This window comes from Streptomyces sp. bgisy027, assembly GCF_057710365.1.
In genome coordinates this window covers 57,672-150,642 of the sequence record NZ_JBYIVZ010000023.1, presented here as the reverse complement: position 1 = coordinate 150,642, position 92,971 = coordinate 57,672, and the positions used below count along the sequence as shown (strand labels likewise).

The 92,971-nt window shown below is 72.4% G+C and carries 79 protein-coding genes and 3 pseudogenes; 25 read left to right on the top strand and 57 right to left on the bottom strand.

The window, feature by feature from the left end; all coding sequences use genetic code 11:
- Window positions 1-98: 98 nt before the first annotated feature.
- Window positions 99-1,478 (top strand): nucleobase:cation symporter-2 family protein, encoded by a 1,380-nt coding sequence (locus AC3ETA_RS24235; protein ID WP_432195001.1) that lies wholly within the window; start codon window positions 99-101, stop codon window positions 1,476-1,478.
- Here AC3ETA_RS24235 and AC3ETA_RS24230 read toward each other — a convergent pair.
- Entirely contained in the window at window positions 1,398-1,751 is a 354-nt protein-coding gene (locus AC3ETA_RS24230) for an ArsR/SmtB family transcription factor (RefSeq protein WP_432195000.1), read from the bottom strand. The two genes, AC3ETA_RS24235 and AC3ETA_RS24230, sit on opposite strands and share 81 nt — an antisense overlap.
- Before the next feature lie 150 nt (window positions 1,752-1,901).
- Here AC3ETA_RS24230 and AC3ETA_RS24225 point away from each other — a divergent pair, with 150 nt between their 5' ends.
- The gene (locus AC3ETA_RS24225) at window positions 1,902-2,981 is read left to right on the top strand and encodes an NADH:flavin oxidoreductase/NADH oxidase (RefSeq protein WP_432194999.1); all 1,080 of its coding nucleotides are present in this window, start codon (window positions 1,902-1,904) and stop codon (window positions 2,979-2,981) included.
- 72 nt (window positions 2,982-3,053) lie between these two features.
- Here the strand turns inward: AC3ETA_RS24225 and AC3ETA_RS24220 are convergent, their stop codons facing one another.
- Window positions 3,054-4,367 (bottom strand): extracellular catalytic domain type 1 short-chain-length polyhydroxyalkanoate depolymerase, encoded by a 1,314-nt coding sequence (locus AC3ETA_RS24220; protein WP_432194998.1) that lies wholly within the window; start codon window positions 4,365-4,367, stop codon window positions 3,054-3,056.
- Window positions 4,368-4,782: 415 nt separating this feature from the next.
- On the opposite strand from AC3ETA_RS24220, the gene AC3ETA_RS24215 reads away from it, so the two are divergent.
- A complete protein-coding gene (locus AC3ETA_RS24215; protein WP_432194997.1) occupies window positions 4,783-5,565 on the top strand; it encodes a pectate lyase in 783 nt (260 codons plus the stop codon).
- A gap of 139 nt (window positions 5,566-5,704) precedes the next feature.
- On the opposite strand, the gene AC3ETA_RS24210 is transcribed toward AC3ETA_RS24215, so the two are convergent.
- Window positions 5,705-6,460, bottom strand: a complete 756-nt coding sequence (locus AC3ETA_RS24210; protein WP_432194996.1) for a PaaX family transcriptional regulator C-terminal domain-containing protein — start codon at window positions 6,458-6,460, stop codon at window positions 5,705-5,707.
- Between the two features lie 75 nt (window positions 6,461-6,535).
- Here AC3ETA_RS24210 and AC3ETA_RS24205 point away from each other — a divergent pair, with 75 nt between their 5' ends.
- Window positions 6,536-8,209 (top strand): acyl-CoA dehydrogenase family protein, encoded by a 1,674-nt coding sequence (locus AC3ETA_RS24205; RefSeq protein ID WP_432194995.1) that lies wholly within the window; start codon window positions 6,536-6,538, stop codon window positions 8,207-8,209.
- Between the two features lie 46 nt (window positions 8,210-8,255).
- Here AC3ETA_RS24205 and AC3ETA_RS24200 read toward each other — a convergent pair whose 3' ends face one another.
- Window positions 8,256-8,843 (bottom strand): Rv1733c family protein, encoded by a 588-nt coding sequence (locus AC3ETA_RS24200; protein ID WP_432194994.1) that lies wholly within the window; start codon window positions 8,841-8,843, stop codon window positions 8,256-8,258.
- A gap of 274 nt (window positions 8,844-9,117) precedes the next feature.
- Here AC3ETA_RS24200 and AC3ETA_RS24195 point away from each other — a divergent pair, with 274 nt between their 5' ends.
- From AC3ETA_RS24195 to AC3ETA_RS24180, 4 genes are all read left to right on the top strand, one after another.
- Complete coding sequence (locus AC3ETA_RS24195) at window positions 9,118-10,203, top strand: WD40/YVTN/BNR-like repeat-containing protein (RefSeq protein ID WP_432194993.1); 1,086 nt, start codon at window positions 9,118-9,120, stop codon at window positions 10,201-10,203.
- 73 nt (window positions 10,204-10,276) lie between these two features.
- Entirely contained in the window at window positions 10,277-10,954 is a 678-nt protein-coding gene (locus tag AC3ETA_RS24190) for a uracil-DNA glycosylase (protein WP_432194992.1), read from the top strand.
- Window positions 10,951-11,928, top strand: coding sequence for an N-acetylglucosamine kinase (locus AC3ETA_RS24185; RefSeq protein ID WP_432194991.1), 978 nt, complete (start codon window positions 10,951-10,953; stop codon window positions 11,926-11,928). The genes AC3ETA_RS24190 and AC3ETA_RS24185 overlap by 4 nt, the downstream gene beginning before the upstream one ends.
- Window positions 11,929-12,048: 120 nt before the next feature.
- The gene (locus AC3ETA_RS24180) at window positions 12,049-12,972 is read left to right on the top strand and encodes a sirohydrochlorin chelatase (RefSeq protein WP_432194990.1); all 924 of its coding nucleotides are present in this window, start codon (window positions 12,049-12,051) and stop codon (window positions 12,970-12,972) included.
- Between the two features lie 68 nt (window positions 12,973-13,040).
- On the opposite strand, the gene AC3ETA_RS24175 is transcribed toward AC3ETA_RS24180, so the two are convergent.
- Both AC3ETA_RS24175 and AC3ETA_RS24170 read right to left on the bottom strand, forming a co-directional pair.
- Window positions 13,041-14,096, bottom strand: a complete 1,056-nt coding sequence (locus tag AC3ETA_RS24175) for a lactonase family protein (protein ID WP_432194989.1) — start codon at window positions 14,094-14,096, stop codon at window positions 13,041-13,043.
- Window positions 14,097-14,288: 192 nt separating this feature from the next.
- Window positions 14,289-15,785, bottom strand: a complete 1,497-nt coding sequence (locus tag AC3ETA_RS24170; protein WP_432194988.1) for an FUSC family protein — start codon at window positions 15,783-15,785, stop codon at window positions 14,289-14,291.
- A gap of 196 nt (window positions 15,786-15,981) precedes the next feature.
- Between AC3ETA_RS24170 and AC3ETA_RS24165 the strand changes: the two genes are divergently transcribed.
- The 3 genes from AC3ETA_RS24165 to AC3ETA_RS24155 all read left to right on the top strand — a co-directional run bounded on the left by AC3ETA_RS24165 (window position 15,982) and on the right by AC3ETA_RS24155 (window position 20,129).
- Window positions 15,982-16,461, top strand: a complete 480-nt coding sequence (locus AC3ETA_RS24165; RefSeq protein WP_432194987.1) for an Lrp/AsnC family transcriptional regulator — start codon at window positions 15,982-15,984, stop codon at window positions 16,459-16,461.
- A 19-nt stretch (window positions 16,462-16,480) separates the two neighbouring features.
- The gene (locus tag AC3ETA_RS24160) at window positions 16,481-17,176 is read left to right on the top strand and encodes an HAD family hydrolase (protein ID WP_432194986.1); all 696 of its coding nucleotides are present in this window, start codon (window positions 16,481-16,483) and stop codon (window positions 17,174-17,176) included.
- A 130-nt stretch (window positions 17,177-17,306) separates the two neighbouring features.
- Complete coding sequence (locus AC3ETA_RS24155) at window positions 17,307-20,129, top strand: beta-L-arabinofuranosidase domain-containing protein (protein ID WP_432194985.1); 2,823 nt, start codon at window positions 17,307-17,309, stop codon at window positions 20,127-20,129.
- 19 nt (window positions 20,130-20,148) lie between these two features.
- On the opposite strand, the gene AC3ETA_RS24150 is transcribed toward AC3ETA_RS24155, so the two are convergent.
- Complete coding sequence (locus AC3ETA_RS24150; RefSeq protein ID WP_432194984.1) at window positions 20,149-20,949, bottom strand: LysR family substrate-binding domain-containing protein; 801 nt, start codon at window positions 20,947-20,949, stop codon at window positions 20,149-20,151.
- Window positions 20,950-21,020: 71 nt separating this feature from the next.
- On the opposite strand from AC3ETA_RS24150, the gene AC3ETA_RS24145 reads away from it, so the two are divergent.
- Window positions 21,021-21,413 carry a DUF5997 family protein gene (locus AC3ETA_RS24145; RefSeq protein WP_406258843.1) on the top strand — a complete coding sequence of 131 codons (393 nt, stop codon included), beginning with the start codon at window positions 21,021-21,023 and terminating at the stop codon, window positions 21,411-21,413.
- A 24-nt stretch (window positions 21,414-21,437) separates the two neighbouring features.
- On the opposite strand, the gene AC3ETA_RS24140 is transcribed toward AC3ETA_RS24145, so the two are convergent.
- Window positions 21,438-22,400 (bottom strand): Dyp-type peroxidase, encoded by a 963-nt coding sequence (locus AC3ETA_RS24140; RefSeq protein ID WP_432194983.1) that lies wholly within the window; start codon window positions 22,398-22,400, stop codon window positions 21,438-21,440.
- A 166-nt stretch (window positions 22,401-22,566) separates the two neighbouring features.
- On the opposite strand from AC3ETA_RS24140, the pseudogene AC3ETA_RS24135 reads away from it, so the two are divergent.
- Window positions 22,567-23,442: pseudogene (locus AC3ETA_RS24135) on the top strand (hypothetical protein); the annotation flags it as partial.
- Window positions 23,443-23,492: 50 nt separating this feature from the next.
- Here AC3ETA_RS24135 and paaE read toward each other — a convergent pair.
- The 25 genes from paaE to AC3ETA_RS24010 form a co-directional block, all read right to left on the bottom strand.
- Complete coding sequence (paaE, locus tag AC3ETA_RS24130) at window positions 23,493-24,608, bottom strand: 1,2-phenylacetyl-CoA epoxidase subunit PaaE (protein WP_432194982.1); 1,116 nt, start codon at window positions 24,606-24,608, stop codon at window positions 23,493-23,495.
- Window positions 24,609-25,118, bottom strand: coding sequence for a 1,2-phenylacetyl-CoA epoxidase subunit PaaD (paaD, locus tag AC3ETA_RS24125; protein ID WP_432194981.1), 510 nt, complete (start codon window positions 25,116-25,118; stop codon window positions 24,609-24,611).
- Window positions 25,112-25,939 (bottom strand): 1,2-phenylacetyl-CoA epoxidase subunit PaaC, encoded by an 828-nt coding sequence (gene paaC, locus AC3ETA_RS24120; RefSeq protein ID WP_432194980.1) that lies wholly within the window; start codon window positions 25,937-25,939, stop codon window positions 25,112-25,114. The genes paaD and paaC overlap by 7 nt, the downstream gene beginning before the upstream one ends.
- 10 nt (window positions 25,940-25,949) lie before the next feature.
- On the bottom strand, window positions 25,950-26,243 hold the full coding sequence (paaB, locus tag AC3ETA_RS24115; protein ID WP_030957096.1) for a 1,2-phenylacetyl-CoA epoxidase subunit PaaB: 294 nt from the start codon (window positions 26,241-26,243) through the stop codon (window positions 25,950-25,952).
- On the bottom strand, window positions 26,240-27,208 hold the full coding sequence (paaA, locus tag AC3ETA_RS24110) for a 1,2-phenylacetyl-CoA epoxidase subunit PaaA (RefSeq protein WP_432194979.1): 969 nt from the start codon (window positions 27,206-27,208) through the stop codon (window positions 26,240-26,242). The genes paaB and paaA overlap by 4 nt, the downstream gene beginning before the upstream one ends.
- 144 nt (window positions 27,209-27,352) lie before the next feature.
- A complete protein-coding gene (locus AC3ETA_RS24105; RefSeq protein ID WP_432194978.1) occupies window positions 27,353-28,240 on the bottom strand; it encodes a peptidoglycan-binding protein in 888 nt (295 codons plus the stop codon).
- Window positions 28,240-29,787, bottom strand: coding sequence for a DUF6519 domain-containing protein (locus tag AC3ETA_RS24100; RefSeq protein WP_432194977.1), 1,548 nt, complete (start codon window positions 29,785-29,787; stop codon window positions 28,240-28,242). Before AC3ETA_RS24100 ends, AC3ETA_RS24105 begins: the two co-directional genes overlap by 1 nt.
- 78 nt (window positions 29,788-29,865) lie before the next feature.
- Window positions 29,866-32,052 carry a hypothetical protein gene (locus tag AC3ETA_RS24095; RefSeq protein ID WP_432194976.1) on the bottom strand — a complete coding sequence of 729 codons (2,187 nt, stop codon included), beginning with the start codon at window positions 32,050-32,052 and terminating at the stop codon, window positions 29,866-29,868.
- The gene (locus tag AC3ETA_RS24090; RefSeq protein ID WP_432194975.1) at window positions 32,052-35,846 is read right to left on the bottom strand and encodes a putative baseplate assembly protein; all 3,795 of its coding nucleotides are present in this window, start codon (window positions 35,844-35,846) and stop codon (window positions 32,052-32,054) included. The genes AC3ETA_RS24095 and AC3ETA_RS24090 overlap by 1 nt, the downstream gene beginning before the upstream one ends.
- Window positions 35,843-38,962: a putative baseplate assembly protein gene (locus AC3ETA_RS24085; RefSeq protein ID WP_432194974.1), complete on the bottom strand. Its 3,120-nt coding sequence runs from the start codon at window positions 38,960-38,962 to the stop codon at window positions 35,843-35,845. Before AC3ETA_RS24085 ends, AC3ETA_RS24090 begins: the two co-directional genes overlap by 4 nt.
- On the bottom strand, window positions 38,959-39,351 hold the full coding sequence (locus AC3ETA_RS24080; RefSeq protein ID WP_432194973.1) for a GPW/gp25 family protein: 393 nt from the start codon (window positions 39,349-39,351) through the stop codon (window positions 38,959-38,961). The genes AC3ETA_RS24085 and AC3ETA_RS24080 overlap by 4 nt, the downstream gene beginning before the upstream one ends.
- Window positions 39,348-39,683: a hypothetical protein gene (locus AC3ETA_RS24075; protein WP_432194972.1), complete on the bottom strand. Its 336-nt coding sequence runs from the start codon at window positions 39,681-39,683 to the stop codon at window positions 39,348-39,350. Before AC3ETA_RS24075 ends, AC3ETA_RS24080 begins: the two co-directional genes overlap by 4 nt.
- A gap of 98 nt (window positions 39,684-39,781) precedes the next feature.
- A complete protein-coding gene (locus tag AC3ETA_RS24070) occupies window positions 39,782-40,318 on the bottom strand; it encodes a phage baseplate assembly protein V (RefSeq protein ID WP_432194971.1) in 537 nt (178 codons plus the stop codon).
- 38 nt (window positions 40,319-40,356) lie between these two features.
- Window positions 40,357-41,496 (bottom strand): hypothetical protein, encoded by a 1,140-nt coding sequence (locus tag AC3ETA_RS24065; protein ID WP_432194970.1) that lies wholly within the window; start codon window positions 41,494-41,496, stop codon window positions 40,357-40,359.
- The gene (locus AC3ETA_RS24060) at window positions 41,489-41,872 is read right to left on the bottom strand and encodes a LysM peptidoglycan-binding domain-containing protein (protein ID WP_432194969.1); all 384 of its coding nucleotides are present in this window, start codon (window positions 41,870-41,872) and stop codon (window positions 41,489-41,491) included. The genes AC3ETA_RS24065 and AC3ETA_RS24060 overlap by 8 nt, the downstream gene beginning before the upstream one ends.
- Window positions 41,873-41,882: 10 nt before the next feature.
- On the bottom strand, window positions 41,883-42,581 hold the full coding sequence (locus AC3ETA_RS24055; protein ID WP_432194968.1) for a hypothetical protein: 699 nt from the start codon (window positions 42,579-42,581) through the stop codon (window positions 41,883-41,885).
- On the bottom strand, window positions 42,578-43,201 hold the full coding sequence (locus AC3ETA_RS24050; protein WP_432194967.1) for a hypothetical protein: 624 nt from the start codon (window positions 43,199-43,201) through the stop codon (window positions 42,578-42,580). Before AC3ETA_RS24050 ends, AC3ETA_RS24055 begins: the two co-directional genes overlap by 4 nt.
- A gap of 76 nt (window positions 43,202-43,277) precedes the next feature.
- Complete coding sequence (locus AC3ETA_RS24045) at window positions 43,278-50,099, bottom strand: eCIS core domain-containing protein (protein WP_432194966.1); 6,822 nt, start codon at window positions 50,097-50,099, stop codon at window positions 43,278-43,280.
- On the bottom strand, window positions 50,096-50,392 hold the full coding sequence (locus AC3ETA_RS24040; RefSeq protein ID WP_432194965.1) for a hypothetical protein: 297 nt from the start codon (window positions 50,390-50,392) through the stop codon (window positions 50,096-50,098). The genes AC3ETA_RS24045 and AC3ETA_RS24040 overlap by 4 nt, the downstream gene beginning before the upstream one ends.
- Window positions 50,383-52,368, bottom strand: coding sequence for an ATP-binding protein (locus tag AC3ETA_RS24035; protein WP_432194964.1), 1,986 nt, complete (start codon window positions 52,366-52,368; stop codon window positions 50,383-50,385). Before AC3ETA_RS24035 ends, AC3ETA_RS24040 begins: the two co-directional genes overlap by 10 nt.
- A gap of 33 nt (window positions 52,369-52,401) precedes the next feature.
- Window positions 52,402-53,310 carry a Pvc16 family protein gene (locus tag AC3ETA_RS24030; RefSeq protein WP_432194963.1) on the bottom strand — a complete coding sequence of 303 codons (909 nt, stop codon included), beginning with the start codon at window positions 53,308-53,310 and terminating at the stop codon, window positions 52,402-52,404.
- 111 nt (window positions 53,311-53,421) lie between these two features.
- Window positions 53,422-54,165: a hypothetical protein gene (locus AC3ETA_RS24025; RefSeq protein ID WP_432194962.1), complete on the bottom strand. Its 744-nt coding sequence runs from the start codon at window positions 54,163-54,165 to the stop codon at window positions 53,422-53,424.
- Complete coding sequence (locus AC3ETA_RS24020) at window positions 54,158-54,886, bottom strand: T4 family baseplate hub assembly chaperone (RefSeq protein WP_432194961.1); 729 nt, start codon at window positions 54,884-54,886, stop codon at window positions 54,158-54,160. The genes AC3ETA_RS24025 and AC3ETA_RS24020 overlap by 8 nt, the downstream gene beginning before the upstream one ends.
- Before the next feature lie 28 nt (window positions 54,887-54,914).
- Entirely contained in the window at window positions 54,915-55,439 is a 525-nt protein-coding gene (locus tag AC3ETA_RS24015; RefSeq protein WP_004003113.1) for a phage tail protein, read from the bottom strand.
- 33 nt (window positions 55,440-55,472) lie between these two features.
- On the bottom strand, window positions 55,473-57,338 hold the full coding sequence (locus tag AC3ETA_RS24010) for a phage tail sheath subtilisin-like domain-containing protein (protein ID WP_432194960.1): 1,866 nt from the start codon (window positions 57,336-57,338) through the stop codon (window positions 55,473-55,475).
- A gap of 615 nt (window positions 57,339-57,953) precedes the next feature.
- On the opposite strand from AC3ETA_RS24010, the gene AC3ETA_RS24005 reads away from it, so the two are divergent.
- From AC3ETA_RS24005 to AC3ETA_RS23995, 3 genes are all read left to right on the top strand, one after another.
- Window positions 57,954-59,012 (top strand): NAD-dependent epimerase/dehydratase family protein, encoded by a 1,059-nt coding sequence (locus tag AC3ETA_RS24005; RefSeq protein WP_432194959.1) that lies wholly within the window; start codon window positions 57,954-57,956, stop codon window positions 59,010-59,012.
- 357 nt (window positions 59,013-59,369) lie between these two features.
- On the top strand, window positions 59,370-60,941 hold the full coding sequence (locus AC3ETA_RS24000; RefSeq protein WP_432194958.1) for a C40 family peptidase: 1,572 nt from the start codon (window positions 59,370-59,372) through the stop codon (window positions 60,939-60,941).
- Between the two features lie 290 nt (window positions 60,942-61,231).
- Complete coding sequence (locus AC3ETA_RS23995; RefSeq protein WP_432194957.1) at window positions 61,232-62,236, top strand: sugar ABC transporter substrate-binding protein; 1,005 nt, start codon at window positions 61,232-61,234, stop codon at window positions 62,234-62,236.
- Window positions 62,237-62,303: 67 nt separating this feature from the next.
- On the opposite strand, the gene AC3ETA_RS23990 is transcribed toward AC3ETA_RS23995, so the two are convergent.
- Window positions 62,304-63,308: a LacI family DNA-binding transcriptional regulator gene (locus tag AC3ETA_RS23990; RefSeq protein ID WP_432195004.1), complete on the bottom strand. Its 1,005-nt coding sequence runs from the start codon at window positions 63,306-63,308 to the stop codon at window positions 62,304-62,306.
- A gap of 207 nt (window positions 63,309-63,515) precedes the next feature.
- On the opposite strand from AC3ETA_RS23990, the gene AC3ETA_RS23985 reads away from it, so the two are divergent.
- The 4 genes and pseudogenes from AC3ETA_RS23985 to AC3ETA_RS23970 all read left to right on the top strand — a co-directional run bounded on the left by AC3ETA_RS23985 (window position 63,516) and on the right by AC3ETA_RS23970 (window position 66,673).
- Window positions 63,516-64,478, top strand: coding sequence for a TIM barrel protein (locus tag AC3ETA_RS23985; protein ID WP_432194956.1), 963 nt, complete (start codon window positions 63,516-63,518; stop codon window positions 64,476-64,478).
- An 8-nt stretch (window positions 64,479-64,486) separates the two neighbouring features.
- A pseudogene (locus AC3ETA_RS23980) lies at window positions 64,487-64,705 on the top strand (MFS transporter); the annotation flags it as partial.
- 85 nt (window positions 64,706-64,790) lie between these two features.
- Complete coding sequence (locus AC3ETA_RS23975; RefSeq protein ID WP_432194955.1) at window positions 64,791-65,807, top strand: Gfo/Idh/MocA family oxidoreductase; 1,017 nt, start codon at window positions 64,791-64,793, stop codon at window positions 65,805-65,807.
- Complete coding sequence (locus AC3ETA_RS23970) at window positions 65,804-66,673, top strand: sugar phosphate isomerase/epimerase family protein (protein ID WP_432194954.1); 870 nt, start codon at window positions 65,804-65,806, stop codon at window positions 66,671-66,673. Before AC3ETA_RS23975 ends, AC3ETA_RS23970 begins: the two co-directional genes overlap by 4 nt.
- Here the strand turns inward: AC3ETA_RS23970 and AC3ETA_RS23965 are convergent.
- The 18 genes and pseudogenes from AC3ETA_RS23965 to AC3ETA_RS23880 all read right to left on the bottom strand — a co-directional run bounded on the left by AC3ETA_RS23965 (window position 66,636) and on the right by AC3ETA_RS23880 (window position 85,051).
- Window positions 66,636-67,088 (bottom strand): hypothetical protein, encoded by a 453-nt coding sequence (locus tag AC3ETA_RS23965; protein WP_432194953.1) that lies wholly within the window; start codon window positions 67,086-67,088, stop codon window positions 66,636-66,638. The genes AC3ETA_RS23970 and AC3ETA_RS23965 overlap by 38 nt on opposite strands.
- Window positions 67,085-68,038, bottom strand: coding sequence for an MvdC/MvdD family ATP grasp protein (locus AC3ETA_RS23960; protein WP_432194952.1), 954 nt, complete (start codon window positions 68,036-68,038; stop codon window positions 67,085-67,087). Before AC3ETA_RS23960 ends, AC3ETA_RS23965 begins: the two co-directional genes overlap by 4 nt.
- Before the next feature lie 15 nt (window positions 68,039-68,053).
- On the bottom strand, window positions 68,054-68,245 hold the full coding sequence (gene tgmA, locus AC3ETA_RS23955) for a putative ATP-grasp-modified RiPP (RefSeq protein WP_107911840.1): 192 nt from the start codon (window positions 68,243-68,245) through the stop codon (window positions 68,054-68,056).
- Window positions 68,246-68,434: 189 nt separating this feature from the next.
- Window positions 68,435-69,913 carry an MFS transporter gene (locus tag AC3ETA_RS23950; RefSeq protein WP_432195003.1) on the bottom strand — a complete coding sequence of 493 codons (1,479 nt, stop codon included), beginning with the start codon at window positions 69,911-69,913 and terminating at the stop codon, window positions 68,435-68,437.
- 549 nt (window positions 69,914-70,462) lie between these two features.
- On the bottom strand, window positions 70,463-70,648 hold the full coding sequence (locus tag AC3ETA_RS23945) for a hypothetical protein (RefSeq protein ID WP_432194951.1): 186 nt from the start codon (window positions 70,646-70,648) through the stop codon (window positions 70,463-70,465).
- Window positions 70,645-71,577 carry an L-tyrosine/L-tryptophan isonitrile synthase family protein gene (locus AC3ETA_RS23940; RefSeq protein ID WP_432194950.1) on the bottom strand — a complete coding sequence of 311 codons (933 nt, stop codon included), beginning with the start codon at window positions 71,575-71,577 and terminating at the stop codon, window positions 70,645-70,647. The genes AC3ETA_RS23945 and AC3ETA_RS23940 overlap by 4 nt, the downstream gene beginning before the upstream one ends.
- Before the next feature lie 82 nt (window positions 71,578-71,659).
- Entirely contained in the window at window positions 71,660-72,904 is a 1,245-nt protein-coding gene (locus tag AC3ETA_RS23935) for a cytochrome P450 family protein (RefSeq protein ID WP_432194949.1), read from the bottom strand.
- A gap of 15 nt (window positions 72,905-72,919) precedes the next feature.
- Window positions 72,920-74,746, bottom strand: coding sequence for an asparagine synthase (glutamine-hydrolyzing) (gene asnB / locus AC3ETA_RS23930; RefSeq protein ID WP_432194948.1), 1,827 nt, complete (start codon window positions 74,744-74,746; stop codon window positions 72,920-72,922).
- A 13-nt stretch (window positions 74,747-74,759) separates the two neighbouring features.
- A complete protein-coding gene (locus tag AC3ETA_RS23925) occupies window positions 74,760-76,112 on the bottom strand; it encodes an MFS transporter (protein ID WP_432194947.1) in 1,353 nt (450 codons plus the stop codon).
- A 133-nt stretch (window positions 76,113-76,245) separates the two neighbouring features.
- Window positions 76,246-77,037: an ABC transporter ATP-binding protein gene (locus tag AC3ETA_RS23920; RefSeq protein ID WP_432194946.1), complete on the bottom strand. Its 792-nt coding sequence runs from the start codon at window positions 77,035-77,037 to the stop codon at window positions 76,246-76,248.
- A gap of 19 nt (window positions 77,038-77,056) precedes the next feature.
- Complete coding sequence (locus tag AC3ETA_RS23915; protein WP_432194945.1) at window positions 77,057-78,142, bottom strand: FecCD family ABC transporter permease; 1,086 nt, start codon at window positions 78,140-78,142, stop codon at window positions 77,057-77,059.
- 2 nt (window positions 78,143-78,144) lie between these two features.
- Entirely contained in the window at window positions 78,145-79,209 is a 1,065-nt protein-coding gene (locus AC3ETA_RS23910) for an ABC transporter substrate-binding protein (RefSeq protein WP_432194944.1), read from the bottom strand.
- 112 nt (window positions 79,210-79,321) lie between these two features.
- Window positions 79,322-79,993 carry a sigma-70 family RNA polymerase sigma factor gene (locus tag AC3ETA_RS23905; protein WP_432195002.1) on the bottom strand — a complete coding sequence of 224 codons (672 nt, stop codon included), beginning with the start codon at window positions 79,991-79,993 and terminating at the stop codon, window positions 79,322-79,324.
- Window positions 79,994-80,301: 308 nt separating this feature from the next.
- Window positions 80,302-81,000, bottom strand: a complete 699-nt coding sequence (locus AC3ETA_RS23900) for a hypothetical protein (RefSeq protein ID WP_432194943.1) — start codon at window positions 80,998-81,000, stop codon at window positions 80,302-80,304.
- Between the two features lie 157 nt (window positions 81,001-81,157).
- Window positions 81,158-81,700 (bottom strand): copper chaperone PCu(A)C, encoded by a 543-nt coding sequence (locus tag AC3ETA_RS23895; protein ID WP_432194942.1) that lies wholly within the window; start codon window positions 81,698-81,700, stop codon window positions 81,158-81,160.
- Window positions 81,697-84,058 (bottom strand): annotated as a pseudogene (locus AC3ETA_RS23890) (heavy metal translocating P-type ATPase). The gene AC3ETA_RS23895 and the pseudogene AC3ETA_RS23890 overlap by 4 nt, the downstream one beginning before the upstream one ends.
- Window positions 84,058-84,324 carry a hypothetical protein gene (locus AC3ETA_RS23885; protein WP_432194941.1) on the bottom strand — a complete coding sequence of 89 codons (267 nt, stop codon included), beginning with the start codon at window positions 84,322-84,324 and terminating at the stop codon, window positions 84,058-84,060. The pseudogene AC3ETA_RS23890 and the gene AC3ETA_RS23885 overlap by 1 nt, the downstream one beginning before the upstream one ends.
- A 112-nt stretch (window positions 84,325-84,436) precedes the next feature.
- Window positions 84,437-85,051 (bottom strand): DUF998 domain-containing protein, encoded by a 615-nt coding sequence (locus AC3ETA_RS23880; RefSeq protein WP_432194940.1) that lies wholly within the window; start codon window positions 85,049-85,051, stop codon window positions 84,437-84,439.
- A 256-nt stretch (window positions 85,052-85,307) separates the two neighbouring features.
- Here AC3ETA_RS23880 and AC3ETA_RS23875 point away from each other — a divergent pair, with 256 nt between their 5' ends.
- Window positions 85,308-85,778 carry a bifunctional DNA primase/polymerase gene (locus tag AC3ETA_RS23875; protein WP_432194939.1) on the top strand — a complete coding sequence of 157 codons (471 nt, stop codon included), beginning with the start codon at window positions 85,308-85,310 and terminating at the stop codon, window positions 85,776-85,778.
- Here AC3ETA_RS23875 and AC3ETA_RS23870 read toward each other — a convergent pair.
- Complete coding sequence (locus AC3ETA_RS23870; protein WP_432194938.1) at window positions 85,765-86,274, bottom strand: hypothetical protein; 510 nt, start codon at window positions 86,272-86,274, stop codon at window positions 85,765-85,767. The two genes, AC3ETA_RS23875 and AC3ETA_RS23870, sit on opposite strands and share 14 nt — an antisense overlap.
- A 140-nt stretch (window positions 86,275-86,414) precedes the next feature.
- On the opposite strand from AC3ETA_RS23870, the gene AC3ETA_RS23865 reads away from it, so the two are divergent.
- Window positions 86,415-86,570, top strand: a complete 156-nt coding sequence (locus AC3ETA_RS23865) for a hypothetical protein (RefSeq protein ID WP_432194937.1) — start codon at window positions 86,415-86,417, stop codon at window positions 86,568-86,570.
- Window positions 86,571-86,580: 10 nt separating this feature from the next.
- Here the strand turns inward: AC3ETA_RS23865 and AC3ETA_RS23860 are convergent, their stop codons facing one another.
- Window positions 86,581-87,759 carry a PP2C family protein-serine/threonine phosphatase gene (locus AC3ETA_RS23860; protein ID WP_432194936.1) on the bottom strand — a complete coding sequence of 393 codons (1,179 nt, stop codon included), beginning with the start codon at window positions 87,757-87,759 and terminating at the stop codon, window positions 86,581-86,583.
- A gap of 420 nt (window positions 87,760-88,179) precedes the next feature.
- Between AC3ETA_RS23860 and AC3ETA_RS23855 the strand changes: the two genes are divergently transcribed.
- The gene (locus tag AC3ETA_RS23855; RefSeq protein WP_432194935.1) at window positions 88,180-88,740 is read left to right on the top strand and encodes a hypothetical protein; all 561 of its coding nucleotides are present in this window, start codon (window positions 88,180-88,182) and stop codon (window positions 88,738-88,740) included.
- A 111-nt stretch (window positions 88,741-88,851) separates the two neighbouring features.
- Here the strand turns inward: AC3ETA_RS23855 and AC3ETA_RS23850 are convergent, their stop codons facing one another.
- The 3 genes from AC3ETA_RS23850 to AC3ETA_RS23840 all read right to left on the bottom strand — a co-directional run bounded on the left by AC3ETA_RS23850 (window position 88,852) and on the right by AC3ETA_RS23840 (window position 90,221).
- Window positions 88,852-89,331, bottom strand: coding sequence for a hypothetical protein (locus AC3ETA_RS23850; protein ID WP_432194934.1), 480 nt, complete (start codon window positions 89,329-89,331; stop codon window positions 88,852-88,854).
- 222 nt (window positions 89,332-89,553) lie between these two features.
- On the bottom strand, window positions 89,554-89,856 hold the full coding sequence (locus AC3ETA_RS23845; RefSeq protein WP_432194933.1) for a hypothetical protein: 303 nt from the start codon (window positions 89,854-89,856) through the stop codon (window positions 89,554-89,556).
- A 185-nt stretch (window positions 89,857-90,041) separates the two neighbouring features.
- Window positions 90,042-90,221: a hypothetical protein gene (locus AC3ETA_RS23840; RefSeq protein WP_432194932.1), complete on the bottom strand. Its 180-nt coding sequence runs from the start codon at window positions 90,219-90,221 to the stop codon at window positions 90,042-90,044.
- A gap of 182 nt (window positions 90,222-90,403) precedes the next feature.
- Here AC3ETA_RS23840 and AC3ETA_RS23835 point away from each other — a divergent pair, with 182 nt between their 5' ends.
- Both AC3ETA_RS23835 and AC3ETA_RS23830 read left to right on the top strand, forming a co-directional pair.
- Window positions 90,404-91,588 carry a YcaO-like family protein gene (locus AC3ETA_RS23835; protein WP_432194931.1) on the top strand — a complete coding sequence of 395 codons (1,185 nt, stop codon included), beginning with the start codon at window positions 90,404-90,406 and terminating at the stop codon, window positions 91,586-91,588.
- Window positions 91,585-92,937 (top strand): TfuA-like protein, encoded by a 1,353-nt coding sequence (locus AC3ETA_RS23830; protein ID WP_432194930.1) that lies wholly within the window; start codon window positions 91,585-91,587, stop codon window positions 92,935-92,937. Before AC3ETA_RS23835 ends, AC3ETA_RS23830 begins: the two co-directional genes overlap by 4 nt.
- Window positions 92,938-92,971 lie beyond the last annotated feature (34 nt).

Sequence of the window (92,971 nt, the reverse complement as noted above, 5' to 3'; positions counted from 1 at the left end):
GGCGCTCAGAAGCGGGCAACCACCCACGACCCGCACTGGGAACGAGAGAGCAACACCCTCGAAATCAACAAACTGTCAAAGGAGTCTACGGTCCGCGTATGACAACCGCACACCCCGTCGACGAGGTCCCACCCGCCCGGCAGCTCGCCGCCTTCGGCCTCCAGCACGTCCTCGCCATGTACGCCGGTGCCGTCGCCGTCCCCCTCATCGTCGGCGGCGCCATGAAACTGCCACCCGCCGACCTGGCGTATCTGATCACCGCCGACCTGCTGGTGTGCGGTATCGCGACCCTGATCCAGTGCATCGGCTTCTGGCGCTTCGGCGTACGGCTGCCCATCATGCAGGGCTGTACGTTCGCCGCCGTCTCCCCGATGGTGCTGATCGGCACCACGGGCGGCGGACTCCCGGCGATCTACGGCTCGGTGATCGTCGCGGGACTGGCGATCATGCTGCTGGCCCCGGTCTTCGGCAGGCTGCTGCGCTTCTTCCCGCCCCTGGTGACCGGCACGGTGATCCTGATCATCGGCCTCTCCCTGCTGCCGGTCGCCGGCAACTGGGCCGCGGGCGGCGCCGGTTCGGGGGACTTCGGGGAGCCGAAGAACCTCGCGCTGGCCGCCTTCGTGCTGGCCGTGGTGCTCGGCGTGCAGCGGTTCGCGCCGGTGTTCCTCAGCCGTATCGCCGTACTGGTCGGCATCGTGGTCGGACTCGCGGTGGCCGTTCCGTTCGGCTTCACCGACTTCGACGGTGTGGGCGAGGCCGACTGGCTCGGCATCAGCACGCCGTTCCACTTCGGGGCGCCCACCTTCGAGTTCTCGGCGATCGCGTCGATGCTGGTGGTGGCGCTGGTGACGATGACCGAGACGACCGGTGACCTGATCGCGGTCGGCGAGATGACCGAGCGCAAGGTGGAGCCGCGTTCCCTGGCGGACGGCCTGCGCGCCGACGGCCTGTCGACGGTGCTGGGCGGCGTCTTCAACACCTTCCCGTACACGGCGTACGCGCAGAACGTGGGTCTGGTCGGCATGACCCGGGTGCGCAGCCGCTGGGTGGTGGCGACCGCGGGCGGCATCCTGGTGCTGCTCGGCCTGCTGCCCAAGCTGGGCGCGGTGGTGGCGGCGATACCGGCGCCGGTGCTGGGCGGTGCGGGCCTGGTGATGTTCGGGACGGTCGCCGCGAGCGGGCTCAGGACCCTGGCCGGGGTCGACTTCAAGGGCAACGACAACCTGACGGTGGTGGCCGTCTCGGTGGCCGTGGGCATGCTGCCGGTCGGGGTGCCGGCGATCTACGAGAAGTTCCCCGACTGGTTCCAGACGGTGATGAACAGCGGCATCAGCGCGGGCTGCCTCACGGCGATCGTGCTGAACCTGCTCTTCAACCACCTGCCCGCGAGGGCCGGTTCAGGCGCCCCCGACGCGGGCGGCCTGCCGGGCGGCGGCGTCGAGAAGGGCGTCGAGCAGCCCCGGGAAGAGGCCGTCTAGGTCGCCCTTGCGCAGGCCGTTCATCTTGGCGGTGCCGCGGTAGATCTGCCGGATGACCCCGCTCTCGCGCAGCACCCGGAAGTGGTGCGTGGTGGTGGACTTGGTGACCGGCAGGTCGAAGTGCGAACAGGAGAGCTCGTCGCCGACGGCGGCGAGCTCTCGCACGATGTACAGCCGCAGCGGGTCGGACAGCGCGTGCAGCACGCCCTCGAGACGGATCTCCTCGCGCGCCGGGTGCGGGAGGTCTCGGCTGCTGACAGCTGGGCTGGTCACGGCGGCTCCACTTCGTCGGGTTCCCTCGGCCGGCCCGCCTTGCCGACGGGCCCTGCCATTGTACGAGACCTCTCGTAGTTTGACATCTGCCGTACTACGATGCCTATCGTACGAGCCGACGACTGGTCCCCGCGACGAATGGAGTCCGCCGTGAGCGCGCTCTTCGAGCCCTACGCCCTGCGTGAAGTGACGATCCCGAACCGGGTGTGGATGCCCCCGATGTGCCAGTACTCGGCCGCACCGGAGGGCCCCGACACGGGCGCCCCCGATGACTGGCACTTCGCGCACTATGCCGCCCGCGCGGCCGGCGGCACGGGGCTGATCGTCGTCGAGGCGACCGGCGTCAGCCCCGAGGGCCGGATCTCCCCGTGGGACCTGGGCATCTGGAACGACACCCAGGTCGAGGCGTTCCGCCGGATCACGCGCTTCCTGGTGTCGCAGGGCACCGTACCTGCGATCCAGCTGGCCCATGCCGGCCGCAAGGCCTCGACCGACCGGCCCTGGAAGGGCGGCGCGCCGGTCGGGCCGGACTCCTACGGCTGGCAGCCGGTGGCGCCGAGCGCGATCCCCTTCGCCGAGGGACACCCGGTGCCGACGGAGCTCACGGTCGACGGGATCCAGGAGGTCGTGGGCCGGTTCGCGGACGCCGCCCGCCGTGCCCTCGCCGCCGGGTTCGAGATCGCCGAGATCCACGGCGCCCACGGCTATCTGATCAACGAGTTCCTGTCCCCGCACTCCAACCACCGCACCGACGAGTACGGCGGCTCGTACGAGAACCGCACCCGCTTCGCCCTCCAGGTCGTGGACGCGGTGCGCGCGGTGTGGCCGCAGGACAAGCCGCTGTTCTTCCGTATCTCGGCGACCGACTGGCTGGAGAAGGACGGCTGGACCGCCGACGACACCGTCCGCTTCGCCGCGGACCTGAAGGCCCACGGCATCGACCTGCTGGACGTCTCGACCGGCGGCAACGCCTCCGGCGTCCACATCCCGGTCGGCCCGGGCTACCAGGTGCCGTTCGCGGCGCGCGTGAAGGCGGAGACCTCGCTGCCGGTCGCCGCCGTGGGCCTGATCACCGACGCCGAGCAGGCCGAGAAGATCGTCGCGAACGACGAGGCGGACGCCGTCCTCCTCGGCCGGGAACTGCTGCGCAACCCGTCGTGGGCCCGGCACGCGGCCCGGGAGCTGGGCGGGGACGTGCATGTGCCGGACCAGTACCACCGGTCCGTGTGATCGCCGTTCCGGCACCGAGGACGTCGACGTGGCCGGCGGGCTCGACCCTGGCCACGTCCGCGTTCCCACCGGTCAGCCCGCCGTACAGACCGTTCCGTCGAGGGTGAAGCCGCCCGGCGCCGCGCTGTTGCCGGTGTGGTGCGCCCGGTAGCCGATGCTGACGCTCGCGCCCGGCGCCAGAGCCGAGTTGTACGAGGCGTTCGTCGCCGTCACCGCGCCGGAGGACGGGGCGTACGTGGCTCCCCAGCCGTTGGTGATCGTCCGGCCGGTGGGCAGGGTGAAGCCGAGGCTCCAGCCGTTGACAGACGTGGAGCTCGTGTTGGTCAGGATCACGGAGGCGGTGAGGCCGGTGTTCCAGGTGTTGGTCGTGACGCCGACCTTGCAGGCGCCGGGCTGGGGCTGAGGGGTGGGGCCGCCGCCGTCGAGGCCGAAGAAGGTCAGGACTCGGGCGGCCATGCCGTGACCGTAGAGGTTGTGGCCGACGCCCTGGAGGCTGATCGCCTCGACGGGGGCTCGGTCACCGGTGCCGCCGTAGCGGGTGCGGGTCCAGCCCGGCCGGGGCGAGTCCGTGGCGGCCGGGGTCTGGCCGATGCCCTGGACGTTCGTCCACTGCTTGATCATCTCCCCGAAGTTGGGATGGCGCAGGACGTCGTCCTCGGTGCCGTGCCACAGCTGCATTCGGGGCCGGGGACCGGTGTAGCCGGGGTACGCGGCGCGGGCGGTGTCGCCCCACTGCCCTGCGGTGCGGGTGACCGTGCCCTGGGCGCACGCGCTGTTCCACTCGGAGCCGTCGGTGGTGGCGAAGCACCCGAAGGCAACGCCCGCGAAGGCGGCGCCGGCGGCGAACACGTCGGGGTAGTCGCCGAGCAGGACGTTGGTCATCATCGCGCCGGAGGAGATGCCGGTGACGAAGACGCGGCCGGTGTCGGCGTCGTAGGTGCGCGTGGCCCAGTCGACCATGGACCTGATGCCGACCGGGTCGCTGCCGCCGTCGCGCCTGAGCGCCTGCGGCGAGGAGACGTCGAAGCACTTGCTGCTGCGGGTGACGGACGGGTACAGCACGACGAAGCCGTACCGGTCGGCGAGCGTGGCGTACTCGGTGCCGTTGTACATGTCCGGGCCGGACCCGGTGCACCAGTGCACGGCCACCAGGACCGCGGGCTTCGCGGCCACGTTCTCCGGCACGTACACGTACATCCGCAGGTTGCTGGGGTTGGCGCCGAAGTCGGTGACCTCGGTGAGCGTGGCGGCCGGGACCGCGTCGGCCGCCTCGGTGCGGGCGCCCGCAGCGGGGGCGGCGACGAGCAGTGCCGCGAGCAGCGGCAGGAGGGCGGCGAGCAGTGCCAGGAACTGTCGTCTCACGGTCGTGCGGTGGGGGGTGGGCACGTCCTTGTGTCCCTTCTGATCGCGGCTCGTGGACGTCCTCTCACATGAAAAGCATGCGAGCCATCGGGCCGGCACGCGAGGGCATCGTGGCATGGCCACGCCCATCATGGAAGCGCTCCCACGACATCGGCGAGAGAGCCCTTACTCCCGCTCTCACCCGCCCCAGAAGTGGCTGAATTCCTCCGCGTAAAGCGTTGACCAGAAAGCGCTTACCCCATACGTTCCGTTCAGCAGTGTGACCGAGCCGCTCCACAAGACTCCAACATGGCCACTCCGCCCACACGCGATGTTCCATGTGCTGCACATGATTCATGTACATGATCGCGATGCCGCCCTGCGGCGGCACCGCACCGAAGAGCTCCGACCACCCCGAACCAAGCCCTGACCACCCCCCAATGGAAGAAGGCATCGGGACATGACCTCACCAGCACAGCCGCGCGCCCGGCGGCGCGCGCTGACCGGCGGCCTGGCCGCACTCGGCCTCTCGTCTGTCATGATCACGACACTCGGCGCGCCGCAGGCGAGCGCCGCGACCTGGCCGTCGGCCTCCGGCAGCCAGCCGGTGAGCGCGACCATCAAGGTGTCCGGCGTCCGGGACGGCGGCATGGTCCGCTACTACGGCAGCGGCGACCTGGCCGGCGACGGACAGGAGGAGGGCCAGGACCCGATCTTCGAGCTCGCGGCCGGCGCGACGCTGAAGAACGTCATCATCGGCGCGCCCGGCGCCGACGGCATCCACTGCGAGGGCAACTGCACCCTCCAGAACGTGTGGTGGGAGGACGTCGGCGAGGACGCCGCCACCTTCCGCGGCGGCTCGACCTACACCGTGACCGGCGGCGGCGCCAAGAAGGCCGCCGACAAGGTCTTCCAGCACAACGGGCCCGGCACCCTCAACATCTCCCACTTCGCGGTCAGCGAGTTCAAGACGCTGTACCGCTCGTGCGGCGACTGCTCCACGCAGTACACGCGCAAGGTCAACCTCAGCAACATCGAGGTGACCGGCACGGGGTCCACGGCCCGTCTGGTGGGCATCAACGTCAACCGCAACGACGTGGCGACACTGCGCGGCATCACGATCCTCAACGACTCCGGCCGCAAGGTCGTCCCGTGCCAGAAGTACAACAACAACACGGCGGTGGGCACGGGCCCCGACAGCACGAACTGCCTGTACTCCAGCTCGGACATCACCTACAGGTAGCCCCCGTTCGGAGGTAGTCCCCCACGGTGAAGGCGGCCGTCCGAAGTGCTCCCGCTCGGCGCTTCGGGCGGCCGCCGTGTGTCCTGGGACCGGCACGCGCGTGCGCCTCGGCCGGGCACGCGCGTGCCTCCCCGATCGGTCAGCGGCCCTCACGCGCGCGTACGTCCCGTGCCAGCTCCCGCCGGTAGTCGGCGTACGCGTCGCGCAGCCCCGCGCCGGGCCAGTCGGGCGGGAGGAACTCGGGGGGCAGTACCGGGTCGGCGAGCAGGTGCCGTACGACGGCCGCGAAGGCGGTGAAGCGGTCGGACGGCTGCCGCGCGCGGGCGACATGGGCGAGCAGGGCGTGCCCCGTGCCGGCCCAGGCGTCCAGCGGCCACAGGCTCGCGGCCAGTTCGTGCGGCGGGCGCTCCGGGCGGGCCGTGTAGTGCTGGGACACCTGGTCGAGGCCGGCCGGCAGGGTGCGGCGCAGGTTGGCCGGGCGCAGCCAGACGCCCTCGCGGAGTTCGGCGAGCCGCAGGCGGGTCAGCTCGGTGCGCAGTTCGGCGCGTTCGGCGGCGCCCCGTCCCGTGGCCGTGACCACGACCATCTCCCAGTCGCCGCCCCAGGGCCGGGTCCCGGGGTGGACGGCGTCGTCCTGGCGCCGCTGACGGTCCAGCAGCCGGTCGCTGAGCCCGTAGACCGTGTCCGTGCGCCGCAGGTCACCGGCGGCCGTCATCCGGCTGAGCGCCGCCCGCAGGGTCGACCCCGCGATCCCGAACGGCTCCACTCCGCTCACCAGGTCCTTCACCGGCAGCTGGGGCGGATGCAGGCCCAGCAGCAGGCTGAGGACGACCGAGCGGGCGGACAGAGGGCGCAGTTCCACCTCGCCGGCCTGCGGGGAGGCGTTGTTCGGCATGGCCAGGTACCTTACGTGCCGGCTCGGGGTATTACAGGATTGCTGCAACCGCAGCGACAGTGCAACACTGGCGGCATGGTCTCGATACTCGCGCAGGAGCAGTCCGGGCAGTACGCCACGCACGACGTCACCAACCAGCCCCCGCCCCTTGCGCCGTACGACGCGGCGCAGGACACGGCCCTGCTGGAAGGGCTGCACCGGGAGGGTGCCGGGTGGGCCGAGGAGGACATCCGGCGGCTCGGTGTGCGGGCCGGGAGCGCTCAGGCGCAGGAGTGGGGCGAGCAGGCCAACCGGCACGAGCCCGAGCTGCGGACGCACGACCGGTACGGGCATCGCGTCGACGAGGTCGAGTTCCATCCGAGCTGGCACCACCTGATGCGGGTCGCGGTCGGCGAGGGCCTCGCGGCGACGCCCTGGGCGGACGAGCGGCCGGGCGCGCATGTCGCCCGTACCGCCGGCGGAATGGTGTGGGGGCACACCGAGGCCGGGCACGGCTGTCCGACGTCGATGACGTACGCGGCGGTCCCCGTGCTGCGCCGGCAGCCCGAGCTCGCGAAGGTCTACGAACCGCTGCTGACCAGCCGGGAGTACGACCCGGGGCTGCGGGTGCCGACCGAGAAGCGGGGCCTGCTCGCGGGCATGGGGATGACCGAGAAACAGGGCGGCTCCGACGTCCGTACGAACACGACCACGGCGTGGCCGACCGCCGAGCCCGGCGTGTACACGCTGCGCGGCCACAAGTGGTTCACCTCGGCGCCCATGTGCGACGTCTTCCTGGTGCTGGCCCAGGCGCCCGGGGGTCTGTCCTGCTTCCTCGTGCCGCGTGTCCTGCCCGACGGCGGCCGCAACACGTTCCGCATCCAGCGACTGAAGGACAAGCTGGGCAACCGCTCCAACGCCTCCTCCGAGCCGGAGTTCGACGGCACCGTCGCGTGGCTGGTCGGGCCCGAGGGGCGGGGCGTGAAGACGATCATCGAGATGGTCAACTGCACCCGCCTGGACTGCGTGATGTCGTCGGCGACGCTGATGCGCAAGACGCTCGTCGAGGCCGGGCACCATGTCCGGCACCGCAGCGCGTTCGGTGCCCGGCTGGTGGACCAGCCCCTGATGCGCAACGTCCTGGCCGACCTGGCACTGGAGTCCGAGGCGGCCACCACGCTCACGCTACGGCTGGCCGGCGCTGCCGACCGGGTGGTACGCGGCGCCGACGCGGACGGGACCGAGACGGCGTTCCGCCGGATCGCGACGGCCGTCGGCAAGTACTGGGTCACCAAGCGGGGCCCGGCGTTCACCGCGGAGGCCCTGGAGTGCCTGGGCGGCAACGGCTACGTCGAGGACTCCGGCATGCCCCGCCACTACCGCGAGGCTCCGCTGCTGTCGATCTGGGAGGGCTCGGGGAACGTCAACGCCCTGGACGTCCTGCGGGCGTTGAGCCGGGAGGAGGGCACCGCCGACGCCCTCTTCGCCGAACTGACCTCGGCGCGCGGCGCGGACGCCCGGCTCGACGCGGCCGTCGTCCGGCTGAAGGACACGCTGGCCACCGGTTCGGAGGCGGGTGCCCGCCGTCTGGTCGAGCAGATGGCCCTGGCCCTCCAGGCGTCCCTGCTGGTCCGGCACGCGCCCGCCGCGGTCGCCGACGCGTTCTGCGCGACCCGGCTCGGCGGCGACTGGGGGCACGCGTTCGGGACGCTGCCCGACACGGCGGACGTGGACGGGATCCTGGAGCGGGCGTTGCCGACCCAGGAGTGACGTCCACGGACAGTTGCGGGCCCGGGTGCTGTCGTGGGCCCGGCCGTCACCCTCTGGTCCGCCCGCCCCACAACGGGCCGAACCGCGCCCACTCGTAGCCCCACTGGTCGATGCGCCGGCTCTCCAGACGGCTACGGAGGGCCCGGCCCGCGACGAAGGGGACGCACGCGGCGCAGACGCCCGCGATGCCGCCGACCAGGGTCGCCCGGGTGCGGGCCTCGGAGGGGGTGGCGGGTCTCGTCACCAGGCGGCCCTGGAGGTCGGTCCAGACAGTGACGGGTGTGCCGACGCCGCTGCCGGGCTGGACGCGGGCCTGCCCGGTGTGCGCGGAGCCGTCGCGCGCGCTCCAGCGGACCTTCGCCCACACCTGCTCGCTGCTGGAGGTGGCGCGGCGCGAGTCGGCCCGGCCCGGCGCCTGTTCGGTGAGCAGGGCCACCGCGGGCCGCCACTCGACGCGTTCCCTGGCCATGCCCTGTTCCACCGTGCGGGCCGTCGCGAGGCCCGCGAGCACTCCGGCGAGGACGGTGACGACCCAGGCGGCGAGCAGCACCCACGCCTCCACCGCGTCGGCCCGGCGCCTGAGCGGATTGCGCCGCCAACGCCACAGCCACACCTGCGGACCACGGAACGCCATCGAAGGCTTCCTCCTCATGAGCGCACGAACATGCCCTACCGACCTCCCTCCCATACGGGAGCCGGCGGGCGGATGCTCACGGCACCGACCCGACCCGACGGTGGCACGGGTCACGCGGCCCGGCCGGCGTCTTCGCGAAACACGCCCGCACAGTGCGGCCGGGAGCTATCATCGCCGCGCTGACCTGCGACGTCGCCGTTTCCAGAGGTGACTGTCAGTGCCTGGGTGCAGACTGGCCCGTGTCTGAGACAAAGGCGTCGCGGAGGTGATCGGCATGACCGAGGTATTGCTCGCCGTGGGGACACGCAAGGGCCTGTTCATCGGGCGCAGGCGAGGTGACACCTGGGAGTTCGACGAGAGTCCCTACTTCAACGCCCAGGCCGTGTACTCGGTCGCGATCGACACCCGCAGCGAGCGCCCGCGGCTGCTGGCCGGCGGCGACAGCGCCCACTGGGGCCCGTCCGTGTTCCACTCCGACGACCTCGGCCACACCTGGACCGAACCGGCCCGGCCGGCCGTGAAGTTCCCCAAGGACACCGACGCCTCCCTGGAGCGGGTGTGGCAGTTGCACCCCGCGGCCGCCGAGCCGGACGTGGTGTACGCGGGCACGGAACCGGCGGCGCTGTACCGCTCGGCTGACCGCGGCGAGACCTTCGAACTGGTCCGCCCCCTGTGGGAGCACCCGACCCGGTCGAAGTGGGTACCGGGCGGTGGCGGTGAAGGTCTGCACACCGTGATCACCGACCGGCGCGACCCGAAGGCCGTGACGGTCGCCGTCTCTACCGCCGGGGTGTTCAGGACCGCCGACGGCGGCGCGAGCTGGGCGCCGTCCAACTCCGGTGTCTCCGCGGTCTTCCTGCCGGATCCGAACCCGGAGTTCGGCCAGTGCGTGCACAAGATCGCGCAGGACTCGGCCGACGCGGACCGGCTGTATCTCCAGAACCACTGGGGCGTGTACCGCAGCGACGACGCGGGCGCGCACTGGACCGACATCGGCGAGGGCCTGCCGTCCACGTTCGGCTTCGCGGCGGCCGCGCACCCGCACCGCGGCGGGACGGCGTACGTCTTCCCGATCAACGCCGATGCCGACCGTGTCCCCGCCGACCGGCGCTGCCGCGTCTTCCGTACCGCGGACGCGGGCAAGAGCTGGGAGCCCCTGTCGGCGGGCCTGCCCCAGGAGGACCACTACGGCACGGTGCTGCGCGACGCGATGTGCACGGACGACGCGGACCCGGCGGGCGTCTACTTCGGCAACCGCAACGGCGAGGTGTTCGCCTCCGCCGACGACGGCGACAACTGGCGGCAGCTGGCCTCCCACCTGCCGGACGTGCTGTGCGTCAGGGCCGCGGTGATCGCATGAGCCGTGGCGGCTCACGGCCCGGCCTTGGCCACTGGTTGATCAACGCTGCCCTTGCGGCAGTAGGGTGACGCCCGTGGCACCACGACCCTTGCATGAAATCGTCGAAGCGGGCTGGGCGAAGGCTCTGGAACCCGTAGCCGAACGGATCGCCGCGATGGGCGACTTCCTGCGCGCGGAGATCGCCGCGGGACGCACCTATCTGCCGGCCGGACCGAACGTCCTGCGGGCCTTCCAGCAGCCCTTCGACGACGTACAGGTCCTGATCGTCGGACAGGACCCGTACCCCACCCCGGGACATGCCGTCGGGCTTTCCTTCTCGGTGGCCTCCGACGTACGTCCGCTGCCGGGCAGCCTCATCAACATCTACCGGGAGCTCAACACCGACCTGGGGCTGCCGCAGCCGTCCAACGGCGATCTGACGCCGTGGACCGAGCAGGGTGTGCTGCTGCTCAACAGGGCGCTCACCACGGCCCCGCGCAAACCGGCCGCCCATCGCGGCAAGGGCTGGGAGGAGGTCACCGAACAGGCCATACGCGCACTCGCCGCGCGCGGCAAGCCGCTGGTGTCCATCCTCTGGGGCCGCGACGCCCGTAACCTCCGCCCGCTGCTGGGCAGTCTGCCGTCGGTGGAGTCCGCCCACCCCTCCCCCATGTCGGCCGACCGCGGCTTCTTCGGCTCCCGTCCCTTCAGCCGCGCCAACGACCTCCTGGTCGGCCAGGGCGGCCGGCCCGTGGACTGGCGCCTGCCGTGACCGGCGGCGCCGGGTTCATCGCGGTCGACTCCGGCGGATCCGGCATGCGGGTCGTCGTCGGCGACGTCGCCCGTGGGGTGCTGGCCCGGCGCGAGTCGCGCGAGCCCGTGCGCACCGGCGAACGGGGCATCGACGCCGGGCACTTCTTGGCGCAGCTCGTACCCATGGTGCGGGCGGCGGTGGCCGAGTCGGGCGTCGCGGCGCCGGGCGCGATCTCCGTGGGGGCCGCCGGGCTCGCCAGCCTGGGTGACGGACTGCGTGCCGAGCTGCCGGGCGCGCTGGAGCGCGAGTTCGGCATCAGGCGGGTCGCCCTGGTCGCCGATGCCGTCACCGCGTACGTGGGTGCGCTCGGGGCCCGGCCGGGTGCGGTCGTGGCCGCGGGCACGGGACTCATCGCGATCGGCACCGATCTGAAGCGCTGGCGCCGGGCGGACGGCTGGGGCCATCTGCTCGGAGACTGCGGCGGCGGTGCCTGGATCGGACGGGCCGGTCTCGAGGCGGCGATGCGCGCGCACGACGGACGGTCCGACGGATCGCCGGCCCTGCTCGCCCGCGCGGAAAAAATGTTCGGTCCGGCGCGGGGGTTGCCCGGCAAGCTCTATCCTCGCCCGGACCGCCCGGCCGTCCTCGCCTCCTTCGCTCCCGAAGTGGCCGGCTGCGCCGACGCCGACCCGGTCGCCGCGGGCATCCTGCGGGCCGCCGCACAACACATGGCCGACTCCGCGGCCGCGGTCTGCCCCACCTCCGGGGATCCCCAAGTCACCGTCACCGGCGGCCTGTTGAACATGGGCGCCCCTCTTGTCGCGCCCCTGGAGGAGGAGTTGTCGAAGCGGCTGCCGCAGGCACGGCGGGTGCCGGCCGACGGGGACCCGCTGCGGGGATCGGTACGCATCGCAACCGACCTGGCGACTGGTCGGCTCGCTCTGCCCAGTGACGAGGCGATGCTCTGCGTGGTGACCGAAAAAGGGGACTGATCCCGCTACGCCGCCCACTTCCACCCCGCAGGTAACTCAATCAGACAAAAGCGGACGGATACCGCTCACCTGCACCCTCCCCGAACAGGGGAGCCCAAGAAGCCAGTAACATGCGTCGCCATGAGCTCCCCCACTGGGCCCGCGTCCGGCCTGCCAGTACGAATGCCGCGACCTCGTCAGCCCGGGCGGCACCGCCGACCCGAGCCGTTGGCGGCTCCCGAGGGCGCGCCCTCGCTTGTTCTCGCGGTGCCGGGCACGCCTAGCGCCGCCACCCGCGGCCTCGCCGAGGAGGTCGTGAGCATCGCCCGCTCCGAGCTCCCCGGTCTCGACGCCCGCATCGGGTACGTCGACGGTGATGACGCGGAGTTCCCCACGCTCCAGTCGGTGCTGGTGCACGCCGCCGAGGAGCGCACCGCCCGCTATGAGCAGGCGCTCGCCGCAGGCGTGGAGGCCAAGGAGCCCGAGGGCCCCGTCGCCGTCGTCGTGCCGCTGCTCGCCGGCCCGGACAGCGCGCTGCTGCGCGTCATCCGCCAGGCCGTGATGGACAGCCGTGTCGCGGCCGATCTGACCGATGTGCTCGGCCCGCACCCGCTGCTCGCCGAGGCGCTGCACGTGCGCCTGTCGGAGGCCGGGCTGGCCCGCGCCGACCGCGCCCGCCTGTTCACCGTGGCCACGGCCGCGGACGGCATCATCCTGGCGTCCGTAGGCGGCGAGGAAGCCGTGCAGGCGGCCGGGATCACCGGCATGCTGCTCGCCGCGCGCCTGGCCGTGCCCGTGATGGCGGCGGCCCTGGACCAGGAGGGCTCGATCACGGCCGTCGCCGAGCAGTTGCGGTCCTCGGGCTCGCAGCAGCTGGCGCTTGCGCCGTACCTGATAGGGCCGGAGATCGACCCGAGCCTGGTCGCGGAGGCCGCGCAGGAGGCGGGCTGCTCCGCCGCCGAGTCGCTCGGCGCGTACCCGGCGATCGGCAAGCTCGCCCTGTCGATGTACACGACGGCGCTGGGTATCGCCCCGCCGCAGCCGCAGGGCACGTCGGTGCGCTGACGCGCACGTCACAGCCGTAACGCCGAAGGGTCCGCCCCGCACCGGGGACGGGCCCTTCGGCGTTGCGGTCACACGGTGGGGTCGGGGCCCGGTCCGAGGACCACGCAGGATGCCGCGGGCACCTCGATCGAGCCCTCGTGGCGCGGGAGTCCCCGGTCGGGGTCCAGGACGAACCAGGACACGTCGCCGGAGCGCTCGTTCGCGACGTACAGGAACCCGTCGGCCTCGGTCAGCGCGCGCGGCCAGTGCCCGGCGCAGGGCACCGTGCCGACGAGCCGCAGGTCCTCGTCCTCGACGGCGAACGTGGACAGCACGTCCTCGCCGCGGGTGGCGGTCCACACGAAGCGTCCGTCGGGCGAGGCGACGATCCCGGACGGGTAGGCGTCGCCGGCCGGGGCGCCCGGCAGCACCGGCGTCTCGGTGAGCGGCTTCAGGGTGCCGTCGTCGGCGTCCCAGTGGCAGACGGTGACGGTCGGGGTGAGTTCGTTGACGACGTACGCGTACCGGCCGTGCGGGTGGAAGGCCAGGTGGCGCGGGCCGGAGCCGGGGCGCAGGGCGATCTCCCGGTGCACTTCGAGCGTGCCCCCAGTCAGGGTGCACACCCGCACCGAGTCGGTGCCGAGGTCGACGCTGACGGCCCAGCGGCCGCTCGGGTCGGGCTGCACCTGGTGGGCGTGCGGTCCCTGCTGGCGCGGCGTGTGGGGGCCGGAGCCGGTGTGCCGCAGCACGGTGGGCGGGGTGTCCGCGAGGGTGCCGTCGGAGCGGACGGGCACGGCGGAGACGCTTCCGGAGCCGTAGTTGGCGGTCAGGACGTGACCGTCGAAGAGGCTGAGGTGCGTGGGGCCGCTGCCGCCCACCGGGGCCGGCGCGCCGAGGAGCTCGGGCTTGGCACCGGTCACGCGGTACGCGACCACCGTGCCCTCGGCCGTCTCGCTGGCCGCGTAGAGCGTGTCGCCGGCGGGCGACAGGGCCAGGTAAGCGGGATCGGGCACGTCACGCACCCCGCTCCGGACGGTCAGCGCGCCGTTGTCCCCGGCCACGGACGCCGTGGTGATGCCGTGCCCTCCGGCTGCCGTGAACGACCCGATATAGGCCCGTCTCCCCCGCCTGCCGACGTCTGCCACCACTGTCCCCTTCCGGTCGGGTGCCGTCCGGCCCGACGGTAGCAGCGGATCACCATCGGTCTAGACCAAGCTCGCCTGATCGCCGAAGAGTTCACGTCACGGGGCGGCAGCGCCCCGTAGGGGCGCGGGGCACTGCGCGACCAGCCACGACACGCCCGCAGACGCACGCGCACCCCCGCACCCCCGCACCCGCTAAACCCGCGGAGCGACCAGCGGAGATCCCGACGGCGCCCGCAGCGGCTGGGCGAGTTCCGTCAGGGCTCGTTCCAGGCCGTGCAGATGGGCCAGCGCGGGGTCGGCCGCGCTCGGCCCGTCCGCGGGGGCGGCGATGTCCGAGCCGCCGGTCAGAGCCTCGACCGCCGCCTCGACCCGCCAGCACGCGGCGGCCAGCCGGGCGTCGTGCGAGGCCACGGGGTCGGCTGCGACGGCGGCCAGGCCGCGGACCTCCCGGGCGCAGTCGTCGAGCAGGGCCAGCACCCGCCGGGCGCGCCGCTTGCGGGCCGGCATCGGGTTCAGCGGGTGCACGAGCGGGGCGAGGGAGAGCCGTACGCGGCCGAGGAGCTGTTCCAGTTCGGCGACCCGGGACGCCGGGTCGGCGCTCTCCTCACCGGCCAGGCGCGCCGCGGCCTCGGCGGTGGCCGCGCGGACACAGCGCAGGGCGCGCTGCACCCAGGCGTCGGTGATGGCGTGCGTGGTGACGGGCAGCACGAACAGCACGGCCAATACGGCACCGATCGCGCCGACGCCGGTCTCGGCGAGCCGCAGCGCCAGCAGGCCGGGCTCCAGGACGCCGAGGAGGCCGTAGAGGAGCCCGGCGAGCAGGGTGACGCTGAGCATCATCCAGGTGTAGGAGACGGCGGCCGTGTAGAAGATGCCGAAGACGCACACGGCGAGGAGCGCGGCCGTGGGGACCGGCGCCCCGTGCAGCGGGACGGCGACGAGCAGGCCGAGGCCGATGCCGATCACCGTGCCGAGGACCCGGCGGAAGCCGCGGACCAGGGTCTCGCCGCGCGAGGTGGTGTTGACGAAGATCCACCAGGTGGCGCCGACCGCCCAGTACCAGCGCTGCCCGGACACCAGCTGCCCCACGACCAGGGCGAAGCCCGCGCCCGCGGTGGCCTGGACCGCCTGGCGCGTGGTCACGCGGGCCAGTCCGCCGCCGCCCGGCGGTGCGGGTACGGAGGCCGGGGGCGTACGGCGCTCGTAGCACCACAGCCCGAACCGCACCGCGGCCGCGGTGAGCAGGGACAGCAGGACGGCGGCGTAGAGCTCCGGCAGCTGCCTGGGGGTGGCGTGCAGGAACTGCGCAACGAAGAAGGTCATGAACGCGAACACGCCGAGGCTGTGTCCGCGCGGCCCCCAGCGGCGGGCGTAGACGCCGGCGCCGACGACGGCCAGGAAGGTGAGGTCGCGGGCGACGGGGTGGTCGTGCAGCTCGGCCGCCGCCGCGAGGACGGGCAGGCCGACGAGCGGCAGCAACGCGGTGGTCACCGCCTGCCCGCGGACCGTGGCGTCGGTGACGGTGAACAGGGCGAGGAGCGCGGCGAGGCCGCCGGTGACGGCGCCGACCAGGGAATGTCCGGCCAGTTGGCAGACGACGACCGCGAGCCCGATGCCGAGGACGGCCCGCACGGCGAAGCGCAGCCGCGCACGCCCCGGGTCCGGCGCCACGAACACCCTCTTCAGCACTGAATACCGCCCCTTCGCACCTGCATGAAAAAGGCGCCGCGGGGATCCGCAGCGCCATCGACCGGTCCATTGCAGCATCCATGGGGAGACTGGCTCAAGTGACGTCCCCTAGGCTGTGCCATTGGTACAGCAATTCCGGTCCCGGCACGTCCATCAGCGAGCCAACGGACCACATGCCCGGGAAGGGCCGGACATCATGACCGTGGACGAGCTCGACACTCGCATCCTGCGGCTGCTGCTGGAGCAGCCGCGCACCAGCGTGCGGGAGTACGCCCGTATCCTCGGCATCGCCCGGGGCACGCTCCAGGCCCGGCTGGACCGGCTGGAGCGGGACGGTGTGATCACCGGCACGGGGCCGACACTGTCGCCCGCCGCGCTCGGCCATCCGGTGCTGGCGTTCGTGCACATCGAGGTCACTCAGGGCCATCTCGACGACGTCGGCGACGCGCTCGCCGCCGTGCCGGAGATCGTCGAGGCGTTCTCCATCACAGGCGGCGGGGATCTGCTGACCCGGGTGGTGGCCCGCGACAACGCCCACCTGGAGGACGTGATCCAGAAGCTGATCAGCCTGCCGGGCGTGGTCCGCACCCGTTCCGAGGTGGCCCTGCGCGAGCGCGTCACCCAGCGGCTGCTGCCGCTGGTGGAGTCGATCGGACGGACGGCGGCGCGGAGATGACCTTTGACATCCTGGGCCCATGAGCGGACTCAGCGACGTGTCGGTCATCTTCGATCTCGACGGAACCCTCGTGGACAGCGAGCCCAACTACTTCGAGGCGGGCCGCCAGGTCCTGGCCGAGCACGGGGTGCCCGACTTCACGTGGGCCGACCACGAGCGCTACGTCGGCATCAGCACTCTGGAGACGGTCACGCTCTGGAAGCGGGAGTACGGTCTGCGCGCCTGCGTCGAAGAACTCCTCGCCGCGAAGAACCGCCGCTATCTGGAGCTCGCGCGCACCGCCACGCGCGCGTACCCGGAGATGCGCAAGTTCGTGGAGCTGCTCGCGGCCGAAGGGGTCCCGATGGCCGTGGCCTCCGGTTCGTCGTTCGAGGCCATCACGGCGATCCTGGCCGGCACGGGCCTGGACGCCCAGCTGCGCACGGTCGTCTCGGCCGACGAAGTCGCCCACGGCAAGCCGGCCCCCGACGTCTTCCTGGAGGCTGCCGCCCGGCTGGGTGCCGCCCCCGCCGACTGCGTGGTCGTGGAGGACGCGGCCCCCGGCGCCACCGCGGCGCACGCGGCCGGCATGCGGTGCATCGCGATCCCGTACGTGGCAGCCCAGGCGAACGCGCCGGAGTTCGTGACGGCCGGGCTGCTGGTACGCGGCGGACAGACGCAGTTCACGGCACGGGCGGCGTACGACTGGCTCGCGCGGCCGACCGCTTCCGGCTGACGCCCGCCCCTCAAGCCGCCCATCACGTCAGCACCGTTGACGCCTCCTCACCCCACGCATAGCGTCTGGTCGACAATTCGCACACTGTTCGAGATCACGAACAGGACGATCCCTGTGTGGAGGAGCACCCATGGCACCGCCCCTCTCCAGAAGATTCCTTCTGCGGGCCGCCGCGCTCACCGCGGCGGCCCCCGCGATCAGTCACACGGCAACCGGCCGGGCAGCGGCCGCCGTCCAGGAGGCGCAGGCCGTGACCGCCGTTCCGACCGCCTGGTCCGTGCAGCCGTTCGCCCTGGACGACGTGGCCCTGCGGCCCGGACTCTTCGCCGACAAGCGGCAGTTGATGCTCGATCATGCCCGGGGCTACGACGTGAACCGGCTGCTCCAGGTGTTCCGTGCCAACGCCGGGCTCGCCACGGGCGGCGCCGTCGCGCCCGGCGGCTGGGAGGGGCTGGACGGTGAGGCCAACGGCAATCTGCGCGGGCACTACACAGGGCACTTCCTGACCATGCTGGCGCAGGCCTGCGCCGGTACCGGTGAGCAGGTGTTCACCGACCGGATCGGCACCGTGATCGGGGCGCTGACCGAGGTACGGGCCGCGCTGCGCGGGGACCCGGCCGTGCTGAGCGTCGCCGGCAGGTTCGGTACGGCCGTCGAGCACGTCCGCGGCTCCTACCGGTACGTCGATCTCCCCGCCGCCGTCCTCGGGGGCGCCCCGGCGATCACCCTGTCCGCCTGGGTGAAGCCCACGCACGACGCGAACTGGGCGCGCGTCTTCGACTTCGGCGACGACGACACCCGGTACATGTACCTGGCCGCCCGCAACGCGAACGGTGTGCCGCGCTTCGCCGTCACCACCGGCGGGCCCGGCGGCGAGCAGGGCCTCGACGGCACCGCCACGCTGCCGCTCGGCCAGTGGACCCACCTCGCGGTCACCATCGGCGGCGGTACCGGGACGCTGTACGTCAACGGCTCGGCCGTCGCCCGGAACACGGCGATGGCCCTCACCCCGGCCGCGCTCGGCACCCTCGCCAACAACTGGCTCGGCCGCTCCAACTTCGCCGCCGACCCCGTCTTCGCGGGCGCCTACGGCGAGTTCAACGTCTGGTCGCGCACCCTGAGCGCCGCCGAGATCACCGAGTTGCAGGGCGCACGGGCGGCCGACGTGTCCGCCGGGCGCGGTGACCTGGCGTCGTACGCCTTCGACGAGACCTCGGGCGGGACGTTCGCCGACGCCTCCGGACACGACCTGGCCGCCACCCTGCGCCGGACCTGGGGCGGGCCCAGCCACCCCGGGTTCCTCGCTGCGTATCCGGAGACGCAGTTCATCGACCTGGAGTCGAGGACCACCAGCGACTACACCAAGGTGTGGGCGCCGTACTACACCGCGCACAAGATCCTCCGGGGTGTGCTGGACGCCTACCTCGCCACCGAGGACGCACGGGCCCTCGACCTCGCGTCCGGCATGTGCGACTGGATGTACTCGCGCCTGTCCGAGCTGCCCGAGGCCACGCTCCAGCGCATGTGGGGGCTGTTCTCCAGCGGTGAGTTCGGCGGGATCGTGGAGGCCGTCTGCGATCTGCACTCGATCACCGGGAAGGCCGAACACCTCGCGCTGGCCCGGCTGTTCGACCTCGACCGGCTCATCGACAGCTGCGCCGCGAACACCGACATCCTCGACGGGCTGCACGCCAACCAGCACATACCGATCTTCACCGGTTGCCTGCGGCTGTACGACGCGACGGGCGAGGCCCGCTATCTCGACGCCGCCCGCAACTTCTGGGGCATGGTCGTGCCGCACCGCATGTACGGCATCGGCGGCACCAGCACCGCGGAGTTCTGGAGGGCACGCGGCGCGATCGCGGGCACGATCGGCGAGACCACCGCCGAGACGTGCTGCGCGTACAACATGCTGAAGCTGAGCCGGACCCTGTTCTTCCACGAGCAACGGCCGCAGTACATGGACTACTACGAGCGGGCGCTCTACAACCAGGTCCTCGGCTCCAAGCAGGACAAGGCGGACGCCGAGAAGCCGCTCGTCACGTACTTCATCGGGCTCACGCCGGGCCATGTGCGCGACTACACGCCCAAGCAGGGCACGACCTGCTGCGAGGGCACGGGCATGGAGAGCGCCACCAAGTACCAGGACTCGGTGTACTTCAGGGCCGCCGACGGCAGTGCCCTGTACGTCAATCTGTACAGCCCGTCCCGACTCACCTGGGCCGAAAAGGGTGTGACGGTCACTCAGGCGACGTCCTTCCCCCGGGAACAGGGCACCACGCTCACCTTCGGCGGCGGCAGCGCGGCCTTCGCCCTGCGGCTGCGGGTGCCGTCGTGGGCGACCGCCGGGTTCCGGGTGACGGTCAACGGCAGTGCGGTGAGCGGCACTCCGGTGCCGGGGAGCTACTTCACGGTGTCCCGGACCTGGCGCGGCGGCGACACGGTGAAGATCTCCATGCCGTTCCGCCTTCGCGTGGAGACGGCGCTCGACGACCGGTCCCTGCAAACCCTCTTCCACGGCCCGATCAACCTCGTCGGTCGCAGCTCCGCCACGAGCCACCTCCGGTTGGGCCTCTACCGCAACGCCGGTCTCTCCGGCGATCTGCTGCCCTCGCTGACCCCGGTCCCCGGCAAACCGCTCCACTTCGCCCTCGGCGGCACCGAGTTCGCCCCGTTCTTCGAGGGCACGGAGGACCCCACCCACGCCTACTTCCGGCGCTCCGAACCACGAGTGGTCCTCGGCAACTCCGACTCCGGCGTCACCAACCCCGCAAAGCCCGACGGCACCACCCTCCTGGACGAGATCTGGGCCGGGGCTCCGTTCACGAGCAAGGGCGCGCTGGTCTCACAGGTGCGGTCCACGGTGACCGCCTGGGTGAGCGCGGGCCTGCTCGGCCAGGCCGACGGGCAGACGGTCGTCCGTACGGCCCAGCAGGCCACGTACGCCCCCTGAGCCCGCGCCGTGAGCCCCGCTACGACCTGCGGCGGGGCTTGCCGCGGCCGGTGCTCTTGGTTCCCTTGGCACCCTTGCCGCCGCCGGGACCGCCGCGGCGACCGGTGCCGGACTGCCGGCGTGCACCGCCGGTGCTGTCCGGGCGTTTGCGCTTCGGCTGCTCCGGGGCGGGCGTGCTCTGGGACGTCGTACGGCCCCGGGTGCTGTTGACCGTGCGGCCGCGGACGACTCCGATGAAGTCCTCGACCAGGTCGGTGGTCGCCTCCTCCGGCCAGGACAGGGCGACGCTCGACCGGGGGGCGTCGGCCAGCGTCCGGTAGGTGAGGTCCTTGCGGTGGTGGAGGCGGGCCAGCGACTGGGGCACGACGAGCAGGCCGACGTTCGCCGCGACCAGCTCGACGGCGTCCGCGGTGGTCGCGGGCCGCTCGAAGGCGGGCTCCCCGGGTGGCCGCTCCCAGTCCAGGACGTCGTCGAGGGGGTGGAGGACGACCTCGTCGGCCAGATCCTCGGTGGTGACCTCCTCGACCGCCGCGATCACGTGGTCCTTGGGGACGACGACGACCGTGGTCTCGGTGTAGAGGGGGATCGCGCTGAAGAACGTACGGTCCACCGGAAGCCGTACGAAACCGGCGTCGGCCCCGCCCTGCCGGAGCAGGTCGGACGCCTCGGCGGCGGTCACCGCACGGAGGCCGAGGGGTACGTCGGGGAAGCGCTCCTGCCAGACCCGCACCCACTTCGCGGGGGTCACTCCCGGGACGTACGCGAGCCGGAACGACGGTGCTGCCTGCGGGGTGGGCGGTGGTGCTTCCGAGCCTGTCACCTGGCCAGGTTACCGGGCGTGGTCGACGGGCGTGGTCGGCGGGCGTTCACGTACTCGATACCCTTGGGACCATGACGTCGCACCAAAGCACCCAGACCATGAAGCCCGCGACCGCGGCGAAGAAGCTGGGTGTGTACCTCGAAGCCACCCCCGCCGAGTTCCGGGAGGGGGTCGTCACGCGCGCGGAGCTGAACGCGCTCCAGGCCGACCCTCCGCAGTGGCTGCTCGACCTGCGACGCGACGGCCCGCACCCCCGCCCGGTGGTCGCGGCGAAGCTCGGCGTCTCCATCGCGGGCCTGGCCCGCGGCGGCGTCACCGAGCCTCTGACCACCGAGCAGATCGAGGCGCTCAAGCAGGAGCAGCCCGAGTGGCTGGCCAAGGAGCGCGCCACCCAGGCCGAGGTCCGCAAGGAGACGGCCCGGATCAAGAAGCGGAACGCCGAGCGCGAGGCGCAGCAGCCCTGATCCCGGCCGGGCCGTCCCGGCGGGTCAGCGTGTGTCGGTCTCTTCCGGGACCGCCTCCAGGAAGGTGGCCGACGGGCAGAAGAACAGGGTCCCGGTGACGGCCCGCGAGTAGTCGAGGATCGGGTCCGGGCCCGATTCCGGGCCGCCCACGAACATGGCGCGGAGCATGGTCTCCGGGATGTCGGGGGTCCGGGCGTAGGCGATGAAGTACGTGCCGAACTCGCCGTGGCCGGGCCTGCCGAACGGCATGGCGCCCCGCAGTATCTCCAGCTCCTCCCCGTCCGGACCGGTGACCGTGTTCACGTCGATGTGGGAGCCGGGCACGTCGAGCTCGATGTTGGTCAGCTTGGAGCGGCCGATCACCTTCTCCTGGGCCTCCACGGCGAGGGCCTCCCAGGCGTCGACGTCGTGCACGTACTTCTGCACGATCGCGTAGCTGCCGCCGAGGAAGGCGGGGTCCTCGTCACCCACGATCGCCGCCTCGGCCGCCGCCGGGCCGACCGGGTTCTCGGTGCCGTCCACGAAGCCGAGGAGGTTGCGGGAGTCGAAGTAGGCGAAGGCCAGGACCTCGTCCTGGACGGCGACCGCGCCGCGCAGCCGCTTCATGATCTCCGCAGACAGGGCGAAGCACAGGTCCGTGCGGGCGGCGCGGATGTGGAAGAGCAGGTCGCCCGGGGTGGCCACGGCCCGGTGCCGGGGGCCGTCCAACTCCTCGAAGGGGTGCAGCCGCCGGGGACGCGGGCCCTCGAAGAGCCGGTCCCAGGCCGAGGATCCGACGCCGGCCACGCAGCACAGCCCTCCGTCCGGGCTGGGGAAGCCGACGGCTCGGACCAGCCCCGCTAGCCCGGCCAGCAGATCGCGTACCGCGCTCTCGCCCCCGGGTTCGATCGTGACCACCAGGAACACCGCGACGGGTGCCGGCTGGCTGAGCACCGGCTGCGGCAGCGCACCGGCCGACCGTATGGACGACGGCTTGGATGACGGCATGGTTCCCCTCTCACCCTCGTTCCCCGCCACCTAACGATGCCCGGCCGGACCGGGAACGATACCCGGCGAATTCGCGCACTTCTGGCGCGGGTGCGAGGCGGGATCGACCGGTTCGGGCGCAAAAACCCGCATGCGAACGCTCGTGCGGGTCTGGGATCATCCCGGCATGGTCCACCGCCTCGAACCCCTGGTCGTCCGGCACACCCGTCGCCTCCCCTGCCCGACCGGCCCCGCCGGTGAAGGCGCCGTCGCGGCGCGGCAGTTCGACGCCGCGCTGATGTCCGTGGGCTTCAAACTCTCGGCGGAGCTGCTGGAGCGACTGTCGGGGCTCGGCGAGGGCGCGGTGGTCGACACCGCCGTGCGGACGCTGGGCACCGTGCGCGAGATGGTCGGCGACCATGTGGCGCACAACGTCTACTTCGTCGACTTCCCGGCCAACGTGCCGGACACGTACGACTTCTGGATGCGCTGCATCGTCGAGGCGCTCGCCGACGACGAGGCGCGAGAAGGTGTCCTGGAGCAGCTGAGCGAGGGTGTCGTCGACCTGCTGACCCTGCCGTCGTACGGCCGCTACCAGCATGGTTACGCCGAGATGCTCGGCCGTCACGACGAGCTGATCGCGGCGGCCGGCGACCGGATGACGGTCCTGCACCTCGGCGGTGACCCGGACGAGGAAGTCAGCGCCCTGTACCTGGCGCTGGCGGGCAGCAGCACGCCGCTGGGCGAGGAGGCGCTGCGTGACCTCGACGTGCTGGCCCGGGCGTGCGTGGACGGGCCGCAGCCCGAGTCGATTCCGGTGCGGGAGAACCGTGCCGTCCTCAACCGGGCCCGGCTGCGGGCCGGTTCGCAGCCGCTGCTGGACACGGTCACCGATGTGCTGCGGCTGGCCTGCGCGTTGTCGGACGGCGATGTGACCCTGGTCGGGCCGACCCGGTTCCGCGGGCTGTCCCGGCCGCTGCGCCGCGCCCTGCTGGCGGGCCTGGACTCGGCGGTCGCGGCCTCGCCCGCCAAGCTCGCGGACGTCCGCGTGCATCGCGAGGCCTCTTGCAATAGTCCTTTCGCTTTCCTCGCCACTCCGCTCTTCCCGACCGCTCAGCTGTCGTAGTCGACCGTCAGCGTCTCGGACGCCGGGTACGACTGACAGGTCAGCACATAGCCCGCGTCGACCTCGGCCGGCTCCAGCGCGAAGTTGCGCCGCATGTCGGCCTTTCCGTCGGTGACCAGGGCCCGGCAGGTGCCGCAGACGCCGCCCTTGCAGGCGAACGGCAGGTCCGGGCGGGTGCGCTGGGCTCCGTCGAGGATGCTGCGCTCCCTCGGCAGGGCCGCGGTCGTGGAGCGGCCGTCGAGGGTGATGGTGACCTGACTGACCGGCCCCTGCGGCCCTGCCTCCTCGTGGTGCACCTCCCGCACCGGCTCGTCGTCGGCGAAGAACAGCTCCTGGTGCACCTGCTCGCCCGGCACCCCGAGGTCGGCCAGCACGCTCTGCGCGTCGCGGACCATGCCGTGCGGGCCGCACAGCCACCAGTGGTCGGCGGTCGTCACGTCGACCAGCGCGTCGACGAGGGTCGCGAGCCGCTCGGCGTCGATCCGGCCGGAGAGCACCTCGGCCTCGCGGGGCTCACGGGAGAGCACGTGAGCGAGCTGGAACCGGGTCGGGTGCAGGTCCTTCAGGTCGGCGAGCTCGTCGGCGAACATCACGGTGTCGCTGCGGCGGTTGCCGTAGAACAGGGTGACCGTCGAGCGGGAGTCGGCGGCCAGCACGGACTCGGCGATCGACATCATGGGCGTGATGCCGGAGCCCGCGGCGATCAGCACGTGGTGGCCGGGGGTGCTCAGGTCGGGGGTGAAGGCGCCGGTCGGCGCCATGACCTCGACGGTGTCGCCGGGGCGTACGTCCTCGACCAGCCAGGACGAGAACAGCCCGCCCGGCACGACCCGTACGCCGATGCGCGGACTCGAACCCACCGGCGAGCAGATCGAGTACGACCGCCGTTCGTCGCGCCCGTCGATCTCACGCCGCAGCGTCAGCGACTGGCCCGGCTCGAAGGCGAACTCCTCGGCCAGTTCCGCCGGGATGTCGAAGCCGACGGCCACCGCGTCCGCGCACAGGGGCTGGACCGCGGCCACGCGCAGCCGGTGGAAGGCCGGACGGCGGCGGATGCGCGGGCGCGGACCGGCGGCCGTCCGTGCTTCGGTGACGCCTTCCATTCAGATCTCCTTGACGTACTCGAACGGCTCGCGGCAGGCCCGGCAGCGCCACAGCGCCTTGCAGGAGGTGGCCGCGAAGCGGGAGGTCTCCTCGGTGTCCCCCGAGCCACAGCGCGGGCAGGTCACCGCGTGCCGGGTGGGGGACAGCACGAGTGCGACGGGGCCGCCGCGCGGGGCGGGTCCGGGCGGGGCGATGCCGTGCTCGGTGAGCTTGCGGCGGCCGGCCGGGGTGATCCAGTCGCTGGTCCACGGCGGGTCGAGGACCGTGCGGATCTCCACGCGCGGGTACCCCGCGTCCCGCAGCCGCGCCGCGACGTCCGCGCGCATCTCGGCCATGGCCGGGCAGCCGGAGTAGGTCGGGGTGAGGCTCGCGACCACCGTGCCGTCCTCGGTCAGCGCCACGTCCCGCAGGACGCCCAGGTCGGCCAGGGTGAGCATGGGCAGCTCGGGGTCCGGCACGGTCGCGGCGATGTGCCGGGCGCGGCGGGCGTCGAGCAGGGTGGTCACCATGTCGCCTCCGGGTGGGCGCGGGCGACGCCCTGCAACTCGGCGAGCAGCGGGGCGAGATGCTCGGTGTGCTCGCCGTCGCGGCCGGATCCGGGCAGTGGACGGTACACCGGCATGGGCAGTCCGGCCGCCGTGGTGACCTGGCGGATGTCCGCGACCACCTCCTCGCGCACGTCGTACGCCGTGAACAGCTCGCCGATGTAGGGGGCGACCTGCTCCTGGGCCCGGCGCATCCGGCGGTGGGACTCCTCCGTGCCGTCGCCGAGGCGTACGGCCCACTCGGCGGCGTACTGCCGGTGGTAGGCGAGTTCCTTGACGCCCTTCGCGGCGATGGCCGCGAGCACGGGGTCCGGGTGGGAGGCCAGCCGTTCGAAGTGGGCGAGGCGCCAGCTGGAGAGCACCAGCAGCCGCACGATCGAGAACGCGAAGTCGCCGCAGGGCAGTTCGGCCAGGCGTACGTTGCGGAAGTCGGCGGCGTCGCGGAAGTAGGCGTAGGCGTCCTCGTCGCGGCCGGTGCCGTCGGCCTGGCCGGCGCGGGAGTAGAGCAGGCGGGCCTGGCCGAGCAGGTCGAGGCCGATGTTGGCGAGCGCTACCTCCTCCTCCAGCTCGGGGGCGCGGGTGACCCACTCGGCGAGGCGCTGGGCCGAGACCAGCGCGTCGTCGGCCAGCGCGACGCAGACGGCGGCCAGTTCCCCGGCGTCGATGCCCTCGGGGACGGTGGTGTCCACGCCGTGCAGCGGGTCCTCGAAGCCGGTGCCGTAGGCCCAGCGGGTGTCGTCCTCGTGTCCCTCGGCGAGGGTCATGTAGACGTGGTCGTCACTCATGCCCTCTCCTTCAGATGTGCGGGACGTCGTCGGGGATGTCGTAGAAGGTCGGGTGGCGGTAGACCTTGTCGGCGCTGGGCGCGAAGAAGGGGTCCTTCTCGTCGCGTGTGGAGGCGGCGATGTGCTCGGAGCGCACGACCCAGATGCTGACGCCCTCGTTGCGCCGTGTGTACAGGTCACGGGCGTGGGTGAGCGCCATGCGGTCGTCGGCGGCGTGCAGCGAGCCCACGTGGACGTGGTTCAGCCCGCGCTTGCCCCGTACGAACACCTCGTACAGCGGCCAGTCCTTCTTGTCGGCGCTCATGCCGCCGCTCCCTTCTCCACACGCTTGGCGGCGTGGGCGGTCGCCGCCTCCCGCACCCAGGCGCCCTCTTCATGGGCGCTCCTGCGCCGCTGCATCCGCTGGGCGTTGCACGGTCCGTCGCCCTTGATGACCCGCATCAGCTCCGACCAGTCGGGGGTGCCGAAGTCGTGGTGGCCGCGCTCGGCGTTCCAGCGCAGCTCCGCATCGGGCAGGGTGACGCCGAGCTTCTCGGCCTGCGGGACGGTCATGTCGACGAAGCGCTGACGCAGCTCGTCGTTGCTGTGCCGTTTGATCTTCCAGGCCATGGACTGCGCCGAGTTGGGCGAGGCGTCGTCGGGCGGGCCGAACATCATCAGCGACGGCCACCACCAGCGGTCCACTGCGTCCTGGACCATCTCGCGCTGGCCCTCGGTGCCGCGCATCATCGTCATCAGCAGCTCGTAGCCCTGGCGCTGGTGGAAGGACTCCTCCTTGCAGATCCGCACCATCGCGCGTGCGTACGGCCCGTAGGAGCTGCGGCACAGCGGCACCTGGTTGCAGATCGCGGCGCCGTCCACGAACCAGCCGATCACGCCGACGTCGGCGAAGCTCATGGTCGGGTAGTTGAAGATCGACGAGTACTTCTGGCGGCCCTCGATCAGCCGGTCGGTCAGGTCGGCGCGGTCGGCGCCCAGGGTCTCCGCCGCCGAGTACAGGTACAGCCCGTGTCCGGCCTCGTCCTGGACCTTGGCGAACAGGATGGCCTTGCGGCGCAGCGACGGGGCGCGGGTGATCCACTCGCCCTCGGGCTGCATGCCGATGATCTCCGAGTGGGCGTGCTGCGCGATCTGCCGGATCAGCGTCTTTCGGTAACCGTCGGGCATCCAGTCCCGCGGCTCGATCCGCTGGTCACGCGAGATCGTCGCGTCGAAGTGCTCCTGGAGCGGCTCTTCGGCAGGCGCCTCGGCGGAGTGTGAAGTCGTCATCGATTCCCGCTTCCCAACCGACCATTCGTTCGGTACCCAGTGTGACGTGTTTGCGCCAGGGGAGCAAGACCCTTCGAGCGCGCGAAAACGGCCCAGGACACCCCCGCGGGGTACCTGGACCGTTTCGGCGCAGGCTCTCGACCGTCACACGTTGGGCACCTTCAGCCGGTCCCAGCTGGTCTTGCCGGGGATGCCGTCCGCGTCCTTGCCCTTGAAGCCGAGCTTGTGCTGCCAGGCGGCGTAGGAGCGGCGGTCGGCCTCGGTCCACTCGGGGCCCGGGCCCTCCTCGTAGCGGCCGCAGCCCTCGGCGACCAGGCGGCGGCCCATCGCGGTGATGATCGGGGACTTCCGCCCGATGTGGAAGAAGCCGCTGCCCGGGAAGGGCTCCAGCTCGGGCTTGGGAGCCGGCTTCGGGTCCGGCCGGGGCGCTCCCCCTCCCCCGCCCTTGAGGCGCTGCGCGATCCGCTTGCGCATGCCGTCCATGGTGAAGCCGCGCGGGTCCTGCTTGCCGGGCTGCCACTCCTTGTGCCCGATCACCGAGCGCTCGCTCCAGCCGTGGTGCCGGCAGATCGCTGCGGAGACCTTCTCGATGGCCTCCTTCTGCACCTCGGGCCAGGGGTCCTTGCCGTCGCCGAGGTTGACGCACTCGAAGCCGTAGAAGCGGGCGTTGCCGTCGGTGTCGGCCTCGTTGTCGTGCGGCAGCCTGGACTCGTTGATCACGGCGCGCAGGACGTCGCTGTCGCCGAGGCCGGCGTGGTTGGCGCGGCCGTTGCCGACGAGGTGGATGTGGCCCTGTTTGTCGATGACGCCGTGGCACAGCGGGCCGGGCAGGCCGGAGTAGCCGTTGTAGCAGATGCTCACCGAGTTCTCGGTGCCCTTGGTGACGGTGTGGTGGATCATCACGCCGTTCACCGGGCCCCAGGGACCCTTGCTGTTGCGGTTGTGGGTGCGCCAGCTGCGGACCTCGTGGACCGTGAGGCCCTCCTTGCGCAGGATCTCCACCAGCTTGGACGCGCTCAGGGGCTTGGCCATCACTCGTCTCCTTCCGCCGCGGCCTCGGCATCCGCAGTCGTCTGCGACCTCCCGCCGGACGGGTCCTCCGCCAGTTGCTCCTCGCGGCGGGCCTGTTCCTCGGCCGCGAGCGTCGCCGCGTCCGCGGCCGGGATGCCGTCGGCCAGCGGATCGAAGGCGAGGCGCAGGTCCACGGTGCCGCCCTCGCCCTTGACCAGCGCGAGCGGCGCGAAGCCGCGCACGATGCCGGAGGGCGCCTGGAGCAGCGGACGCCGGGCGGTGTCCGCGGGCCACTCGACGCCGCCGGTGGCGGTGCGGGCGGGCACGATCCAGTGGTCGCCCGTGCGGTAGGCGGCGCCCTTGGCGAAGTACACCTCGACCCCGTCCTCCAGCGGCAGCCACTCCCCCTCCGTGACGGGGACGGCTCCGCTCTTCAGGGCGGTCGTACGGCCCTTCCGCCGCGGTCCCTCATGGTGGTCCCACCGGCGCAGGAACGGGTTGAGGTGCGGCAGCCGGCCGACGGACCGGGCGGGCTCGGCGCTGAGGCGGACGCGGCGGCCCGGCAGGTCCAGCTCCTCGACCCGCAGCAGGGGCAGGGGCTCGAGGCGGGAGGCGTAGGCGGTGTCGACGAGTTCGACGTGGTCGCCGACGTCCAGGTCCAGCTTGTCGTCGTGGCCGAGGGAGGCCAGCTGCACCCAGGTGCCGTCGAGTTCGTCGACGGGGAAGACCACCGAGCCGTTCTCGCGGGACCACTTGAAGGTGGCGTCCTTCGCCTCGCCACCCGCGTGCACCTCCACGCGGTACAGCTGGTTCTCCTGGCCGCGGTAGCGGGCGTCCGGCTTGACCAGGCAGGGGTCCTCGTCGGCGTGGTCGGGCCGCTCGCTGCGGGCGGCGAGGCGCGCGCTCGGCGCGGCCTGCTTCCGCGCCCACTGGTCGAAGGCGGCCCGCACCACCTCCTTGGACGGGTCCTCGTCCTCGATCCCCAGCGCCGCCAGCGACAGCGGCAGGACCTGCCAGACGACCTTCACGCGGGCCGCGGTGTCCGGCATCGCGGCGCCGAGGGCGACCTCGCGCAGGGCGGGGTCCTCGGCGGCGGAGACGGCACGCTCCCACACGCTCAGGTAGACGAGGAACGGCGTCTGCGCGGGCGAGGGCAGCCGGTCGCCGGGCTTCTCCGGGTCTCGGAAGCCGTCGGGCTGGTCCCAGTAGGTCCAGTACCCGGGCGGCGCCGCGGTCTCCTGCTCCTGAGCGTCCTCGTCCGGGACCGGCACGCCGGGCGCCGGGCGGGTCGCGTCGAGGAGGATGCCGTCGACGTAGTACCGGCCGCCATGGATGTGGAGCGTGTCGATGTCGTGCTTGCCGCCGACGTAGTCGATCTTGAAGCCGGTGGCGTCGCGGGGACCGCCGTGCCGGCCGATCAGGTCGGCGGCGAGGGTGCGGGCCCGGTGCAGCTGGATCGCGGTCTGCTCGTTGATGTCGGCGTCGAGCTGGACGCGGCCCTGCTGGGCGATGACCGCCGAGTACCGCCGCTGGGGGCGGAACGTGAGGCGGGAGAGGTCAGCGTGCATGAAGGGGGTCCCCCTGGTTCAGGAAGGTGCGGGTGGGGCTTGGGGCGGCGGCGCGCATGTCCTGGCTCATGTCCCGCCTCACGTCACGAAGAAGATCCCGGCGTCGGTGCCCGCCGGGGTGTACTCCGCGAGCCGCGCCCTGAGGCCGTCCTCGCGCTGCGGCCGGTACAGGTCGTGGAAGGCGCCCATCTCGGCGCCGTCGTCGGAGCCGCGCCGGATCTCCTCGGCACACCGGTCCGCGGGCAGCCCGTACCAGGGCGTGCCATAGCGTTCCGATGTGAACAACGGCCTTACCCGACCGGCCTGTTCGGACCCGGCGAGGTCCGGCCGGCAGCGGAACCGGCGCGGGGTGCGCGACCCCGGCGGCACGTAGGAGTACCGGATGCAGCCGATGCCGCGGCGGGCCACATGGAGGCGGCCGGTGAGGATCGAGTTCTCGGCGATCTCCACGGCGTGGGTGAAGATCTCGCCGATGACCGTGGTGCGGTGCAGGTGCAGCACCGCGTGGGCGTGGCGGCAGTCCGGCGCGGAGAGGGCCTCGCGGCCGGGGCCGGTGGCGTCGAGGACGCTGTCGCGCAGACGGATGTCGAGGGGATCCTCGCTCACCTCGTCGCCGATGACCTCGATGGTGCCGAGGATGCTGTGCTCGATCTGGAGGCACGCGGTGGTGCGCTCCAGGACGATGCTGGGCTCCTCCGGCGAGTGCGGGTCGCACTCGGGCTCCAGCGACCAGCCGGGCACGAGCGTGCAGTGCCGCACGACGACGGCGCCCATGGGTCCGGTGACGTTGATGCCGCGTCCGGCGACCAGCAGACCGTCGAGGACGACTCGGGGCCGCTCGTGCGGGGCGCAGTCCTCGGACACCGCGCGGATGTTGAGGGCGTCGGGCCGGTTGCTGTACCAGTCGAGCAGACGGATCACCGGCCGGGTGCCCTCGGCCGCGCGGACCTCCAGCCGGTCGCCGGGGTCGAGGTCGAAGTCCAGCTGCTCCTGGTAGGCGCCGCTGTGCGTGATCTCGATGATGCCGTCGGGGCCGGTCCGGTCGGCTCGCCGGTCGTGCTGCCAGGCCCGGTAGGCGTCCATGATCTGCCGGTGCGGCTGCCCGGGTCCGACGCGGTAGACCTCGGCCTCGGGGCGCGGCTCGCGGTCGGGGCGGTCGTACTCGCCGCCGCCCATGTCCGCGCCGAACGCGTGGTGGTAGTCCACCCACACGCCCTGCCGGGGCGCCGACCTCGATCCGAACGCGATCCGCCCGAGCTCCGGGTCGACGGCGACCTGCCCGCGCCTCGGCCGGTAACGCCAGTCGGACAGGTCCGCGACCACGATGTCGGAGGGCGGCACGGGCCGGTCCTCGCCGTCGCGCCGGATGACGAGGCTCTTGCCCGGGCCGTAGTAGTCCGTGAGCCGGTCGTGCAGTTGGCGGCGGGTGACGAACGCCGGGACGTTGTCGATGGTCGCGGTGTGCGTGGGCGCCGGCTCCGGGAACGGCTTGGTGACCAGCGGGGTGTCGTTGCCCAGGATCGAGAAGGTGTACAGGTTGCGGGCGCGGTCGATGCAGTACGCCGGGGACCGGGTGAGCGAGTGCGCCTTCAGCCGCCAGACGAACAGCGCCACGCCCGCCGGGGTCCAACCCCCCTGCCGATGAACGGAGTCGGCGCGGCGGACGTCGGCCGTGCGGGCCGAAGCGCCGAAGGGGCCGCCCGCCAGGTCGAGCGCAGAGTTGTCGCGCAGGTCGACGAGCCTGCCGCGGGTGCCCCGGTGGACGCCCGTGTCGCCGTGCAGCTTCACCGGCTGGGTGTGGGCGACCTGCCGGGACAGCTCGACGGCGCGGGCGGGCCAGCCGGTGACCTGGTCGGAGAGTTCCTCAAGGAGGTGGAGGGTGCCCTTGCGGCGGCGGTTTGCGACGGTGGCGGCCACGTCGGCGCGCGGGGCGACCGCCTCGGCGAGGGCGGCACGCCCACCCTCGTGCAGGCCGGCCGTCAGGACCCGCTCGTAGCCGGGCAGGGTGCGATAGCCGACCAGGTCACCGAGGTACGGCAGCACCCAGGGCGCGGCCGTCTCCACGAACAGGTCCTCGTAGCCCTGCTCGACGCCGTCACGGACCCGGTCCAGCTGCTCGGCGATCACCGCGAGCAGCGCGCGCAGGGGTTCGCCCTCCTCGGCGTCCCTCAGCAGGTGCCGGCGGGGCAGCAGCGCGGCGAGACCGTCGGGCTCCCTGGACGTGGCCGCCGGGGAAGCCGTCTCCAACTCGACGTCCGGGGACATCACTTGACCTCCGTCAGAATCAGGGTGTCCGCGGCCTTCGGCGACAGCATCGCGAGCTGGGCCGGGCGGATGCCGCGGAAGACGAACACCGAACGGCCCTTCGCCAGGCGCCGGGTGTCGGTGATGCCGGGGTTCAGGCGCAGGAGTTCGGCGAGCGGGACGCCGTACCCGGCACAGATCTCGGAGAGCGTCTCGCCGTTCTCGGCGCGGACCGTGTGGGTCCTCTCGTCGTACGTCGCCGGGTGCGCCGGGACCGATGCCCTGGGCGGGCCGGGATCGGTGAGGATCGCGGTCAGCTCCTCGGGCGTGGCGGACGCGGGGACGCCGGTGAGGACATCGACGTCAACGTGGTCGACGCCGGGCACGGAGTGGGCGGCGGCGAGGACGTCGGAGAGGCGGGCGGGCCTGCCCAGCTCCCGCCCCTCGTAGCCGAGTCGGGCGAGCAGCGCCCGCCGCAGCCGTGGCTCCACGGACTCCCACGCGTGATCGGGGGCGACCTTCACCTTGGCGGCGACGAGCAGCAGCACGAGCTCACGTACGTCCACCCGGACGGGGAGGTTCATGTCCCCGTACTCGGTCAGGGCACCACGCAACGCGCGCAGCGTGTCCGAGTCACCGTCGATCGGAACGTCGTCCGTGCCCGCCACCGTCACGTGCAGCACACGGCGCCGCCCGTCGAAGAGTTCGCGTGCGGCGGCCCGGCCGATGCCGGCGCGGGAGCGGGCGAAGTCCTCGTAGTCGGACTCGGAGACCAGCCGGTCCAGTGCGGAGACGGCGAGCGGGACCGTCCGGCGGGTCAGACCGGGGCCGTCGGCGTCCGCGCCGCCCTTCGCCGGGCGCGGGTTGGTCACCTGGCTGACCCCGAGCGGCCGGGTGAGGGGCTGGGTGACGCGGTCGGCGGAGACGTTGGCGGCCCTGCCCGTGCCGAAGCGGTAGCGGGCGCGGATGTTCTCGTGTCCGGAGGGCAGCCGGGCGCCGTTGATGCCGTCGCCGAAGGTCACCGTCGTACGGCCGTCGGCGGTGGAGCCGGTGATGTGGACCCTCTCGCCGGGGCCGCGTCCGGCGAGGCTGTCGACCTCGTGCCACCGGACGCCGTCGACCCGGATCTCCAGCACCGGTGTGGCGCCGAGGGGGTTGTCGTCGGCGAGCCAGGTCAGCGGGGACTGCCAGAGCGCGAACGTCTGGTTCACCCGGTCCGAGTCTCCGCTGCCGATGGCCTCCTCGCGGCTCTCGCCGTGGGTGGCCTCGACGACGTTGCCGAGGACCTTGACCGTCTCGCGCCGGTAGCGGTGGGCCAGGTCGGCGGTCAGGGTGAGGCGGGTGTGGACGTGGTCGCCGGGCAGGTGCGGGTCGACGGCCGGATCCGCGGCGGCGATGACGACGACCTCGGTGGCCCTCACGCCGGCCGTGCCCGGGATGTCGCTGCGCTCGCCGCTCACCATTAGCGTGCGGCCGGGCCGCAACCCGTCGTACAGCTCGGCGAGTTCGATCTCGCTTCCGTGCACGTCCTCGCCGAGCGGTTCGTCGGCGAGCCGCAGCGCTTCGCCGGCCGCGTGGACGGTGGTGTCGCGGATGTGCGAGAGCAGTACGTCGAACTCGTCCAGCCAGGGGTCGGCGAGGGTGAGTTCGGTGCCGCGCCCGGTGATGCCGTAGTTCGAGTACGCCGCCGTACGCGCCGAGACCACCTGGGTGGTGACGAACGCGAGCCCGGCGTCACCGGGGATACCGTCCTGGGCGCCCTTTGCGGGACGCTGGACGGCGACCCAGCTGCCGACCGTGATGCCGGTGTGGACCGTGTCCAGCTGGAGGATGCGGCGGTTGAGCGGCCCCGGCTTGCCGGCGATCACGATCTCGACGTTGGGCTCGGTCGCGCCGACCGTGTACTTGAGGCCGATCTCGTACTCGCCGTGCGTGATCTGCTCGTTCGCGCCCGGCCGCAGCGGGACCTGCACGGAGGTGCCGTTGTGGACGCCGACGTGGACCAGGCCCTCGTCGTCCGGCCGCGACACGAACAGCGTGCGCTCGGGCAGACCCGACTGGAAGCGCGCCGTGACGCCGGGGTCCTGGGAGTCGGTGGGGCGCCGGTTGAGCCAGTTCAGGTCGCGGTCCTGACCGGAGCGCACGGACAGCTCGACCCGGCCCGGGCCGAGCGGGAAGGTCAGCGGCCGGGCGACGGGCAGGTTCTCCGCACGCTGGTCGGAGCTGCTGCCCTCGACGTACTGGAACTCTGCACGGACCGGTGTCTTCCCCGACGTGTCGTACACGACGCGCATGCTCGCGAGGACGGCACCGGTGAGCGGCCAGTCGGCGGTACGGATGACCCGCCCGCGGTCGTCCTGGACCGGCTTGAGCGGGGCCGATGCACCGAAGGGAGCGGCGGTGACCCGCATGGCGAGCAGCTCACGCAGAAGCTGCGGGGTACCGGGGGCGGCGGCGGTGCGCCACGCCGGGTACAGGGTGCCGAGGGAGGGGTTGAGCGCCGAGAGCAGCCGCGCGGTGTCGGTACCGGGCCGCCGGGAACCGATGCCGCCGCGCGGGGCGGGGGCGGAGGCACGCAGGGCGGGAAGTACACCGCCCAGGGCTTCGAGAGCAGCGGTGCGCGCATCGCCGCTTTCTTCCGGGGGCGCGGGGAACTGCGCGACAAGCCCCCGCGGCGCCGCGGACGAATCACTCTGCGCCGGAGCCAACTCCCATGCCCGCTCGGCAAGTTCCGCGAGCACCGCCTCCAACTGCTCGAACCAAGCGGCAACGTCCTCGTACGGCTCGGCCAGCACCTGAGCCTCACCGAGACGCGCCACCGGCTCCGCGAGCCGCGCGGCCAGCCGCTCAGGACTCCTGATCCCGTCCAGATCCTCCCGAAGCGGCGCGAGAACCTGGTCCTCGAAGTCCTCGATCAGCCGGCTGACCGGCCGGGGGTTGGGCACCTCGGGCGTGGGCCGTTCATCACCCGGCTCGCCCGGTGCCACCGGCGCCGCCGTCCAGCGTCGTACCTCGTCGACGAGTTCCCTCAACGTCGGCGGCGCCGACTTCGGCAGGGAGATCGCCGTGATCTCGTCCTCCCGGTCCACCCGCGCCTTCGCGATCGGCAGCAACTTCCGTTCGCCGCCCGCCTGTTCGCCGAATACGAAGAGCAGCTGGTCGCCGGTCCGGAGGGAGTTGGCCGTGCCCTCGACGAAGAGCTCCGAGCGGCGCTCCAGGTCCGCGGGGGTGACGAGGGAGGGGCGCCGGCGGCGGACCTTGAGCTCGTTCCAGTTCCAGCGGGCCGTCAGGTCACGGCTGGTCTCGAAGGTCAACGACTGCTCGTCGGCCGAGGCCGGCACGCTGTGGCTGCGGGCCCCGCGCGGGACAAGCACCGCCGGCGCCTCGGCGCGCGGGTCGCGCTCCAGGGTGTACGCCAGGTGCGTGGCGGCGGCGACGCCGGGCCGCGGCCGGTGGCCGACGAGGCGGCCGAGCAGGACCAGGGAGCGGTGCTCGTCGGCCGTACGGATGTAGGCCTCGTCGGCGATCCGCTCGGAGTGGAAGGTGAGCAGGTCGCCCAGGACGGCGGTGGCGTCGAGCAGTCCGATCGCCGGGTCGTCCGGGGTGCGCACGGTGAGGCCCTGGAGGGCCGGGTACGCGGGTGAGGCGAGCCGGTCGAGCAGGGCCGCGCGGAAGGAGCCGTACTCACCGACGCGGTAGTCGAGCGCGGTGCGGCCGGGCGGGTTGTGCACGGGGGCCGGAGCGAGGCGCTCGTCGTGGCCGCCCCGGCAGGCGCCGCCGCAGCCGCAGTCGTCCGTGATCGGGACCTCGGTCATCGCGCACCTCCCAGGGATATCGCCAGCCGGCCGTTCTCCGGCCGGTCCGGGTCGTTGTCGCAGGTGGCGATCTCCAGCGGGCCGAGCCGCAGCACGCCGTCCTCCTTCTCTCCTCGGTCCGGTTCGAACAGCCGGCGCAGCCGGGTGACCTGGACGCTCTCCACGCCGGGCACGGCCGCGGCGGCGGCGACCAGACGGCTCAGCCGCACCGGCTCGCCGAAGGTCAGCGCGTCCGGGTGGAAGAAGCCGCGCACCCCGTTGCCGAGCACACCGCTGCCGAGTACGCGGTACAGCTCGGCCAGGATCTGCCCGTGCTGATGGCCCGGCTTGGCACAGACGGTGAGCGCGATGTCCAGCGGGACGAGTCGCGCGGCGCCGACGACGAGGTCGTGGCCGATGCGCCGGTACGGCTCAAGAGCCTGCTCGACCGACGCCAGCAGGCCGGCGGACGGGGTGCCGGTGCCCTGGGCGTCGACCGCGATGTGCGCCTCCTGGACGCTGCCGGTCCAGCGCAGTGCCGCCGCCGCGCGCCGGACGCCGGGCAGGGCGCCGGCGAGGGCCGCGTAGTCCTCCGCGGTGACCGCGCGCAGCCGGGTGCGGCGCAGGTCGAGCGGGGCCAACTGGCGTACCTGCTCGACGGGTTCGGGTTCGGTGCCGCCGACGGCGGGCAGCGGGTTGCGGACCACGGCGGCGGGCGGGGGCGCGCAGTCGGACTGGACGACGAGGTGGTTGATGGCCTCCGCGCCGACGTTGCCGGCGATGCCGCCGCCGAGGCGGTAGTGCGCGGCGAGGCGCGATCCCGGCGTCGGCCGGGCGCCGTGGCGCCCGTCGCCGAAGCGCAGGGCGAGCCGGCCGTCGTCCTCCGGTTCGCCGACGAAGTGCCTCTCACGCAGCCCGCTGTCGAGCAGGTCGCGGCGCGGTTCCCAGGTCTCCTCGTCGCCCGCGCGCAGGCGTACGGCGGGCAGGGCGCGCCGCGGGTCCTGGTCGAGCGCGGCGGTCGCGGAACCGCGCAGCACCGGCTCCTCGGGGTGCAGTCCGGCCGCGTAGGAGGGACCCCAGCTGTGGGCGATCTCCCAGGCGATGTGCCCGTCGAGGACGGTGCCGGCGCGGGCGCGGGCCGTGAGGACCTCGATGCGGCGCAGCTTGGCATCGAGCAACTGGTCGCTGCGGAAGAGCAGTTCGCGCAGGGCTCGGACGGGATGGCGGCGCAGCTCGATGCGCTCCAGGATCCGCAGTCCGTAGATCACCGTGAGCTCGGCGATCTCCTCGTCGGCGAGGCCGTCCCGGTCGCGGGCGCTGCGCCACAGCTCGACGAGCCGCTGCCGCACCCGCTCCGGGATCGCGCCGATCCGCGCGGCCTGTCCGGCGGCGACGGTGGCCGGCTCGGGGAACGGCACCGCCTGGGTGACGGGTGCCCGTCCGAGGACGGGGCGGAAGCGGGGCCGGATGCCCGGGTACACGGACTGGGCGAGCAGCGTGCGCAGGGCGGCGGCCTGGGCGTACGCCGTGCCGGGCACGACGCGTTCGTGGCGCTGGCCCGCGCGTTCCAGGCCGAGTCCGGCGCGGTTGGTGGCGGCCTCGCCGACGACCTCGAAGAGCTCGCGGACGTCGTCGGCCCTCAGCGCCTCGCCCGACTCCGCCCTGTCCGCGAGGGAGTCGATCAGCCGAGCCGGGGCGTTGCCCTCCTGCCGGTCGTGGCAGCCGAAGGCGGGCCCGTCGCAGGGGGCGACCTCGGCGGGGTCCTGCGGGACGGTGAACGTCTCGGGGAGCCCGTGGAGCGTACGGCCGTGGTCGACGAGGACGACGTTGCCGCGGGCGAGGGACACGTCCTCGACGGGCAGGCAGTCGCGGCCGCCGCGTGTGGTGAGGCGGAGCGGGAAGCGCAGGGCGTCCTCCGCGACCCAGGTGACCTCCAGGACCGGCTGGTCCTCGATACGGTCCACGGCCGGGGCGACGGAGGTGAGGCGGACGGCCTGCCGGTGGCTCGGGTCGGCGTCGCCCGGGGTGCCGGTGCGCGGCCCCTTGACCTCCTCCAGAACGAGCAGGTCGCCCGGCCGCAGGCCGAGCCGGCGCTCCCGGCAGGTCTCCTGGTCGACCCACTCGTCGCGCAGGGTGGCGGAGGTGGCGCCCTTGGGCAGGGTGCACACCTCGCCGCCCCACGTCCACAGCCGGATCGCGTTGTGCGCGACGCGCAGCTCCAGCGGGTCCTCGGTGACGACGGGTTCGAAGACCTCCACCGAGCCGCGCTCGTCGAGGTCGCCGAGGTCGGCCTCGTCGACGACCGTGCCCGGCTCGGGACGGTCGTGCGGGTCGAGGGTGCGCACGTCGACGGAGGCGAAGCGGAAGGTGCCCGGGGCGAGCGTGTGGTCGCCGGCGGTCTCGACTGCGACGTACGCGCGCGCCGTGCAGCCGTCGTGCATCGCGTAGTCGATGAGCCGCACGTGCCGCCGCACGGAGACGCGCCGCCGTGCGGTGTCGAGGTAGGCCTCGGTGGCGACCGCGTCCTGCTGGTAACTGATCTGGTCGCCGGTGTACGCGAGCAGTTCGACGAGGGTCACGCCCAGGTCGGCGGGGTTGCGCTCGACCCAGTCGGGCGTGGTCAGCGCGAGCCGGTCGAGGAGCAGCTTGCGGATGGTGTCGTAGTCGCGGGCGGTGTAGTCGATGACGGGCGCGGCCGGGAACTCCGGGGCGTCGTGCCCGTCCTCCTTGCAGTCGAAGGGAGTCGGGCAGTCGGGCCGGAAGGCGAAGGTCGCGCTGTGGTAGCGCTGGTCGAAGCCGCGGTAGGGCTGCGTCCCGGGCCGTCCGTACGGGTCGGTCTCGACGAGGGAGAGCCGGTAGCGGGAGGTGTCGCCGGTTCGGTCGAGGGTGACGTAGAGCCGGTCGTCGAGCTCGGGGTCCTCCTCGCGCTCCACGCCGACGTCCACGGCGGTGATGCCGGTGATGCGGCGGCCGCCGTCGATGCGGACGTTCTCGGGGCCGAGGCCGTGCGGGGCCTTCCCGAGGAAGCCGACGGTGAGCAGCAGCCCGTCGTCGGAGACCTCGACGGAGTCGACGCCGTTGAGCTGGGCGGCCCGGACCTTGGCCCGGCGGGAGGGGGTCGTGGTCGTCCCGGTCATGCCGCGGCCCTCCCTTCGAAGACGTCGTCGCGCCGGGCGCCGTCGGCGCGCACGACGTACGACAGGTACACACGGACGACGTTGTCCTCGCTGATCACGTCGAGGGCCTCCACGTCGATGAGGTCGCCGAGCCAGCGCTGGAGGGAGGCCTGCACGGAGAGTTCGAGGGTGCTGATGAGCTCCGGTCTCGTCGGCGCGAAGACCAGGTCGAGGAGCCCGCAGCCGAAGTCGGGCCGCATCACGCGCTCGCCGGGGCTGGTGAACAGCAGCTGTTCGATGAGGTCGTGGACGTGCTCGCCGCGGGTGGCGTGTGCGGTCCGGCCCCGGCGGTCGGCGCGGAACGGGAACGCGATGTCGCTGCGGGGGCGCCCGCTCGGGTGGCGGCTCATCGGACGGTGACCTTTCGCTGCGCGGCCTGGACGACGGGCGGGCCCTGCGGCACCAGGGCCGCGCTGAAGCACTGGGCCGCGGAGGTGTCGAGCAGCACGGGCCGGCCGTCGACGGTGACGCCGGTGCCGTCGGCGGTCCAGCGGGCCGTCACGCACGGTGCGGGCACGCCGTCGGCGGTGTGCGGGCAGCCGGTGACGACGTAGCTGTGGGCGGCGGTGGCGACGGCGGCGCCCGCGAGGCGTACGCCGCCGGATGTGGTGGTGGCGGGCGCGACACGGCCGCCGTGCGGACAGCCGATCACTGCGTCGGCGCCGAGCAGACTCCCGGACATGGTTCGTGGTCCCCCGTTCTCCTTCGTCGCTGTGGCCGCTGGCACGGCCGTCGTCGCTGCTGTGGCCGCTCGTGCGGCCGTCATCGCTCTCGTCGCTTTCATCGCTGGGAGAGCACGGTCAACTGGCCCTCGTTGATGGTCACTTCGTTGCCGCGGAGCAGGACCTCGGCGCCCGCGCCGGTCGAGATGACCACGGCCTCCTTGGTGATGCGGATGTATGCGCCGCCCTGGGCCTGGAGCAGGATCCCCTGCTCGGCGCCGGTGGTGTCGTTCAGGACGAGCTTGTGCGCCTGAGGTGTCTGCACGACGACGGGCTTGTCCGGCGAGTTGCCCTGGAGCTCCCGCCGCGCGTCGGGCGGCAGCTCCTCGGCCGCGCCGTACCAGCACCCCGTCCACACGGGGAAGCTCGGATCCCCCTGCTCGAACTCCACCCACACGCCGGCGCCCGGCGGCGGCACCACGAACTGCCCCGACTCCGGCCCGGTGAAGGGCAGGCAGGGCAGCGCCCAGGTGGACGGCTCGTTGCCGAGGACGTCCGGGACCTCGACGGTGATCCGGCCGATGCGCAGCGGGTCGTCGTTGCCGACGACCCGGCCGCGGAACTTGCCGAGGTAGCGATTGCTGGGTGCCGCCATGGTGGGGGTGCTCCTGGTCGGTGGTGTCTTACGGGTGGTTACGGCCGGACGTAGTCGCTGCGCGCTTCCAGGCCCTCCCTGGAGAGGGTGAAGTTCTGCTGGTACGAGCCCGGACGGAGGTTGTGCGTGACGGACTTGACGAAGTAGTCGCCGTCGTACGCCCGCCCCGAGCCGCGTACGCCGACGAGCCGGCGGGGCTGGAGGATGTGGCCGTGCCGGATGACGTCGAGCGAGCCGGAGCCGGAGACGACGTCGGCGGACACGGCGGCGCGGGCGAGGAGTTCGGCCTCGGCCTGCTCGCGCTGCTGCTTGGCGGTGCCGGAGAGTGTCCTGCGCTTGAGGGCCGGGGTGGGCCGCTTGCCGAGGGGCGGGCGCAGCGGGCTGATGGACGGCTGCGGGAGCAGGTCCGACTGCCGGGTCTCGGGGTTCTGCCAGCGGGCCTGCGGCTCCTCGCGTGCGGTGCCGTCGTAGGCGAACGTCAGCTGGTCCACGGTGGAGTTGGCGTCCATGTTGACGTTGAGGGCGTGCTGGCGGATGCCGAGGCGGACCTCGGGCCCCCAACGGGCGGATGACTGACCGGGGTTGGGGCCGGGTTCGAGGTAGAAGGTGTAGCCGTTCGCCCGCGCGAGCTCGGTGACGTACTGCAGGTCGGTGCCGGTCTGGTAGTGCACGCGGAGGTCCTGGTGCGGGGGTTGGGCGACCTTCTCGGTGTAGACGTCGGGCCGGATGCCGTAGTCGGAGTAGCGGCGCAGGATGGCGAGGACGCGCTCGGAGGGCGGCAGGTTCGGGTACCGCGCGGTGCGCTCCTCCAGGTCCATGAGGAGGGTGAGGTCCTCGCCGGTCACGGTGAGGGTGGAGTGGCCGGGCTGGTTGCTGGCGCCGACTTCGTGCCGTACGACGAGCCCGTCGAACAGCACCTCCGAGGTGCCCTTGACGGAGACGGTGACGACGAGCCGGGTCTTGGGATCGAAGAACCCCTCCGGGAGCAGCCGTCGGCTGATGATGCCGTTCTTGGTGAGGTCGAAGGCGAGCTGGAACCCGCTCCGCTCCCCGGCGGTGGCCGTGATCTGGGCGGACAGCAGGGCCTCGGTCACCTCGGCCGGGACGGGCCGGGCGAGCTTGGGCCCCATGAGGAGCGTGATGTGGACGGGGCCCTGCCCCACGGGCGTATCAAACACGCCGGTCTCCCCTGCCGCCCGGGAAACCGCCGGCGAGCGGGATGTCGATGACGCGGCCCGCCTCGTCGGTCAACTCTCCAGGATCGAGTACGGGGTTGGCGTCGGCGATCTGCCACCACTGGGAGGGGTCGCCGAAGTACCGCTGCGCGAGCAGGTCGGGGCGCTCGCCGGCGCCGACGGTGTGCGGCTGGGTGAGGTCGGGGTCCTCGGTCCGGTTCACCGGGGGCAGCAGGCGGCGCTTGGTGTACCGCACTTCGGTCCCGTCGGGCTGCCGGTGGATCCCGATCTCGGCGTCGTGGTAGCGGCTGGTGCGGGGATAGGGGTGGGCGCCCGGTATCGCGACCAGGGCGTTCTCGTAGGGCTCGATCTCGGCCATGGGTGTCTGCTCAGCCCCTTCCGAAGGCGACGTCGGTTCCGATGCCGGCGCCACCCGGCCCCAGGGAGCCGAGGCTGCCGCCGCGCGCCGCTGCGGCGAGCCGCTCCTTCTGGGCGAGGTGCGCCATGTACAGGTCCGCTCCGCGGTGGCCGGCCGGGAGATCGCTGACGGTGAGGATCTTCATGCCGATGCTGAGGGAGGCGCGGATGGGGTTGAGGTGCACGTCGAACGCCGACTCGTTGACGGACAACTCGGTGAGCCGCACGGGCATGACCCGCTTGCTCCCCCAGGTGAACAGCGTCAGCGGCATCTCGATCGGGCTGATCTCGATGGCCCCTTTCTGCGACAGCTTCATCGCTGCACGGAGCTGGGCGGTGGTCGGTTGCACCAGCATTTCGAGCGTGGCGAGTTGCGGGTGGATGCCGTCGGGCGCGGCGACCTCGAACTGATCGGTGGCGTCGATCTCGGCGGTGAACTTCCAGGTCTCCTGGGCGGGGCCCTTGAGACGGAGGGCCTCGTTGCGGTCCCCACTGCCGGTGCCACCGCCTCCCGCGTCGCCGCTGTCACCGGCGGACTGGGGGGCGACGCTGCGCTCCAGGGTGTCCGGGTTGAATTGCAGGACGATGATGCGCTGGGGGGTGCCGGTGTCGGGGTTGACGACGACTATTCCGGAGCGGATGGGTTTGGGGATGTCGGCGTAGCGGGTCACAAGCGCTCCAGGAGGCGGGCCTTCAGGTCCGTGTAGTCGTGGTCGGGGAAGACGCGGGGGAAGACGTCGAGCATTTCCTTCAGTCCGTCAACCAACGGGATGAAACCCATGCCGCAGTCCTCCGGCGCGCAGTAGAGGTACTGCCAGCCGATGACGCCTTTGGTGATCAGCAAAGTCTTCAGATAGCCCGGGTAGTCCAGGTCCATGCGCAGGGCGCCGTCACGCAGATCGTGGAACCAGATCTCCGGGTCGCTCGCACCTGGAGTGACTCGCAGGGCGGCCATACGGCCAGTGCCGGTGCGGGGAGTGTCGTCGAACACCCGCAACTCGCCGTAGAGTACACGCTCCTCGGCGTCGTCCCCTTCCCAGACGTCGTCCATGTGGTTCTGCGTCACGGCACTCAGCAGATGGGACAGCTGGAATTCGCCGACGATCTCCGAGTCCTCGTCCAGGGGACGCCAGGAAGCCGCGATCTCCTTGTGCCGGAAGTAGCACTCCCGAACCTTCTCACTCAAGGGAAGACCGTGCCGCTCGGCGAGCGAGGCGAACACCGGTGCGGGGTCCTGCATCAGCTTGGACAGCTTGCCGAACTCCGCCTTCGCCACGCGGAACTCGCTCACGCTCCTCAGCCCATCGAGCATATCCGCACAGCTGCGCTCATAAGGGAATGGGAATTCCTCATCCCGCTGCGTCATCCTAGAACTCCCAATTCCAGTTGATTTCTTGGTCCTTCTTGCGAAGGCTGGCGAGCAGGACATCCAGTCCGGTGAGCCGCAGGGTCGGATGGTTCCTCTTGTAGTTGTCCATGAGCACCTCGACGTCGCCCACGTCGGAGAGGCTCTCCTCGTCCTCGTGCAGCTCGTTACGAGCATCGACGAAGTGCCTGGCAAGCGCCTCGTACTTGTTGTCCAAGAGGCGCTTCTTGATGGCTGGGCGGCCTGCTCCATTGATGGACAGCTTGTTCATGTCGCCGGGATCAAGAGGAAGGGGTGAGCGTTCGAACTTGTCCTTCGGCGCTTCAATCCGATTCCAGTCCTTCTGCTCCTTCCCGGTCCCACCGATCTTCTCGTAGCCGCCGTACTCCGCGTAGATGTGACTCGCGATGTGAGGCGTTCCCTTGTGGAATTCAGCCCTGGTCCGGTACCAGATGATCGGTTCCGGGTCGGGGACGGCGTGATACGCGGGCCCCTCGAACTTGCGATAGAACTCCTTGTTCGCCTCACCGCGCGCCGGGACCAGGTTGTTGCCCTTCGCCTGTCCGCCCAGGCTTTCCGGCAGCAGGTGCATACGCACCCATGCGCCCTTCGCGCTCAGCCCACGGTCGGCGAGGTCCTCCCAGCCGGGAGGCTGCCCGTCCGCCGCCTTCCGGGCGTCTTGCCCTCCGCCGCCGAACAATGTCTTGGTCGGGTTGCCGATGTAGCCGGACATGTGCTCTTCGCTCCGGCGTGTGTCCTCGTCCCCCACCGGGGAGACGTCGGCGAAATCCTGGAGTTCATCGTCGGGGATGTCGAAGTAGATGCGGTTGCGCGCTTCGTCGGCGAACTTCATCATCGCCTTCTTGAGGTCTCGCTCCTTTTCCCGCTTCTCCTTCTTCCGCTTCTTCTCGTCCGTTTCCGTCAGGGGACGCGCCTGCTCCTTGAGGACCTCGGCGTACTTCAGGCGCGCCTTCTTGAGGAAGCCCTCCTGTTCCGACTTGTGCCGTTTGGCCTCAGGCCTGCCGAGGTCCCCCGCCCAACTATTCAGGAACGGCGGGATCTCGACCGGCGTGCTGTGGATGTACAGCGGCGCACGCGCACCGCGGCCGTGGAACATGAGCGTGTGCTGTTCGCCGTCGTCGGCGTCGGTGAACCGCACCTTCGGCATGGTGATGTCGGAGTTGTCGCGCTCCCGCGGCTCCTGCTTTTTCCTGTCCCGTCGACGCGAACGGTCGTCGCGCATCCGGTCTTTGCGCCTGCGCCACCGGTCCCGCAGTCGCCGCAGCCGGTCGTTCAGGCGGCTGCCGAGGCGGCGGCGGGCCTTGCCGTAGAGCTTGCGGGCGGCTCGACGTGCCCGGTTCGCGGCCGACTTGACGGTCTGGCGGGCACGGCGGATGCGGCGGGGCCGGCCGTCGGGGCGACGGTCGCCGTCGCGGCCCTTGTCCCGGTCACGGCCCCGGTCCTTGCCGTCGTCGCGACGGTGATCGTCCGTACGGCGGTCCTCGGGGTGCCTGTTCCTGGGGTCGCGATCCCGGTCACGGTTGCGGTCGTCCTTGCGCAGCGTGTCCCGGGCCGGGCCGCGGCGTGCCGGGCGCTCGTCGTCACGCGTCCTGCGTTCAGCGTCCCGCGCCCGTTTCCTGGCCGCATTCACCTCGCGGCCCTCCTCGCGACGCTCGTCGTCGTCGCGGCGCTTCTTCGGGCGGGTGGTCTGCGAGGGGCGCGGCTTCTTCTCCGGGGAGGAGCGCTTGCCGGGGCGGGGCTTGGACGGCGGGCGGGACATCTTGTCCGGCGACGGCTTGCGCGGGGCCGGGCGGTCGGAGGGCTTGTCCCTGTCCGTGTTCCCGGCCGTGTCCGTGTCCTTGTCCCGGGGGTCGTCCTCCTTCAGCTTCTCGTCCTTCTTCTTGTTCGGCGCGGACGGCTGCCCGGGCGCGTCCGGCTCCCCGGGTTTGTCCTTCTTCGTGCGGATCTTCTTCAGCAGGTCGCCGAGCCGGTCCGCGACCTTGCCCATGAAGCGGCCGACGCCCTCGATGAGGAAGGTGTAGACCAGCTCCAGCAGGGCCACGACACCCGCCCCCACGGCCTTGGCGAAGGGCAGGGCGCCGTTGCCGCTCTTGACCGACTTCAGGAAGTCCATGAAGAGCCCGAAGGCGGCCAGGATCTCGCTCAGCGCACCCCACGCGGTCTGCAGGGCGTCGATGATCGCCATGACCCAGCCGGCACCGGGGATGAGCTTGGCGACGACCTTCTCGACGACCAGGACGCCGATGATGACCGGGAGTTGGGGCACTGCCTCGTCCCAGGCCATCCGGGCCATCTGCTCGACCGTCACCCCACCGGAGATCAGCTCCTGGAAGTCCTCGACCGGGATGCCGATGATCTCCCGCACCTTCTGGTTGAACCATGCCCTGACCGCGGTCTTGACCTCGTTGAAGAGGTGTTCCCTGGCGCCCGTCTCGGCCGCCGCGCCCGCCTTGCTGATCCAGTCGCCGGGGTCGGAGACGATGTCGTTGAAGATGGCCGCCCATTCGCCGAGAGCCGCGACGGCGGCGGCGCCGAACTCCAGAGCGCCGACGGTGACGGACTCGGCGACGTCGACGGCCGCCAGCAGCCCGGTCTCCAGCATGTCCAGTCCGGCGAGCAGCGCCCCGCACAGTCCGTCCAGCAGCTTCCCGGCGACTTCCTTCAGGGCGTCGGCGAACTCGTTGACCTTCTGTACGGCCCAGTCCCGCGCACCGTCGATGGTCCGGCGCCATTTGTCGCGCATCGCCGGGTAGTCGGCGAGGAGTTCGTCTCCGAGGGCGATCAGGGCGTCGGCGAAGGTGTTGATCTGGTCGATGACCCAGTTGCGGGCGTCGTCGATGAGCTTGAAGACCTGCTGCTTGAACTTGTCGATGAGATCGGTGACGACCTGGCGGGCCTTTTCGAAGATGCCCTTGATGGCGTTCTTCAGCCCCTCGAAGAACGCCTTCAGCTTCTCGATGGCCTCTTCGAGCCAGTTGTCGGCGTCGTCCTTGCCCTCGTTCTGCTTCTTCTCCGCATCCTGCTCGGCGGTGGTCTGTTCCGTCTCTATCTTCTTGTTGTCGTCCTCGGTGCGCTTGTCGACGTCCTTCTCGGTGTCCTCGTCCTTCTTCTTGATGTCCTTGCGGACCTGGTCGTACTTCTTGCCCTTCTTGTCGTCGATCTCCGAGACCTTGTCGTCCTGCTCCTTGCGCCACTGATCACGGGAGTCGGAGATGTCGGTGCGGCCCTTGTCACGGGCGTCGGCCTGCTTCTTCCCGCTGGTGTCGACCTCGCGCTCGAGGTCCGCGTCGTACTGCTTGCGGTCATCCGTGGACTTCTTGTCCTTGGCCCGGCGCTCCTGGCCCATCTTCTGCCGGCCCTCGGAGAATCCGGCCTGGATCTGCGGGCCGCGGTCGTGTTCCGCGACGGCAGAGGCGGACTCGATGGGCACACCGCCCGACACCGAGCGCGGACCGCTCGCCTTCGCCCCCTTCTTCCCGCCGGACACCTTGCCGGTCAGGGTCTCCTTGGGGACGTCCGGGTAGATCTGGTCCTCGCCCATCGGCAGCCCGGCGTCCGTACGGCCGGCCTGGTGCAGCTCGGTCTTCCGCTCGTCGAGCTTCTGCCCCTGTTCGTCCGTGCGCTGAGGATCGGAGTCGTTCTCCAGCGGCAGTCGGGGGGCGTCGCCGACGCGGGCCTTCCTCAGCCCCTCGTCCTCGGTCGGGAGTCCGAGGATGGAGTCGATCAGATCGTCGAGCGGCAGGATCTCCTTGAGCAGCTTGCCGAACAGCTGGGCGCCGATGGTGAGGGCGATGTCCCACCAGCTCGGCTCCGGCACGTCGGCACCCGGCACCTCGCCTTCCGGCTTCTGCTCGCCGGCGATCTCGGGCGTCTTGCCCGGCGCGGCCTCGGTACGGGCGACCTTGGCGTTGGTGTACGTGCCGGGGGCCGCAGGGGTCGGGCCGCCGGGAACCGTGCGCGGCGAACCGGAGGGACGCTGCGTGGTCGGCGGCGCCTTGCGCAGGGCGGAGCGCTCCTTGTCGACGGAACGGCCGACGGCGGAGTCGACGCCCTTCAGGGTCTCCAGCGCCTGGTGCGGCTTGAGTGACCCGGCCGTGGCCAGGCCCGACTCGGGTGTGGCGTTGGAGACGTCCGGGGCCGGTGCCTCCTTCTTGTGCTGCGCGCCACCCGCGGGCGCGCTCTTCCCGCCGCCGCGCCCACCGGACCGTACAGGGGCGGGTGCGGAAGCCGTACGACCGCCGCCGCCGCCACCGCCGCTGCGGCGGGCGGTCTTCGCGGCCTGCCGTGCCGCCTGTCGTGTGGATCCCGCGGGGCGGGGGCGTGAGCCCGCCGAGCCTCCTGTGCCCCCGCCCGTTCCCGGTGCTTCGGTGGCCCTGGGGGCGTTGGTCCTGGCCTGCGGGCCGGCGGCCATGGGGGAAGGTCCGTTGCCCGGTGCCAGTTTCGGGGCGGCGACAGGTCCCGGGGTGGACACCTTCTCGGGTCCGCTCACGGGGCCCGGAGTGGTGGCGTTCCCGTTTCCTTCGGTCACGTCCTGATCGCCCGAGGAGGGCGTGGTCGGGGCGGGCTGCGTCCTGTCCGTGTTCTTCCCGTCCTGGCCGGCCGCGCTCCCGGCCCGGTCCTGCGCTCCCTGGTCCGGTTGTCGGTCCTGGTCCGTCCCGCCGTCTGCTGCGGTCCCGGTATCTCTACGGCCCTTGTCGCCCGCTTCTGCTCCGGTCCGGTCCGCCGACTCGCCGCGGCTCGCGCCGTCCGACGCGCCCTGGGCTGCCGAAGGGGTGCCCGCCGCCTGAGTACGAGCGTCCTCGTCCGCCTTGGCCAGCCGGTCGGGCCCGGCCGCCTCGCCAGGAGCGGGCGCGGCGTCCTGTCCGGTTCCGTCGGCCGCGCGGGCCTCCTCGTCGCGCCGCGCGGCCTCGGCGTCGTCCTGACGCTCCTCGGAGCGCTCCTTTGCCGAGTCCTTCCCCATGACGGACGCGGACGTCGCCGCGGCCCCCAGGGACGGACCGGCCCGGTCCGGCCCGTCGGAGTCCGCCGCGGAGTCCTGGTCCCCCGTCATGCCGTCCATGAGGTCCTGGACAGCCCGGTCCTCGGCTTCGTCCTCGTCGGTGCGCGCGGGGCTGTCGGGGGTGGTCGCGGGCTCTGCCGCCTCCGGAGTCTCGTCTCCGCCCGACGGCCCGTCGGAGAAGGTGAGTTCCGGTGCGCGTGGTGCCCCCCTCTTCCGCCGCTGGAACAGCCGTGGGTCGATCTGCGTGTCCTCGCCGGACGGCGCGGTGTCCGCGTCGGCTGCGCGCCTGTCGCTCGCCTCCTGGTCGGTGACCGGCTCGGTGTCCGGCTCGGCGTCGTCCGCGGTGGACTCCGCATCGAGTCCCAACGGCTCGTCGTCGCTGCTCTCTTCGTTCTCCGGATCGCCCACGGTGCGCGCCGCGCCGGTGTCGCCGCCGGTGCGCGGCCTCTCGCCCGGCTCCGCTCCACTGCGGTCCGGCGCGGCCGGGGCGGCGGACTGCCGCGGGGCGGCTCCGGCCTGCCGCGCCTCCTGCTCACCGGACTGCTTTTCCGGTTCCGCCGCGGCCTCGTCCCGCGCCCCGTCCGTCTCTTCTTGCGCCTGCTGATCGTCGCGTTGGTCCTGGTCCGTCTGCTGCTTCTGGTTGTCCGCCGTTGCCTTGCGTTCGTCCGCAGCGTCTTTCTGCGCGCCCCGGCCGGAGGCGTTTCGTTCTTCCTGCCGATCCTGGGACCGTGCCTGCTGCCGGCCGGCGGACTCCTGCCGGTCCCGGGCGGGGGCCTGCCCACCGGGCGGGTCGGCGTCCCGCTCTTGCCGATCCTTGTTGCCGGAGTCCTGCCGACCGGCGGGTTCGTCACCTTCCTGGTCCTGCCGGCCGTCCTGCCGGCTGTTCCCGTCCCGAGAGGCGTCCGCCCGCCTGTCGTCCTCCTGTCGGCCCTCGGCCGAGGCTCGCTCGCGCTCCTCCTGCGCCTCCTCCGCGGCACCGGGTACGGCGAGCGGGGCCCCGGCGGCGTCCGACGGCAGCGGACCGGCCTGCTCCGTCTCCTCCACGGCCTCGAGCAGTCGGTCGATCACCGGTGTGGGCAGCCGCAGTTCCAGCCGCTCGAACACAATGTCCTGCACCTGCGGGGCCATACGCGCCAGTTGGAGTCGCACGCGCCCCGACCGGTCCTCCGGGTCACCGCGCAGGGAGCGCAGGAGCGTGTTGGCGACCCGGTCGACGACGGTCGCCGGATCCAGCTGCTCCGTACGCCGCCGATCAGCATCGACCGTGGCGTACCGCAGCCACCCAGGCGTCCCCTGCCCCTGCTCGACATCGGCCGCCTGCTCGACGCCCCCGCCCCGCGGCCCCGCCACGACGGACTGGGCCGCAGCCTCCGCCTCCCTCTCGATCGCCTCCTGCGGCAGACTCACCGCCCCCAGCTCCCGCCCCGCACGCAGCGTGCCGAGGCCGTGCGGGTTCTGGACCGTGTGCAGGAGCTCGTGGGCGAGGAGACGCCGTCCCTCGTCCGTGCCCGGCTTGAAGGCGCCCTCCGCGAAGAAGACGTCCTGGCCCACGGCCACCGCGTCCGCGCCGAGCAGCTCGGTCAGCTGCCCCGCGTCGCGGCCCGTGTGCAGGCGGACCCGGCTCAGGTCGTGGCCGAGGCGTTCCTCCAAGTCGCGTCGTACGCCGGGGTCGAGCGGCTGCCCTGCGCCGCTGACGATGTCCTTCGGCTCCGGCGCGCGGGACTTGGCCGCACGCTCCTTGCGCTTGCGGCGGCGCTGTTCCGCGGACTGTTCGGCGTGGCCGTCCTGGGTCTGCGAGCTCATCGGGGCACCTCCCCGTGACCGCTGAGCCCTTCGTGCACCGCGCGGGCCAGTTCCTGGCCGAGGCTGCGGGCGGTCAGGCCGGCGGGCAGTGGTGGGAGGTCGGTCAGGGCGTCGACGGCGACGGCACCGTCCGAGGCGAGCGGGACGCCGTGGGTCCGGATCAGGCGCGTCAGCTCGTGTTCGAAGGCGTCCGTGACCCGTTCGGGGTCCACGCTGAAGCCGTTCAGGGCGAGTTCGCCGATCTCGACGCGGATCTCTCGCGGCTCGTCGCGCCGCGCCCCGTTCACACCCATCCCCGCACCTCCCCCGGGGTCAGCGAGCGCTCCAGCTTCTGGTACTCCGTGCGAGCCGCCGCCAGCATGTGGCGCATCTGGAGGCGGTCGCCCTCCTCGGCCGCCAGGAACGCCCCGGACAGCGCAATGTTGCGGATCGAGCCGCCCGCGACGGTGAGTTGGGCGAGCAGGTCCGCGTCGATGCCCTTGACGGGTGCCTGCGAGGGCAGGACCCGCCGCCATATCTCGGCGCGCTCGTGCTCGGCCGGGAAGGGAAAGTCGACGACGAAGCGGATGCGGCGCAGGAAGGCGGTGTCGAGTGCCTTCTTCATGTTGGTGGTGAGGATGGCCAGGCCCCGGTAGGCCTCCATCCGCATCAGCAGGTAGCTGACCTCCAGGTTGGCGTACCGGTCGTGGCTGTCCTTGACCTCGCTGCGCTTGCCGAACAGCGCGTCCGCCTCGTCGAACAGCAGCAGCGCGCCCCCGCGTTCAGCGGCGTCGAAGACCCGGCGCAGGTTCTTCTCCGTCTCGCCGATGTACTTGCTCACGACCTGCGAGAGATCGACGATGAAGAGGTCCAGGCCCAGTTCCTTCGCCATGACCTCCGCGGCCAGCGTCTTGCCGGTGCCGGAGCCGCCCGCGAAGAGGGCCGTGACGCCCAGGCCGCGGCGCAGGGTGCCGGCGAACCCCCATTCCTGGTGGACGGTGGCGCGCTGGCGCACATGGGCGACGATCTCCCGCAGGACGCCGGTCTGCCGGTCGTGCAGGACCAGGTCGCCCCAGGCCGCCTGCGGTTCGATACGGCGGCCCAGCTCGTCCATGCCGATCCTGGCCTCCTCCAGGCCCGCCCGCCAGGCGAGTTGGGCGGCGTCGAGGTCCTCGTGGGGCAGCCGGCGGCGTACGGTCGCGGCGGCGGACCGGATGACGTGCGGCGGCAGCTGGAACTGGGCCACCAGGGAGCGGAGTTCGACGTCGTCCAGGTCGGCGATCGGATGCATCGCCCGGCCCCACAGCTCCACCTGCTCCTCGTCGTCCAGGCGCGGTACCGCCACCCGGGCGCCGTGCGGGCGGTCCGAGCGCAGCGGGTCCTCGCTGGAGACGACGACCGGTACGGCCGCTCCGGCCAGGAACGCCTCCGTCGCCGCCCGCTGATCGCGGTCCAGATCGCCGACCTCGACCAGCAGCGCGGCGGGCAGCAGGATCGCCTCGCGCCGCCAGAGCCGGGCCAGCCGGTCGCGTTCGGCGGGGTCGGTGGGCATGTCCTCGGCGCCCATCGCGTACAGGCCGAGCCCGGAGCGGGCGGCCGCCGCGGCGGCGATGTCGGCACGGCTGCGCAGATCACCGCCGGTCACCTCGACGAGCAGCGGCGCGTCGGGGCTCGCCCCGGTCGTCCAGCCCTCGGCGACCCGGCTCGCGGCCAGGTCGTACGACGGCGGCAGTTGTTCCGGCACCGAGGTGCGGCGCAGGCGGCCGTGCAGCCGGGCGTCCAGGTAGGGCGAGCCCAGCAGGAAATGCAGGATCCGCTCGTCCAGGCGGAGGCGGGACGTCGTCAGCCGGGACTCGTCGTCCAGTTCCGCCATGCGCCAGCGCCGCAGCGGCGCGACCGGGGTGAGCGCGCTCCAGTGCGGGTCGGCGAGCGCGGCCAGGGCGAGCGAGAAGGTCGGATACGCCCGTTGCGGGTCGCCACAGGCTGCGGCGCAGCGGGCGGCGGTCGTCGGGTCCAGCTCGTCGGCGGCGGCGAGGAGGACCACGTCACGTTCGAAGGCGGTGAGCCCGAAGCACGTGACGAGGGCGTCGAGCGGGGCGGTGCCCGGTGCCGCCGGGGGCGCCGGGCTCGCGGTCGTCTCCGGGCCGGCCGTCTCGCCGGCGTCGGCGGCCCGGGCGTGGGCGTCGATGCGGGCGAGGACGCGCCGGATCTCCTCGATCAGTGTCGCACCCACGTCGTGGCCGCCCGTCGTACGCGAAGTGGCCGCCGTGCCCGGCTCGTTCGACCCCATGTCCTCACCTGCCCCCGTCGTTCCCATGCCGTGTCAGTTCTCGGTGCCTTCGGCCCCGCCGTCCGGCGCCGTGCCACCCGCCCTGCCCGATCTGCCGGTCCGGGTGGCGGCGGCCTTGCGAGCGCGTGCAGGGGTCTTGGCGGGTGCCTTCGCGGCCGCCTTGGCGGCGGTCCTGGCCGGTGCCGCCGTGGTCTTCGCGGGCGCCTTGGCCTTGGCGACGGCCTTGCCGGGTGCCTGCTTCTGTTCGGCGTCGGCCGCCTCGATCGCCGAGCCGTTCACCGACGTGTCGTCAGCGGCAGTCGGCTTTGCCCCCGGCGGAACCGGTGCCCCCGGCGCCCCGAACGGCAGCACCCGTACCTCCGGCCGCTCGACCGGCCTGGCCGGCACCGGCTGCTCGCGGCCGTCAATGAGGACCAGGGTGGCCTGGTAGACCACGGACAGCGCGTACGGCGTCTGGTGGAGCATCCCCCACAGCTTCGACGTCTCGTCGATGTCCATCGCCGTCGGCGCGAGGCGCACCCGCTGGGTCGTCTCCGCGAGGTCGCTGCCCATCAGGTGCGGGAGTTGACCGGTCTCCTCGATGACGTCCTTCGGCAGCACCGGGATCTCGTGCAGGGTCCGCACCACGGAGCCGATCAGCCGCTGGCCGACCAGGGTCGTCTCGTCGCCGTACGCGCTGATGACGTAGTGCAGGTCCAGCGCGGCGGCCGGCCGTTTCACCAGGGTGCCGTCGGACGCCCGGGTCGGCAGGTCGTTGTTGCGCATGGAGGTGTTGGGCGTGACCTGGTACAGGAAGACGTTGACGGTGGGGTGGTCCGGCGGTTCGGTCGGCGGCTTGTGCGGCTCCACCTTCACGGCCTCGTCGAACTCCGGGCCCACGTTGGACGCGAGCAGCAGGGCGAGGGCCTGGGTGACATGGGCGATGGCGAGTGCGTTGCTCATGGCGTCGGTTCCTCGGTTCCTCGGTCTGTCACGTCGTTCTGCCGACTGTGCCGCGTGTCTTCGGTCTCCCGGCCGTGCCGCTTCCTCTCGTCCTGTCGAAGCGGTCCCATGTCACTCCCGCCCTCGGGCCAGGTAGTCGGCGAGGCTCAGGGTCGCGCCCTGGCGCCCGGCCGACGGCGTCCGCTGCCGGGTGCCGCCGGACGGCGACGGTCCCGCCGTCACCTCCAGCCGCCCGATCTGCACCTGCACGACCTGCTCGGGCGCCCGCCCCGGGCGCCGGGCGGCGGCCTGCCGTACGGCGTCGCGTGCCGCCGCCGTGTCCGCGGCGCCGGGCCGCGGTGGGGTGGACACGGCGGCGGGGGAAGCGGCGTCCGTACCCGGGGGGATGGGTACGGCCGCCGCGCTCTGGGTGGAGCCCCGCTCCTGGCGGCCCCGGCCCGGCGCCCGCACGGCGTCCGGTGCCGGCCGGGGGCCGGGTGCGATCGGTGCGACCGGGCGCAGCAGCGGCGTGTCGGGCAGGGCCCGGGCGGCGGGCCGCGGTGCCGGGTCGGCGGGGGCGCGTTCGGTGGGTACGACCGTCCGCTCCCGTTCCGTGTGCGTCCGGGCCGCGGGCGGCGCCGGGCGCGGTGCGTCCCCCGGTCGTTCGGCCTCCGGTGCGGTGGCGGGCCACGGCAGGCCGGAGCCGTCGTCCGGTTCCGGGGCGGTGCTCCGTACCGCCTCGACCCGCTCGAACGGGCCGGGCAGCCGGGGGCGTACCCGCACCGCGTCCGGGCGCGGACCGGCGGCGGCGGGGGCGTGCCGGGCGATCAGCCGGTCGAGGAAGTCGGGCACCGGCGCCCCGTCGGCGTCAGACATCGGCACACAGCTCCAGGTAGTAGCGGCGCCGCAGCGGGCTGAGCGCCAGGATCTCCGGCTCGCTCCAGCCGTACGACGTGGCGAGCAGATGGACGTCGAGCAGCAGGTCCCGTGCCCAGGCGTCCAGTTCGGTCCACAGGTAGGAGGCGATGTCCAGTTCGGCCCGGGTCGCCGAGCCGCACTCGGGGCAGGCGATGTCGAGCGTCACGTCGGCCCCCGGGTCGGCGGCCTCGACGGCCTCGGCGATCCGGTGCTGCACCGGGGCGGGCAGCTCACCGGCGGCCACCGCCACCCCGTCGCGGGCCGCCGAGACGAGGCAGCGCGCGAGCAGGGCGGCACGTGGATCCGCCGAACGGGCCGCGGCCGTCAGGTCGGCGACCCCGGGCAGCCGGAACCGCACGTCCCAGCCGTCGTGTCCGACCCGCACGATCGAGTCGCCCGGCCCGCTCAGCGAGCGGGCGAACTCCCCGGCGTCCAGGTCGAACTCCATGTCCTCGCCGCACGCGACGCAGCCCAGCCGCACCTGCATCCGCTCCCCGAACAGGGCGCGGCGCAGCGCGAACAGGTCGGCCTCGCGCTCCCCCACCGGCAGCACCGGCAGGGTCGTCGTGTCGACGTCCGGGCGTGCCGTGCGGTGCAGCAGCAGGGCGCGCCCCGTCGGTGCCTCGGCGAGGCCCGCCTCCCAGGTGGCCAGCAGTTCGGCCGCCCCGGTGATCGCCATCTCGTCCCCCCCTCCAGCCACCCGTCTCTCAAGCGGGGTTGAGGAACGAAGGCTCCTCCGGCTCGGGCACCTCGTAGTCCCGCTCCCAGCCCTCGCACTCGAGCTTCAGCGACTGGATGGCCACCGCGTTGGCGTTGGCGTCCAGCTCGCCGAGGACCTGGTACTCGCTCGGCCAGGTCCGGTACAGCTTGTGCGAGACCGCGACCTGGCCGGCCTCGTTGAGGACCTGGATGACGATGTCCTTGCGGAAGTCCGCGAGGGACACCTCGGAGCCGAGGCCCGCGCCGACCTGCCAGACCTTGTTGGCCCAGCGGTCGAACTCGGGGTCGTGGGTGACACCGCGCTCCAGGGTGATGCCCTCGAACTCGGAGCGGCCCGGCGACTTGCGCGGGGACGACGGGTCGCCTCCGTGCCGGTGCTTGACGACTTCCGTGGTCCGCTTCAGCGGACTGATCTTGCTGATGCCGGCGACCGTGCGACCGTCCCACAGGACCAGGAACTTGAAGTTCTTGTAGGGGTCGAAGCGATGCGCGTTGACCGTGAACTCAGCCATCGGATTCCTTCAGTTCTCCACGATTCCCCGCGCCTAGAGCGCGAGCTGCCCGGACGTCTGCTGGATTTTGACGATCACGAACTCCGCCGGCCGGACCGGTGCGATGCCGACGAGGACGTTGACGATGCCGTTCTCGATGTCCTCGGCGGTCGTCGTGTCGCCGTCGCACTTGACGAAGTACGCCTCGCGCGGGGTGCCGCCCTTGAAGGCGCCCTGACGGAAGAGGGTGTGCAGGTAGGACGAGGCGGCGAGCCGGATCTGCTGCCACAGGTTCTCGTCGTTGGGCTCGAACACGACCCACTGCAGGCCGCGCTGGAGGCTCTCCTCGACGTGCAGCGCGAGCCGGCGCACCGGCACGTACTTCCACTCGCTGTCGAGCGCGTCGGAGCCCTCCAGCGTGCGCGCGCCCCAGACGACCGGGCCGGTGACCGGGAAGGTCCGCAGGCAGTTGACACCCAGCGGGTTGAGCAGGCCGCTCTCGCGGTCGGTCAGGCCGACGCTCAGCGAGTGCACGCCCGCGAGCCGCGCCTCGGTGCCGGCCGGGGCCTTCCACACGCCGCGCTCGGAGTCGGTCCGGGCGATGACGCCGGCCACCGCGCCGGACGGCGGGAAGGAGCGCAGCCGGCCCGTGAGCGGGTCGGTGAGCTGCAGGTGCGGGAAGTACAGGCCCGCGTGGTTGCCGCGCACGGCGTCGAAGGCGGCGAGCCCGGCACGTGCGGTGTCGACACTGACCCAGGTGCTGGGCGCGTCGACCAGCAGGAAGATGCGCCGCTCGGCGCACAGCCGCTGGGCGGCCGAGATGACGGTGAGGGCGTCCTCGGTCTTCTCGTACGCCGCGAGCTCGGGCAGCGCCAGCAGGTTGACGTCGGCGACGCCGCGCAACGCCTGGATGCCGGTCTTCTCGCCCTCGGAGCCGATGAGGTCGCGCGGGCCGGGTGCCGCGCCGTCCTCGCCGCCCTCCAGCGGGAAGACCGGCGGGTTGACCGAGGCCTCCAGGCCGAGGTCGTTGGCGCACTCGCCGAGGAAGCGGACGACGTCCTCGGGGTCGGTGGAGCCGGCGACGACCTGGATACGGCGGCCGAAGGCGATGACCTCGACCCCGGCGAAGGCGTGCTTGCCGGGCGCGTCGGGCAGGGCGCGCAGCTTGCGCTCGAGGAGCAGGGCCAACTCGGCCACGCTGCAAGGGGCTTCGCCGTCGCAGTCGGGGTCGTGGAGCGTGAACTCGCGCTCCACCTCGCCGATCTTGACCGTCAGGTCGACGGCCGGGTTCGGGAGCTCGTGGCCGAAGGGCTTGGAGACCGTGCCGGACGGGTCGGGGCGGCCCTCGCCGACGACCTCGACGCGGATCAGCTTGGAGCCCGCGTTGATCACGGTCTGCGCGTAGCGGCCGTTGGCACTGTCCATGGACAGGCCGGTGAAGCTCTCGCGGGCGTCGCCCTTGGCGTCGTAGACCCTCAGGTTGAAGGTTTCATCGGGGCACGGGGTGTCGTGGTCGACGGCGACGCGCAGGCCGTTGCCCCAGACACCGGGCTCCTTGGCGTGCACTTCGAGGGCCGGGCCCTCGCTGTGGCCCTCGGTGGACTTGAGGGTGACGCAGGCGGCCCTGCCGCTGCCCGCCTCGGCGACACGGACGATCACCGCCACGGTGCCGCCGTTGCCGAAGAACTGGTGGACCGCGTAGCCGACGGCGCTCCGTGCGCTCAGACCGCCGAATCGGCGCTCGAACTCCGTGAAGCTGGTGACGCGCACCGGCTCGTTGAGCGGACCGCGTCGGGTGTGGCCCACGAAGGCGGTCACGGACGTGGTCAGGGTCGAGATCGTACGGGTGCTGCTGGGAAGCTCTTCGACGTAGACGCCGGGATACGTGGGCCTTGCGGCGCTCACCGCGCTCATCGGCATTCCCCCTCCTTCTTATCCCTGTCTCGGGCACCGGGACGAAGGCACCAAGAGGTGGCAGAGGGAGTTGTGCCGGACGGGTGCGCGGCGGGCCCCCGCGGGTCGAAGGCGACGGCTGCGCACACCGCATCAGTTCCCCCGTCAGACCCCGGACTTGTCGGCCGTCCGGGCCAAGCAACGCGCTTGTGACTCCTGATGCTCAAGTGCTCAATCCACCTTGATGCGTGCGAAGTTGACGGAACAAGGCACCTTCCGGCCACCACAGGAGGGGGTTTGGTGAAGGCGCCCTCCCGGCATCCGCACACCATGCCTGCGCGCCCCGGCCAGGTGGTTCACAGATCCTGCACCGCGGGTCCCGTGACGGGACGCCGGCCGGGGTCCGGCGCACGTCGGAAAACCCTTGCCCGCGTCGTTCGACTGGTCGCACGTACGTGCGACCTCCCCGAGTCGTACACATCCCTCCTTGGCCGGTTCTCCGGGGGTGACGCGATCCCGCCCGTCAACCTCACCTCCGGGGACCGCCCCTTACGGCACCCACCCGGGTACGCACCGCGTCCGCCGCGCCGCCGGCGGGGCGCCATAAGGTGACCCCGACCGCTGGACGTGAGGGGTGAGGGCGTGGGCTCGGACGGTTCGGCAGCCGTGCTGGTGACCGGCGGCAGCGGGTTCGTCGGCAGTCACCTGGTGCATCGGCTCCTGCAACGCGGCCACCGGGTGCATGCCACCGTGCGCAGCACGCAGGCCACGGCCAAGGTGCGGCCGCTGCGGGACATGCAGGACGCCCATCCCGGCCGGCTGTCGCTGTTCGAGGCGGACCTGCTGACCGAGGGCGCCTTCGACGAGGCGATGACCGGCTGCCGGACGGTGTTCCATGTGGCGTCGCCGTTCCGCATGCCGGAGAAGATCAAGGACGGCCGCCGGGAGATGGTGGACCCGGCCCTGCTCGGTACCCGCAATGTGCTGGCGGCCGTCGAACGGACACCCACCGTCGAGCGCCTCGTGCTCACCTCCACCGTGGGCACGATCTTCGGTGACTACGCGGACGTCCTGAAGATGGACGAAGGGGTGCTCTCCGAGCGGTACTTCAACACCACGAGCACGGTGGAGAACAACCCGTACCACTACGCCAAGACGGTCGCGGAGCGCGCCGCCCGGGACGCGGAGGCAGCCCAGGGCCGCTGGCGCCTGGTGTCGGTCAACCCCGGCCTGATCCTGGGCCCTTCCCTCACCCCCGCCTCCGAGTCCGGCAGCCTGTTCCTGCTGCAGGAGCTGTTCAAGGGCTACTTCTTCTACGGCGCCCCGGACTTCAGCTTCACCACGGCGGACGTGCGCGATGTGGCCGACGCGCACATCGCGGCCGCCGAGAACCCGGACGCCGAAGGCCGTTACATCGTCGCCGCCGAGACCATGACGTCGTTCCACGAGATGTCCCGCATCCTGCGCACCCGCCACCCCCGCGACCTACGGCTGCCGCGCACCGCGCTCCCGCACTGGCCGGTACGGCTCCTCGGCCCGGCCTTCGGCCTGACACAGGACTACCTCCGCAAACACCTCGGCATCCGGTTCCGGGTGGACAACAGCCGCAGCGTGAACGAACTGGGCGTCACCTACCGCCCGATCGAGCAGACGGTGCTGGATCACTACGAAGCGTGGCGGCACCGACGCACCGCGAAGTGAACCGGGCCGCCGCTCCCTCATAAGCGTCGCAGGTCACAAATACGTATCGGACATTTAACGCCTCAACCTTCACGGGAGGCGCACAAGTTGGCTAGGTTACGGATCAGGCCGCACGACCACCTCCGGCGAACCCCGCCGGGACGCGCGGCCTCCGCCGAGTCCGGTGCGCTCAAAGAGGTTCACCGGAGCCGGGGACCCGACCGAACTTGGGGTGAATCGGCCGACTGCCCTTCGGGGCACAGGCCGTAGGGCACACCTTCCGGACCGACCGCCCGAACCCTCCCCCGGAGCCCGAACGGCCTGGGGGTACCCCCACCACTGACTCGGCAGGCGGAGTACGGAAGGAGTACGTCGCCCATGGCGCCGGAAGGCACCGCGCGGCCGGGGGCTCTCAGCCTGCCCGGCATGCGCAACTCCGCACTCGCGTCGGCGGCCCTCACCTCGGTGGCGCTGCTCGGCCAGACGGCGGGCGCCGCTCCCTCGTCCTCGGACGAGGCACCCAGCCGCGAGGAAGTCAGCCGACGGATCGCCGCCCTCTACGACCGGGCCGAGACCGACTCGGGGACCTTCAACGCCACCCGCGCCTCGTCGTCCGGACCGCGCAAGCGGAGCCCCGGGCCGGGGGACACCAGTACCCGGGCGAGCGAGGGAAGCCGCAGTGACCCCGCGCTCGACAACGTCAGCCGGCAGTGGTTCGACTCGGCGCGCGCAAAGCTCGGTCCGACCGTGCCGGCCGCGCTGCCGCGCGACCGGACGCCGGACCGTCCCGTCGAGCGCAGGCCCGCGCGGGCCGTGCAGGACCTTTCCCCGGCCCGTGAGTCGACGGGTCGCGCGCCGCTTGCGCTGCCGGCCGCGCCGGCGAAGGAGTTGACGTCCGCTCGCGGCACCGGGGCGGCTCCGTTCACCGAGCTCACCGCCGGTCCGGTCGCCGCTCTGCCGGCCGCCCCCGCTGCTCCGGCGGACCTCCAGGCCACCCAGGTCATGCCGTCCGTCCTCGCCCTGCCGGCGGGGACCGCCTCGGCCTCCGCAACCGTCCCGGCCACCGACACCGCGGCCGATCCGCAGACGCGGGACTCACTGCGGACGACCAAGGAGCAGAACCGGCGCAAGCTCGACCGGGCCCGCGAGCTGCTGTCCAGGTACGGCACGGGACGGAGCGCCGCCCCGGCGGCGATCGCAGCACTGCCGGCCTCCGGCGACTGGGCCACCGCTTCGGCCCCGACCCAGCCCTCGGCAGAGGACCAGTGGCAGGCCTTGCAAGCGCGGTCCGCCGCCGACCTCACCACCGTCCCGCCCGGCGCGGCGGCCCCGCCGACGACAGCACCCGCGGCACCCGCTACGGACCCGCTCACGACCACCGTCACGGACCCGTACCTCGGAACTCTCACCACGGCCGCACCCCCGGCCACCGTCACGGACCCGTACCTCGGCACCGTCACCACGGCCGCACCTCAGAGCACCGCCCCGGACACCATCACGGACCCCTACCTCGGCACCCTCACGGTCGCGCCACCGGCCGCTCCGGCGGACGTAACGGCGGCCGCCGCCACCGCCCTCACCTCGACGGCGTCACACGACACCCGCGCCGTCCGGGCCCTGGAGTTCGCCCGCGCCCAGCTGGGCAAGCCCTGCGTCTGGGGCACGACCGGCCCCGAGGCGTTCGACGGCCCCGGCCTCACCCAGGCCGCCTGGAAGGCCGCCGGCATCGCGCTCCCGCGCACGGCCCCGGACCAGGCGACAGCGGGGCAGGGTGTCGACCTCGGCCGTCTCGAACTCGGTGACCTGGTCCTCTTCCACGCCGCGCACGTCGGGATCTACTGCGGGAACGGCATGATGATCCATGCCCCCGGGCCCGGACTGCTCGTACGCGAGGAGTCGATCCACTACGCCGGCGAGGCCGCGATCCACAGCGCGATACGGCCCGCCTGAGCCGTAGGCCGCCCCGGCCACCGCACCGCGACCACCCCGTCTCGTCCGAGGCGGGGTGGTCGCGTGTCGCCCTCGGGATTCCCTGCGCCCGAGAGAGCTGACGCACCCTGCCACCTCGGCCTTGTCGATACGTCCTGACAAACCCATTGACATCACCTGCGGGTACCCGCATAGTTCCTGCCACTAGAGCGCGCTAGTGGAGCGCTCCAGTCCTTTACCGGCGGGCGGAACCCGTGACCCTCCCCCCACCTGAGAACCCGCCCCGATCAGCACAGCGAGGTGCATGGGACATGCGCAGACACCACCGAGCCGCCGGCCTGACGGCCGCCGCCCTGGCAGCCGCCCTGTTCGCCGCGGGATGCTCCAGCGGCTCCGGCGGAAAGGATTCCGAGGAGGGCTCCGGCGACACCGCGGCAGGCAAGGCCACCACGCCCCGGATGACCGTGGCCATGATCACTCACGCGGCGCCCGGTGACACCTTCTGGGACCTGATCCGCAAGGGCGCCGAGGCGGCCGCCGCCAAGGACAACGTCAAGCTCGTGTACTCCAGCGACCCGGCCGCCGGCAACCAGGCCAACCTGGTGCAGAACGCCATCGACCAGAAGGTCGACGGCATCGCCCTGACCGCGGCCAAGCCGAGCGCGATGAAGGCCGTGATCGCCAAGGCCACCGCGGCCGGCATCCCGGTCGTCGGCTTCAACGCCGGCCTGGACGACTGGAAGGAACTCGGCATGCTCGAGTACTTCGGCCAGGACGAGAACATCGCCGGCGCGGCCTTCGGGGAGCGGCTGGGCGAGACCGGCGCCGAACACGCACTGTGCGTCATCCAGGAGCAGGGCCATGTCGCCCTCGAGGCCCGCTGCGCCGGTCTGAAGAAGGGGTTCAAGGGCAGGACCGACAACCTCTACGTGAACGGCACCGACATGCCGTCCGTGAAGTCGACGATCACCGCCAAGCTCCAGCAGGACCCCTCCATCGACCAGGTGGTCACGCTGGGCGCGCCCTTCGCGCTGACGGCGGTGCAGTCGGTGTCCGACGCGGGCAGCGAGGCAAAGGTCGCCACCTTCGACCTCAACAAGGAACTGGTGACGGCCGTCCAGGACGGCAAGGTCGAGTTCGCCGTCGACCAGCAGCCCTATCTCCAGGGCTATCTGGCGGTCGACTCGCTGTGGCTGTACCGGACCAACGGCAACTTCAGCGGCGGCGGCAGCGCTCCGGTGCTGACCGGGCCCGCCTTCATCACCAAGGAGAACGTCGACGCGGTCGCCGAGTTCGCCGCGAAGGGCACGCGCTAGGCGTGTACCGGGACAGGCGGGGCCGGCCGTGACCGCGACGGGGCACGGCCGGCCCCGCCGCCGTTCGTCAGCGGGCCGGCTCCTGCGGGGCCGGCCCGCTCGTGCCGCGCACGACGAGCTTGGGGTCCAGCACGGCCTCCCGCGGCTTCAGTTCCGGGTCCTCAAGCCGCTCCACGGCGAAGCGCACGGCGTGTTCCGCCAGCAGGACCGCGTCCTGGCGAACGGTGGTCAGGCCGATCGGCATCAGGTGGGAGAGGTGGCTGTCGTCGTAGCCGACGACGGACATGTCACGCGGGACCTCTACGCCCGAACGCGTCAGGGACATCAACAGGCCCATCGCGCAACGGTCGTTGCCCGCGAGGACCGCGGTCGGCAGGGGCAGCCCGCGGTCGCGCTCCGCCAGCAGCGTGCGGCCCGCCTCGATGCCCGACTCCTCGGTATGGGTGCCGGGAATCACCCGCAGCTCGGCCTCCAGCCCGTGCCGGCGCATCGCGGCCCGGTAGGCGCGCCGCCGCTCGGCCGAGCCGGGGCCGCGCCCGCCGTCGATGTGCACGATCCGGCGGTGGCCCAGTTCCACGAGGTGGTCCATGGCCTGGCGCACGCCCTTGCCCTCGGCGCTGTGCACCAAGTCGACATGGGCGCCGGGCGCGCGACGGGCGACCGAGACGGTGGCGGCGCGGTGCCCGAGCTCGTCGAGGTAGCCCGGATCGGCGTCGGGGGCGAGCAGGATCAGGCCCTCGCAGCGGTGGCCGAGCAGGGCCTCGATCGCCTTGTCCTCGCCGCGGCCGGGGGTCGTCCCGGAGAGCAGCACGTCGTAGCCGAGCCGCTCGGCCTCCGGGTAGATGCCCGCGATGAGGTCCGTGTGGAAGGTCTGGTGGACGATGAACATCACGCCGAGCGTGCGGCTGCGGCCCCGGGCGAGCAGCCTGGCCGCGTTGTCCGGCCGGTAGCCGATCTCGTCGGCGACGCGCAGCACCCGCTCCCGGGTCTCGCTGCCGGCGCCGGGCAGGCCCCGGAAGACGATCGAGACGAGCGCCCGGGAGACACCGGCCTTCTGGGCGACGTCCGCCATCGTGGGCCGCTGACGGCCTGCCGCATCCACCTGTGAACCCACCCTTCGACGCCGTTCACCTTAGCCAGGTCCCGAAATCCGATGGCAACAAGCTATTGACATGACATTTGGACCAGGGTCATCGTACTCGGACTAGAGCGCGCTAGTAGAGCGCGACAGAAGATGCGTGGACACCACCCCTGACGTCCCCTCCCCGAAGGACCTGTCATGGCAACGGCGCCAACCTCGCCCCGCTCCACCGCGGGCAACCTGTGCCTGGGCTCGGCCCCCGACTCGTGGGGGGTGTGGTTCCCCGAGGACGACCAGCAGGTCCCGTACACACGCTTCCTCGACGAGCTCGCCGGGGCGGGGTACGAATGGCTGGAGCTCGGGCCGTACGGCTACCTCCCCACCGACCCCCGGCGGCTGCGGGAGGAGCTCGACGCTCGCGGCCTGAAGGTCGCCGGCGGCACCGCCTTCGGCGCGCTGCACCGCCCCGAGGCATGGGACGAGATGCTCGTCCACGTCTGCCGGGTCGCCGAGCTGACGGCCGCGGCGGGCGCCCATCACCTGGTCCTCATCCCGCCCATGTACCGGGACGAGAAGACCGGCGCGTTCACCGAGTCGCCGGTGCTGACCGCCGACCAGTGGGCCGGCTTCGGCAAGGCCGCCGACCGGCTCGGCAAGCTGCTCCTGGACGACTACGACGTACGGCTCGTCGTCCACCCGCACGCCGACAGCCACATCCAGACCCAGCCGGAGATCGAGCGGCTGCTCAACGAGTCGGACCCGCGCTGGACGAACCTCTGCCTGGACACCGGGCACGTCGCCTACGGCGGCGGCGACAACGTCGATCTGATCCGGCGCTTCGGTGAGCGCGTCGGGTACGTGCACATCAAGCAGATGGACCCGGACGTCCTCGCGCAGGTCGCGGCGCAGGACCTGTCGTTCGGCGAGGCCGTCAAGCGCGGAGTGTGCGTCTCGCCACCCGCGGGCGTGCCGAACCCCGCCGACGTCGTGACCGAACTGGCCCGTCTTGACGCCGAGTTGTTCGTGATCGTCGAGCAGGACCTGTACCCGTGCGCGCCCGAGGTGCCGCTGCCCATCGCCGTGGGTACGCGTGAGCACCTGGCGGGCTGCGGCCTGACCGGGACCCGGCGCCCCGCCCTGAAGACACCCGGCCACCGGTGAGGCGTCCCATGGATCTCAGGGACGCCGCGATCGAGACCCCCTCCGCCGTCACACAGGACGCCCCGCCCGCGGTCTCCCGCCGGCTGCCGCTCATCACCGTCATCGCCGCCTTCGGCGGACTGCTCTTCGGCTACGACACCGGCGTCATCAACGGCGCCCTGCCGTACATGACGGAACCCGTGAAGCTCTGCGTCCCCGAGACGAAGGGCCGCTCGCTCGAATCCCTCGAAGCCGAACTCCGGGCGCGCTTCTCCTGAACACCCCCGTCCCCGGGTCCGTCGCGGCCGGGGACCGCAGAAAGGACCACAACCCATGACTGTGCGAGTAGGCGTCATCGGCGCCGGCTGGATCGGCAAGGAGCACATCCGGCGCCTCACCGACACCGTCACCGGCGCCCGCGTCACCGCGGTCACCGACATCGACGCCGCCCGTGCCGAGGAGGCCGCCGCCGAGACCGGCGCCCGGGCGCTGCCCGACGGTGCGGCCGTGGCCGCGGCGGAGGACGTCGACGCCGTACTGGTGACGTCCTGGGGTCCGACCCACGCCGAGCACGTGCTGAACGCCGTCGCCGCCGGGAAGCCGGTGTTCTGCGAGAAGCCGCTCGCGACCACCGCCGAGGACTGTCTGCGGATCGTCGAGGCCGAGACCGCGCACGGCCGGCGCCTGGTGCAGGTCGGCTTCATGCGCCGCTACGACGCCGGGTACCGGCAGATGAAGCAGGTCATCGACGCCGGCCGGATCGGCGAGCCGCTGATCGTGCACTGCGCGCACCGCAACCCGACCGTGCCGGAGTCGTACACCTCCGAGATGGCGGCCCTCGACACGGCCGTGCACGAGGTGGACGTGCTGCGCTGGCTGCTGGACGACGAGATCGTCTCCACGCAGGTCATCACCCCGCGCTCCACGAGCAAGCGGTTCGCGCACCTCAAGGACCCGCAGATCATGCTGTTCGAGACCGCCAAGGGCGTCCGCATCGACCTGGAGGTCTTCGTCAACTGCCGGTACGGCTACGACATCCAGTGCGAGGCCGTCGGTGAGGAGGGCCTCGTCCGGCTGCCCGATCCGGCCGCCGTAGGGGTGCGCACCGCCGCCCGGCACAGCACCGAGGTGCTCACCGACTGGGTGGGCCGCTTCCGGGACGCCTTCGACACCGAGTTCCGCGAGTGGATCGCGTCCGTCGCGGCCGGCGACGAGCCCGCCGGGCCCTCCGCCTGGGACGGCTACGCCGCGACCGTCATCACCGCCGCGACCGTCGAGGCGCTTCGGTCGGGCCGCGTCGTCGCCACCGGCCTCAAGCCCCGTCCCGCCTTCTACGGAGGTGCCGCGTGAAGATCGCCCTCGACCCGTACATGTTCCGTGCGCTGCCCATCGACGAGATGGTGCGCACCGTCGCCGAACTCGGCTACGACTACATCGAGTTGTCGCCCCGCGACGACTTCATGCCGTTCTTCCTGCACCCGCGTGCCGACGACGGGCGGGTCGCGGAGCTGAAGAACGCCCTGCGCACGCACGGCGTCCAGCTGTCCTCCGTACTGCCGCTGTACAAGTGGTCGTCGCCGGACGAGACGGAGCGGCAGGCGGCCGTCCGCCACTGGAAGCGGATGATCGAGATCACCGCCGACCTCGGATGCCCGCTCATGAACAGCGAGTTCAACGGCCGCCCCGAGCGCGCGGCCGAGAGCGAGGCGGCCTTCTGGCGGTCGCTGGAGGAACTGCTCCCGGTGTTCGAGCGCGAAGGCATCGCTCTGAACCTGGAGGCCCACCCGGACGACTTCTGCGAGGAGAACGCCCCGGCGGTCGACCTGGTCCACGCGATCAACAAGCGGTGGGTGAACTACCTCTACTGCGCCCCGCACTCCTTCCACCTGTCCGGGTCCGCGGAGGCCGGCGCCGACATCGCGGCGATGATGCGCTACGCCGGTGACAAGCTCCAGCACGTGCACATCGCGGACTCCTTCAACCACAAGGGCTCCTCCGGCCTGCGCTACATCCTCAACCCGCCCGGCACGACGGCCCGGATCCACCAGCACCTGGACATCGGGCAGGGCGAGGTCGACTGGGACGCCTTCTTCGGCACGCTGCGCGAGCTGGGCTTCGACGGCGTCGCGACGGCCTGTGTCTTCGCCTGGGAGGAACGTGCGAAGGAGTCCTCGGCGTTCATGCTGGACCGCATCCGCAAGGAACTGGCCAGGTAGGCGGTACGGCGGTGCAGGCGGCCTTCGGCGTGAGCGGCAGGGTACCGACGCCGCTGAGGAAGGCGGAGTGGACGGGGCCGTGGGCGAAGGTGACGTGCCTGTTGGGGGTGCGGTCCAGCCGCAGCTCGCCCGGGGCGTCGAAGACCAGCTCGTCGTGGTGGGCGGAGGCGTTCCAGACGGTGACGATCGCGCCGGTCCGAACCGGGTGGCCGCCGATCTCGGTGTCGGTGGTCGCGGTGCGCCCGGCGTGCCGCGCGTGAGTGTGTCGAGTTCGTCCGGCGCGATCGTCCGCCGCGTGGTCATCGCGTTTCCTCGCGTGGTCCGCCGGTGCGTCGGTCCCGGTGCGCCCGTGGCCCGCGGTGGGCTTCCGGGCGCACGTCGGACGGGTGCTCCTCAACGCGGTCCAGGCACTCAACGGCTCTCGCCGGCGCGGCGGTCCGACCGGCGCTGTGACAGCCACAGGGCGACCTCCTCGGCGATCGGCTGTCCGGTCTCCAGTTCCACGAAGCCGAACTGGCCGCCCTGGTTGCACTCCAGGAACCACCAGATGCCGTCCTCGTCCTCGGCGAAGTCGAAGGCGGCGTACGCCAGTCCGGCGAGGGTGACGTACTCGTGCACCGACTTGCCGATGCGGTCGGGGACCGGGACCGGCTCCCAGGCGTGTCCGGTCTCGCCGTAGCGGCCGTCGACCTGGCCGGGTCCGGCCGTCTTGCGCGCGGCGAACAGCCGGGTGCCGACGGAGGTCAGCCGGATGTCGGCGCGCTTGTGCACGTACCGCTGGAGCAGCGCGGGCCCGGCCGCGACGGCGGCGAAGTCCGCGTCGGGGCCGATGAGGGTGGTGGGCAGGGTCAGCACGGGGTCGCCGGGCGGCGGTCCCGAAGCGGACTTCACCACCACCTCCCGGTGCTCCTCGACGAACTCCCGTGCCAGGCGGGGTGCCGTGGTGAAGACGGTCGGCGGCACCGCGAAGCCGCTGAGGTGGGCGACCCTCAGCTGCCAGGGCTTGAGCCGGGCCTGCTCGGCGTTGCGCGGGTGGTTCATCCACCGTGCGGCGGCGGAGTGGAGCATCCCGTACAGCGCCTGCCGGGTCTCGGCGGTCAGCCACGGTGAGGGGTTGGCGGCGTGTGCGGCCGGCTCGCCGGGCCTGCGCACCCAGATGGAGCGCAGGCCGCCCATGCTGAGCACATGCCCGTTGACCGACAGATGGCCGTCGAAGTCGCCGTGGGCGTAGTCGGCGGCCAGCACGGCCTTGCCCGGCAGGTCGGCGGGGTCCAGACGCAGCACGGGCGTCCCCGTCGCGTACAGTCTGGCCACCACCATGTCGGCGGTCACGTCCTCCTCGGACGTCAGGATCAGAACCGTCATGCGCGGCCCGGTTCGTCAGTCGTCGAAGTGGGTCGCGGACCCGGCGGTGGACGTCGTCGTACCGACCGCGAGCAGGAGGTCCGGGTCACTGACGGCGGGCCGGCCGTCGGGCAGCATGTTCAGCTGCCGGGCCGGGTCGAAGTGATACGGCGTCACCGCCTGAGCGATCCCGCCGGGAAACGCGTACTTGAGAGTGAACGGTTGCACTTTAAACCTCCACTGGTGGCGTTGTCTGAATTACCGTCCCTTACGCACTGCTTGCGTAATGAATTCATCACTTTCGGCCACACCGGGGTGAAGGTCATCACATTGCGCTGCCGCGACTGCGGGCGTATGAGGGGGCAGTTGGGCGCCACGGGGCACGTGCGACCGCCGGACCGCTCTCTCCACCGAACCTCAGGACGGCGGCGCCCCGCCGCCCCGGAGGCGCTCCAGATCGGAGGGGCGGACCTCGATGACGAGCAGGGCGATCACCGCGGCGACCGCCGTGAAGATCGCGGCCGCGATGAAGGCGGCGGAGACGCCCGAGGCGAGGATCTCGTCGGCGTACTGCGCCGGGAGCTGCCCGGTGCGTTCGAAGCGCAGCCGTTCCACCGGGGTCGCCTGGGAGAGGAAGGCCGGGATCTGTTTGTCGGCCTCGTTGTTGCTGGCCGTCCCGAACGTCGTGACCAGGATGGACAGCCCGAGGGAACCACCCACCTGCTGGGTGGCGTTGAGCAGCCCGGAGGCGGCGCCGGTCTCCCGGACGGTCACGTTGGACAGCGCCATCAGGGTCAGGGACACGAACTCCATGCCCATGCCGAGACTGAAGACGAGCATCGGGCCGAGGATGCTGCCGGGGTAGGTGGAGTCGACGTCGGTCAGGGTCAGCCAGCCCAACCCGGCGGCGGCCAGGATCGCGCCGGTCACCATGAACGGCTTGGGCCCGTACTTCGGCAGGAGCTGGGAGGCGAGCCCCGCGCCCACCGCGATCACCGCGCTCACCGGAAGGAAGGCGAGGCCGGCCTGGAGCGGGCTGAAGTCCAGCACGTCCTGCACGAAGAGCGTGAGGAAGAAGAACATCCCGAAGATCGCGGCGGCCAGGCTCAGCATGATGCCGTACGTGCCCGCACGGTTGCGGTCGGCGAACATGTGCAGGGGCGTGATCGGCTGTCTGGAGCGCTGCTCGACCAGCACGAACAGGATCAGGAAGACGACGGCCGCCCCGAACGAGCCCAGCGTGAGCGGGTCCCGCCAGCCGTCCTGTGCGGCCCGGATGAACCCGTACACCAGCAGCACCATGCCGATGGTGGAGGTCAGCGCGCCCGCTATGTCGAAGTGCCCGGGGTGGCGCTCGGACTCCCGGATGTAGCGCGGGGTGGCGAGCACGATGAGCAGCCCGATGGGCACGTTGACGAACAGCACCCAGCGCCAGTTCAGCCACTCGACCAGGATGCCGCCCATCAGCAGCCCGATCGCGCCGCCGCCCGCGGAGACCGCTGCGAACACGCCGAACGCCCGGTTGCGCTCTGGTCCTTCGCGGAACGTCGTGCTGATCAGGGCGAGCGAGGTCGGGGACGCGATGGCGCCGCCGACACCCTGGAGGGCGCGGGCGGCGAGGAGTTGCCAGGAGTTCTGGGACAGTCCGCCGAGCAGCGAGGCGAGGACGAACAGCAGGACACCGAAGACGAACACCCGTCGTCTGCCGAGGATGTCGCCCATCCTGCCGCCGAGCAGCAGCAGTCCGCCGAAGGTGAGCGTGTAGGCGTTCACCACCCAGGACAGGTTGGTCGTCGAGAAGTCGAGGGAGCGCTGGATGTGCGGCAGGGCGATGTTCACGATGGTGATGTCGAGCACCACCATCAGCTGACAGGAGGCGATGACCAGCAGCGCCATACCGCTGCCGCGGCCATCACTCCGCTCCGTCTCCTGCGGGGTGGGCCGCGCTTCGGGGGTCGGCTCCGGGTTGCTCATCGCATCGCGCCGTGGGCGGGGGCTCGGTGGTCGGATCCCGCCACCATTCGACGGTACGCCGGTGCCGGACGGGCCTCCAGTCGATCAGTTCCGCCCGTGCGCCGGGCCGTCACCGGGGGTGGTCAGCGGCCTCCGCGGATCAGCCCCGTGAGGTAGCGCCACAGCGACGAGCGCTGCCGGGCGCACCGGTCCGGGAGCACCGGCCCGGCGCTCTCCGGCGCCGGCGGCAGCGCCGGGGCCTTGGAGGGCGGGGCAGGGCAGGGGCGCGGCGAAGCGGAAGGCGGACGGTGCCGGTTCGCTCACCGGGGCGAGCGCCCGTTCCGGGCGGGACTGCGAACAGTGGGCGCCCGCACGTCGGAGGTGCGGCCCGTGCCCGGCGTCAGACGAACTCCTCGGCGGACTTCGCCCCCTGCTCGCGCAGCCATGTCACGAGCGTGTGGTGGCCCTCGCGGTGGGCGGCGTCCAGTGTGGTCAGCCGGTCGCAGCCGACCAGGTGACGTCACCGCCCCGTCGCAGCAGGTGGTGGGCGATGCCCTGCTGCCCGCCGTGGCAGGCGCACCACAGCGCGGCGGTGACGTCCTCGGCACCGGGGCGGTCGGCGATCGCCCGGCTCGGCACGTACCTGCGGACGGTGGCCGGGCGGAGCTGGGCCGTCACGCCCGCTCGAAGTGGCTGGGTCTGCCGTCCCGGTGGACCGGTCGGCCGAGCCGTCGGGCCCTGGCGTGGGGCATGAGGGTCCAGCCGCCGTCGGCCTCGCGCAGGGCGACGGAGTGCCAGGGCGTCGTCCACACGTCGGGCGCGTCGAGCAGCCGGATGCCGAACTTGGCGGCACCCGCCGGCTGGGGGTGGATCGACAGGCGTACGGCGCGCGGATGGTGATCGGCGATGAGCCGGCCCCAGGCCCGGCTGCGCTGGATGACGCCGTACGCCCGCTTGCGGCACTCCCGTTGCAGGGCCGAGCGGCTGCCGGTGAACCCGCTGGTGTCCTCGACGAGGAAACGGGTGATGCCCCGGTACAGGGCGAGGGTCTGTGCGTCGGTGCGGACCTCGGCGCGCAGGGCTTGCGGGGTGGGTGCGTAGCGGTCGTGGACGTGGGCGCGTCTGGCGTCGTGCGGGAGGTCCCCGAGGACGTCGCGCAGGTCGAAGAGGGACAGGCGGCGCAGGTCCGACTCCCGGATCAGGGCGCGCAGTTCGTCCGCGTAGGCGTCGATGTGCTGGTCGGGGACGCGGATGAGGTCTCCGAAGACATGGCCGTCGGAGCAGATGACGACCTGCGCGCCGGGTGCGTGGATCTCCTCGATTCCGGCGCACAGGGTGTCGAGGAAGGCGAGGGAGAGACGTTCGCCCATGTCCGGGAGGTGGCCCAGGGTCTTGGCCGGGTTGGGCGACTTGCAGGGGAAGCCGGGCAGGGTGAGGACGATCGGGGCGCCCTCACGCACGAAGTCGGTGATCCGGCGCAGTTGATGGGTGAACGCCTCGGCCGTGGCGCGGGAGGGGTCCGTCGTGCGGTGGTGCGCGAGGAGCAGGTCCAGGATCCTCGCGGCGGTGGTTCGGGGGAGGGTGTCCGGTGCGGTCGTCAGCGACATGTCGTTCCTCCACGGGGTGCGGGCATGGCGGGGTGGCGCCTCGGCGGGACGGGCGCGGTCGGTCAGGGGGCCGGGGCCGGCGTCACAGCCGTCGGTCGTAGCCCACGGGCAGGCGCTGGGTGCCGCGGCCCAGGACAGCCGGGATCCACTCGAGGTCCTCGGCCTTTGCGGCGAGGTGCAGGCCGGGCAGGCGGGCCAGCAGTGTGCCGAGGGCGACGCGGAGTTCGGCGCGGGCGAGGGCGGCGCCGGGGCAGAAGTGGATGCCGTGCCCGAAGGCGAGGTGCGGGTTGGGGCTGCGGTCGAGATCGAGGGTGTCGGGGCCGGGGAAGCGGCGCGGGTCGCGGTTGGCCGCGCACAGGGAGACGATCACGGAGTCCCCGGCCGGTACCTCGGTGCCGTACAGGTCGCTGTCCTCGTCGAAGAAGCGCCAGGTGGTGAGCTCGAAGGCGCTGTCGTGGCGCAGGAGTTCCTCGACGGCGCGGGGCAGCAGGGCGGGGTCGTCGCGCAGCCGGGCGAGCTGGTCGGGGTGACGGAACAGGGCGATGAGGGCTGTCGTGATCTGGTTGGTGACCGGTTCCTGGCCCGCGACCAGCAGCTGGAAGATCATCGAGTCGAGCTCCTCCTGGGAGAGTCCGCCCTCGTCACGGGCGGCGACGAGGCGGCCGAGGAGATCGCCGTCCCCGTGCTCGCGCTTGTGCGCGACCACCTCGGCGATATAGCCCTGGAGGCCGTGCAGTCGCGCTTCGTACTGAGGCCGCCCCGGGTCCGTCGGCCCCACCGGCTGGACGACCTTGCCCCAGTCGCGGTCGAAGCGTGCCGCCAACTCCCCGGGCAGACCGATGACTTCGGCGAGCGCCCGGAAGGGGAAGCGGGCGGCGAACCCGGCGACGAGGTCGGCGGGCCCGTGCTGCGGAAGGGCGTCGACGAGCGCGTCGGCCAGTGCCTGCAAGCGCGGCGTCAGCGCCTCGACGCGGCGCGGCGTGAACGAATCCGTGACGAGGCGCCGCATGTGCGTGTGCTTCGGCGGGTCCTGGTGCAGGAGATGGACCTGGAGCTGGGAGTGCTGCGGCTCGGGCATGATCGAGGCGCGCTCGCGCCAGCCGTCGTTGCCCCGGTCGTGGTTCTTGCCGAGCCGGTCGTCGTTCAGCGCGGCGTGGGCGGCGTCGTACCCGGTGACGAGCCAGGCCCGCACGCCGCTGGGGAAGAGGACCCGGTGGACGGGACCGGCGTCGCGCATCCGCTCGTACAGCGGATAGGGGTCGGCCTTGTACGGACAGCCCATCAGCGGCACCGGGTCGGTGAGCGGCTGCGGTTCCTGGACGGTCATGGGTGGTGGCGCTCCTCAGAGGGCGAGTTCGGGCCGGTGGTGGTCCAGCCACAGGGCGAGGTCGACGACGCGTTCGAGACGGAGGCGGTGGCCCCACTCCAGGTGTTCGGGCGGGGTGTCGAGGCAGGGCTTGACGCGGGCCTCGTCGGCCAGGGTCCGGACCTGCTCGACGGACAGGGCCTGGCGGGCCAGGTCCTGCAGTCCGCGGTTGTAGTCGGGGTGGTGGGTGGCCGGGTAGTGGTTCTTGGGGCGGTGCAGCACGGAGTCGGGCGCGAGTCCCGCTCCGGCGGCACGCAGCAGGCTCTTCTCCCGGCCGTCGAAGCTCTTCAGCGCCCAGGGCACGTCGAAGGCGTACTGCACGAGCCGGTGGTCGCAGTACGGGACGCGGACCTCCAGCCCCCGGGCCATGCTCAACCGGTCCTTGCGGTGCAGGAGTTGGCGCAGCCAGCGGGTCAGGGACAGGTGCTGCATCTCTCGTTGCCGGTGCTCGGCGGGACTCTCGCCGTCGAGGTGGGGCACGGCGGCCAGCGCGGTGCGGTAGGTGTCGTCGCGGAACTCGGCCATGCGCAGGCCGAGTTCGGGGTTGAGCGGCATGGCGGCCTCGTCGCCGGTGACCAGCAGCCAGGGGAAGGTGTCGGCGGCGAGCGCCCTTGGGCTGTGGAACCAGGGGTAGCCGCCGAAGACCTCGTCGGCTGCCTCGCCGGACAGGGCGACGGTGGAGTGCCGCCGTATCTCGCCGAACAGCAGGTACAGCGAGGTGTCCATGTCGCCGACGCCGATGGGTGAGTCGCGGGCCACGACGACGGCCCTGCGGTGCTCGGGGTCGAGCAGGGCGCGCGGATCCAGTACGACCGTGCTGTGGTCGGTGCCGATGAACGCGCCCGCCTCGACGGCGTACGGAGTGTCGTGGCCGGTGCGCAGGACGTCGCCGGTGAATCGCTCGGCCTGGTCGCTGTAGTCGACGGCGTAGGAGCGGATCCGGGCGTCCGGGCCCTCGCGGAGCCGGAGTTCGTCGGCGAGCAGGGCGGTCAGGACGGTGGAGTCGATGCCGCCGGACAGCAGGCTGCACAGCGGGACGTCGGCCTCCAGCTGCCCCCGGGCGGCCGTGCCGATCAGCTCGCCGATCCGCTCGACGGTGGCGTCCCGGTCGTCCTCGTGCGCGCCGGCCTCCAGCTGCCAGTAGCGGCGTTCGCGGATACCGTCGCGGTCCAGGACGAGCAGGCCGCCCGGCTGCACCTCCCGTACGCCGGACCACACCGTCGGCCCGGTGTTGAACAGCAGGCTGTACGCCTCCCGGAGCCCGTCCGCGTCGACCCGTGGCCGTATCTCGGGGTGCCGGAAGAGGGCCTTGGGCTCGGAGGCGAAGGCCAGGCCGCCGTCGACGGCCGCCCAGAACAGCGGTTTGACGCCGAGCCGGTCACGGACGAGGAGCAGCCGCCCCGCGCGTTCGTCCCAGACGGCGAACGCGAACATGCCGTCCAGGTGGTCGGCCAGTCCGTCGCCCCACTCCTCGTAGGCACGCAGCACGACCTCGGTGTCGCTGCGGGTGCGGAACCGGTGTCCGCGGCCGCGGAGTTCAGCTCGCAGCCCGTGGTGGTTGTAGATCTCTCCGCTGTAACTGAGGACGGTCGTGGGCGCGTGCGGCCGGTCGGTCATCGGCTGCGCGCCGCCTTCGAGGTCGATGACGGCCAGCCGGCGGTGGCCGAGCGCGGCCCGCTCCCCCAGCCACACACCGCCGGCGTCGGGGCCGCGCGGTGACAGCTCCGCGGTCATGGCCTCGATGACCGGGGTCCGGGTGCGGGCGTCGTGGTGGAAGGACGCCCAGCCGGTGATTCCGCACATCGGAACTCCTGGATCAGTTCGGGACGGTGTCGGTGGCCTGCTCGGGCACGGAGGCGCCGGGTCGACCGGGCGGCGCCAGCAGGGGTACGGCGAGACAGGCGGCCACGGCGGCGAGGATCAGCCCGGCCCGTGCGCCGTCGCCGGTCCCGGCCAGGGCCCAGGCCGCGGTGGCGAGGGCGGGGCCCAGGGTGAAGCCGAGGCTGCGGGCGACCTGGACCGTGGAGCCGACGGTGGCGGTGCGCCGCGGCGGGGCCGCGGCCATGACGAGAGCCTGTGCCGGGCCGCCGTTCAGCCCCATGCCGAAGCCGGCCAGCGCCAGCCGCCAGGCCACGTCCGGCGGGGACCAGCCGTCGCCGAGCGGGATCAGCAGCAGGAGGCCGGTCGCGGTGAGGGCGGCACCGGTGATCGCGAGGGGCCGCAGGCCGTACCGGTCCGCGAGCCGGCCGCCGAGCGGTCCGGCCAGCCCCATGCCGAGCGGGAAGGCGAGCACGGTCAGGCCGGTCGTGGTGGCGCTGACCCCCTCGTCCTGCTGCAGGTGCAGGGCGACGACGTAGTGCACGGCGGCGAAGGCGGCCGCCAGCGCGAGGACCGCGCCATGTGCCCGGAACAACCCCGCCGCACGCAGCACTCCGGTCACCGGACGGCCACCCGGCCCGCGCAGCCACCACCACAGCGGCATCAGCGAGGCGAGCGCGAGCAGAGCCCACGGCGGACGTTCGGTTCCGAGAGTCAGGGCCAGCAGCAATGCGGCCAACCCGCCGCCGACGAGCAGCGTGTCGGCGAGGAACCGCCGGTCCGGGGCGCGCAACGGGCCGTCGTCGGGCATCGCCCGCCAGGCCAGCACAAGGGCCGGCAGGCAGAACGGGAGCTTGACCAGGAAGACCCAGCGCCAGCCCAGGTGGTCCAGGAGCAGCCCGCCCACGGCCGGTCCCGTCATGGCGCCGAGCGGGCCGAGCGTGGCGGGCACGCTCATCGCGCGACCGCGTGCTTCCGGGCGCACGGCCCGGATCACCAGCACCGGCATCAGCGCGAACAGCACCGCCGCGCACGCGCCCTGCCCGATGCGGGCCGTTGTCAGCCAGACCGCCCAGGGAGCCAGGGCGGCGAGCACGCCGCAGGTCGCGAAGCCGGCGGTCGCCGCCAGCAGCGCGGCCCTCATGCCGGCGCCGTCCAGCAGGCGGCCGACCGGCAACAGCAGTGCGACGACCGGGAGTTGATAGCCCAGCACCGCCCATTGCGCCGTCGCGTCCGAGACGCGCAGTCCCGTGGAGATGTCGGCCAGCGCCACGTTGACGACGTTCATGTCGAGCATGGCCACGAACGACAGCGCGCCCGCGACGGCCACGAGAACCCAGCGATCCCTCACCTCACACCTCCTCCCTCTCCTGGCCGCCTGCCGTTCGGCAGCCTCACTTCCAGAGGTCGGGGGCGCTGAGGACCCAGTTCCCGGATTTGGCCGGAAATATGAAGAATGCGGAGTCCGGTCACACACTTCGGCGTCAGGGCGCGCCGACGCCTGCCGCGGGGGCCCGGTGGTCGAAGGCGATCAGCGGGTCGCCGGTCAGCGGATGGTCGACGACGGTCGCCCGTACGCCGAACACCTCGGCCAGCAGGGCGGGCCGCAGCACCTCGCGGGGCGGGCCGGAGGCGACCACCTGGCCGTCGTGCAGGACGTGCAGCCGGTCGCAGACGGAGGCCGCGGCGTTGAGGTCGTGCAGCGACACCAGGGTCGTCCGGCGTCCCGCCCGGAGCAGGGCGAGGAGTTCGACCTGGTGCCGGATGTCGAGGTGGTTGGTGGGCTCGTCCAGGACCAGGACGTCCGGCTGCTGGGCGAAGGCGCGGGCCAGCAGGACGCGTTGGCGCTCCCCGCCGGACAGTTCCGTGAAGCGGCGCCCGGTGTGCCGCTCCATGCCGACGTCCGCGAGGGCGCGGGCGACGACGTCCCGGTCGGTGGGGTCCTCCCCGGCGAAGGCCCGCTTGTAGGGCGTACGGCCCATGGCGACGACCTCGCGGACGGTCAGTTCGAAGTCGCCGCCGCGCTCCTGCGGGAGTGCCGCGACATGGCGGGCCGCCTCGGCGGGGGCAAGTCGGCGCAGGTCGGTGCCGGACAGCAGGACGCGGCCGGCCGCCGGCTTCAGATGCCGGTACACGGTGCGCAGGAGTGTGGACTTGCCGCTGCCGTTCGGGCCCACGAGGCCGGTGATCTCACCCTCGTCCGCGATCAGCCGGGCGCCCGCGACGACCGTACGGCCCGCGTACGCGACGTCCAGGTCCTCGATGTCGATCCTCAAGTCGTGCTCCCCGAGATCCTCAACTGCCGCTCCCCAACCGCCGGTCCAGCAGGTACAGCAGCGCCGGTGCCCCGATGAGGGACGTGACCACGCCGACGGGCAGCTCCTGGGTGTCCATGGCCGTGCGGCACACGATGTCCACGACGACCAGCAGCAGCGCGCCGAACAGTGCCGAGACCGGCAGCAGGCGGCGGTGGTCGCCGCCGACGATCAGGCGGCAGGCATGCGGCACCATGAGCGCGACGAAGGCGATGGCGCCGGAGACGGCGACGAGTACGCCGGTCAGCAGGCTGGTGAGGGTGAACAGTTCCCGGCGCAGCCGGGTGGCGTCGACGCCGAGACCGGCCGCGGTCTCGTCGCCCATGATCAGGGCGTTGAGGCCCCGGGCGCGCGCCTGCAGCCACACCAGTGTGACGGGTACGGCGACGGCCGGGGCGGCGAGCAGCGGCCAGCTCGCCCCGCTCAGGCTGCCCATGAGCCAGAACAGCACGCTGTGCGTCTGCTGCTCGTCGCCGGCCTGGAGCACCAGGTAGCTGGTGAACCCGGACAGGAACTGCCCGATCGCCACGCCCGCCAGCACCAGCCGCAGCGGCGCGAATCCGCCCCGGCGCCGGGCCACCGCCCAGACCAGCGCGAAGGTGGCGAGGGCGCCCGCGAACGCCGCGCCGGACAGTCCGAGCCCGAGCGCACCGCCCGCACCGACGCCGAGCACGATCGCGGCGACCGCTCCGAGTGAGGCTCCGTTGGAGATGCCCAGGAAGTACGGATCGGCCAGCGGGTTGCGTACGAGGGCCTGCATCGCCGTGCCGACGAGACCGAGCCCCGCGCCGACCAGCGCGGCCAACAGGGCGCGGGGCACCCGGAGTTGCCACACGATCAGGTCGTCGGTGCCGGGGCGGGGCGCCTCGCCGGACAGGCGCCGCAGGACGACGCTCCACACCTCACCGGCCGGGATGGACGTCGAGCCCCAGGACACGGCGGCAGTCAGCGCGGCGAGCAGCGCCAGGGCGAGGGTGGCGGCCAGCGGCGCGGCGGGCACGGAGCGCGTCCGGGGGCGCTCCTGCGGATCCGCCTGGCCCTTCCGGCGCACCAGGGTGTCCAGCACCGTCAGCCGACCTTGCCGGGGTAGAGGGTCTTCGCGATCTTCTCGACGGTGTCGGCGTTGGCGACGCCGGCGATGGTGGTCCGCTCGGAGCCGATGCGCAGGAAGCGGCCTTCCTCGACGGCCTTCAGGCCCTTGGTCGCGGAGTTCGTCCCCAGCCACTCGCGGGCCTCGTCGTAGGCCTTGTCGTTCGCGGCCTCACTGCCCCGGTCGCGCACCGCGAGCTGGATCCAATCCGGGTTCTTCGCGATCACGTCCTCCCAGCCGACCTGCTTGTAGTCGCCGTCGCAGTCGGCGAAGACGTTGCGCGCCCCGGCCAGCGTGATGACGGCGTTGGCGACCTGGCGGTTGCAGACGGCCATGGGCTGCTTGGTGCCGGCGTCGTAGTCGAAGAAGAAGTACGTGGGCCGCTTCCGCTCGGGCGTGCCGCCGACGGCCTTGCGCACGGCGTCCACCTTCTCCCTCATGCCGGCGACGAGTTCCGCGGCCCTGGCGCTCGTGCCGGTGACGGCGCCGAGGGAGGTGATGTCGTCCTCGACGGCGGACAGGTCGGTGACGGGGCTCTTGCTCCGGGCCGCGCACGCCGTGGACTTGAGGAAGATGTGCCGGATGCCGGCCGCCTTGAACTCGGCCTCGGTCGGCGCGTCCCCCATGCCGCCGCCCATGTTCATCGAGGCGAAGGTGTCGATGTAGAGGTCGGCGCCGGAGCCGAGGAGCTTCTCCTTCGGGATCACCGTGTCGCTGAGGACCTTCACCTGCCGTGCCTGCGCGTCGAGTTCGTCCGGCAGGGTGCCCTCGCCGGGCGGGAAACCGGTGCCGATCAGCTTGTCCCCGGCGCCGAGCCGGAGGAGCAGTTCGAGGCTGGAGGCGTTGCTGGTGACGATGCGCTTCGGGGTCGCGGCGAAGGTGGTCTCGGCGCCCGCGCAGTCGGTGACGGTGACCGGGTGGTCCGCGGGGTCGCCCTGGCCGGCGGCGGGGCTCGCCGTCCCGTCGCTCCCGCTTCCGCAGCCTGTCGCCAGCAGGCCGCCGAACACCGCGGCCGTCATGGCCCGCCCCACACGAGAACGCATCGAGAACTCCCCTGATCCACTGGTCGCACGGGCGGATCTCCGCCGCCCGATCCAGTAGTCGGGGCGAACCCGGTGTCGGTTCCCGGCAGGGGAACCGACACCGGGTTCCGGGTCAGGCCGCGACGACGGCCGGTTCGGCGAGGGCGACGACGGGCGCCGCCTCCGCCAGGGCCGCGACGGGCGCTTCGGCGAGGGCCGCGGCGTCGTCCGTGACCGTGGTCTCGGCCTCCGCCAGCAGTTCGACGAGGGTCGCCCGGGCGCGGGCCACGCGCGAGCGGACCGTCCCGACGGGGCAGTCGCTCATCTCGGCCGCCTCCGCGTAGGGCAGGCCCACCATCTGGGTCAGGACGAACGCCTCACGGCGCTCGTCGGGCAGCGCGTCCAGCAGGTCGAGCAGCGCGATGCCCTCGTCGAAGCCGGGCAGGCCGGTCGGCTGGGCGCGTTCCGCCACCAGCGTCCAGTCGTCGGTGTCGCACAGCCGGGGCCTGGCGGCCGCGTACCGGTGACTGTCGATCACCGCGCGCCGCGCGATGGACAGCAGCCAGGCCCGCGCCGAGGACCGGCCTTCGAACCGGTGCAGGCTGCCGAGCGCCCGCAGGAACGTGTCCTGCGCCAGGTCGTCGGCGGCCTGCGGATCGGCGGACAGGTGCGCCACGTAGCGCACCACGTCGCGGTGCAGCGAGCGGACGAATCGGTCGGTCGCATCGGCGTCTCCGCCTCCGGCGGCCAGCGCCCACGCGGTCGTCGACTCGTCGCGGGAGACCGCCGTGGAGGCGGTCTCCACCTGGTTGCTCGCTTTGTCGGTCGCCTTGATGTCCGCCTTGATGTCCGCCTTGTCGTCCGCCTTCGTGTGCCTCACACGGGTCGGGCGCGAGGAGGGCAGAGCAGGAGTGATCACCTGGTTCCTTCTCGGTAGTCCGGACTCCGGCACGGCGGCGGGTACGACGGCATCACCGCCGGGCGCTTGGCACGGCGGTGTGCGACGTACGGGTACACCGCGCGGGATGGGTCCGGGGAAGCAAGGGATACGGCCGTACGACAGGTACGGCCGGGGCCCGAGGCACGGTCGCGCGCCTCGGGGAACCGGCTGTCTCAGCTGACAGCGATCCCTGCCGGCGGACCCCGAGAGGTGATCGTGTGGACGAGCGGCAGCAGCCGCGGGGCCCGGTCGGAGCGCCCGCGGCGCGGACGCGGACGAGGGCGGTGCGATGGCGTCGGCAGGACGAGCGACAGCCGCAGCGGGGCGGCCAGCCAGCCGGCGACGGCCCGCAGGATGCGGAACGCGGCCCGTTCACCGTGGCCGAGCCACAGGCCGCACAGGAGCGCGGCGAGGGTGTGGGCGGCGAACATGCCGAAGGAGGATGTGACGCCCATGTCGTGGCTCATGTCCATGTGTTGCATCCCCATGTGCCCCATGGACATGGATCCCGTGGAACCCATGGACCCGATGGAACTCATGGCGTCCGTGGACATGGGATCCATGGAGCCCCCGTGCGCGGACATGGAGCCCATGTCGTGCGCGGTGGAGGTGGACGTGGGGGACTGCGCGAACTCGAAGGCCGTGTGCAGCCCGCCCTGGGCCGCGACCACGACGGACACGACCAGGGGGAGCCCTCGCTCCCGGCCCGCGAGGCACCAGCCCACGCCGCCCGTGAGGACGGCGCCGGCGGCCAGCGTCCACCAAGGGACGGCCCGGCCCGACATGAGGACGTGACCGAGGGCGGCGAGCAGCACACAGACGGACGCGAACACCGCGGCCCGTATCGTGCGCACACCCCACCCAGCAGTCATGACGGCCCTCATCCTCGCATCCTGGGCCCACTCGTCACGGGTGGGTACGCACAACACCCCCGTCCCGCACTCAAGCCCAGAAGAGTGATACAGGACACATCAGCAGGAGGGAACTGGGCGCGCACTCCGGCCGACAAGTGAGGGTGTGGGGCCGCCCTCACCCTGCCTCGCCGGGGCGGACCACCTTGGCCTGCACCTCGATCCGTCCGCCGTGCTCGAAGTGCAGTGTGAACGGCACATATGTGCCCGACACCCACTCCGGATCGGCCCGCAGTGTGACGTCCAGTCCGAACGGGGACATGGCGAGGCTGCCGCCGGCCGGGACGCCGGCGGATTCCACCGTCCGCGCGGACGCCGCGTTGTCACCGGCCATGCGGTGCCGGCTGAGCGTCGCCTCACCACGGACCGCGGACGACGTCACCTTCAGCAGCCGGTCGTCCGAGCCGCCGGAATTGACGACCCGGAAGAACGCCGCGGTGTCCCGGGCCTCTCCGTACGGCAGGAAGACCCGTCCGTCGGTGACCGTGATCCGTGCGGGGCTGCCCGCGTTGCCCGCGCCGACCCAGGTGGTCAGGCCGCCCAGGGCGACGCCGCACGCGGCGATCGGGGCGAGCGCGGCGAGCAGGCCGTCGGTGATCCGGCGGCGGGTCGGGCGCCAGGCCCGGGGTTCGGCCGGTCGGGCGGCCGTGGACACGGTCATCGGGTACGTCCTCCTGCGACGACGGGCGTGCGACCCCGCGCTCCGGCCCGGCCACGTGCTCCGGCTCGCTCACGGCGCCGGCGCGCCGCCGGTTGCCAGGCCCGCAGCCGGAGGCTGTTGCCCACCACGAGCAGCGAACTCGCCGACATGGCCACGGCGGCGACCATGGGGTTGAGCAGGCCGACCATGGCGAGCGGCACGGTGATGAGGTTGTAGCCGAAGGCCCACAGCAGGTTGGCGCGGATCGTGCCGAGCGTGCGTCGGGCGAGGCGGACCGCGTCGCCGAGGGCTTCGATGTCACCGCGCACCAGGGTGACGTCGGCGGCCCCGATCGCCGCGTCCGTGCCGGTGCCCATGGCGATGCCGAGGTCGGCGCCGGCCAGCGCCGCCGCGTCGTTTGACTCCGTCGCCGACGACCGCGACCCGGCGGCCCTCGGCGCGCAGCTGCCGTACGAGGTCGGCCTTGTCCTCGGGTGTGCGGCGCGCGTGCACCTCCTCGATGCCGAGGGCGCAGGCGACGGCGCGGGCCGGGCCCTCGCGGTCGCCGGTGGCGAGCACCGGGTGCACACCGAGACGCCGCAGCCGGTCAACGGCTCGGTAGCTGCCGGGCCGTACGACGTCCCCGATCTCGACCAGCGCTTCGGCGGCGCCGTCGACGTGGACGACGACGGGCGTGTGCGCTGCGGCCTCCACCACCGGGAGGGCGTCCGCCAGCACCGCGGGCAACCCCTCGTCCGGCGCGAGCACCTCGACCGAGCGCCCCTCGACGAGGCCGCGCACGCCCCGGCCGGGCTCGGCGCGGAAGTCCCGTACCCCGGGCAGCACGTCCCCTTGCGGCAGCGCCCTGCGGGCATGGGCGACGACGGCGCGGCCCAGCGGATGTTCCGAGCCCTGCTCCACGGCACCGGCCAGCCGCAGCACGATGTCCTCGCCGAGCCCGCCGGGTACGGCCCTGACGCGGGCGACGGTCATGTGCCCGGAGGTGAGGGTGCCCGTCTTGTCGAGGACGACGGTGTCGACGTGCTGGAGCCCCTCCAGCGCCTGCGGGCCCCGGATCAGGACGCCGAGCTGCGCACCTCGTCCGGTGGCCGCCATCAGCGCGGTCGGGGTCGCCAGGCCCAGCGCGCAGGGACACGCCACCACCAGGACGGCCACGCACGCGGTGATCGCCGTCTGCGGGTCGGCCCCGGCCCCGAGCCAGAACCCGAGCACGGTGACGGCGAGCGCCAGCACCGCGGGCACGAACACCCCGGCGACCGCGTCGGCCAGCCGCTGCGCACGCGCCTTGCCGGCCTGGGCGTCCGTCACCAGGCGGGTGATCCGCGCCAGTTGGGTGTCCGCGCCCACGGCGGTGGCCCGCACCAGCAGCATCCCGCCCGCGTTGACGGCACCGCCCACCACCGGTGAGCCGGGCCCGACCTCGACGGGCTCGCTCTCCCCGGTGACGAGCGACAGGTCCACGGCGGAGTTGCCCTCGCTCACCTCACCGTCCGTCGCGACCCGCTCCCCGGGGCGTACGACGAAGATCTGCCCGCCCCTCAACTCCGCTATGGCAACGAGGCGTTCGGTGCCGCCCTCCCGTACCGACACCTCTTTGGCGGCGAGCCGGGCGAGCGAACGCAGCGCCGCGCCGGTGCCGTGGCGTGCCCGTGCCTCCAGGAACCGGCCGGCGAGCACGAACAGGGGGACGCCGACCGCCGCTTCGAGGTAGACGTGCGCGACGCCGTCCGCGGCCGAGGGCAGCAGGCTGAACGGCATCCGCATCCCCGGCGCGCCCGCGCCGCCGAAGAACAGGGCGTACGCCGACCAGGCGAAGGACGCCACGACGCCGAGGGAGACCAGCGTGTCCATCGTCGCCGTCGAGTGGCGCAGCCCGCGCAGGGCCCGCACATGGAAGGGCCAGGCGCTCCAGAGGGCGACCGGTGCGGACAGTACGAAACAGAGCCACTGCCAGTTGCGGAACTGCCAGGCGGGCACCATCGACAGCACGAGCACCGGAACCGCGAGCAGCGCGGTGACCAGCAGCCGCTCCCGTTCCGACCGGACGTCCTCGGACGTGCCTCCGCCCCCGCGCCCCGCGTCAGCCCCGTCTCCCGGCGCGTCCGGGCGCCGGCGGGCCTTCGGCGGCTCGGGCAGGGCGGCCGTGTACCCGGCCTGTTCGACGGTCGCCACGAGTTCCCCGGGGCGGACGTGCGGGGGATGGCTCACCCGGGCACGCCCGGTGGCCAGATTGACGGTCGCCGTCACGCCATCCAGCCTGGCCAGCTTCCTCTCCACCCGCCGCACACAGGCCGCGCAGGTCATCCCGCCGACGGCCAGGTCCGTGGTGGCCATCGGCGGTGCCGGTTCGGTGGCCATCAACCGCCGCTCCCGTGCCGCATGTCCGTGCCGCCCATGTTCCCCATGTCTCCCCTGTCGCCGTTGTCCTCCTGGTCCGAGCCGCCGCTGCCGCTCGTCCCGGGTCCGTGCATGCCGGGCGCGACGGGCCCGGATGCTGCTCCGACGGCGTACGACGCCGTGAAGATCAGGGCGAGCAGCAGCACAAACCCGCAGAGGGCGGGCGGTGGCGCGAGTGCGCGCAGCGCCGCGCCACCGCCGCGAGCGGACTGCTGGGGTTGTTTCATCACCGGCCTCCTGATGTGCGTACCGCTACAGGAGTCGGGCCCCGGGGACGGGCAGTTCCCGGACCCGGTCCGCCGATTCGGGCACCTTGAACAGCTGCCGCCTTGAACAGCATCACCCCGAACGGCTGCCCCCTGAACGGCTGACGCCGTAGCGGTGCCGGAGGCACGAGGCGACGACCACGAACGGCCACAGCGACTGGATGGAGGTCACCAGGCGTTCGGCGACACCCGCGGCGCCGTCGTTGTGCATCTCGATCAGGAACCAGAGGGCGCTGACGAGCATGAGGAGAGTCGCCGCGGTGGAGGGCACGAGTCTGAGCCCCCAGGGTCCGGCGCCCCGGCGATCGGCGGCCAGCACCGGCCACATGGCGAGGAGGGCGAAGCCGACCCCGGCTACCGCGCCGTGGCGCAGGGACCCTCCGCTGCTCGGCGGCGGGAGCGCGGCCACCACGAACGCCGCCACTCCCCCGGCGCCCAGCGCCACCCGCCCCGGGAGCGCGGCGGCCCGCAGCCCGAGCGCGGTGATCAGATGGCAGACGCCCAGGACGGCGAGCGCCGAGGTCATCACCCAGAATCCGGCGGCGTCGTAGGCCGCCAGGACGCTGATCGTCTGGGTGACGGGGTCGTAGGCGGGGCCTTCCAGCCGCGCCGCGATCAGCCATCCACCGATCAGTACGACAGGCGCGCAGCCCGACGAAAGCAGCGCCCATCCAGGCACATGTCGCATCAAAACACCGTAGAACGACTGAATCGGTTGACCCGTCAGCTACACGCAGACGACCGGCGCCACGGACGACACGCCGTCAGGTCACCGTGGGCACCGGGGCATCGGCGCGGGCCGACCGGAACCGAACGGCTCTGCGACGGCCGTACGGATCACCTGCAAACGCCAGGCCACGCCACCCCTTCCGGCGCATAGAAATATCCACCAGCATGAAGGGCCCTGAGCGGAACGGCGGAGCCGAGAGTGCGGGGAGTGGGACATGCAGCGCGCCATGGGGAAGCAGGCTGTGGAGTGGCTCGCGGCGGCCGCGGCGGATCCTCGGTCGTGTCTACGGCAGTGGGATCAGGGCGCGGACGCGGTGCTGTTGGAGGCCGGACGCGTCTGGGACGTGCTGAGCGTCCCCGAGCGCCTCGGCCTGGCCGCCCTGGATCTCCTCAGACGCATGCGGCCGCGGTCGTCCGGCCCGGTCCTGATGAACTGCGGGGCACGCAGGGTCGGCTTCTTCATCCCGCCCGCCGGCGCCACCGGGTGGGCCGGGATCGGCGTCCGCCACGCCGGCCGTGGCTCCTGGGTCGCAGTGCCACCGCCGTACCACCGCGGCGGCTGGCGGATGGAGTGGGTCCTGCCGCCCGACGGGACCGGCGCCTTGTACGACCCGGACGCCGTGCGGCAGGCGCTGCGCGAGGCCGGAGGCGCGCTCGCCGTCCCGATGGACGTCAGTCGCCCATGAGCGGATCGGCCACACCGACGCGTCCACCACCGCCGCCGCTCTCCCACACGAACAACGGCCCGGGAAGGCCCCGGGGAACGACGATCGCGGGAACCCGCTCGGGCGGCGGGCCCGGCGGCCCGTCCGCACCAGGGCCCCGCCCGGACTCGACGGAGCCGCCCACGGACTCGGGGGCGTCCCGCCCGGCCGCCCCGGCGTGGCGCTCGCCCGCCCGGGCCGGTCCGTGGTCCGCCGGGCCGGCCCCGAGGGCCGGGGTCAGCCCGCTGCACGGGCCGACGGCCCAGGAGGTACCGGTCTGCCCTCGGCCGCCCGCGGCCACGAGAAGGTCCCACGACATGTCACGGCGCCCGGGAACGGTGCGCCCCTTGGCGCGCCACTCAGCGACCAGCGCCGCGTAGATCGACGGCTGGCCCCGGACGCCGGTGGCCGGTACGACGTACGACTTGGGTGCGCCGTCGCCGCCGAGGACGCGCCGCGTCGAATCAGTGCTGTCCATGCCGGAGCAACGCCGAGGCGTGCGCCGGTGGTACGCCGGACGCCTCCGCCACCACCCAGTCGAGTGAGGACATGACCCGTATGGAGTCATCAGTGCCCGAGGAGCACCGCCCGCCCTCGAACAGAACAGGAGCCGCCCCCGTGGAGCGGAACGACAGCGAGGACACCGTCGACTGTCCGTGGTGCGACGCCCTGCGGGAGGCGAGCCTGCCACCCGCCGCGCCGCCGTCCAAGCCGCCGGGACGGCGACACGACCCGTACGTCTCCGGCATGCAGTACGACGGCGACGACTGGTGAGCCACGGCGCTCAGGTGCCCTGACCGTCTGCGCCCGGGACGCGACCGTGCAGTTGGGCAGCGAGTACGGCGACGTCGTCCTCGGCATGCCGGGCGTCGAGCCGGGCGAGCACGGTGTCGATGACGTCCTCGACGCCCGGGGCGGCCGCGAAGCCGACGCCGGCCAGCCGGTCCAGTGAGTGGTCGATGTCCTCGCCGCGGTGCTCGACGAGGCCGTCGGTGAACAGCACCAGCGTCTGGGTCGGGTCCAGCCGGTAGGTGGCGGGTTCGTAGCCGCCGAGGCCCGTGCCCAGCGGCGGGCCGACCGGCACCGGCAGCAGTGAGGTGCGGCCCTGCCCGTCGATCACGGCCGGGGGCAGGTGTCCGGCGCTGGCCAGGGTGACCTGGCCCCGGTTGGGGTCGACACGGGCGATCAGACAGGTGGCCGGCCGGCGGTCGGGCTCCGCGGAGGCGCTGTCGTCGAGTTGGCGCAGCACGCGGTGCGGGGGCAGGTCGGCGGAGGCGATGTAGCGCAGCGACGAGCGGTACGCGGTCATGTCCACGGCAGCCTCCAGGCCGTGCCCCATGACGTCGCCGACGACGAGCAGCGTTCGCCCGAAGTGCAGCCGGACGGTCTCGCACCAGTCGCCGCCGACCAGGGCGCTCTGCCCGACGGGCAGGTAGCGGATGGCGACGTCCAGGTTGGGGTGCGGACGGCCGGGCTCGGCGAGCAGGGCACGCTGGAGGTCGCCGACGATGCCGCTGACCCGCTCGTGCTCGCGGGCGTGCCGGATGTGGGAGGCGGCGCGTTCGGCGAGCAGGCCGAGGAGCTCGGCCTCCGCCGGGGTGAACGGTGCCCGCTCGCGGGCGCAGACCAGCCCGCCGTAGGGGTGTCCGTCGGTGGTCAGGGGAACGCAGAGCGCCGGTCGGGCACGGCCGGCCGAGGCGTACGGGATCGCGGACGCCGCCTCCTGCAGGGCACTCGCCTCCCGCGCCGCGGCCAGGGCCCACGGGACGCCGGGCAGCAGCGCCGGATCGCCCTTGACGGCCTCGTACCGGGCCCCGGCCTCGCCGCCGGCCCACAGCACGGCCGCCGTGCCGCCGACCTGCCGGACCGCCTCGCCGGTCAGTTCCGCGCAGGTCCTGCCCTCGTCCAGGGTGGTGCCGATCCTGGCCAGCGCGGTGCGCAGCGCGGCGAGCCGGGTCGGCATGACCGCTTCCCGCTCGGGTACGCCGCCGGACGCGGCGGGCCGCAACCTCGGCGGTCTATGAAACGACTGGAACCAGCGCGCCACACGAACACCCTAGAACGGTGACGAATATTCACATGTCACGCACAGACCGCCCGGCCCCCGGCACGCGCCCCGCTGAGTCGCCGCACGGGACGCGCACACGGACAGCAAACGGGCGGTGACCTGGTGGGAGTGGGCGGGCGCCGGGCGGTCCCGGCGTGCTCGACCGGCTCCGGCGTACTCCGACGGCATGGGGGCGCACGCCCTGCTGCCTGCCTGTTTGGCGCGCGGGCGCTCGCCCCATACGGGGAATTGAGCTCCCGCTGTATGGCCGCGACACCCGCCACCCGGTGCACTAGGGCATCAACCGGGCGTCGGCGCACCACAGGGAGGCTCCTCATGGCACTCACGCAGTGGACGAATTCGATGGAATGGCTGGCCGCGGCGTCGGAGGACCCGGGCGCCTGCAAGCAGGAGTGGCAGAACGGCAGCACCGGGGTCGCGCTGCTGGAGGCCGGACGGTTCTGGGACGTGCTGATCGTGCCGGAGCAGCTGGGGCTGCGGGTCGCCGACCTGCTGGAGGAGCTGCCGTTGCTCGAACCCGGCCCCTGTCTGCTGGACGCCCGGCGCCGCCATGTGGGCTTCCTGCTGCCCCCGGAGCCGCAGACCGTGTGGATCGGCACGGGGGTGCGGCTGCTGGGCGCCGGGACCTGGATCGCCGCCCCGGCCCCGCACTGCCGCTGGGGCGCCCTGCGCTGGCTCGTCCCACCGGACGGCACCGGCACCCTCAGCATGCCGGAAGTCCTGGAGGTGGCCCTGCAACGCTGCGCGGGCGAACTCTCCCGCCTCCAAGGCCGCTGCGCACCCGCCGCGCACGGCCATACGACTCCGGCCGAGCGGCCGGTCGAGGGTACGCAGCTGGTGCGTCAGGGCGCGCCGGGGGGACACGTACGGCCGTGACGGTCCGGCACCGCCGGCGAGGTACGAGGGCGCGGGCCCGACCGGCAAGGACGGGTTCAACGGCGCCTGCACACGGCAGCAGCGGCTGCGTTGGCCGCCACGCACCACGAGTCAGCAGGGGCCGTGCGCTGACCGGGAAGGGGAGTCCCCGGGATCTCCCTCCGACAGCCGTGACCATGCGCGCGCTCCTCGGCAGCCTCGCAGTCCTTCGTCGTGTCGGCCCGCCTCGGCACGGGACTCGATGTCCTCGATGCCGGTCGGGCGGCCGGCCCTGGTCCACCGTACGTACAAGCCGCCGGCGATGAGCACGGTCGCCGCGAGGGACAGTACGGGCCAGCCGCGCATCAGGTTGACCATCAGGGTGAAGGCGACGGCCGTCGCCGCCAGGGAGTTGGCCCAGGCCAGCCCCTTCTTGCCCTCCCTGCGGACGAAGTGGGCCATGGCCACCAGTCCGACCAGGAAGCTGACGAGGACGGCGACCGCGCGGAAGAGCACGAGCTCCTGTTCCTCGCCTGCGGCCGCGACGAGGATGGGCGCCGCGGCGGCGACGTGGACGACGACGGACCAGTACGGCGTGTGATGGCGGTTCACCCTGCTCAGCACCGGGGGCCTCGCCCGCTCACCCGCGGCGGTGCGCCTTTGACGGCCTGCCTGGACACGGTCATGTGAGGGACCTTTCACAGCGAGCTCTTCCACGGCAACGCCGTCCAGGCTCGCGGACGACGGGCCGGCAGAACATCAGAGCCGTGCAGGGGGAGTGCCAAGAAAGCATCAAGTCCTCGGCAGCCGTGCCGTTACAGGCCACTTCCATTTTTATGTGTTCACTACTATCTGAACGTTCGATACGATCGATCCATGCAGATCCAAGTGGGCGCGCTGTCTGTCGAGCCCTGGCTCGTCTTCGCCGTCGCTCTTCTCGCCGTGGCCTGTGACGCGCTGCTGCCCTTTCTGCCAAGCGGCAGCCTCGTGATCGCGGCCGCACTCGTGGCTCAAGGACACGGCACGGCACTGGTCGCCCTGGTACTCGCCGTCGCGGCCGCCTCGTACGTCGGCGACCTCCTGCTGCTCGCGCTCGTCGGCCGCGGCTCCGCCCGCGCCGACGCGCTCTCCCGGCACGGGACCGTGGCCTCGACCACGCGTTGGCTGCGGTGCGGCCTGGCCGAGAGGCCGGCGTCCGCCACGGTGGCCGCGCGTTTCGTACCCGCCGGACGCACCGTCCTCGGCCTGGCGCTGGGCAGCGATGCGGAACGGCGGGCGCGCTATCTGAGGTGGTCGGCCGTGGGCGGCCTGATCTGGGCCTGCTACCTGGTGGGGCTCGGTGTTCTCAACGGCCTCTGGTTCGAGACCAGTTGGCTCGGCTTCGCGGTGTCGGCGGCCGCGGCGGTCGCCCTCAGCGCCTGCCTGACGCGGGCCATGCGCCGCGGCGCCGCCAGGGTCAGCGGGGCGCGCACGAGCGGGACGGCGGCCGACCGCCGGCTCACTTCTCCATTTCCTCATTCCTTTCGGTCGACCACCAGGAACGAACGCCTTGACATCCCGCTCCACCGACTTTCGACCAAAGATTTGCCCGACTACTGCTCCGCGCCTTTCGACCCTCTGTCCGACGTCTTCTCCTGCTCCGACCATGCTGAGGAAGAGGAATTGAGGAGGGAGGAGGGGACGCGTGAAGAAGGTTCATTTCGACGGCACACATCGCGTCCGGCACCCGGAGGAGACCTGGGCGATCATCGACGGACTGCGGGGCCGGTTCGGCATCACGCGGGTCGCCGATGTCACCGGTCTGGACACCTTGGGCGTACCGGTCACGATGGCGGTACGCCCGGCGGCCAAGACCCTCACCGTCTCGCAGGGCACGGGCACGTCCTTACTGCTCGCGCGCGTTTCCGTCGTCATGGAGTCCATGGAGCTGTGGCATGCCGAATACGCGTGCCCCGACGCGGAGGCCAGGCGGACACCCGCCTGCGAACTGGATCTCCACTACGACGTACGGGATCTGCAACAGCCCGAGGGGAGCCTGCTGAGCGAACGGACTCCGCTGGACTGGGTCGTCGGCTCCGACGCCGTCACCGGCGCGAAGACACTGGTGCCGCGCTCGTACGTGACGGTCGACCACCAGGTCTCGGATTCCTGGCAGCCGCCCCTCCTGCATGGCTCGACCAACGGACTGGCCAGTGGCAACAGCTACGACGAAGCAGTCACGCACGCTCTGTACGAGGTGATCGAGCACGACTGTACGGCGGCGGTCGGCTCAGTTCCGGTCGCCGAGCGCAGGCATGTGGATCCGTCAAGCGTGGACGACCCGGTGTGCGCTGCCGTATTCGAGCGGATCGCCGAGGCGGGCGCCTGGATCGAGATCGTGGACGTGCCCAACCGCTGGGGCCTGCCGTGCTTCGTGACGTACGTCTGGTCGGAGGACCACCCGGCCCTGGCCGTCGGTTCCGGGGTACACGGCTCGCCGGCCGTGGCACTGAGCCGGGCCGTCACCGAGTCGGTGCAGAGCAGGCTGACCGCGATCGCGGGCACCCGCGACGATCTGGCAGCCGTCCCGTTCACGAACGGATCCGGCGTAGCCGGGCGTCCGCCTGTCACTGAGGGAGAGATCGTCTCGTGGCGTGAGGTGTCCGCGACCGGCGGCGAGTTCACCGAGGACACGGACGAGATGCACTGGCTTTCGGAAGAGGTGCGTCGGCTGAGCGGGCATCCCCCTGTGGTCGTCGATCTGAGCACCGAGAGCGAGTTCAGCGTCGTCAAAGTCGTCACTCCGGGCCTGGAGTTCGACGGCCGTCATGGGATTCCCCGTCCTCTCGGCACACCGACGTCTCCCGGCCTCCACGAGGGGGTCTCATGACAACGCATGTGTTCATCGGCCCTACGCTGTCCGCCCAGGAGGCTCTGGCCGCCGTTCCCGGAGCCGTGGTGCACGGCCCGGTGCGGCACGGAGACCTTCTCTCCCTGGACGCCGGCGCGGACGACAACGTGGTGATCATCGACGGAGTTCTCCACCCGACCGCGCCGGTACGGCACAAGGAGATCACCGACGCACTCGCCGCAGGTGCGCGGGTCATCGGAGCGGCCGGCATGGGCGCCCTGCGTGCGGCCGAGTTGTGGCCGTACGGCATGGAGGGCGTGGGCCTCGTCTTCGGCATGTACGCGCAGGGGATCCTGGACGCCGACGACGAGGTGACGGCCGGGCATCCGCCGTCCGGCGACCACCGGCAGCCGACCGTTCCACTGGTCAACATACGGTGGACGGTGTCGAGCGCGGTCGCCGAGGAGGTCCTGTCCGCAGAGCTCGGCTCGCAGTTGCTGGAGACGGCACGGTCACTGCACTGCGCGGAGCGTACGTGGCGGGCGATCGAGCACGCGGCGAGGCGGCTGTCTCCCCAAGCGGCCGAAGCGGCGGTGGCGTTAGGGGAATTCGCGGAGCGCCATCCGGAGTCCTCGGACCTGAAGCGACGGGACGCGCTCCTGGCACTGGCGCATTCTTCGGCTCCGCGCCTGCCGTCCGCTCCGTCGGCCGGGGCCACTCCGGCCTGGATGGTGCCGCGCACGATGTACCTGGAGCGGTGGCGCGGTGCGTTCCGTCCCGCGGTGCGCGATGCCGGCCCCGGATCCGTCGCCGAGCTCGACGTCCTGCGTTTCCAGCAGTTGTACGCGCCGGACTTCGCGATCCGCTACCGGCGCTTCGCCCTGGCCCGTATCGCGGGTGCTCTCGCGATGTCCCAGGACCGCGGCCTCGTTCACGCCGCTCTCAAGGCGGCGGCCGAGCGCGGCGTCACCGCGGCGAAGGTGCCACAGGCGGCATGGGCGTACTGGCTGACACCCGATGAACTGCGCGAGACCAGTGCCGAACGCCGTCTCCTGAAACTGCTGGTGCGCTCGTTCCGGAGTTCCCCCGGAGCGGCGCCGTTCCACGACGCTCCCGCGGAACTGCGCGATTCGGCAGCCGCTTGGAGGTCGAGCGCCGAGGCCGTGACCGCCGCGGACCGGCTCAACCGGCAGATGGCACGCACTGGTGAGCGCGGCACACCACAGCACCTCCCGCGGGCCGTGGTACGGCGGCATCTTGCGGACACCTGGCGTGCGCAAGGGACGCCTGAGCTGGAGGCGGTGGCTCGTGACCGGGGATTCGTGTCCCTGGCGGAGGCCGAGGGTTCCGCGCGGAGGTTCGTGCTGCTGCACCGCGCAAGGCGGTGACGGCCTGGCCCGCCGGCAGGGTGATGCCCCGTCC

Bases quoted from the DNA above. Each gene is read 5' to 3' on its own strand.
- AC3ETA_RS24235 (WP_432195001.1), top strand. From the start codon at position 99: ATGACAACCGCACACCCCGTCGACGAGGTCCCACCCGCCCGGCAGCTC.
- AC3ETA_RS24215 (WP_432194997.1), top strand. From the start codon at position 4,783: ATGACCTCACCAGCACAGCCGCGCGCCCGGCGGCGCGCGCTGACCGGC.
- AC3ETA_RS24210 (WP_432194996.1), bottom strand. From the start codon at position 6,460: ATGCCGAACAACGCCTCCCCGCAGGCCGGCGAGGTGGAACTGCGCCCT.
- AC3ETA_RS24205 (WP_432194995.1), top strand. From the start codon at position 6,536: ATGGTCTCGATACTCGCGCAGGAGCAGTCCGGGCAGTACGCCACGCAC.
- AC3ETA_RS24200 (WP_432194994.1), bottom strand. From the start codon at position 8,843: ATGGCGTTCCGTGGTCCGCAGGTGTGGCTGTGGCGTTGGCGGCGCAAT.
- AC3ETA_RS24195 (WP_432194993.1), top strand. From the start codon at position 9,118: ATGACCGAGGTATTGCTCGCCGTGGGGACACGCAAGGGCCTGTTCATC.
- AC3ETA_RS24180 (WP_432194990.1), top strand. From the start codon at position 12,049: ATGAGCTCCCCCACTGGGCCCGCGTCCGGCCTGCCAGTACGAATGCCG.
- AC3ETA_RS24165 (WP_432194987.1), top strand. From the start codon at position 15,982: ATGACCGTGGACGAGCTCGACACTCGCATCCTGCGGCTGCTGCTGGAG.
- AC3ETA_RS24160 (WP_432194986.1), top strand. From the start codon at position 16,481: ATGAGCGGACTCAGCGACGTGTCGGTCATCTTCGATCTCGACGGAACC.
- AC3ETA_RS24155 (WP_432194985.1), top strand. From the start codon at position 17,307: ATGGCACCGCCCCTCTCCAGAAGATTCCTTCTGCGGGCCGCCGCGCTC.
- AC3ETA_RS24145 (WP_406258843.1), top strand. From the start codon at position 21,021: ATGACGTCGCACCAAAGCACCCAGACCATGAAGCCCGCGACCGCGGCG.
- AC3ETA_RS24140 (WP_432194983.1), bottom strand. From the start codon at position 22,400: ATGCCGTCATCCAAGCCGTCGTCCATACGGTCGGCCGGTGCGCTGCCG.
- paaE (WP_432194982.1), bottom strand. From the start codon at position 24,608: ATGGAAGGCGTCACCGAAGCACGGACGGCCGCCGGTCCGCGCCCGCGC.
- paaD (WP_432194981.1), bottom strand. From the start codon at position 25,118: ATGGTGACCACCCTGCTCGACGCCCGCCGCGCCCGGCACATCGCCGCG.
- paaC (WP_432194980.1), bottom strand. From the start codon at position 25,939: ATGAGTGACGACCACGTCTACATGACCCTCGCCGAGGGACACGAGGAC.
- paaB (WP_030957096.1), bottom strand. From the start codon at position 26,243: ATGAGCGCCGACAAGAAGGACTGGCCGCTGTACGAGGTGTTCGTACGG.
- paaA (WP_432194979.1), bottom strand. From the start codon at position 27,208: ATGACGACTTCACACTCCGCCGAGGCGCCTGCCGAAGAGCCGCTCCAG.
- AC3ETA_RS24105 (WP_432194978.1), bottom strand. From the start codon at position 28,240: ATGGCCAAGCCCCTGAGCGCGTCCAAGCTGGTGGAGATCCTGCGCAAG.
- AC3ETA_RS24100 (WP_432194977.1), bottom strand. From the start codon at position 29,787: ATGCACGCTGACCTCTCCCGCCTCACGTTCCGCCCCCAGCGGCGGTAC.
- AC3ETA_RS24095 (WP_432194976.1), bottom strand. From the start codon at position 32,052: ATGTCCCCGGACGTCGAGTTGGAGACGGCTTCCCCGGCGGCCACGTCC.
- AC3ETA_RS24090 (WP_432194975.1), bottom strand. From the start codon at position 35,846: ATGACCGAGGTCCCGATCACGGACGACTGCGGCTGCGGCGGCGCCTGC.
- AC3ETA_RS24085 (WP_432194974.1), bottom strand. From the start codon at position 38,962: ATGACCGGGACGACCACGACCCCCTCCCGCCGGGCCAAGGTCCGGGCC.
- AC3ETA_RS24080 (WP_432194973.1), bottom strand. From the start codon at position 39,351: ATGAGCCGCCACCCGAGCGGGCGCCCCCGCAGCGACATCGCGTTCCCG.
- AC3ETA_RS24075 (WP_432194972.1), bottom strand. From the start codon at position 39,683: ATGTCCGGGAGTCTGCTCGGCGCCGACGCAGTGATCGGCTGTCCGCAC.
- AC3ETA_RS24070 (WP_432194971.1), bottom strand. From the start codon at position 40,318: ATGGCGGCACCCAGCAATCGCTACCTCGGCAAGTTCCGCGGCCGGGTC.
- AC3ETA_RS24060 (WP_432194969.1), bottom strand. From the start codon at position 41,872: ATGGCCGAGATCGAGCCCTACGAGAACGCCCTGGTCGCGATACCGGGC.
- AC3ETA_RS24045 (WP_432194966.1), bottom strand. From the start codon at position 50,099: ATGAGCTCGCAGACCCAGGACGGCCACGCCGAACAGTCCGCGGAACAG.
- AC3ETA_RS24040 (WP_432194965.1), bottom strand. From the start codon at position 50,392: ATGGGTGTGAACGGGGCGCGGCGCGACGAGCCGCGAGAGATCCGCGTC.
- AC3ETA_RS24035 (WP_432194964.1), bottom strand. From the start codon at position 52,368: ATGGGGTCGAACGAGCCGGGCACGGCGGCCACTTCGCGTACGACGGGC.
- AC3ETA_RS24030 (WP_432194963.1), bottom strand. From the start codon at position 53,310: ATGAGCAACGCACTCGCCATCGCCCATGTCACCCAGGCCCTCGCCCTG.
- AC3ETA_RS24025 (WP_432194962.1), bottom strand. From the start codon at position 54,165: ATGTCTGACGCCGACGGGGCGCCGGTGCCCGACTTCCTCGACCGGCTG.
- AC3ETA_RS24020 (WP_432194961.1), bottom strand. From the start codon at position 54,886: ATGGCGATCACCGGGGCGGCCGAACTGCTGGCCACCTGGGAGGCGGGC.
- AC3ETA_RS24015 (WP_004003113.1), bottom strand. From the start codon at position 55,439: ATGGCTGAGTTCACGGTCAACGCGCATCGCTTCGACCCCTACAAGAAC.
- AC3ETA_RS24010 (WP_432194960.1), bottom strand. From the start codon at position 57,338: ATGCCGATGAGCGCGGTGAGCGCCGCAAGGCCCACGTATCCCGGCGTC.
- AC3ETA_RS24000 (WP_432194958.1), top strand. From the start codon at position 59,370: ATGGCGCCGGAAGGCACCGCGCGGCCGGGGGCTCTCAGCCTGCCCGGC.
- AC3ETA_RS23995 (WP_432194957.1), top strand. From the start codon at position 61,232: ATGCGCAGACACCACCGAGCCGCCGGCCTGACGGCCGCCGCCCTGGCA.
- AC3ETA_RS23990 (WP_432195004.1), bottom strand. From the start codon at position 63,308: ATGGCGGACGTCGCCCAGAAGGCCGGTGTCTCCCGGGCGCTCGTCTCG.
- AC3ETA_RS23985 (WP_432194956.1), top strand. From the start codon at position 63,516: ATGGCAACGGCGCCAACCTCGCCCCGCTCCACCGCGGGCAACCTGTGC.
- AC3ETA_RS23975 (WP_432194955.1), top strand. From the start codon at position 64,791: ATGACTGTGCGAGTAGGCGTCATCGGCGCCGGCTGGATCGGCAAGGAG.
- AC3ETA_RS23960 (WP_432194952.1), bottom strand. From the start codon at position 68,038: ATGACGGTTCTGATCCTGACGTCCGAGGAGGACGTGACCGCCGACATG.
- AC3ETA_RS23950 (WP_432195003.1), bottom strand. From the start codon at position 69,913: ATGGCGCTGCTGGTCATCGCCTCCTGTCAGCTGATGGTGGTGCTCGAC.
- AC3ETA_RS23940 (WP_432194950.1), bottom strand. From the start codon at position 71,577: ATGTCGCTGACGACCGCACCGGACACCCTCCCCCGAACCACCGCCGCG.
- AC3ETA_RS23935 (WP_432194949.1), bottom strand. From the start codon at position 72,904: ATGACCGTCCAGGAACCGCAGCCGCTCACCGACCCGGTGCCGCTGATG.
- asnB (WP_432194948.1), bottom strand. From the start codon at position 74,746: ATGTGCGGAATCACCGGCTGGGCGTCCTTCCACCACGACGCCCGCACC.
- AC3ETA_RS23910 (WP_432194944.1), bottom strand. From the start codon at position 79,209: ATGCGTTCTCGTGTGGGGCGGGCCATGACGGCCGCGGTGTTCGGCGGC.
- AC3ETA_RS23900 (WP_432194943.1), bottom strand. From the start codon at position 81,000: ATGACTGCTGGGTGGGGTGTGCGCACGATACGGGCCGCGGTGTTCGCG.
- AC3ETA_RS23895 (WP_432194942.1), bottom strand. From the start codon at position 81,700: ATGACCGTGTCCACGGCCGCCCGACCGGCCGAACCCCGGGCCTGGCGC.
- AC3ETA_RS23885 (WP_432194941.1), bottom strand. From the start codon at position 84,324: ATGAAACAACCCCAGCAGTCCGCTCGCGGCGGTGGCGCGGCGCTGCGC.
- AC3ETA_RS23880 (WP_432194940.1), bottom strand. From the start codon at position 85,051: ATGCGACATGTGCCTGGATGGGCGCTGCTTTCGTCGGGCTGCGCGCCT.
- AC3ETA_RS23875 (WP_432194939.1), top strand. From the start codon at position 85,308: ATGCAGCGCGCCATGGGGAAGCAGGCTGTGGAGTGGCTCGCGGCGGCC.
- AC3ETA_RS23870 (WP_432194938.1), bottom strand. From the start codon at position 86,274: ATGGACAGCACTGATTCGACGCGGCGCGTCCTCGGCGGCGACGGCGCA.
- AC3ETA_RS23860 (WP_432194936.1), bottom strand. From the start codon at position 87,759: ATGCCGACCCGGCTCGCCGCGCTGCGCACCGCGCTGGCCAGGATCGGC.
- AC3ETA_RS23855 (WP_432194935.1), top strand. From the start codon at position 88,180: ATGGCACTCACGCAGTGGACGAATTCGATGGAATGGCTGGCCGCGGCG.
- AC3ETA_RS23830 (WP_432194930.1), top strand. From the start codon at position 91,585: ATGACAACGCATGTGTTCATCGGCCCTACGCTGTCCGCCCAGGAGGCT.